This is a genomic window from Priestia megaterium, from assembly GCF_023824195.1.
Classification (GTDB): Bacteria; Bacillota; Bacilli; order Bacillales; family Bacillaceae_H; genus Priestia; species Priestia megaterium_D.
On the sequence record NZ_CP085442.1, the window covers coordinates 1274944 to 1390286 of the forward strand.

119 protein-coding genes, 1 pseudogene and 2 riboswitches (2 of these 122 only partly in view) are annotated in these 115343 nt (G+C 38.5%); of the genes and pseudogenes, 82 read left to right on the top strand and 38 right to left on the bottom strand.

Going from position 1 to position 115343, the window contains the following annotated elements; all coding sequences use genetic code 11:
- Both LIS78_RS06520 and LIS78_RS06525 read left to right on the top strand, forming a co-directional pair.
- On the top strand, nucleotides 1–85 hold the 3' end of the coding sequence (locus tag LIS78_RS06520; protein ID WP_013055998.1) for a hypothetical protein. 179 nt of this gene lie to the left of the window's left edge; 85 of the gene's 264 nt are visible here — the last part of the coding sequence; its start codon lies beyond the left edge, outside the window; its stop codon occupies nucleotides 83–85.
- Nucleotides 86–133: 48 nt separating this feature from the next.
- Entirely contained in the window at nucleotides 134–340 is a 207-nt protein-coding gene (locus tag LIS78_RS06525) for a hypothetical protein (RefSeq protein ID WP_013055999.1), read from the top strand.
- A 57-nt stretch (nucleotides 341–397) separates the two neighbouring features.
- Here the strand turns inward: LIS78_RS06525 and LIS78_RS06530 are convergent, their stop codons facing one another.
- The 4 genes from LIS78_RS06530 to LIS78_RS06545 form a co-directional block, all read right to left on the bottom strand.
- Nucleotides 398–1195: an HAD family hydrolase gene (locus LIS78_RS06530; RefSeq protein ID WP_209151208.1), complete on the bottom strand. Its 798-nt coding sequence runs from the start codon at nucleotides 1193–1195 to the stop codon at nucleotides 398–400.
- A 152-nt stretch (nucleotides 1196–1347) separates the two neighbouring features.
- Complete coding sequence (locus tag LIS78_RS06535; protein ID WP_252284853.1) at nucleotides 1348–1527, bottom strand: hypothetical protein; 180 nt, start codon at nucleotides 1525–1527, stop codon at nucleotides 1348–1350.
- Nucleotides 1528–1718: 191 nt separating this feature from the next.
- On the bottom strand, nucleotides 1719–5162 hold the full coding sequence (gene metH, locus LIS78_RS06540) for a methionine synthase (protein ID WP_252284854.1): 3444 nt from the start codon (nucleotides 5160–5162) through the stop codon (nucleotides 1719–1721).
- The gene (locus LIS78_RS06545) at nucleotides 5163–7001 is read right to left on the bottom strand and encodes a bifunctional homocysteine S-methyltransferase/methylenetetrahydrofolate reductase (RefSeq protein ID WP_252284855.1); all 1839 of its coding nucleotides are present in this window, start codon (nucleotides 6999–7001) and stop codon (nucleotides 5163–5165) included.
- Nucleotides 7002–7108: 107 nt separating this feature from the next.
- Nucleotides 7109–7215: riboswitch (SAM riboswitch) on the bottom strand.
- 351 nt (nucleotides 7216–7566) lie between these two features.
- Here LIS78_RS06545 and LIS78_RS06550 point away from each other — a divergent pair.
- The 9 genes from LIS78_RS06550 (at nucleotide 7567) to ptsP (ending at nucleotide 18193) form a co-directional block, all read left to right on the top strand.
- Nucleotides 7567–8601 carry a YkvI family membrane protein gene (locus tag LIS78_RS06550; RefSeq protein ID WP_229754469.1) on the top strand — a complete coding sequence of 345 codons (1035 nt, stop codon included), beginning with the start codon at nucleotides 7567–7569 and terminating at the stop codon, nucleotides 8599–8601.
- A 107-nt stretch (nucleotides 8602–8708) separates the two neighbouring features.
- A riboswitch (FMN riboswitch) is annotated at nucleotides 8709–8859 on the top strand.
- A gap of 278 nt (nucleotides 8860–9137) precedes the next feature.
- Entirely contained in the window at nucleotides 9138–9797 is a 660-nt protein-coding gene (gene ribE, locus LIS78_RS06555; RefSeq protein ID WP_195780818.1) for a riboflavin synthase, read from the top strand.
- A gap of 16 nt (nucleotides 9798–9813) precedes the next feature.
- Nucleotides 9814–11007, top strand: coding sequence for a bifunctional 3,4-dihydroxy-2-butanone-4-phosphate synthase/GTP cyclohydrolase II (locus LIS78_RS06560; protein WP_209151211.1), 1194 nt, complete (start codon nucleotides 9814–9816; stop codon nucleotides 11005–11007).
- Nucleotides 11008–11098: 91 nt separating this feature from the next.
- Complete coding sequence (gene ribH / locus LIS78_RS06565) at nucleotides 11099–11569, top strand: 6,7-dimethyl-8-ribityllumazine synthase (protein WP_013056007.1); 471 nt, start codon at nucleotides 11099–11101, stop codon at nucleotides 11567–11569.
- A gap of 441 nt (nucleotides 11570–12010) precedes the next feature.
- Nucleotides 12011–12883 (top strand): hypothetical protein, encoded by an 873-nt coding sequence (locus LIS78_RS06570; protein ID WP_252284856.1) that lies wholly within the window; start codon nucleotides 12011–12013, stop codon nucleotides 12881–12883.
- Nucleotides 12884–13014: 131 nt separating this feature from the next.
- On the top strand, nucleotides 13015–13863 hold the full coding sequence (gene glcT, locus LIS78_RS06575; protein ID WP_013056009.1) for a glucose PTS transporter transcription antiterminator GlcT: 849 nt from the start codon (nucleotides 13015–13017) through the stop codon (nucleotides 13861–13863).
- 269 nt (nucleotides 13864–14132) lie between these two features.
- A complete protein-coding gene (gene ptsG, locus LIS78_RS06580) occupies nucleotides 14133–16187 on the top strand; it encodes a glucose-specific PTS transporter subunit IIBC (protein WP_116074139.1) in 2055 nt (684 codons plus the stop codon).
- Nucleotides 16188–16205: 18 nt separating this feature from the next.
- Complete coding sequence (locus LIS78_RS06585; RefSeq protein ID WP_013056011.1) at nucleotides 16206–16472, top strand: phosphocarrier protein HPr; 267 nt, start codon at nucleotides 16206–16208, stop codon at nucleotides 16470–16472.
- Nucleotides 16472–18193: a phosphoenolpyruvate--protein phosphotransferase gene (ptsP, locus tag LIS78_RS06590; RefSeq protein ID WP_251395263.1), complete on the top strand. Its 1722-nt coding sequence runs from the start codon at nucleotides 16472–16474 to the stop codon at nucleotides 18191–18193. Before LIS78_RS06585 ends, ptsP begins: the two co-directional genes overlap by 1 nt.
- A 41-nt stretch (nucleotides 18194–18234) precedes the next feature.
- Here ptsP and LIS78_RS06595 read toward each other — a convergent pair whose 3' ends face one another.
- The 3 genes from LIS78_RS06595 to LIS78_RS06605 form a co-directional block, all read right to left on the bottom strand.
- Nucleotides 18235–18921 (bottom strand): LrgB family protein, encoded by a 687-nt coding sequence (locus LIS78_RS06595; RefSeq protein WP_013056013.1) that lies wholly within the window; start codon nucleotides 18919–18921, stop codon nucleotides 18235–18237.
- On the bottom strand, nucleotides 18918–19286 hold the full coding sequence (locus LIS78_RS06600; RefSeq protein WP_013082263.1) for a CidA/LrgA family holin-like protein: 369 nt from the start codon (nucleotides 19284–19286) through the stop codon (nucleotides 18918–18920). Before LIS78_RS06600 ends, LIS78_RS06595 begins: the two co-directional genes overlap by 4 nt.
- Nucleotides 19287–19953: 667 nt before the next feature.
- Nucleotides 19954–20829 carry a LysR family transcriptional regulator gene (locus tag LIS78_RS06605; RefSeq protein ID WP_028414130.1) on the bottom strand — a complete coding sequence of 292 codons (876 nt, stop codon included), beginning with the start codon at nucleotides 20827–20829 and terminating at the stop codon, nucleotides 19954–19956.
- 241 nt (nucleotides 20830–21070) lie between these two features.
- On the opposite strand from LIS78_RS06605, the gene LIS78_RS06610 reads away from it, so the two are divergent.
- Entirely contained in the window at nucleotides 21071–21847 is a 777-nt protein-coding gene (locus LIS78_RS06610) for a hypothetical protein (protein WP_034275587.1), read from the top strand.
- A gap of 20 nt (nucleotides 21848–21867) precedes the next feature.
- Here LIS78_RS06610 and LIS78_RS06615 read toward each other — a convergent pair whose 3' ends face one another.
- On the bottom strand, nucleotides 21868–22551 hold the full coding sequence (locus LIS78_RS06615) for a GNAT family N-acetyltransferase (protein ID WP_195780812.1): 684 nt from the start codon (nucleotides 22549–22551) through the stop codon (nucleotides 21868–21870).
- A 144-nt stretch (nucleotides 22552–22695) separates the two neighbouring features.
- Between LIS78_RS06615 and LIS78_RS06620 the strand changes: the two genes are divergently transcribed.
- Nucleotides 22696–23481: an SDR family oxidoreductase gene (locus tag LIS78_RS06620; RefSeq protein WP_252284857.1), complete on the top strand. Its 786-nt coding sequence runs from the start codon at nucleotides 22696–22698 to the stop codon at nucleotides 23479–23481.
- A 36-nt stretch (nucleotides 23482–23517) separates the two neighbouring features.
- Here the strand turns inward: LIS78_RS06620 and LIS78_RS06625 are convergent, their stop codons facing one another.
- From LIS78_RS06625 to LIS78_RS06645, 5 genes are all read right to left on the bottom strand, one after another.
- Nucleotides 23518–24129: a nitroreductase family protein gene (locus LIS78_RS06625; protein WP_025749407.1), complete on the bottom strand. Its 612-nt coding sequence runs from the start codon at nucleotides 24127–24129 to the stop codon at nucleotides 23518–23520.
- A gap of 153 nt (nucleotides 24130–24282) precedes the next feature.
- On the bottom strand, nucleotides 24283–25446 hold the full coding sequence (locus tag LIS78_RS06630; protein ID WP_252284858.1) for an aminotransferase A: 1164 nt from the start codon (nucleotides 25444–25446) through the stop codon (nucleotides 24283–24285).
- Nucleotides 25447–25542: 96 nt separating this feature from the next.
- A complete protein-coding gene (locus LIS78_RS06635) occupies nucleotides 25543–25764 on the bottom strand; it encodes an IDEAL domain-containing protein (RefSeq protein ID WP_013056021.1) in 222 nt (73 codons plus the stop codon).
- A 203-nt stretch (nucleotides 25765–25967) separates the two neighbouring features.
- Nucleotides 25968–26162, bottom strand: coding sequence for a hypothetical protein (locus tag LIS78_RS06640; protein WP_013056022.1), 195 nt, complete (start codon nucleotides 26160–26162; stop codon nucleotides 25968–25970).
- A gap of 113 nt (nucleotides 26163–26275) precedes the next feature.
- Nucleotides 26276–26875, bottom strand: a complete 600-nt coding sequence (locus LIS78_RS06645; protein WP_209151215.1) for a TetR/AcrR family transcriptional regulator — start codon at nucleotides 26873–26875, stop codon at nucleotides 26276–26278.
- Nucleotides 26876–27172: 297 nt separating this feature from the next.
- On the opposite strand from LIS78_RS06645, the gene LIS78_RS06650 reads away from it, so the two are divergent.
- Complete coding sequence (locus tag LIS78_RS06650; protein WP_252284859.1) at nucleotides 27173–28078, top strand: chemotaxis protein; 906 nt, start codon at nucleotides 27173–27175, stop codon at nucleotides 28076–28078.
- Nucleotides 28079–28128: 50 nt separating this feature from the next.
- Here LIS78_RS06650 and LIS78_RS06655 read toward each other — a convergent pair whose 3' ends face one another.
- The gene (locus LIS78_RS06655) at nucleotides 28129–28596 is read right to left on the bottom strand and encodes a YkyB family protein (protein WP_013056025.1); all 468 of its coding nucleotides are present in this window, start codon (nucleotides 28594–28596) and stop codon (nucleotides 28129–28131) included.
- Nucleotides 28597–28850: 254 nt separating this feature from the next.
- Nucleotides 28851–29363 carry a L,D-transpeptidase family protein gene (locus LIS78_RS06660; RefSeq protein ID WP_209151216.1) on the bottom strand — a complete coding sequence of 171 codons (513 nt, stop codon included), beginning with the start codon at nucleotides 29361–29363 and terminating at the stop codon, nucleotides 28851–28853.
- Nucleotides 29364–29472: 109 nt separating this feature from the next.
- Here LIS78_RS06660 and LIS78_RS06665 point away from each other — a divergent pair, with 109 nt between their 5' ends.
- The gene (locus LIS78_RS06665) at nucleotides 29473–30999 is read left to right on the top strand and encodes a Ppx/GppA family phosphatase (protein ID WP_252284860.1); all 1527 of its coding nucleotides are present in this window, start codon (nucleotides 29473–29475) and stop codon (nucleotides 30997–30999) included.
- Nucleotides 31000–31072: 73 nt separating this feature from the next.
- The gene (locus LIS78_RS06670) at nucleotides 31073–33196 is read left to right on the top strand and encodes an RNA degradosome polyphosphate kinase (protein ID WP_252284861.1); all 2124 of its coding nucleotides are present in this window, start codon (nucleotides 31073–31075) and stop codon (nucleotides 33194–33196) included.
- Between the two features lie 39 nt (nucleotides 33197–33235).
- On the opposite strand, the gene LIS78_RS06675 is transcribed toward LIS78_RS06670, so the two are convergent.
- Both LIS78_RS06675 and LIS78_RS06680 read right to left on the bottom strand, forming a co-directional pair.
- Nucleotides 33236–33529, bottom strand: coding sequence for a hypothetical protein (locus tag LIS78_RS06675; RefSeq protein WP_013082274.1), 294 nt, complete (start codon nucleotides 33527–33529; stop codon nucleotides 33236–33238).
- Nucleotides 33530–33674: 145 nt separating this feature from the next.
- Complete coding sequence (locus tag LIS78_RS06680) at nucleotides 33675–34541, bottom strand: metallophosphoesterase (RefSeq protein ID WP_013056030.1); 867 nt, start codon at nucleotides 34539–34541, stop codon at nucleotides 33675–33677.
- A 171-nt stretch (nucleotides 34542–34712) separates the two neighbouring features.
- On the opposite strand from LIS78_RS06680, the gene fadH reads away from it, so the two are divergent.
- The 3 genes from fadH (at nucleotide 34713) to LIS78_RS06695 (ending at nucleotide 37433) form a co-directional block, all read left to right on the top strand.
- Complete coding sequence (gene fadH / locus LIS78_RS06685) at nucleotides 34713–35477, top strand: 2,4-dienoyl-CoA reductase (RefSeq protein WP_209151219.1); 765 nt, start codon at nucleotides 34713–34715, stop codon at nucleotides 35475–35477.
- 105 nt (nucleotides 35478–35582) lie between these two features.
- The gene (locus LIS78_RS06690; RefSeq protein ID WP_013056032.1) at nucleotides 35583–36794 is read left to right on the top strand and encodes an EAL domain-containing protein; all 1212 of its coding nucleotides are present in this window, start codon (nucleotides 35583–35585) and stop codon (nucleotides 36792–36794) included.
- 156 nt (nucleotides 36795–36950) lie between these two features.
- The gene (locus LIS78_RS06695; RefSeq protein WP_195780805.1) at nucleotides 36951–37433 is read left to right on the top strand and encodes a DUF3993 domain-containing protein; all 483 of its coding nucleotides are present in this window, start codon (nucleotides 36951–36953) and stop codon (nucleotides 37431–37433) included.
- A 29-nt stretch (nucleotides 37434–37462) separates the two neighbouring features.
- Here LIS78_RS06695 and LIS78_RS06700 read toward each other — a convergent pair whose 3' ends face one another.
- Complete coding sequence (locus LIS78_RS06700) at nucleotides 37463–37699, bottom strand: glutaredoxin domain-containing protein (protein WP_195780804.1); 237 nt, start codon at nucleotides 37697–37699, stop codon at nucleotides 37463–37465.
- 280 nt (nucleotides 37700–37979) lie between these two features.
- Between LIS78_RS06700 and LIS78_RS06705 the strand changes: the two genes are divergently transcribed.
- The 6 genes from LIS78_RS06705 to LIS78_RS06730 all read left to right on the top strand — a co-directional run bounded on the left by LIS78_RS06705 (nucleotide 37980) and on the right by LIS78_RS06730 (nucleotide 42455).
- A complete protein-coding gene (locus tag LIS78_RS06705) occupies nucleotides 37980–38216 on the top strand; it encodes a YkuJ family protein (RefSeq protein ID WP_013056035.1) in 237 nt (78 codons plus the stop codon).
- A 382-nt stretch (nucleotides 38217–38598) separates the two neighbouring features.
- Complete coding sequence (gene cbpB / locus LIS78_RS06710) at nucleotides 38599–39054, top strand: cyclic-di-AMP-binding protein CbpB (protein ID WP_013056036.1); 456 nt, start codon at nucleotides 38599–38601, stop codon at nucleotides 39052–39054.
- 99 nt (nucleotides 39055–39153) lie between these two features.
- The gene (gene ccpC / locus LIS78_RS06715; protein ID WP_013056037.1) at nucleotides 39154–40032 is read left to right on the top strand and encodes a transcriptional regulator CcpC; all 879 of its coding nucleotides are present in this window, start codon (nucleotides 39154–39156) and stop codon (nucleotides 40030–40032) included.
- Between the two features lie 129 nt (nucleotides 40033–40161).
- Nucleotides 40162–40881 (top strand): 2,3,4,5-tetrahydropyridine-2,6-dicarboxylate N-acetyltransferase, encoded by a 720-nt coding sequence (gene dapD, locus LIS78_RS06720; protein ID WP_013082280.1) that lies wholly within the window; start codon nucleotides 40162–40164, stop codon nucleotides 40879–40881.
- A gap of 144 nt (nucleotides 40882–41025) precedes the next feature.
- Nucleotides 41026–42153, top strand: coding sequence for an N-acetyldiaminopimelate deacetylase (locus LIS78_RS06725; RefSeq protein ID WP_195780803.1), 1128 nt, complete (start codon nucleotides 41026–41028; stop codon nucleotides 42151–42153).
- A 56-nt stretch (nucleotides 42154–42209) separates the two neighbouring features.
- Nucleotides 42210–42455 carry a YkuS family protein gene (locus LIS78_RS06730; protein ID WP_013056040.1) on the top strand — a complete coding sequence of 82 codons (246 nt, stop codon included), beginning with the start codon at nucleotides 42210–42212 and terminating at the stop codon, nucleotides 42453–42455.
- A gap of 35 nt (nucleotides 42456–42490) precedes the next feature.
- On the opposite strand, the gene LIS78_RS06735 is transcribed toward LIS78_RS06730, so the two are convergent.
- Complete coding sequence (locus LIS78_RS06735; RefSeq protein ID WP_195780802.1) at nucleotides 42491–43354, bottom strand: mechanosensitive ion channel family protein; 864 nt, start codon at nucleotides 43352–43354, stop codon at nucleotides 42491–42493.
- 356 nt (nucleotides 43355–43710) lie between these two features.
- Between LIS78_RS06735 and LIS78_RS06740 the strand changes: the two genes are divergently transcribed.
- From LIS78_RS06740 to LIS78_RS06765, 6 genes are all read left to right on the top strand, one after another.
- The gene (locus tag LIS78_RS06740) at nucleotides 43711–44259 is read left to right on the top strand and encodes a peroxiredoxin (RefSeq protein ID WP_014461006.1); all 549 of its coding nucleotides are present in this window, start codon (nucleotides 43711–43713) and stop codon (nucleotides 44257–44259) included.
- Nucleotides 44260–44361: 102 nt separating this feature from the next.
- Entirely contained in the window at nucleotides 44362–44808 is a 447-nt protein-coding gene (locus LIS78_RS06745) for a TlpA family protein disulfide reductase (protein WP_252284862.1), read from the top strand.
- A gap of 187 nt (nucleotides 44809–44995) precedes the next feature.
- Nucleotides 44996–45892, top strand: a complete 897-nt coding sequence (gene gnd, locus LIS78_RS06750) for a phosphogluconate dehydrogenase (NAD(+)-dependent, decarboxylating) (protein WP_195780801.1) — start codon at nucleotides 44996–44998, stop codon at nucleotides 45890–45892.
- A 425-nt stretch (nucleotides 45893–46317) separates the two neighbouring features.
- Nucleotides 46318–48054 (top strand): ABC transporter ATP-binding protein, encoded by a 1737-nt coding sequence (locus tag LIS78_RS06755; RefSeq protein ID WP_195780799.1) that lies wholly within the window; start codon nucleotides 46318–46320, stop codon nucleotides 48052–48054.
- A 15-nt stretch (nucleotides 48055–48069) separates the two neighbouring features.
- On the top strand, nucleotides 48070–49875 hold the full coding sequence (locus LIS78_RS06760; protein WP_209151222.1) for an ABC transporter ATP-binding protein: 1806 nt from the start codon (nucleotides 48070–48072) through the stop codon (nucleotides 49873–49875).
- A 152-nt stretch (nucleotides 49876–50027) separates the two neighbouring features.
- Nucleotides 50028–50690: a potassium channel family protein gene (locus LIS78_RS06765; protein ID WP_195780797.1), complete on the top strand. Its 663-nt coding sequence runs from the start codon at nucleotides 50028–50030 to the stop codon at nucleotides 50688–50690.
- 42 nt (nucleotides 50691–50732) lie between these two features.
- On the opposite strand, the gene rnjA is transcribed toward LIS78_RS06765, so the two are convergent.
- Complete coding sequence (rnjA, locus tag LIS78_RS06770; RefSeq protein WP_013056048.1) at nucleotides 50733–52400, bottom strand: ribonuclease J1; 1668 nt, start codon at nucleotides 52398–52400, stop codon at nucleotides 50733–50735.
- Nucleotides 52401–52405: 5 nt separating this feature from the next.
- Nucleotides 52406–52615 (bottom strand): DNA-dependent RNA polymerase subunit epsilon, encoded by a 210-nt coding sequence (locus LIS78_RS06775; RefSeq protein WP_013082289.1) that lies wholly within the window; start codon nucleotides 52613–52615, stop codon nucleotides 52406–52408.
- 559 nt (nucleotides 52616–53174) lie between these two features.
- Here LIS78_RS06775 and LIS78_RS06780 point away from each other — a divergent pair.
- Complete coding sequence (locus tag LIS78_RS06780) at nucleotides 53175–53957, top strand: Cof-type HAD-IIB family hydrolase (protein WP_013082290.1); 783 nt, start codon at nucleotides 53175–53177, stop codon at nucleotides 53955–53957.
- A gap of 29 nt (nucleotides 53958–53986) precedes the next feature.
- Here the strand turns inward: LIS78_RS06780 and def are convergent, their stop codons facing one another.
- Nucleotides 53987–54541, bottom strand: a complete 555-nt coding sequence (def, locus tag LIS78_RS06785; RefSeq protein WP_013056051.1) for a peptide deformylase — start codon at nucleotides 54539–54541, stop codon at nucleotides 53987–53989.
- Between the two features lie 173 nt (nucleotides 54542–54714).
- Complete coding sequence (locus LIS78_RS06790) at nucleotides 54715–54825, bottom strand: YjcZ family sporulation protein (RefSeq protein WP_016763434.1); 111 nt, start codon at nucleotides 54823–54825, stop codon at nucleotides 54715–54717.
- A gap of 169 nt (nucleotides 54826–54994) precedes the next feature.
- Between LIS78_RS06790 and LIS78_RS06795 the strand changes: the two genes are divergently transcribed.
- From LIS78_RS06795 to LIS78_RS06825, 8 genes are all read left to right on the top strand, one after another.
- Nucleotides 54995–55660 carry a YkyA family protein gene (locus LIS78_RS06795; RefSeq protein WP_195780796.1) on the top strand — a complete coding sequence of 222 codons (666 nt, stop codon included), beginning with the start codon at nucleotides 54995–54997 and terminating at the stop codon, nucleotides 55658–55660.
- Nucleotides 55661–56240: 580 nt separating this feature from the next.
- Nucleotides 56241–57356 carry a pyruvate dehydrogenase (acetyl-transferring) E1 component subunit alpha gene (pdhA, locus tag LIS78_RS06800; RefSeq protein ID WP_013056054.1) on the top strand — a complete coding sequence of 372 codons (1116 nt, stop codon included), beginning with the start codon at nucleotides 56241–56243 and terminating at the stop codon, nucleotides 57354–57356.
- Nucleotides 57357–57359: 3 nt separating this feature from the next.
- Nucleotides 57360–58337, top strand: coding sequence for an alpha-ketoacid dehydrogenase subunit beta (locus LIS78_RS06805; RefSeq protein ID WP_013056055.1), 978 nt, complete (start codon nucleotides 57360–57362; stop codon nucleotides 58335–58337).
- Nucleotides 58338–58439: 102 nt separating this feature from the next.
- On the top strand, nucleotides 58440–59738 hold the full coding sequence (locus LIS78_RS06810) for a dihydrolipoamide acetyltransferase family protein (RefSeq protein ID WP_209151223.1): 1299 nt from the start codon (nucleotides 58440–58442) through the stop codon (nucleotides 59736–59738).
- A gap of 3 nt (nucleotides 59739–59741) precedes the next feature.
- Nucleotides 59742–61154: a dihydrolipoyl dehydrogenase gene (gene lpdA, locus LIS78_RS06815; RefSeq protein ID WP_013082295.1), complete on the top strand. Its 1413-nt coding sequence runs from the start codon at nucleotides 59742–59744 to the stop codon at nucleotides 61152–61154.
- A 246-nt stretch (nucleotides 61155–61400) separates the two neighbouring features.
- Nucleotides 61401–61643 (top strand): hypothetical protein, encoded by a 243-nt coding sequence (locus LIS78_RS06820; protein ID WP_016763437.1) that lies wholly within the window; start codon nucleotides 61401–61403, stop codon nucleotides 61641–61643.
- 142 nt (nucleotides 61644–61785) lie between these two features.
- Complete coding sequence (locus LIS78_RS31290; RefSeq protein WP_268241105.1) at nucleotides 61786–61920, top strand: hypothetical protein; 135 nt, start codon at nucleotides 61786–61788, stop codon at nucleotides 61918–61920.
- 302 nt (nucleotides 61921–62222) lie between these two features.
- The gene (locus LIS78_RS06825) at nucleotides 62223–62348 is read left to right on the top strand and encodes a GapA-binding peptide SR1P (RefSeq protein ID WP_013056059.1); all 126 of its coding nucleotides are present in this window, start codon (nucleotides 62223–62225) and stop codon (nucleotides 62346–62348) included.
- 38 nt (nucleotides 62349–62386) lie between these two features.
- On the opposite strand, the gene LIS78_RS06830 is transcribed toward LIS78_RS06825, so the two are convergent.
- Nucleotides 62387–63862: an aminotransferase class I/II-fold pyridoxal phosphate-dependent enzyme gene (locus LIS78_RS06830; protein ID WP_280640305.1), complete on the bottom strand. Its 1476-nt coding sequence runs from the start codon at nucleotides 63860–63862 to the stop codon at nucleotides 62387–62389.
- Between the two features lie 530 nt (nucleotides 63863–64392).
- On the opposite strand from LIS78_RS06830, the gene LIS78_RS06835 reads away from it, so the two are divergent.
- Complete coding sequence (locus LIS78_RS06835) at nucleotides 64393–64662, top strand: UPF0223 family protein (protein WP_013056061.1); 270 nt, start codon at nucleotides 64393–64395, stop codon at nucleotides 64660–64662.
- Nucleotides 64663–64711: 49 nt separating this feature from the next.
- Here the strand turns inward: LIS78_RS06835 and LIS78_RS06840 are convergent, their stop codons facing one another.
- Nucleotides 64712–65347, bottom strand: a complete 636-nt coding sequence (locus LIS78_RS06840) for a YktB family protein (protein ID WP_195780794.1) — start codon at nucleotides 65345–65347, stop codon at nucleotides 64712–64714.
- A 267-nt stretch (nucleotides 65348–65614) separates the two neighbouring features.
- Here LIS78_RS06840 and LIS78_RS06845 point away from each other — a divergent pair, with 267 nt between their 5' ends.
- Nucleotides 65615–65800 carry a YkzI domain-containing protein gene (locus LIS78_RS06845; protein ID WP_013056063.1) on the top strand — a complete coding sequence of 62 codons (186 nt, stop codon included), beginning with the start codon at nucleotides 65615–65617 and terminating at the stop codon, nucleotides 65798–65800.
- A gap of 195 nt (nucleotides 65801–65995) precedes the next feature.
- Nucleotides 65996–66802: an inositol monophosphatase family protein gene (locus LIS78_RS06850; RefSeq protein ID WP_016763440.1), complete on the top strand. Its 807-nt coding sequence runs from the start codon at nucleotides 65996–65998 to the stop codon at nucleotides 66800–66802.
- Between the two features lie 108 nt (nucleotides 66803–66910).
- Here LIS78_RS06850 and LIS78_RS06855 read toward each other — a convergent pair whose 3' ends face one another.
- Nucleotides 66911–67096 carry a YlaF family protein gene (locus LIS78_RS06855; protein WP_028414104.1) on the bottom strand — a complete coding sequence of 62 codons (186 nt, stop codon included), beginning with the start codon at nucleotides 67094–67096 and terminating at the stop codon, nucleotides 66911–66913.
- Between the two features lie 113 nt (nucleotides 67097–67209).
- Between LIS78_RS06855 and typA the strand changes: the two genes are divergently transcribed.
- Both typA and LIS78_RS06865 read left to right on the top strand, forming a co-directional pair.
- Complete coding sequence (gene typA / locus LIS78_RS06860) at nucleotides 67210–69048, top strand: translational GTPase TypA (RefSeq protein ID WP_013056066.1); 1839 nt, start codon at nucleotides 67210–67212, stop codon at nucleotides 69046–69048.
- Between the two features lie 159 nt (nucleotides 69049–69207).
- On the top strand, nucleotides 69208–69525 hold the full coding sequence (locus tag LIS78_RS06865; RefSeq protein ID WP_013056067.1) for a YlaH-like family protein: 318 nt from the start codon (nucleotides 69208–69210) through the stop codon (nucleotides 69523–69525).
- 26 nt (nucleotides 69526–69551) lie between these two features.
- Here LIS78_RS06865 and LIS78_RS06870 read toward each other — a convergent pair whose 3' ends face one another.
- Both LIS78_RS06870 and LIS78_RS06875 read right to left on the bottom strand, forming a co-directional pair.
- Entirely contained in the window at nucleotides 69552–69986 is a 435-nt protein-coding gene (locus LIS78_RS06870) for a hypothetical protein (RefSeq protein WP_195780792.1), read from the bottom strand.
- A gap of 1 nt (nucleotide 69987) precedes the next feature.
- On the bottom strand, nucleotides 69988–70188 hold the full coding sequence (locus tag LIS78_RS06875) for a YlaI family protein (protein WP_013056069.1): 201 nt from the start codon (nucleotides 70186–70188) through the stop codon (nucleotides 69988–69990).
- A gap of 185 nt (nucleotides 70189–70373) precedes the next feature.
- Between LIS78_RS06875 and LIS78_RS06880 the strand changes: the two genes are divergently transcribed.
- On the top strand, nucleotides 70374–70829 hold the full coding sequence (locus LIS78_RS06880) for a pyridoxamine 5'-phosphate oxidase family protein (protein ID WP_195780791.1): 456 nt from the start codon (nucleotides 70374–70376) through the stop codon (nucleotides 70827–70829).
- Between the two features lie 26 nt (nucleotides 70830–70855).
- Here LIS78_RS06880 and LIS78_RS06885 read toward each other — a convergent pair whose 3' ends face one another.
- A complete protein-coding gene (locus tag LIS78_RS06885) occupies nucleotides 70856–71455 on the bottom strand; it encodes a YhcN/YlaJ family sporulation lipoprotein (RefSeq protein WP_013056071.1) in 600 nt (199 codons plus the stop codon).
- Between the two features lie 216 nt (nucleotides 71456–71671).
- Here LIS78_RS06885 and LIS78_RS06890 point away from each other — a divergent pair, with 216 nt between their 5' ends.
- Entirely contained in the window at nucleotides 71672–73000 is a 1329-nt protein-coding gene (locus LIS78_RS06890) for a PhoH family protein (protein WP_195780790.1), read from the top strand.
- A 36-nt stretch (nucleotides 73001–73036) separates the two neighbouring features.
- Here the strand turns inward: LIS78_RS06890 and LIS78_RS06895 are convergent, their stop codons facing one another.
- A complete protein-coding gene (locus LIS78_RS06895) occupies nucleotides 73037–73537 on the bottom strand; it encodes a peptidyl-prolyl cis-trans isomerase (RefSeq protein ID WP_195780789.1) in 501 nt (166 codons plus the stop codon).
- A gap of 281 nt (nucleotides 73538–73818) precedes the next feature.
- On the opposite strand from LIS78_RS06895, the gene LIS78_RS06900 reads away from it, so the two are divergent.
- The 3 genes from LIS78_RS06900 to pyc all read left to right on the top strand — a co-directional run bounded on the left by LIS78_RS06900 (nucleotide 73819) and on the right by pyc (nucleotide 79002).
- Nucleotides 73819–74085 carry an Fpa/YlaN family protein gene (locus LIS78_RS06900; protein ID WP_370506486.1) on the top strand — a complete coding sequence of 89 codons (267 nt, stop codon included), beginning with the start codon at nucleotides 73819–73821 and terminating at the stop codon, nucleotides 74083–74085.
- A 143-nt stretch (nucleotides 74086–74228) separates the two neighbouring features.
- Nucleotides 74229–75419: an FtsW/RodA/SpoVE family cell cycle protein gene (locus tag LIS78_RS06905; protein ID WP_252284863.1), complete on the top strand. Its 1191-nt coding sequence runs from the start codon at nucleotides 74229–74231 to the stop codon at nucleotides 75417–75419.
- Nucleotides 75420–75552: 133 nt separating this feature from the next.
- Nucleotides 75553–79002 carry a pyruvate carboxylase gene (pyc, locus tag LIS78_RS06910; protein ID WP_252284864.1) on the top strand — a complete coding sequence of 1150 codons (3450 nt, stop codon included), beginning with the start codon at nucleotides 75553–75555 and terminating at the stop codon, nucleotides 79000–79002.
- Between the two features lie 39 nt (nucleotides 79003–79041).
- Here pyc and LIS78_RS06915 read toward each other — a convergent pair whose 3' ends face one another.
- Nucleotides 79042–79944 carry a COX15/CtaA family protein gene (locus LIS78_RS06915; RefSeq protein ID WP_252284865.1) on the bottom strand — a complete coding sequence of 301 codons (903 nt, stop codon included), beginning with the start codon at nucleotides 79942–79944 and terminating at the stop codon, nucleotides 79042–79044.
- 504 nt (nucleotides 79945–80448) lie between these two features.
- Between LIS78_RS06915 and cyoE the strand changes: the two genes are divergently transcribed.
- From cyoE to ctaG, 6 genes are all read left to right on the top strand, one after another.
- Nucleotides 80449–81387, top strand: coding sequence for a heme o synthase (cyoE, locus tag LIS78_RS06920; RefSeq protein ID WP_252284866.1), 939 nt, complete (start codon nucleotides 80449–80451; stop codon nucleotides 81385–81387).
- 137 nt (nucleotides 81388–81524) lie between these two features.
- Entirely contained in the window at nucleotides 81525–82580 is a 1056-nt protein-coding gene (gene coxB / locus LIS78_RS06925) for a cytochrome c oxidase subunit II (RefSeq protein ID WP_252284867.1), read from the top strand.
- Between the two features lie 34 nt (nucleotides 82581–82614).
- Entirely contained in the window at nucleotides 82615–84480 is a 1866-nt protein-coding gene (ctaD, locus tag LIS78_RS06930; RefSeq protein ID WP_013082312.1) for a cytochrome c oxidase subunit I, read from the top strand.
- A complete protein-coding gene (ctaE, locus tag LIS78_RS06935; RefSeq protein WP_013056081.1) occupies nucleotides 84480–85100 on the top strand; it encodes a cytochrome c oxidase subunit III in 621 nt (206 codons plus the stop codon). Before ctaD ends, ctaE begins: the two co-directional genes overlap by 1 nt.
- Before the next feature lie 4 nt (nucleotides 85101–85104).
- On the top strand, nucleotides 85105–85437 hold the full coding sequence (gene ctaF / locus LIS78_RS06940; RefSeq protein WP_195780784.1) for a cytochrome c oxidase subunit IVB: 333 nt from the start codon (nucleotides 85105–85107) through the stop codon (nucleotides 85435–85437).
- A 57-nt stretch (nucleotides 85438–85494) separates the two neighbouring features.
- A complete protein-coding gene (gene ctaG, locus LIS78_RS06945; RefSeq protein WP_195780783.1) occupies nucleotides 85495–86433 on the top strand; it encodes a cytochrome c oxidase assembly factor CtaG in 939 nt (312 codons plus the stop codon).
- Here the strand turns inward: ctaG and LIS78_RS06950 are convergent.
- Both LIS78_RS06950 and LIS78_RS06955 read right to left on the bottom strand, forming a co-directional pair.
- Nucleotides 86414–86628 (bottom strand): annotated as a pseudogene (locus LIS78_RS06950) (hypothetical protein). The gene ctaG and the pseudogene LIS78_RS06950 sit on opposite strands and share 20 nt — an antisense overlap.
- 129 nt (nucleotides 86629–86757) lie before the next feature.
- On the bottom strand, nucleotides 86758–87117 hold the full coding sequence (locus LIS78_RS06955) for a YugN family protein (RefSeq protein WP_252284868.1): 360 nt from the start codon (nucleotides 87115–87117) through the stop codon (nucleotides 86758–86760).
- Between the two features lie 185 nt (nucleotides 87118–87302).
- On the opposite strand from LIS78_RS06955, the gene LIS78_RS06960 reads away from it, so the two are divergent.
- The 4 genes from LIS78_RS06960 (at nucleotide 87303) to LIS78_RS06975 (ending at nucleotide 90532) form a co-directional block, all read left to right on the top strand.
- Nucleotides 87303–87722: a CBS domain-containing protein gene (locus tag LIS78_RS06960; protein ID WP_195780780.1), complete on the top strand. Its 420-nt coding sequence runs from the start codon at nucleotides 87303–87305 to the stop codon at nucleotides 87720–87722.
- A gap of 190 nt (nucleotides 87723–87912) precedes the next feature.
- Complete coding sequence (locus LIS78_RS06965; protein ID WP_252284869.1) at nucleotides 87913–88929, top strand: CAP domain-containing protein; 1017 nt, start codon at nucleotides 87913–87915, stop codon at nucleotides 88927–88929.
- Between the two features lie 84 nt (nucleotides 88930–89013).
- The gene (locus tag LIS78_RS06970; RefSeq protein ID WP_252284870.1) at nucleotides 89014–89790 is read left to right on the top strand and encodes a sporulation protein YpjB; all 777 of its coding nucleotides are present in this window, start codon (nucleotides 89014–89016) and stop codon (nucleotides 89788–89790) included.
- Between the two features lie 64 nt (nucleotides 89791–89854).
- The gene (locus tag LIS78_RS06975; RefSeq protein ID WP_013056088.1) at nucleotides 89855–90532 is read left to right on the top strand and encodes a zinc metallopeptidase; all 678 of its coding nucleotides are present in this window, start codon (nucleotides 89855–89857) and stop codon (nucleotides 90530–90532) included.
- Between the two features lie 29 nt (nucleotides 90533–90561).
- On the opposite strand, the gene LIS78_RS06980 is transcribed toward LIS78_RS06975, so the two are convergent.
- Nucleotides 90562–91428, bottom strand: a complete 867-nt coding sequence (locus LIS78_RS06980) for a YitT family protein (protein ID WP_013056089.1) — start codon at nucleotides 91426–91428, stop codon at nucleotides 90562–90564.
- A gap of 312 nt (nucleotides 91429–91740) precedes the next feature.
- Between LIS78_RS06980 and LIS78_RS06985 the strand changes: the two genes are divergently transcribed.
- From LIS78_RS06985 to LIS78_RS07075, 19 genes are all read left to right on the top strand, one after another.
- Entirely contained in the window at nucleotides 91741–92070 is a 330-nt protein-coding gene (locus tag LIS78_RS06985; protein ID WP_057238605.1) for a nucleotide pyrophosphohydrolase, read from the top strand.
- A gap of 13 nt (nucleotides 92071–92083) precedes the next feature.
- The gene (gene dapB, locus LIS78_RS06990; protein WP_028414089.1) at nucleotides 92084–92884 is read left to right on the top strand and encodes a 4-hydroxy-tetrahydrodipicolinate reductase; all 801 of its coding nucleotides are present in this window, start codon (nucleotides 92084–92086) and stop codon (nucleotides 92882–92884) included.
- A 12-nt stretch (nucleotides 92885–92896) separates the two neighbouring features.
- On the top strand, nucleotides 92897–93295 hold the full coding sequence (mgsA, locus tag LIS78_RS06995; protein ID WP_013056092.1) for a methylglyoxal synthase: 399 nt from the start codon (nucleotides 92897–92899) through the stop codon (nucleotides 93293–93295).
- Nucleotides 93296–93305: 10 nt separating this feature from the next.
- Nucleotides 93306–94016, top strand: a complete 711-nt coding sequence (bshB1, locus tag LIS78_RS07000) for a bacillithiol biosynthesis deacetylase BshB1 (protein ID WP_209151234.1) — start codon at nucleotides 93306–93308, stop codon at nucleotides 94014–94016.
- Nucleotides 94017–95144, top strand: a complete 1128-nt coding sequence (bshA, locus tag LIS78_RS07005) for an N-acetyl-alpha-D-glucosaminyl L-malate synthase BshA (RefSeq protein WP_252284871.1) — start codon at nucleotides 94017–94019, stop codon at nucleotides 95142–95144. It abuts the gene before it with no gap.
- Nucleotides 95145–95159: 15 nt separating this feature from the next.
- Complete coding sequence (locus LIS78_RS07010; RefSeq protein WP_252284872.1) at nucleotides 95160–96353, top strand: CCA tRNA nucleotidyltransferase; 1194 nt, start codon at nucleotides 95160–95162, stop codon at nucleotides 96351–96353.
- Nucleotides 96338–97327 (top strand): bifunctional biotin--[acetyl-CoA-carboxylase] synthetase/biotin operon repressor, encoded by a 990-nt coding sequence (locus tag LIS78_RS07015; RefSeq protein ID WP_013056096.1) that lies wholly within the window; start codon nucleotides 96338–96340, stop codon nucleotides 97325–97327. Before LIS78_RS07010 ends, LIS78_RS07015 begins: the two co-directional genes overlap by 16 nt.
- 272 nt (nucleotides 97328–97599) lie before the next feature.
- Nucleotides 97600–98433, top strand: a complete 834-nt coding sequence (gene panB / locus LIS78_RS07020) for a 3-methyl-2-oxobutanoate hydroxymethyltransferase (protein ID WP_028407963.1) — start codon at nucleotides 97600–97602, stop codon at nucleotides 98431–98433.
- 1 nt (nucleotide 98434) lies between these two features.
- Nucleotides 98435–99292 carry a pantoate--beta-alanine ligase gene (panC, locus tag LIS78_RS07025; protein WP_209151235.1) on the top strand — a complete coding sequence of 286 codons (858 nt, stop codon included), beginning with the start codon at nucleotides 98435–98437 and terminating at the stop codon, nucleotides 99290–99292.
- Nucleotides 99293–99676 carry an aspartate 1-decarboxylase gene (gene panD / locus LIS78_RS07030; protein ID WP_028407965.1) on the top strand — a complete coding sequence of 128 codons (384 nt, stop codon included), beginning with the start codon at nucleotides 99293–99295 and terminating at the stop codon, nucleotides 99674–99676.
- A gap of 202 nt (nucleotides 99677–99878) precedes the next feature.
- Nucleotides 99879–102680 (top strand): ATP-dependent DNA helicase DinG, encoded by a 2802-nt coding sequence (gene dinG, locus LIS78_RS07035; protein WP_252284873.1) that lies wholly within the window; start codon nucleotides 99879–99881, stop codon nucleotides 102678–102680.
- An 88-nt stretch (nucleotides 102681–102768) separates the two neighbouring features.
- Complete coding sequence (locus tag LIS78_RS07040) at nucleotides 102769–103566, top strand: ComEC/Rec2 family competence protein (protein ID WP_252284874.1); 798 nt, start codon at nucleotides 102769–102771, stop codon at nucleotides 103564–103566.
- A gap of 188 nt (nucleotides 103567–103754) precedes the next feature.
- A complete protein-coding gene (locus LIS78_RS07045) occupies nucleotides 103755–103925 on the top strand; it encodes a YpmA family protein (RefSeq protein WP_013056102.1) in 171 nt (56 codons plus the stop codon).
- An 11-nt stretch (nucleotides 103926–103936) separates the two neighbouring features.
- On the top strand, nucleotides 103937–104425 hold the full coding sequence (locus LIS78_RS07050; RefSeq protein ID WP_252284875.1) for a cell wall elongation regulator TseB-like domain-containing protein: 489 nt from the start codon (nucleotides 103937–103939) through the stop codon (nucleotides 104423–104425).
- 133 nt (nucleotides 104426–104558) lie between these two features.
- The gene (locus LIS78_RS07055; protein WP_013056104.1) at nucleotides 104559–105743 is read left to right on the top strand and encodes a pyridoxal phosphate-dependent aminotransferase; all 1185 of its coding nucleotides are present in this window, start codon (nucleotides 104559–104561) and stop codon (nucleotides 105741–105743) included.
- A gap of 155 nt (nucleotides 105744–105898) precedes the next feature.
- Entirely contained in the window at nucleotides 105899–107191 is a 1293-nt protein-coding gene (gene asnS, locus LIS78_RS07060) for an asparagine--tRNA ligase (RefSeq protein WP_057238583.1), read from the top strand.
- Nucleotides 107192–107527: 336 nt separating this feature from the next.
- Nucleotides 107528–108235, top strand: coding sequence for a DnaD domain-containing protein (locus LIS78_RS07065; RefSeq protein WP_252284876.1), 708 nt, complete (start codon nucleotides 107528–107530; stop codon nucleotides 108233–108235).
- A 140-nt stretch (nucleotides 108236–108375) separates the two neighbouring features.
- The gene (gene nth, locus LIS78_RS07070) at nucleotides 108376–109047 is read left to right on the top strand and encodes an endonuclease III (RefSeq protein ID WP_195780770.1); all 672 of its coding nucleotides are present in this window, start codon (nucleotides 108376–108378) and stop codon (nucleotides 109045–109047) included.
- Nucleotides 109034–109534, top strand: coding sequence for a YpoC family protein (locus LIS78_RS07075; protein WP_195780769.1), 501 nt, complete (start codon nucleotides 109034–109036; stop codon nucleotides 109532–109534). The genes nth and LIS78_RS07075 overlap by 14 nt, the downstream gene beginning before the upstream one ends.
- A gap of 35 nt (nucleotides 109535–109569) precedes the next feature.
- Here the strand turns inward: LIS78_RS07075 and LIS78_RS07080 are convergent, their stop codons facing one another.
- A complete protein-coding gene (locus tag LIS78_RS07080) occupies nucleotides 109570–112407 on the bottom strand; it encodes a PBP1A family penicillin-binding protein (RefSeq protein ID WP_252284877.1) in 2838 nt (945 codons plus the stop codon).
- A 63-nt stretch (nucleotides 112408–112470) separates the two neighbouring features.
- Entirely contained in the window at nucleotides 112471–113070 is a 600-nt protein-coding gene (recU, locus tag LIS78_RS07085; RefSeq protein WP_209151238.1) for a Holliday junction resolvase RecU, read from the bottom strand.
- A 73-nt stretch (nucleotides 113071–113143) separates the two neighbouring features.
- Here recU and LIS78_RS07090 point away from each other — a divergent pair, with 73 nt between their 5' ends.
- Nucleotides 113144–114139, top strand: coding sequence for a DUF2515 family protein (locus LIS78_RS07090; RefSeq protein ID WP_209151239.1), 996 nt, complete (start codon nucleotides 113144–113146; stop codon nucleotides 114137–114139).
- Between the two features lie 11 nt (nucleotides 114140–114150).
- On the opposite strand, the gene LIS78_RS31690 is transcribed toward LIS78_RS07090, so the two are convergent.
- The gene (locus LIS78_RS31690) at nucleotides 114151–114252 is read right to left on the bottom strand and encodes a hypothetical protein (RefSeq protein ID WP_016763465.1); all 102 of its coding nucleotides are present in this window, start codon (nucleotides 114250–114252) and stop codon (nucleotides 114151–114153) included.
- Between the two features lie 227 nt (nucleotides 114253–114479).
- Between LIS78_RS31690 and LIS78_RS07095 the strand changes: the two genes are divergently transcribed.
- Entirely contained in the window at nucleotides 114480–114734 is a 255-nt protein-coding gene (locus LIS78_RS07095; protein ID WP_209151240.1) for a hypothetical protein, read from the top strand.
- 45 nt (nucleotides 114735–114779) lie between these two features.
- The gene (locus LIS78_RS07100; protein ID WP_252284878.1) at nucleotides 114780–115130 is read left to right on the top strand and encodes a YppE family protein; all 351 of its coding nucleotides are present in this window, start codon (nucleotides 114780–114782) and stop codon (nucleotides 115128–115130) included.
- A 93-nt stretch (nucleotides 115131–115223) separates the two neighbouring features.
- On the opposite strand, the gene LIS78_RS07105 is transcribed toward LIS78_RS07100, so the two are convergent.
- Nucleotides 115224–115343, bottom strand: the 3' portion of a protein-coding gene (locus tag LIS78_RS07105) for a hypothetical protein (RefSeq protein WP_209151242.1). Its footprint extends 51 nt past the window's final position; only the last 120 of its 171 coding nucleotides appear in the window; its start codon lies beyond the right edge, outside the window; the stop codon is at nucleotides 115224–115226.

The following is a 115343-nucleotide window of genomic DNA, read 5'->3' on the forward strand; positions in this document are numbered from 1 at the left end:
GTCTTTAAAAGCTACAGCTTCTAAAATGAAAATGGTGTATAATAACATGCATCAAGCTGAGAAAAAAGATTATTTGCATTTCTAATTGCTAGGCTCCTTTTCGCCACAAACGAAATGGAGGTGTATGAGGCAGATGCTATCGTCACTAACGACTTCTGAAGCTATTGTAGCATCCGTTCTTGCACTGGTTGTCATTGCCGTTTCCATTATCTTTTTTGCCACTCTTATTATGGTTGTTGTTCGACGAGAAAGAATCAGCAGCTTGGTTAATCACGGAGAGCATGCAGATGGGAAGCAAAAAAGCTTAGGTGAATTTTTTCGTTCTTTACGAAAAAAATAAATACCGTTTTCTTATTAAATAGATAAAAGCGGTCAATTTAAACGTTGACCGCTTTTTTTAGGTTGTTTGCTTATTTTTTTCTAAAACAATACGCGCTGCTTCACTAACTGATGACACAACAGCAGAGGCGTGGCGCTGAACAGCTTCAGGAGCTGTAGCCATAGCGAAACTGTTCGGCGTTAATTGAAACATAGGAATATCATTAAATGAATCCCCCACACATGCAATTTCCTCAGGTTTTAGCTTAAGATGATTTAATAAAATTTCAATAGCATTTCCTTTGCTGATATGTTTAGGCATAATATCCAAACACTGCTTGGCAGAAATATATGTATCAATATAATCACCAAACTCTTCGTTCACTTCTTTTTGCAGAGCTACCATTTCATCATGATCTCCAAGAACCGTGATTTTAGATGGAGAAAGAGCGTGACCAAATGAATCCGTCATTTCAATTTGTTCTTCTATAGGGAAAAACATGTGAGTTTCAATTGCTTCAATAATTTCATTTCGCTGCTCTACATAATTCGTGTCGTTTGAACAGACAAGCGTAATACGGTTAGGATCTATCGTTTTTTTATAAAGTTGAACCGCTAAATCATCTTCAAACACTTTTCCATGAAGTTCTTGATTTTCTTTGGTCCACACAAATCCTCCGTTTTGGCTAATGCGATGGAATGTATTATTAATATCGGTAGAAATTTTTAAAATTTCCGTATCCATTCGTCCAGAAGCAAGACAAACCTCTACTCCTTGGTGCTGAAGTTCACTAAGTGCGTCTGCATTATGCTGTTCTACGTATTTTTCTTCGTGTAAAAGAGTGCCATCTAAGTCGCTTACAAATAACTTAATCATTGCTTGAAAATTCCTTTCCCTGAAAAAATTGTTGTGATAAGAGCTTTACAAATTTATTACATTCCTTATTCTATCAGTGTTTCCCAAGAAACTCATAAAAAAAGCTCAAACCGGCGGTGAATTCAAAGAGATTGAGACATAATTACATCGATTCAATCTAGAGGCGAACAAATTGGATACATGAGCTGGACTGCTTGGTACACCGCTGTTGATTTCCGTGCAAGACTTTGCTTTCCGCGGGCGGCCGATGAGCCTCCTCGTCGCTTACGCTCCTGCGGGGTCTCGTCTATTCCGCTTTGCCCGCAGGAGTCTTCGCTTTGCCCTCCAATCAACAGCTAGAAACAGCTACATGAAATCTAGTTCACCATCACGATGAAAAAATCCGAACGGAGTTGATTCTCAATAAAGAATCTGGATTCATTGTTCGGATCTTTCTTCAACTAAAATACATTTGTCGCAGCCTCTTTTTTAGGTTTGTTCACTGTAAAAAAACAGCCGCGGTCTAAAAGACCGCGGCCATGTTTTACAATACGTTAAAATATTTCGCTTCAGGATGTGCAAAAACAAGGGCTGTAACAGAAGCTTCTGGTTCCATCATGAAACCGTCTGTTAACTGAATGCCGATGTCTTCAGGTTTAATTAATTTAAACAGTTTTGCTTGGTCTTCAAGGTCTGGACATGCAGGATATCCGAATGAAAAACGCTGACCTTGGTATTTGGCTGAGAAACGCTCCGCCATTGTAAAGTCAGGCGAATCGGGGAATCCCCAGCGGTCACGAATTTGCTGATGAACACGTTCTGCTAATCCTTCAGCTAGTTCAAGTGCAAGAGCTTGGAACACGTGACTCTTTAAAAACTCGCCGTTTTCTTTGAATTTCGCCGCGCGTTCGCGAATGCCTGTTCCTGCTGTTACAGAGAAGAAACATACATAGTCCATCTCTTTTTCTTTAGGCTTTGCAAAATCAGATAAGCACAGGAACTGTCCTTTTGCTTGTCGAGGGAAGGTAAAGCGTTCAATTTCTGTTTTTTCATCAGCAGGATCATAAATAATTAAATCATTTCCGTCTGCTTGAGCAGGGAAGAACTGATAAATAACCGCTGGCTTAATTAAGTTTTCTTTTAGTGCCAGTTCGAGCAGGTCATCAACGGTTTCTTTTAATTGAACAGCACGCTCGTCTTTTTCAGCAAGCAGCTTATTCACTTTTCCTTTTAGTCCTAAGTGATGGCCTAAAAGCATCTGCCAGTTAATATACGGAAGAACCTGTGCCAAATCGTAATGTTTGACAACGTGCCGCTTTAAATCAGCCGGTACAAAAACAGGAGCGTCCGTTGAAATGGCGGATCTTTCTAAAACAGCCGTAGCTGCTTGAGCGGTTTGAGGCTGGCGTTCTCGAACCGTTACTTTCTTTTCTTGCCGCGTTTTTAAATCTGCTAAAAGCTGAATAACTTCTTCTTTGTTCTGCAGCTTATTTGCTAACGCTAATCCGTCCATCGCATCTTTGGCGTAGAGGACCGCACCTTCATATTCCGGGGCAATTTTAAAGTCAGTAAATTTACGGGAAAGGGCAGCGCCTCCTACCATAATTGGAACATCAATGCTTGATTGTGTTAAATCTTGTGCAGTCAAAACCATTTGCTGAGCTGATTTTACTAGAAGACCTGACAGGCCAATGATGTCTGGCTTTTCTTCTTTTACTGCTTCAATCAGCTGCTGCGGCGTTACTTTAATCCCTAAATCAATTACTTTAAAACCATTGTTGCTTAAAATGATGTCTACTAAGTTTTTACCGATATCGTGCACGTCGCCTTTAACCGTTGCAAGAATAACTTTGCCTTTTCCAGAATCATTTTCAGTTGCTTCCATATGAGGTTCTAAAAAGGCAACGGATGCTTTCATAACTTCCGCACTTTGAAGCACTTCTGCTACAATCAGCTGGTTGTCATTAAACAAACGTCCGACTTCCGCCATCCCCTCCATAAGCGGTCCGTTAATAATATCTAACGGATCATCATATTGAGCTAAAGCCTGTTCTAAATCAGGAAGCAATCCTTCTTTTGTACCTTCGACAATATACATTGCCAATCGTTCTTCGAGTGTTAACGTAGAAATTTCTACTTTTGCTTCTTTCTTTTTATCACGATAAAAGTCGGTAAACGTGCTTAGCGTTTCATCAGTTGTGTTAAATAATAACGCATTAGCAAGCTCAATTTCAGCTTCTGGAATAGAAGCATAGCGCTCTAACTTTTCGGTATTAACAATGGCATAATCGAGTCCAGCCTGCGTACAGTGATAAAGGTAAACGGCATTTAGTACTTCACGTCCGACTGGAGGAAGACCGAATGACACGTTACTTACGCCAAGAATGGTCAGGCAATCAGGCAGGGCTTCTTTAATCATTTTAATTCCCTTAACTGTTTCTTCAGCAGAACCAATATATTGTTCATCACCAGTCCCTACAGGAAACACAAGAGGGTCAAAAATAATATCTTTTGGATTAAAGCCATGTTTTTCAACAAGCAAATCATGTGAGCGTTTAGCAATCTCTACTTTTCGTTCTGCAGTAACGGCCATGCCTGTTTCATCGATTGTACCGACAACCAGAGCTGCACCGAATTTTTTTACTAGCGGTAAGATTGCATCAAAACGCTCTTCACCATCTTCTAAGTTAATGGAGTTAATAATGACCTTACCTTGTGAGTACGTTAAAGCTTTTTCAATAACTTTCTCGTCGGTTGAATCGATTACAAGAGGAACCTTCACTTTTTTTACAACTTCTTGAATAAATTCCTCCATGTCTTCCATTTCTTCACGGTCTGGATCTGCTAAGCAAATATCAATAACGTGAGCACCATTTTTAACTTGAGCACGCGCAATTTCAGATGCTTCTTCAATTTTTCCTTCCGCGATCAGACGCTTGAACTTGCGAGAACCGATTACATTCGTACGTTCTCCCACAAAAAGAGGGCGCATAGAATCGTCATATACAAGTGGTTCAATACCAGTTACAGCATGGTTATGCCCGGAGCGATCAAGCGAACGAGGAGCAACCTCTTTTACCGCTTCAGCCAGTGCTTTAATATGAGCAGGCGTTGTACCACAACATCCGCCTACAAAGTTCAGCCAGCCTTTATCAGCAAACCCTTTAATTTTTTGAGCAAGCAGCTCAGGGGATTCATGATAATTGCCTTCTTCATCTGGAAGGCCAGCGTTTGGATAACAGCTAACAGCTGAAGTGGCTAGGTCTGAAAGAGAGCGAATATGATCCGTCATAAATTCAGGACCTGTTGCGCAGTTAAGTCCGACTGAAAGAGGCTTCATGTGTTCCAGTGATAAGTAAAAAGATTCGATATCTTGACCAGCGAGAGTTGTTCCCATTGGCTCAATTGTTCCTGAAATCATAATTGGAACTTCGGTTTTTAGTTTTTCAAACGCCGCTGTAATGCCTAGAAACGCGGCTTTTACGTTCAGCATGTCTTGACAGGTTTCGACTAAAAGTAAGTCAACGCCGCCGTCTAACAAACCTCGAGCTTGCTCTTCGTACGATTCTACTAACTCAGGGAATGTAATGCCTCCGGTAACAGAGAGAGTTTTAGTGGTAGGACCGATAGCTCCAGCTACGAACCTAGGCCATTCGGGAGTTGAATATTTATCGCGGGCTGCACAAGCGAGCTTCACAGCTTCGATATTCAATTCATACGCCAAGTGACCTAAATCGTATTCATCAAGCACGGTAGATGTTGAGCCAAACGTATTGGTTTCAATGATGTCAGCACCTGCTGCAAAGTACTCTTCATGAATGCGCTGAATCACATGAGGCGCTGTTCGAGTCAAATATTCGTTGCAGCCTTCATATTCTTCGCCGCCAAAATCTTCAGCGGTTAAATCAGCATCTTGAATCATCGTTCCCATTGCTCCATCGATGACGAGTATTCGCTTCTTTAGTTGTTGTTCGATAAGTGAGCTCATTTATATCTTCCTTTCTGATGTAACAAGTTGCTTGTCATGAATATAGCGTGTTAGAATTTCGGTCATTTCATAGCGCATAAACGGCGTAATTAAGTAAATACCGTCAAATAACTCATATGCTGTATCAATTAAGTTTTTTGCAATCGCAAGGCCTTCGACTTCACCGCGAATCCGGTCATTTCCCGTTGCGTCCATGCGTTCTAGAATATCTTCTGATAATTTAATTCCAGGTACTTCATGGTGAATAAATCGAGCATTTCTTGCGCTTGTTAACGGCATGATTCCGATGTATACCGGTGTTGTTAAGTGTTTGGTTGCTTCATATACCTCTTCAATTTGCTTAGTTGAATAGAGAGGCTGAGTAATGAAATAGTGAGCCCCGCAGTCGATTTTCTTTTCCAAACGCTGAACGGCTCGGTCTAAGTGACGCACGTTTGGGTTGAAGGCAGCTGCGATGGAAAAATTGGTTTTTTGACCAAGCGGTTTACCGGAATAAGATAGTCCTTCATTAAACTGAGCGATTAAACTAATCAAGTCAAATGAAGATAAATCGTAGACCGAAGTGGCGCCAGGGAAATCGCCAACTTTTGAAGGATCACCGGTAATCGCAAGCACTTGATTCATTCCTAACGTATGAAGTCCCATTAAATGAGATTGAAGTCCAATTAAATTTCGGTCGCGACAGGTAATATGAATAAGCGGTCGTGCTTTTGTTTCTTGCTGCATCAGTGTTGCCATTGCCAAGTTGCTGATGCGAGGTGAGGCAAGAGAATTATCAGCTAATGTAATAGCATCTACGCCGACTTTATCAAGTACTTTTGCGCCTTCTAAAAATTTCGTCGGACCAAGCTGTTTAGGCGGATCTAGCTCGACGATAACCGAGCGGCGCTTCTTCACAATTTCATGCATATGAGGTTTATCCTGCTGCTCACGCTCTTGAACCGTAACGGCTGGTCTCATTTTAACGACTTTGCTTGTAATCGGAGGCAGGTCTTTTAAGGCAGATGACATTGCGCGTACGTGAGCTGGTGTTGTACCGCAGCATCCTCCAATTAAGCGAACCCCTTGTTCGCGGAATAAACGCGCGCTTTCTACAAAGTAGTCTTCATTCGTTTCATATTCCAACTTTCCTTCCACATACGCCGGAAGGCTGGCATTAGGGTAAGCAGATAAGAAAGCACGATCAGGAAGCGGTACTTCTTCAAGAGACTGAATCATATGATAAGGACCTAAACGGCAGTTTAGCCCGACAACATCTGCTCTCAAGTTTTCTAATTCTTTTAATGCATCTGCTAAAGGGCGGCCATCTTGCAGTACGCCAATATCATGCAGGGAAACGTGGGTAATAATAGGCTTATCCGTTTCTTTTCTTGCCAGTGTAAGAACGGTCTTTAATTCTTCGAAATCATAGTATGTTTCAAATAAAAGGCCATCCACGCCTTCATTTAAAAGCCAAAACATTTGTTCACGAATGCTTCGCTTAACCTCTTCTAAACTAATAGCGTTTTTTTGGAAAGAACGAATTCCGCCGAGTGTACCAACCACGTAAGCCTGATCTTTTGCAGCTTGTTTCGCTAATTTTACACCAGCAATATTGATGTCTTTGACTGAATCTTCTAATCCATAACGGGCAAGTTTTTGATAATTAGCAGCGTACGTATTTGTTTGAATAACGTTTGCACCAGCTTCTACATAGGCTCTGTGTATACGAGCAACCTCTTCTGGTTTGGTGATGTTTAGTTCTTCAAAGCAGCTGTCAATACCGTGTGAGTAAAGGAGGGTACCAGTGGCACCATCCCCAATTAAAATTTTAGACTTTAAATCTTCAAGTAACCCCATGTCAAAACCTCCTTAAATTGTTCCGCTTCTATTTCACGAGTGATTCGTATTATGCAATATGCCGATAAAATAGAAAAAGTCTTCTTAAGAAGAAGACTTTTTTCGCCTTCTTATCTTCCAAGCAATAAATTGCTTGCTGGATTTAGCACCATGTCTCTAACGACTGGTTGCTGAGGTTTCAAAGGGCCAGTCCCTCCACCTCTCATGATAAGAATCAATTGTATATAATTGAAACATATTTTTTTAAATAGAAAGAATACTTATTTAATAATTTATCTGATTTTTAGAAATTATACAACAGTAAATTGTGAATTTCCAGCAAATATTGAGGGGAATTTAAAAGCTAAAGGGAAAATATCCGTATATTTTGTTTGAAAATGACTGTTATGTTAAGGGTTAAGGAGTTTTTTGGGAGAAATATAAAAAGAAAAGGTAAAATGAAAAATAAAAAATAAATGAAAAGGCACAAGCGTTGGGATATGCGTAGATTTACACGTAAAAAGGCTCGTCTTTTTTTAATCGTTCCTACATATAGTGAACTATGAAGGATAGAAGGGTGATGGGCATGAAAAGGTGGAAACTCACGCTGCAGGTTGCTGCTACGTATGTAGGCACCGTTGTAGGAGCCGGTTTTGCAACAGGCAAGGAAATCGTTCAATTTTTTACACAGTACGGGGAACTTGGAATGGTTGGAATTTTGGTCAGCGGCTTGTTTTTTATTTGGCTAGGTTCGAAAATGATGCTGCTTTCGCACGCAATTGGGGCTTCTTCTTATCAGCAGCTTAATACATATTTATTTGGTGATGTGCTTGGAAAAGCGGTAAACGGTGTAATGATTGTCATTTTATTTGGAGTAACTTCAGTCATGCTAGCGAGTACGGGGGCAATAGGAAAAGAACAGTTCGGGATGTGGCCTCCTGTTGGGATGATGTTTACAATTGTTTTAACTTATATATTTATCGCAAGAGGAATTAACGGTATTTTAATGGTTAATTCTCTTGTTGTGCCGATGATGCTTTCATTTGCTTTTATCATCTTTGTGCCAAATATCAGCTATTTCTCACTTATTCAAACGAAGCCGGATTTAACGCTCGTCACACAGTGGAAGTGGGCAGTTAGTCCCTTTTTATATATTTCCCTAAATCTAGCTTTGGCTCAGGCCGTTTTGGTTCCATTAGGAAGCTCCGTGAAAGATAGGAGCGTGATTAAAAAAGGGGCCGTAATAGGAGGGTGTGTACTTACGTTTATGCTTGTTTCTACTCATCTTGCCCTTTCCAATTTGCCTTATTCATTTCAACTTGATATTCCGATGAGTGCCGTTGTTAAAAATATCTCAGCGTGGGTGAATGTTTTATTTACGGTAGTTGTGTTAGGCGAGATTTTTACTACATTGATTGGAAATGTATTTGGAATCGCTAAGCAGCTTCAGTCATTTCTTCCCCTGAATGACAAACAAGCTTTTGCGTTTATTATCTTGGCTTGCTTTATTATTGGGCAATTCGGATATGCCCAGCTTCTTGAGTTTTTGTATCCGATATTTGGCTATATTGGACTAGCTTTTGTATGGATGCTATGTATTAAAAAAGAAAAAAAAAGCTAAAAGCTGGATTTTAAAGAACAGATGTAAAAAAACGAAGTTAAATGATGTGACAAGTTGATTTTACTTTGCTATAATGAAAAACAAATAAGACTATAGCAGTCGAATATATTATCCTTCGGGGTCGGGTGTAAGTCCCAACCGGCGGTGATAAAGCGTATGCTTTTAAGCCCGTGACCCGTTTTCATACGATGTATGTTAGCGGTGGATCTAGTTAAAATCTAGAGCCGACAGTAAAAGTCTGGATGGGAGAAGGATCAGGAAGCACAGTTGTTTTTTTGTGTTGTATTAATAAGGGACACGTTTGCCTTTTTTAAAGCTACCCTTGTTTTCATACACTAAACATGACTGTTTATTTCGTATACAATTAGCGGAATTTTGCATAGATAAAACTGATTCAGCTCAGCCGACCCCTTGGACATTTGTTCAAGGGGCTTTTTTATTTTCAGTGGTTGGGGGAAAGATAAATATGAAAAAAAAGCAGCTGCTATTTCAAAACGGCATAAGAAGTTGGAATAGCGCCAAAGCAGGTGAAGAAAATGTTCACAGGTATTATTGAAGAAATTGGAAAAATAAAACGTATTCAAAAGGCCACAGAAGCAATTGTTCTTACGATTGATGCGAAGACCGTGTTAGAAGATGTGAACTTAGGGGACAGTATTTCAGTTAACGGCGTTTGTTTAACCGTAACGGCTTACTCTCAAAATGAATTTACGGTCGATGTCATGCCGGAGACCATTAAAGCAAGTACCCTTCAGCTTCTAACCGTTGGATCACGTGTTAACTTAGAGCGGGCGATGGCTGCAAATGGCCGGTTTGGAGGGCATTTCGTTAGCGGACACGTTGATGGAATTGGAACCATTGTAAGCAAAACACGTAAAGGAAATGCCTTTTATTATGAAATTCAAGTCGACCCTGAACTTCGTGAATTTATGATGTTAAAAGGATCTGTTTCCGTAGACGGAACAAGTCTTACTATTTTTGATGTCAGCAACCAATCATTTACTATTTCTCTTATTCCTCATACGGTGCTTCACACAGTCGTGGGAGACAAACAGCGAGGAGACAAGGTGAATATTGAATGCGATATGTTAGCTAAATATATGCATCAGATGATGACGAATAAGTCAACTCCTGGCGCCTCGAAACGTTCAGGTAACATGAAGGATTTGTTGCAGCAGCATGGTTTTACAAATTAACAGTGAGGTGAAAGAGATGTTTCATAAAGTAGAAGAAGCCATTGAAGAGTTAAAAAAGGGAAAAGTGGTTATTGTATGCGATGATGAAGATCGAGAAAATGAAGGAGATTTTATTGCATTAGCCGAAAAAACGACGCCTGAGGTTATTAACTTTATGGCTACTCATGGAAGAGGATTAATTTGTACACCTGTTAATGAAGAAATTGCGCATAAATTGAATCTTCACCCGATGGTAGCGAACAATACGGATGTACATGGAACAGCATTTACAGTAAGTATTGATCATATTTCAAGTACAACAGGTATCAGTGCATACGAACGTTCTGCTACCGTTATGGCTCTTGTAAATGAAGCGACGATAGCAAGTGATTTTCAACGCCCGGGACATATTTTCCCATTGATTGCAAAAGACGGGGGCGTTCTGCAGCGTGCAGGTCATACAGAGGCTGCTGTTGATTTAGCAGTATTAGCAGGAGGAAAGCCTGCGGGTGTTATTTGCGAAATTATGAATGAAGATGGAACAATGGCACGCGTACCGGATTTAACAAAAATTGCAGAGCAATTTGATTTAAAAATGATTACGATAAAAGATTTGATTGCCTACCGCCGCAAACATGACCAGCTTATTAGCCGTGAAGTAGAAGTGAGCTTACCTACGGCATTTGGTGAGTTTAAAGCTGTAGGATATACAAATAAACTTGATAATAAAGAACATGTGGCTCTTATCAAAGGTGATATTGATCATAATAGCCCCGTTCTCGTTCGCGTTCACTCTGAGTGTTTGACTGGAGATGTGTTTGGTTCTGAACGCTGCGACTGCGGTCCTCAGCTTCACGCAGCTCTTACGCAAATTGAAGAAGAAGGACGCGGCATTCTGCTGTATATGCGTCAAGAGGGCAGAGGTATTGGTTTACTAAATAAGCTAAGAGCATATAAGCTGCAGGAAGAAGGATACGATACCGTAGAAGCGAATGAAAAACTCGGGTTTGCTGCAGATTTACGAGAGTATGGAATCGGTGCTCAAATCTTAAAAGACCTTGGAGTCAAACAAATGAAGCTTTTAACGAATAACCCTCGTAAAATTACTGGGCTAAAAGGCTACGACCTTGAAGTGGTCGAGCGAGTGCCTCTTCAAATGCCCGCAGTGGATGCCAATAAAAAATACTTAGATACAAAAGCTAAAAAATTAGGTCATTTATTACATTTATAATTTTACACTTTTTTTCGTTATAACAAATGAAGCTAATTCATGAAAAGAAATGTAAATAACTATATATTAATACTAGCAGGAGGAACAAAAGATGAATCATTTATATGAAGGAAATTTAGTAGGCACAGGATTAAAAATCGGAATCGTGGTAGGGCGTTTTAATGAATTTATTACAGGCCGTTTACTTAGTGGAGCAGAAGATGCGCTCAAACGTCACGGCGTAGCTGATGAAGATGTAGACGTGGCTTGGGTGCCGGGCGCTTATGAAATCCCATTAATCGCCAAAAAATTAGCTGAATCTAAAAAATATGATGCAGTTATTACGCTAGGAACGGTTATTCGAGGAGCTACTCCACACTTTGATTTTGTATGTAATGAAGTAGCAAAAGGCGTTGCGTCTCAAAGCTTACAAACAGGCGTGCCAATTATCTTTGGTGTATTAACAACTGAAACAATTGAGCAAGCAATTGAACGTGCAGGAACAAAAGCAGGAAATAAAGGATGGGAAGCTGCAGCATCAGCTATCGAAATGGCTAACCTTTCAAAAATGATTGAAGGATAATAGATACCATTCCAGTTTTTATAAGCTGAAGAGTTAAAAGAGGCTGAAACAAAAGTATGTTAGTTGAAGGAAGGTCCGAACGATGAATCGTTCGGATTTTTTCATTGGTAGAGTGAACGTAGGTTGCATGTATGTAGTCGCTTCTACCTGTAGTTTAAAAGGTAAGGCAAAGACTCCTGCGGGAAAAGCGGAAGAAGTGTGACCCGCAGAAGCGTAAGCGACGAGGAGGCTCAGCGGCCGCCCGCGGAAAGCGAAGCCTTGCACGGAAATCAACTGCAGTGTAGCAAGCGATCTATACTATCTCATGTATCCCGTTTGTTCGCCTTTAGATTGGATTGATGTAGTTATGTCTTAAGCTCTTTTAAATAGAAGCTAGCCATGTATAATTTAGCTAAAACGTCTTACTCTAAGTAATAATTAGGTCGTAAAAGGGAGACTTCTATGCCTCATTATACTGCTTTTTTTGCATTGATTATTATCAGCACAGCCGTTTTGCTTACAGTATTCATACGTAAAAAAGATAAAAAGCTAGTCGTTTTGCTTTTTTTTATCATTGGAATGGCTTATGTACTAGAGTATGTTGTATTTGTGTTGTTTGAAAGTTACGATTACGATCCTGATTTTATGACCAATGAATATTTTGATAATTTGTTTGGGTCCTTAACTTCTCAAGCGTTTGCTTTTCCAATCATGGCTATGGTGGTAGCTGCTTATCAATTAAAATTTCGCTATATTTTATTCATTTCATCTATGTTTATGGGGATTGAAGAATTATTTTTACACTGGGATATTTATACACATCACTGGTGGAAAACAATTTATACAGGCGTTTTAATGACTATAGGCTTTAGTATTTCAAAGGTTTGGTATGTATGGCTAACAGAACGTTATATGACATTTGTGCATTACGCTACATTTTTTCTCGGAATGCTCGCTATTACTTCTACTATTATGTTTATGCTGTTAGCATATTTTCATAACAATTGGTTTTATACGGGATGGTTTGCGTCGGCTACTCATGATTCCGTAAATGCAACGATGATTTACGTTTGTATTGTTACGATTCTCCTCGTTTGGAGTATAGCCCAAGAATTTTTTATTGGAGCTGGAATGATTATAGCGGGGCTGCGTATAGTAGATATTTTGCTGATTCACTATGGGGTTTTGCTGGTATCTATTACCACTTCACTTGTTCTTTTTACGCTTTTACAAGCAGGTGTATTAATTCTGAGCGTTATGCTTCAAAACTTTATTATGAAAAATTGTTATGGGACGAGCAAAAAAGACGTTGCGTTTCCAGCGAAGAACTACTAAGATAATACGTAACTCAAATAGTTTAGTTCAATAATATTTGAAACAAAGAAAAATGAATTGACGGTTATGTGTATTATTTGTAAGATAGGAAAGCAAATAATAGAAAGCCGAAACAGGGGAGTGAAGGATTCGTGAAAGAGTCCTTTTTTGTAGAAAAGGTACTTAATAATAATGTATTAATTGCTAAACACCTTACCTATGATGAAGTTGTGCTAATTGGGAAAGGGATAGGGTTCAACAAGAAAAAAGGCGATGAAATCGATGCAAAAGCCGTGGAAAAAATGTTTTTGTTAAAGAGTGAAGAAGAGCAAGAACAGTACAAGCAGCTTTTAGCTCAGGTGGATGAAGATGTAATTGAAATGATGAATGATATTGTAACGCATATTCAAAAACGCGTTAATATTCCTTTGAATGAACATATACACATTTCATTGACAGATCATATCGCCTTTGCAATAAAACGTTTTCAGCAGGGGATGGGTCTTAAAAATCCATTTTTACTTGAAACAAAAGCTTTATATCCAGAGGAATATACGATCGCATCTGAAGTGGTAGAAATTATTAGTCGCAAAATAGGCGTGCAGCTTCCAGTAGGAGAGATTGGTTTTATTGCGCTTCATATCCATAGTGCGCTGACTGAAAAAAACCTGCTAGAAGTGAATCAAGACTCGCAGCTTATTCAAACGATTATTAATGTGATTGAAGAATCGCTTCATCTGCAGGTAGACAAAGAATCTGTGCACTATATGAGATTGATTCGTCATTTGCATTTTGCTATTGATCGAGTAAAAACAGGAGAAAAAATAGAAGAGCCAAAAAAAATTGCTTTGCTATTGAAAGAAGAATATCCACTGTGTTACAATGTGTCTTGGAAAGTGATAAAAGTAATGCAGCAAGCGTTACATTTACCTGTGTATGAAGCAGAAGCAGTTTACTTAACGATGCATCTGCAGCGACTTATAACAAAAACGGATTTATAAAATCATTTCAATACGTGTTACTGATACGATCAGGCATGAGTGAGAAATGAAGCGATGTATAATTGGATGACTGTATCCATTTGTCGTTTCTTTTTCCTCATGCCTTTTTTGTTATAAGAAAGCGCAATCATTGAAGACTTCGCCTCAGGACACCAGGAGATGTAATGAGTTTTCTAGTTAAAGAAAGCGTTTTATGAAAGCGCGTTAATGATTCACGTATCAAATAAATAGCTTGTTGCACACTAAATATATAAAAGGAGGTAAGCGCCATGTTTAAAAAACTTTTTGGAGTATTACAAAAAGTCGGAAAAGCGCTTATGTTACCGGTTGCGATTTTACCGGCAGCAGGGATTTTACTTGGAGTAGGGACAGCGCTTCAAAACCCTACATTGTTGGATGCAGTACCGGCACTTGGTGCTGACTGGGTTCAATTGGTTTCAAATGTTTTGTCGCAAGCGGGTCAAATTGTATTTGACAACTTATCGCTATTGTTTGCCGTTGGTGTTGCCGTTGGTTTAGCCGGTGGTGACGGTGTAGCAGGTATTGCTGCAATCGTAGGCTACTTAATTATGAACAAAACGATGAGCACAATCTTAGTTGCTACAGGACAACTAGATCCTGACAAAATGGGTGCCAATCCAGCTTACACTAGCATCTTAGGAATTCCTACGTTAGCTACAGGTGTATTCGGGGGTATCATAGTAGGTATTTTAGCTTCATCCATGTATAATCGTTATTTCAACATTGAATTACCATCTTATTTAGGGTTCTTTGCAGGAAAACGATTTGTACCAATCATTACTGGGGTATTTTCAATTATTTTAGGTGTTATTATGATTTTCATTTGGCCGCCAATTCAAAGCGGATTAAATGCTTTCTCTACTAACATGATTGATGCAAACCCAACTTTATCAGCGTTTGTATTTGGGTTGATTGAACGTTCATTAATTCCATTTGGACTTCATCACATATTCTACTCTCCGTTCTGGTTTGAGTTTGGTGATTACGTTAATAAAGCAGGTCAACATATCCACGGTGACCAAAAGATTTTCTTTGCTCAATTAGCAGATGGCGTGCCTTTAACAGCAGGAACATTCCAAGTTGGTAAATTCCCGTTCATGATGTTCGGATTGCCAGCAGCAGCTCTTGCGATTTATCACGAAGCTCGTCCTGAAAACAAAAAATATGTAGCTGGTATCATGGGTTCAGCTGCTTTAACATCATTCTTAACGGGTATTACAGAGCCCCTTGAGTTCTCGTTCTTATTCGTAGCGCCAGTACTATTTGCAATTCACGCAGTATTTGCTGGTTTATCATTTATGGTTATGCAGTTATTACATGTTAAAATCGGTATGACATTCTCAGGTGGGGTTATCGATTACGTTCTATTTGGAGTTATGCAAAACCGCACAGCATGGTGGCTAGTTATTCCAGTAGGTTTAGTATTAGCAGTTATTTACTACTTCGGTTTCCGCTTTGCAATCCGTAAATTTAACTTAAAAACACCGGGTCGTGAAGATAAAGAAGAGGGAGAAGAAGATGTAAAAGTAGAAGCAGCAGAGCTTCCAACAAATGTTTTAGCTGCACTTGGCGGTAAAGAAAACATTACACATTTAGATGCTTGTATTACGCGTTTGCGTGTATCAGTAGATGATGTAGGTAACGTTGATAAAAACCGCTTGAAAAAACTTGGAGCAGCTGGTGTTCTTGAAGTTGGTAACAATATTCAAGCTATTTTCGGTCCGAAATCTGACACGTTAAAAGGTCAAATTCAAGACATTATGAATGGCAAAACACCGGTTGTCACAAAAGAAGAGACAAAAACAATTGAAAAACCTGTTGCAACATCTGAAGTAGGAAGCGATAATGGTAATGATATTGTTTCACCGATTGAGGGAGAATTGGTACCTTTATCGGAAGTACCAGATCAGGTATTTTCACAAAAATTAATGGGTGACGGTTTTGCAATTATTCCGAAAACAGGCACAGTAGTTGCACCAGTGGACGGAAAAATAGTAAACTTATTCCCGACGAAACATGCTTTAGGTATTGAATCAACGACTGGACGTGAAGTTTTAATTCACGTTGGTATTGATACAGTTAATTTAAAAGGCGAAGGTTTTGAAGCTTTAGTTGCCCAAGGCGATGAAGTGAAAAAAGGACAGCCTCTATTGAAAATTGATTTAGACTTTGTAAAAGAAAATGCGCCATCGACGATTACGCCGATCATTTTCACGAATTTACAAGCTGATGAAAAAATTGATATCTTAAAGCAGGGCCAAGTTTCTCAACAAGAAGCAAATATTATTAACATTTCAAAGTAAAAAGGAGATTGATTTAACATGGCACAAAAAACATTTACAGTAACAGCAGACTCAGGAATTCACGCACGTCCAGCAACAACTTTAGTACAAGCAGCAAGCAAATTTGATTCTGATATCAACTTAGAATTCAACGGTAAAACTGTAAACTTAAAATCAATCATGGGCGTTATGTCTTTAGGTATTCAAAAAGGCGCTACAATCACTATCTCTGCAGAAGGTTCTGACGAAGCAGATGCACTTGCTGCTCTTGAAGATACAATGAGCAAAGAAGGATTAGGCGAATAATGACAAAGGAAATTCAAGGCATTGCCGCTTCTAGCGGCATTGCTATTGCTAAAGCATTTCGTCTAGAAAATCCAGAATTAACCGTTGAAAAAAAATCAGTAACTGAAGTTGAAGCAGAAGTAGCGCGTCTAGAAGCTGCCCTAGAAACGTCAAAATCAGAACTTGAAATTATCAGAGAGCACGCTCGTAAAGAACTTGGAGATGACAAAGCAGAAATCTTTGAAGCTCACTTATTAGTTCTAAGCGATCCTGAACTTATTAATCCAATTAAAGATAAAATTACAAATGAAAATGTAAACGCTGAACATGCACTTGATGAAGTAGCGGCAATGTTTATTAATATGTTTGAGTCAATGGACAATGAATATATGAAAGAACGTGCTGCTGATATCCGTGACGTAACAAAGCGTGTATTAGCTCATCTTTTAGGTGTAAACGTTTCAAATCCAAGCTTAATCTCAGAAGAAGTTGTCATTATCGCAGAAGATTTAACGCCGTCTGATACAGCACAGTTAAATCGTAAGTTCGTAAAAGGATTTACAACAGATATTGGCGGACGTACTTCTCACTCAGCAATTATGGCGCGTTCAATGGAGATTCCAGCTGTTGTAGGTACAAAAACAGTTATGGAAGACATTCAAAACGGCGTATTAGTAATTGTTGATGGTTTAGATGGCGAAGTTATCGTTGATCCAAGCGAAGAAACAGTAAAAGCTTACGAGAAAAAAGCCGCTGAGTATGCAGAACAAAAAGCTGAATGGGCTAAGCTTGTAAATGAAAAAACGGTTTCAGCTGATGATCATCACGTTGAACTTGCAGCTAACATTGGTACACCAGAAGATGTAAAAGGCGTATTAGAAAACGGCGGCGAAGGCGTTGGCCTTTATCGTACAGAATTCTTATATATGGGCCGCGAAGAGCTTCCGACAGAAGAAGAGCAGTTTACTTCTTATAAAACAGTTCTTGAACGTATGGAAGGCAAACCAGTGGTTGTTCGTACTCTTGACATTGGTGGAGACAAAGAGCTTCCTTATTTAAATCTACCAAAAGAAATGAACCCATTCTTAGGATTCCGTGCCATTCGCTTATGTCTAGAGATGCAAGACATGTTCCGTACACAGCTTCGTGCGCTTCTACGTGCAAGCGTATACGGTAATCTGAAAATTATGTTTCCTATGATTGCTACTGTTGATGAGTTCCGTCAAGCAAAAGCTATTCTTTTAGAAGAAAAAGCCAAACTTCAACAAGAAGGCGTGCAAGTTTCGGAAGACATCGAAGTAGGGATGATGGTAGAGATTCCTTCTTCAGCGGTAATCGCAGATTTATTTGCTAAAGAAGTAGATTTCTTCTCTATCGGAACAAACGATTTAATTCAATACACGCTTGCTGCTGACCGCATGAATGAGCGCGTGTCTTATTTATATCAACCGTATAACCCAGCGATTCTTCGCTTAGTGAATATGGTAATCAAAGCGGCTCACAAAGAAGGTAAGTGGGTAGGCATGTGCGGAGAGATGGCAGGAGATGAGATTGCAATTCCAATTCTTTTAGGCTTAGGCTTAGATGAATTCTCAATGAGTGCAACATCTATTCTGAAAGCTCGTTCTCAAATCCGTCAATTATCAAAAGCTGATATCGAACCTCATTTAGATACAATTCTATCAATGTCTTCTACGGAAGAAGTTATTGAGTTCGTAAAATCAACTTTTCATATTGGATAATAAAAAGGTGTGATCATATATGATCACACCTTTTTTATCTTTTAAGCGAAAATAGTAGGCAGAAGCATATTCGCGAACAGCATTGTAAGAAGTGCTGCTACGATCATGCCAAGGCTAGAAAAAGTACCTTCAATTTTTCCAAATTCAAAAGCTCTTGCTGTACCTGTCCCATGAGAAGCTACTCCTAAAAGAAGACCTCTTGCTAGAGAAGAGTGAAGTGCGAGGAGCTTAATCAGTTTTGGAGCGACCATACATCCTACTACACCGGTTATAATCACAAACATAATGGTAATATTCGGATCTCCTCCTAGCGTCTGAGATACATTAACAGCAATAGGAATCGTAACCGATCTTGGAATTAAGCTATGAACCAGCGTTGATTGTAAATGAAACACTAATGCTAACAGCATGGAAGATATCATGGCAGCAAACGTGCCGAGCCCTACGCTTAAGCTGATTTCAACACGATGTTTTTTGAGTAAATCAAAATACTTAAACATAGGAACAGCAAAAGCAACGGTTGCTGGTCCAAGCATAAAGCTAATAGCACTGGCACCTTGCTTATAATGATCATAAGAGCCATTCGTTACTAATAAGATGCCAATTAAAAGAATGGGGGCTAGTAAAATAGGGGAAACTAGCATAGACTTATATTTTTTATAGAGCACTTTTGTGCCGACATAAACGAGCAGTGTAAGCGGAAGAGCAATCCATGTAAGTAATGTCATTTTAGCGAACCTTCCTTTCTTCTTGAAATATGTTCTGCAATGATTCCCGTTATAGACATCACAATAATCGTACTGATTGTGATAATAATCACAATCTGGATTCCAAAATGCATCAATACATCTCCATAATTGATGAGTCCAACGACGGCTGGTATGAAAAATAATAATAGTTCTCCCACTAACAGTGTTCCACCTTGTTCAACCCAGCTTAATTTAATTACTTTAAAGTACAGTAAGAAAAACAGTAAGAAAAATCCGATGATACTACCTGGCACTGGGAGGTCAAACCACTGTGAAATACTTTCTCCTATTAAAAACAGAGCCGTTAGTAATAAAATCTGTAAAATCACCATAATCAGTTTCATGATTAGCCTCCTTTATTTATGTTTTTATTCATTCATTCCTAGTTTATTGAGACAATAATGGAGTCGTCTATGCTGAAAAGACGACTCCATCATGGGAAAAGAGAAACTATTTGGATTTTGCAAATGGGGATACAACTTAAGTAAATGAATGCTACACACTTATCTTACAAAAAAACGACTATAATATGAAATATATAATAACTATGATAACTATTCTTTTTAGTTATAGCTAAAAGAAATCTCTTTACAAATGCGTTGGTAACCTTTTCAAAAAAGAGTTTGTGAAATATAAGGTCTAATTATTTAATAAAAGGCAATCAAAAAAAGAGATTGAGACATGCCTACATCAATTCAATCTAAAGACGAACCAATGGGATAAATGATTTAGTATGAATGACTTGTTACACCGCTGTTGATTTCCGTGCTAGTCTTCGCTTTCCGCGGGCGGCCGCTGCGCCTCCTCGTCGCTTCCGCTCCCGCGGGGTCTTACCTATTCAGCTTTTCCCGCAGGAGTCTTCGTCTTGCTCTCCAATCAGCAGCTAAAAGCCGCTACATATATGAAACCTACGTTCACCGCCATCATGAAAAAAATCCGAACGAGTTTGATTCTCCATCAAGAATCAAACTCGTTCGGATTTTTAATTAAACTACTTTTGTCTCAGCTTTGTTAAACTGTACTTTTAATATAATCAATAAAAGCCTGTGTAGCATAAGAGATATATCGATCTTTTTTAACGATTAAAGCAATTTCCCATGGAATAGCATTCTCTAGATTAATTACTTTCATATGCTCCAAATCAAGCTTTTCACATAATGAATAAGGGAAAAGAGCAATGCCGAGATTAGCAGCTACCAGCTCTCCAATGAAGTCCCACTGAGAGCTTTTAAAAGCAATATTAGGTGTAAATCCATTTTTTAAACATTCGTTATAGACCATTTCATGCATGGTGAAGTCTTCATGAAAGGAAATAAGCGTTTCGTCTTTTAACTCTTTTAATGAAATCGTAGAATGCTGAGCCAACGGATGAGATTTATGGACAACAAGCTGCAGCGTTTCTCGAGCTAAAGGAGTCGTAAAAAACATGTTTTCATCCACTGGAAGTAAAACTACGCCCACGTCTACTTCTCCTTGTTCCACAAATTTTTGCATTCTTTTAGCGCCATATTCCACTAATTGAATATGAATCTCAGGGTATTGCTCTCGAAATGCTTTAATAATAGTAGGAAAAAACAATGTACCAATAATAGGGGGAATGCCTATTTTAATGGTTCCTCTTTTTAAATGCATTAAATCATAGAGAGAATCCGATAAATCTCGGAGAGAAGATAAAATGCTTTCAGCTTGCTCGTACACGATCATTCCTGCATCGGTAAGCTGAACTTGTTTGCCAGCGCGATCAAACAAAGGTGTGCCGAGTTCTTCTTCTAATGATTTAACCATTTTACTGAGAGAAGGTTGAGAAATATGTAGCGCTTCAGAAGCTCTTGTGAAATTTTTATGTTTAGCCACTTCTGTTAAGTAATGCAAATGGCGAACATCCATTTTGTATACCTCCGTGTTCATACATGCTAAATAATAAGATACACACATTCTACCACATTCACAAACAGCTCTATACCTTTCTTTTCTATCAATTGAAATGATCAGTAGAAGAGGTAGTGAATACGAAAGAAATTGCCAACAATATATATTTACACATTGTTTATTTTAGAAGTATAATATATAAATCAGTAGAACGGTTACATATCGATCACAGAATCAATCAATAAGGTGGTTAGAACGGTTGAGTAAAGCAGATGAAATAAGAGATATCGTTTATATTAATGGCCATGTAAATAAAAAATGCTTTATTACATATGGAATTGAATTTAAAGAGTTTTATCATTCCCTTCCTACGCCGCTTGCAAATATATTATTGTTAAAGCACGGTTTTGAAGACAGTGATTACCATTACCAAACCCATATGGACTACGTAGAAGAAGAACAAATTCATCTTTTAGCAGAGGATGATGTTTATAATTATGGCGATTTTTGTTGGATTGATTTTGAGGATATATCTTCGTTGGATTTGTTAGAACCTCAAGATATTGCAGCGCTGCTGTATTTAGGTCATTTAAAAAAACCGCTCAATTCGCCATTTAATAATAAACTCGGTAATCAATTTGTTTATTTAGCTCATGATGATGGATTTTATAACAAAATCTATTTTCGAGACGTGTATGATATGAAGCATATTTTAAGCCGAATCATTCCGTTAAAAATGTCAGCAATTAAGCAAAAAAGATTTGTATTTAGAAGGAAGAAGTTAGAATATCCAATATTGCCGCTCGTTTTAGCAAATACGCTTCTTACTTTAACGAATGACGGTTTGTTTATTGATTTTGAACACATGGTGCAATCCCGTAGAGATATTAAAATTCCTTTGTATACAATCGGTGATTTTGACGACATGAATGAAATGTATAATGATCGGTTTGAGCACAAAGAGATGAGTAAATTGCAGGCGCATCTTGTTCTCACTCATAAAGAACTAGAGTGGAGCATTGAAGAAGTTCAATAATCTAAAAAGCACGCAGCTGATCAGCTGCGTGCTTTTTGAATAGCCGTATAAAATGGATTTTTCCATTCCATTAGTACGGCGTAGTTGTGTGAATCTTCATCTTCAATATAGTTTGCTGCGAGACCAATAGGCGTTCTGCCACAGCGCATTAAAAAGGTCATAACCGGGTCGTAGAGAGTTCCGGCTGATACAAGGTTCATGTATTCAACGGGCGTGTACAAGGAAGACACTGATGCGTATCCAGGGATGCGGCACCCGCCGAGCAGCCTTTCTAACTTGTAATGAATCACAACTTCATATAAAGACTGCAAAAGCAGCTTCCCAAGCCCCATCGATCGATGTGAAGGAGTGACGCATACGTCCACTACATAAAGCGTATTACCAGAAGGGTCGTGCGTATGAATATATCCGCTTCCTGTTACTTCATCCCATGTGTGAGCCGCATTTCCTTCCACTGAAACAATCGCGCTTGTGATAGATCCGCATATTGTCCCGTCTATCTCCACGCATAGCGCTCCATCCGGAAAAAGGGAAACATGGTTATTTAACTGATCTTTGCTCCATAATAATTCAGAAGGGAAAGGAGCGGGAAAACTTTCTTCTTGAATCCGAATCAACTCATCGAAGTCATTTGATGTATATGATCGTACCGTACATGTTACAGGCTTATTTTGATGAAAGACAAAGCATTGCTTTTTATACACTGCTTTTTTGCCTCCTTTAAGAAATAATTTTCAGATAATTAAGTATACCATATGGAAAAAAGAAATTATTTCATATTTATTGAAGAATTTAACGAGAACGTGATAAAGTTAAAAAGATTCGAACTATTAGACGAGGTGAAAGAAATGGATGTTGAATTAAAAGGAAAAACAGCGCTTGTATTTGCGGCCAGCCAAGGGCTTGGCAAAGCGATTGCTGCCAGGCTCGCAGAAGAAGGCGCAAACGTTATGATTGCAAGTCGTTCAGAAGAGAAACTAGCCCAAGTAGCGGAAGAGATTTCATATCTTGGAAGCGGACAAGTGTTACATAAAACGGCAGATGTCACGAAAACTCAAGACATTCAAGATGTTATTCAATATACAGTAGATACGTTTGGAACCATTGATATTTTAATTAATAATACAGGAGGTCCTAAAGCAGGAAGCTTCCTTTCGTTAACAGATGAGGATTGGAAGCATGCATTTGAGTTAAATCTCCTCAGCTATATTCGTATCATTCGTGAGGTAGTGCCCGTTATGAAAAAGAGCGGAGGGCGTATTGTCAATATTGCTTCTTCTTCCATTAAAGAGCCAATTGCTGGGCTGATTTTATCCAATACATTCCGTACCGGAATCGTGGGACTTACCAAAACACTTGCTTCAGAACTAGCAGAGGACGGTATCTTAATTAACACGGTTGCGCCAGGAAGAATTGCAACAGACCGAGTGAAAGAGCTAGATACCATTCGTGCTGAAAAATTGGGAGTAGACGTTTCAGAAATTGAAGAAGAGATGAGAAACCAAGTTCCTCTTAAGCGCTACGGTCAGCCTGAAGAGTTTGCTAAAGCCGTTGCTTTCTTTGTCTCGGGAGCGAATTCATATATGACAGGCCAGTCATTTCTAATCGACGGAGGCATGGTGAAATCCATTTAGTTACATAGAAAAACCCTGCAGCTGCAGGGTTTTTTGTTAAATCCAAGTTGTAACTTGATCTAATGGTAAACGATCGCTAGCGTGTGCTTCTTTAGCCGCTTTTCCAACTGAGATAAGCATAACCGGAATGTATCGATCCTCAATCTTAAATTCTTCTACAAATTTTTGAGCGTTAAATCCGCCCATTGAGCAAGTGTCTAATCCTTTTGCTTTTGCTGCAAGCATGAATGTCATAGATGCAAGAGAAGCATTCGTAAACGCTGCATCGCGGGCAAAAGCACCGTTTTTATAAGCGCCATTAATTTGTCCTGACAAGATATTTTTTACGTCTTCTGTCATGTGACCTGCTTCGACTAGTGGGTTGTACACGTCATCTACATTTTTATTGGCTTCTAAATCGCCTAAGACAGCTACTACAGCGCCTGCTTCTGTAATTTGTTTTTGGTTGTAAGCAATTGGAAGTAGACGTTCTTTCGCATCTTGGTCTGTAATAACAACGAAATGCCAGTGCTGTAAGTTCCAAGCTGATGGTGACTTCACTGTTGCTTCTAAAAGTTCCGTTAATTCTTCTTTGCTTAATTTAGCTGAAGAATCATATTCTCGAATCGATGTACGTTCATTTACCACATCAAAAAAATCTTTTGTCATAATAAAAACCTCCGTTAAAAGTATGTATTTCTTTAGTGAATCGATGCACATTTTATAATGATACACTATTGAAGTCAATTTATATGCTTTTAGTATACCCGCTCTTATGTGCTGTCACTCACCAAAAAAATGCATACACTTCTTCTTATCGGCTTAACGTGATTGACGAGATGTAAGATAAGCTTCAATTCGATCACAAGCTTGACGCAGCGTGTTCATGGAATACGCATACGATAGGCGTACATATCCTTCACCGTGGGAAGAAAAAGCGCTGCCGGGTACTAGTGCAACACCTGCTTCTTTTACTAACTCCAGGGCAAAATCAAATGAATTACTGTGGAAGTTCTGAATAGAAGGGAAGATATAAAAAGCACCAGTCGGCTTTTCTACGTCAAATCCCATGTTTACTAGTCGGTCATAAACATAATTCAGTCTTTGTTCGTATTCTTTTTTCATATCCACCGCATCGTTTTTACCTGCTGTCAGTGCCTCGAGTGCAGCTGCTTGAGAGACAGAAGAAGCACAGCTCACGTTGTATTGATGAACTTTTAAAACATGTTTGGCTAAATAAGAAGGAGCAAATAAAAGGCCAATTCGCCAGCCTGTCATGGAATGAGACTTTGATACGCCGTTAATAACAATTGTTTTCTCTCTCATAGATGAAATGGAGGCAATGGACTGATGTTTTTTATCAAAAACGAGCTCGCTGTATATTTCATCAGATAGTACAAAAATATTTTTATCGCTTAAAAGAGCAGCAATTTCTTCTAATTCTTGCTGTGACAACGTCACGCCTGTAGGATTAGACGGATAAGGTAAGATGACGCATCTTGTTTTAGACGTCAAATGTTGTTGGATTAAATCCGCTGTTAGTCGAAATCCTGTTTCGGTTGTATCAATATGTACAGGTTTAGCGCCGTTTAACCGGATAAGCGGTTCGTATCCTGGGTAAACAGGTCCAGGTAAAATAACTTCGGAATCTTCTTCTAAAATGGTGCGAAGAGCAATATCAATTGCTTGACTAGCTCCGATGGTCACAATAACTTCATCAGCTGGGTTATAGTGCAAGTCATATTTTTCTTTGACAAATTGAGCTGCTGCCTCGCGTAGTTCTATCGTTCCAGCATTGTGGGTATAAGAAGTTTGGTTATCATCAATTGCAGATTTTGCCGCTTCTTTTACATGTTGTGGTGTTAAGAAGTCAGGTTGTCCAATTGTGAGGGATAAAACATCTTGATAGTGTGAGACCATATTATAAAATGTACGTATTCCTGATAATTCAATTTCTTTGACACGTTTATTGATTAAGTGCTCCATGGTTTCAAATCCTTCCGTGTATTTTCAACTCATTTTATCACAATGAAAATAGGTAAAAAACCACTATTTGCGCATTTTGCAAATAGTGGTTTTAAGTTAGGTGTTATATAGCTTATTATAAGCAGTTGTTAATTCATAAAATTGTTCTTCGTCTCTGTTATCTAACGCATCGTCGATAAGAGATTTCAAATGCTGTTTATTAAAGTTTGTACTCATAGTCGTTAAAATACGATCAGCTTCTTTGGCGTAATAGTGTTGGTAAGGTGTGTACTGAGATGAGTGAGGATAGTGATTCATATTTTTTCGATAAGAACTCATAACATAAACCTCCTTTTTTAAAATAAAACGCAGCTTCTATTACTTGAAATGTACCCTTTCTATATAGTTGTTAACCCTGTTTTTAGGTGCGAATGTGCTGAGGTATGTGTTAGGAAATCAGAGGTTCCTCGCTTCACGTTCAATTCTAGATTCAAAAAAATAAGCGCATAAAAAGACCTGCATATATATGCAGGTCTTGTATATTAGTCAGTGTGTATTTGGCCTTCACGCCAATAAACGGGGGAAACGTAGCCAAAATCAACTTCATGATCGTCCAATGTTACAACGCAGTGATCAGAGCCTTCTTGTTCTTTAATATCTTGATATACAGCTTCTTCTACGTTTTCAATAATGGTCATTTCATTATCGTCATTAAAAAGAATGACGGAGCCTTTCATATTACGAACACCTTCTTTTAAGATTATTCATTCACTTTGTGTAGTATAAACCGTTTTGGCTGTAGAGTCCACAGCTATCTTCGATTTCTTGTTAAAAATTTGTGAACAGGCTTTTAGGAATGAATAAGAAACCCTCTAAATAGAAGAGTAACCGACTTGTCTATTCTTTCTTGAAGGGTAGGAGAGTCGGGTTGGTTGGTACACCAGTAGAGAAGTGTGCCAAAAAAATTAAGTATAGCAATAGAAGCCATTTCTTCGGCAGGGATATCGACTATAAGTTCACCTCGGTCTTGTCCTGTTTGAAAAACTTTTGTAAAATGAGCACGCATTTTTTCAATTTGAAGAATTTCAGATTGTTGAAAGGAACTGTTAGTAATAGCAATATGAAACCAAGAACGGATTAGGTGAGGGTTCGCTTCTTCGTTTGATTGTGCTAGTAATAAAAACAGTTGTTTAACAATGGCAGCAGTTGATTCTTCTGTTTGAAGGAGCTGTTCTAATTTATAGGAGATACGGTTTGTAAAATTAATTCCAAGGTAGTGAAGAACTTCTTCTTTTGTTTTGAAGTAATTAAAAAATGTTCCCTTTGCTACACCCGCTTCATGGGTAATTTGAGACACAGTCGTTTTTTGATATCCCTGCTGTTGGAATAAAGAGATAGCTGCTTTTTGGATGCGTTTTTTTGTTTCTTCTTTTTGTAATCCTCTGTTCATAAATTACACCTCGTTTGAATAGGAGTAGTCGTTTGACTCAAGTTCATAAGCTAGTATAGAGAAGTAAAGTAGAGCAAGTAAAAAACTGAGCAGAGGATGAGACGAAAGGGATCGAAGCTCATGTTTTTATATAGTATATAATATTCTGTTAATTCGTAAAACAATATTTTATGTATATGTTTTAGGGAAAAAGGATAACAAAATAAGAAAATTTTTCTTTACGGATATAAGAGGCGGTCACTATAATAGGAAATATGGACTATTAGATAAGCAGGTGAGATGAGAGGAGTAAGTGATATGAATCGAGATAAAGGAATTTTGTTGGAAAGTGGTACAAACGAACTGGAAATTGTCGAATTTGAGATAGGAAATGTTTGGTTTGGCATCAATGTAGTAAAAGTTAGAGAGATTATTAATCCTGTATCTATTACACCTGTTCCAAATGCGCATTCTTACATAGAAGGTATTATAGAGCTAAGAGGGGAAGTTCTTCCTGTCGTTGACATAGCAAAAGCGTTAAAAATGGAACCTTCAAATACGCCGGAAAAAGATAAGTTAATTGTTACAGAGTTCAATCAGCAAAAAATTGTCTTTCATACCCATGCAGTGACGCAAATTCACCGTATTTCTTGGAAAGAAATTGAGAAGCCTTCAGATTTGTACCAAGGTTTGGAAACGCAGATTACTGGAGTGGTAAAATTAAACGGTCAAATGATTCTGCTGTTAGACTTTGAAAAGTTGATTTCTGACGTGAACCCTGATGCGGGTATTAATCAGTCGAAAATAAAAAAGCTAGGGGCTAGGGAACGCTCTAATAAAAAGATTGTCGTGGCTGAAGACTCGCCGCTGCTGCACCGAATGATTGAAGATACTCTTGCACAAGCAGGTTATGAGAACACGGAATTTTTTGAGAACGGTGAGGAAGCATGGAACTATCTAAGCTCGGTGATCGATGAAGGAGTGGAAATCAGTGATCAAGTCCAGCTGCTTATTACAGATATAGAAATGCCGCAAATGGATGGGCATCATTTAACTAAAAAAGTGAAAGAAAATCCTCAGCTTTCTATACTTCCAGTCATTATCTTCTCTTCTCTTATCACAGAAGATTTACGTCACAAGGGAAAGATGGTAGGAGCGGAAGGACAAGTAAGTAAGCCGGAAATCGGAGAGCTTGTTGAGTTGATCGATCTCTATATTTTGTAGGATCACAAAAAAGTGCCTGAAAGCAGATTGCTCCACTTCAGGCACTTTTTTTAAAAATAACTTTTACCCAGCGGTTTAAACACAGGTGCTTGCCGTTTTCTTGGAGTCGAAACAGGGCTTTTGGCCGGCTGTACGAGATGACCCGTATATTTAGATAATAAGCGCTTCGCATAAGATAATGACATAGTCGTTTTGGGATTTCGATACTGATGGTTTAAATGGCCGAGGTGTGATAACTCTTTGAAGTCTTCTTTCTTTGGAGGCATATGGAAAAAGTAGTCTCCAACTGATACAAGTACATCTGATTTTTGTTGACTTTTACCAGGGTTTGGCGAAAAGTGAAGTCCTTCTTTTTTTGCTTTTCCTTCTAAAATTAGTTGATCTAATGCAATTTTCTTTAACGTATATAACTGCTTAGGATCAGGAGCAGCTTTTGCGTGACGATTTACAGTGAAAATAGCTTGTGCAATCTCAGATACAGACGGGGTCAAAGAGCCTTGTCCATTTGCTTGAGACATACGTTCACTCCCTTTCTATCATATCAGCTGTTCAACCTATAAGGTGAAAGCTGATACGTTCATTATAGCGTGTCTTGTCCCATTTGAAAATAATTACACGAAGAAGTATTTTGGTAATTAATGAAATTTCCTATGTATAGGGTTTGTTTTGTTACGCTTCCTTATACAAGTAAAGTGGAACAGCACGCCATACTTTCTATTTTTTAAAAATGCTGCTCGCACAGTTAAACAATCATTGATTAGAAAATCCCGAACTATTGAGCCATTCGTCGAGAAGGTCGAATATAAACACCAGTACCATTTGGCACAATTTGAGCCAGCTCATTTACTTGGGCATTATACATGCGAATGCATCCTTTGGATACGGCTTTTCCAATAGAACTTGGATCATTTGTTCCGTGAATGCCATATGACTTTTTAGACAAGCTTAGCCACATTGTCCCAAAAGGCCCCCCGGGATTTGGCTCCCGGTTAACGATAACAAAGTCTCCAGTAGGGGTTGCGCTCAGCATTTTTCCTGCTGCAATGGGATAGACTTTTTGTATGATATTATTTCTTCGTAATTCAAGCTGTTTTTCAGCAATGAACACGTGGATCGTGTAAGGAATGAGCTCTTTATCAGGGAGGTTTGGAATGACGATTACTTGCCCAGGCTTTAGTGTACTATGGCTTGTAAAAGGATTAGCCGTCCACAGGTCTTCAACCGGAATCCGGTAGTCACCTGAAACGCTTTGCCAGGTTTCACCGCGCTTTACTATATATCTCATTAACTTCGCTCCTTTTATATATGACTATGTTGTAACAGTATACGATTGAAAAAAGTAAAAGTGACTTTTGTGAGCATAAAGTTATTTTGAAAAAGGTGTTGAAATTACATTGACTTATAAGTATGGACTGATTGATATAGGTTCAAATACGATACGCCTTGTTATTTATGAATACAAAAAAGGCAGAGGGTTTAAGCAAATTGAAAACGTGAAAGTAGCTGCACGGCTTCGAAATTATTTAAGTAAAGAAGGAGTGTTAACGGCTAAAGGAATATATACCTTGCTTGATACGCTTAAAACGTTTGGAGTTATTACCAAGCATCATCAGCTGCCGCACGTTACCTGTGTGGCCACAGCTACCATCCGTCAAGCGGCTAATGCAGAAGAAGTTCTAGCGCTTGTAAAAAAAGAAACGGGCTTTTTTATTCAACTATTGTCTGAATATGAAGAAGCGTATTACGGCTTTGTTGCAGTTATTCATTCCACTTCGATCGAAGAAGCCATTACAATTGACATTGGCGGGGGAAGTACGGAAGTTACGTATTTTCGCAGTCGAGAGTTAGTGAAGTACCACAGCTTTCCATTCGGTGCCTTATCTCTGCGTCTGCAGTTCGTCAAAGGCAATATTGCCACTGCAGAAGAAAAAGTGAAAATCCGCGATTTCGTGATCCGGCATTTCCATACTGTCCCGTGGCTTTTAAATCGTCAAGTTCCGATTGTAGCAATTGGAGGAAGTGCAAGAAGTGTGGTGCAACTGCATCAAGGTTTTATCCACTGCCCTCTCGCCGGGCTGCATCAATATGAAATGAATTTAGCTGATATATTGCATGTGAAATCTGCTATAGGCTCATTGTCTTATCACAATCTTCAAAAGCTAGACCGCTTGTCAAAAGATCGTGCGGATACAATTTTGCCAGCGATTGAAGTATTTCAATCATTATATGAAACAGTGAACGCGACTCGCTTCATCTTAAGCCGCAAAGGCTTAAGAGAAGGGGTGTTATTTAAGGAAGCGTCTGATGCTAATATCCAGCCAATGTACCCCGATGTCATACAGCAAAGTTTTCAAGAAATAATGGAAGAGTTTGAAGTAAGTAAAGATTATGTCAAACAGCTTACGCGCACAGCTATTATGATGTTTCAGCATCTTAGGGAGCAGGGATCGGTTGATTTAAAAGAGGGTGACTTAGCGCTTCTTATAAGAGCTGCGCAAGTGTATGATATAGGAGAGTATATTGATGCGGAATCAAGCAGCCAGCATACGTTTTATGTGCTTGCTAATCGTACAATAGATGGAATCTCACATAGAGAACGTTTAAAGCTGGCACTTGTTTCTTCATATAAAGGGAAGTCTTCTTTTAGGCAATATGTTGCTCCTTTTAAAAAGTGGTTAACAAAAGAAGAACAAAAAAAAGTTCAGCTGCTCGGTGCGGTTTTAAAAATAGCTGATGGTTTACATGCAACAAAGCGAAATGTTGTTCAACATATTGATATGAAAAGCGATGAAAACACAGTTACCATTAAACTATTATGTACAAAAACCTTTCGTCCTGAACAATATCAGGCTGAAAAACAGAAAAAACATCTAGAAAAAGTAGTGAAAAAAAATATTGTTCTTGAATTTACTAAGCTTTAGAATAACGCTGGATCGGTTAGAATATTCAGTATAGCTAACTAGATTAAATCCATTATCCTGGAAGGTGAGGCTAATGTTAGAAAGTAATCGCACTTATAAGCAAACCATACAAGTGGCCGATTCAGCTTATTACAATAATCGTGAATTGAGCTGGCTGGCCTTTAACAAGCGGGTGCTGGAAGAAGCAGTAGATACGAAAAACCCTTTGCTTGAGCGGTTTAAATTTCTAGGGATTTTCAGTTCGAATCTGGATGAGTTTTTTATGATTCGGGTAGCCGGATTAAAAGATCAAGTGAAAGCTGGATTTAGCAAACCTGAAAACAAAGCAGGCTTAACTCCTAAACAGCAGCTATTCTCTATCTCCAAACAAAACCACGATCTAGTCAAGCAGCAGTATGATACGTATATCCACACACTTCTTCCCGAATTACAGAAATACGGCGTGGAAATCATTACGGTTGAAAAGCTGGAAAAATCAAATCTAGATAAGCTTGAACAGTATTTTGACGAGCAAATCTTTCCCGTATTAACTCCTATGGCTATTGATACCTACCGACCGTTTCCTATGTTGATGAATAGAAGCTTGAACTTAGCAGTCGTCCTTTCAGAAAGTTTAAATGATGAGCAGCAAATTGCCGAGATAAAAGGAAGACTAGCTATCGTCCAAGTACCTTCGATGCTAACGCGCTATATTGAAATAGCCACGTCAGATTCTACCCGTCTATTTGTATTGCTAGAGGATTTGATTTCCCATTTTATTAAAAAGTTGTTTAAGGGATACCGCGTTTCTTCCGTTTCTCAATTTCAAATTACCCGCAACGCAGATATGACTATTCACGAAGAAGACGCTCAAGATTTACTAAAAGAAATTGAAGAAGAGTTACAGAAGCGAAAATGGGGAGCGGCTGTTCGGCTTGAGATTAAGAGTCCATATGATCAGGGTGTACTAGCTTATTTAAAGTCAGTACTTGAAATTGACGATGAAGATATGTATGGGATCGAAGGACAGCTGGATTTAACCAGTTTATTTTCGCTTTATAGATTACTTAAATCTACGCATGAAGAGTTGGCTGAAAAAGCCTTTATTCCTAGGCTTATAACAGAGTTACACCCGGGTCAAAATGTTTTCGACCAAATGATTCAAAGAGATATTTTGCTTCACCATCCTTATGAATCGTTTAAGCCGGTACTTGATTTTGTTAACTGTGCAGCAGACGATGAAAATGTGCTTGCTATTAAGCAAACGTTATACAGGGTAAGCGGAGATTCTCCCGTTATTAAAGCATTAAAACGAGCGGCTGCAAAAGGTAAACAAGTGACGGTACTAGTTGAACTAAAAGCGAGGTTTGATGAAGAGAATAATGTGCAATGGGCTAAAGAGCTAGAGCGGGCAGGGTGCCACGTGATATATGGAATGACGCATTTAAAAACGCATGGTAAAATTACGCTCGTGGTGAGAAGAGAAGGAGAGCATATTAAACGATTTGTTCATCTTGGTACTGGGAATTACAATGATGCGACGGCAAAGATCTATACGGATATAAGTCTTTTTACTGTCAATCGAAACATCGGGATAGATGCGGCCAATTTTTTTAATTACTTAAGTGGCTATACGCAAAAACCAGTATATCATCATTTATCCGTTGCACCATTTGAAATAAGAAATGATTTTTTGCATCTCATTGATAAGGAAATCCATTATCACAGACGGTATGGCAATGGAAGAATCATTGGGAAAATGAACTCATTGACGGATAAAATTTTAATTATGAAGCTATATGAAGCTTCTATAGCTGGTGTGACAATCGAACTCATTGTTAGAGGAACGTGCTGCTTGCGCCCTCAAATTCAAGGCGTTAGCGAGAATATAAGGGTAAGAAGCATTGTCGGACGATTTTTAGAGCATAGCCGAATCTATTATTTTCATCATAATAAACAGGAAAAGTTTTTCTTGTCATCTGCAGATATGATGACAAGAAATATGGTGAAACGAGTAGAAATTTTATTTCCTATCTTGGATACACATTTGAAAAAAAAAGTGTGGAAGTGGCTTGAAGTTATGCTTGCTGATAATGTAAAAGCACGAGAACAAGATCAAGAAGGGAATTATCATTACGTCATAAAAAAAGAACATGAGCTCTCTATTAACAGTCAAGAGATCTTTTGTCAATATGCTCTTTGCGACGACCAAGAATAACATAAAAAAAGCCGAGTGCTCGGCTTTTTAGTCATGTTATTATCTAGGAATGGGACCAACAGGACCGTATCCAGGTCCGTAGTATGTGTTATAAACAGGAGCACCGCCTCCATAGCCGGCACCAGGGTAGCCTCCTCCAGGAAATCCACCGCCATAAAACGGAACTGGATAAGGATAAGGTGGTGGACAGCACCCAGGTCTGCCTCCAAAACCGCCAACAGCTAGTCCGCCAAGCAGCCCACCAGCTAAGCCAGCAACAAAAGGAAATCCAAAAAAGCGCTCGTCACCATTTGGAATATTACGATATCCTGTATAGGGATATTGATAGTACATAATTTAACCTCCTTGTCAGTTGTCTTTGTAGTGTATGGCTGAACGGAAGCTTTTGAGCCTGGTTTATTTCTTTAAGACTAGAATTAGGCGGTCATGATCAGCTAAAAAAAGACAAAAAACATAAAAACGCCCCGTAAGGGCGTTTTTATGTTTTTTGCAAGGTGAAAAGCGTAATTTCAGGCGTAGCTAAAAAACGAAAAGGAATGCGAGTGGTTCCTAAGCCTCTATTCACATAAAGCTTCATTTTAGAATCTCCAACTTCGTACATTCCTTCAGGGTAAACCGTCCCAAAGGGCGGTGTAATCAAAGGACCGTAAAAAGGAATTTGGATTTGGCCTCCATGACTATGGCCGGAGAGCTGAAGATCTACTGGAAAAGGAGCTGCTTTGACAGCAACATCAGGTTCATGAATCATAGCAATAGAAAAGATATTCGGCTGTAATTGCCCTAGCGTTCCCTCATATTGTGGATTCCCAAGCATAATATCATCGAGTCCACAAATATGAATGTAGCTTTTATCAGGCATGGAAACCGTATCAACTTCATTTACTAGAAGTCTAAATCCTGCGTCTTCAATGGCTTGTTTGTAGATATTTGTTCCATACCCTCCATGATCATGGTTTCCATATATTGCGTATTTTCCAAGAGGAGCCTGAAGCCTCTGTAAAATTGGGGGGATTCTTTCTGGATGCGGGTATTCATTAGGTACATCCATTAAATCTCCGGTAAATAATATAATATTAGGCTTCAAATTATTTATGGTCACCATAAGCTGTTCTAGTTGTAATAAATCGTAAGAGAGTCCAAGGTGAATATCACTAAATTGTAAAATTTTTATTCCGTTAAAGCTTTTCGGAATGTTTTTAGAAGTAATTGTATGACGAACAATTTGCAGACGTCTAGGCTCAATATATTTGGCATATGTATACCCAAAAGACGTGGTGAGCAAAGACCCTAACGAAATAGACGCTAGTCCTTTCAAAAAAGATCGTCTTGTATACGTCTTTTTCATGCAAAATCAACCTATTCCTTATAGTTTTCAAGTTTTCATTATAGCATTGTTTTTTTTATCATCACAACGAGAAGTCTGCTTTTAAGTTAAATAGATAAAAGTTTCACTTTATTCAGAAAAAATAGTAAAATGATAGTTGTAAAACACTTATGTTTTGGGGAGGAAGATAAATTGAAGAACAAGGTCGTAATTGTTACTGGCGGTTCAAGTGGAATGGGAAAACATATGGCGAAGCGATTTGCAGAACAAGGTGCTCATGTGGTAATCACAGGTAGATCAGCCGATCGATTACAAGAGACAGAAAATGAAATTAAAACGTTTGATGGACAGGTACTTTCAGTGGTAATGGATGTACGCAATCCAGAAGATGTGGAACGTATGGTTCAAGAAACAGACAAGGCATTTGGACAAATTGATTTTTTAGTTAATAATGCTGCAGGCAATTTTATATGTGCAGCTGAAGACTTATCCATTAACGGATGGAACAGCGTAATTAATATCGTATTAAATGGTACATTTTATTGCAGTTCCGCAGTAGGGAAATATTGGATCGATAAAGGTACAAAAGGGGCCATTACAAACATTGTGGCTACATACGCCTGGAACGCAGGAGCAGGCGTTATTCATTCAGCTTGTGCCAAGTCAGGAGTTTTAACCATGACGCGCACGCTTGCAGTAGAGTGGGGGAAGAAATATGGTATACGGGTGAATGCGATTGCACCGGGGCCAATCGAGCGAACAGGCGGAGCCGATAAATTATTTGAGTCAGAAAAAATGAAAGCGCGTACATTAGATTCTGTACCATTAGGACGCCTTGGAACTCCTGAGGAAATAGCAGGATTAGCCAGTTTCCTATTTTCCGATGAAGCGTCTTATATCAATGGGGAATGTATCACAATGGACGGGGGACAGTGGCTAAATCAGCATCCTTTTTAAGGTTGGATACGCACTAAAAAGTACAAAGCAAACCGAGTAGGACTAGCAAAATTATGCTATTCGTATTATACTAACGTAAAGTGAACAAGGAGAGGGGAGAGTTGAGTGGACCCGTTAGATGTATTAACAAACATAGAGAAAACTCTTCCGTATTATCAAGCAATTTTTAGTGCAGATGGACATAGAGTAATTGGCTATGAAGTGTTGGCGAGGTTTCAAAATGAAGGGGAAATTGAAAGTCTCGGCCCATTCTTTCATGATGATGCGATTCCGGATGAATATCGCATAGAAGTTGATTATGCTGTTTTAACACAAGCGCTCGAGCATATGTTGACCCAGGAAGAACAATTTTTAATTTTTATTAATCAGAACCCTAATTTATTAATGAACGATCATGGAGAATCCTTGCTAGAATTATTGCAACTTTTCGAAAATAAAGGATTATCGCTTGATCGAATTGTTCTCGAAATTACAGAACACAATTTTAGTGGAGATTTGGAATCGCTTCAACACTTACTAAAGTATTATCAAACATATGGTATTAAGATTGCAATTGATAATATAGGAAAAGAAAGTAGTAATCTAGACAGGATTGGGTTGCTTTCACCAGATATCTTAAAAGTAGATTTACATATTCTGAGACAAACGGACATGGCGCAGTCGTATCAAGACGTATTGTATTCTTTATCTCTGTTAGCAAGAAAAATGGGTGCTACGCTTCTATACGAAGATATAGAAGCCTCCTATCAGCTGCAATATGCATGGAGAAACGGAGGCAGATATTTTCAAGGTTATTATTTACATAAGCCGGCTGCTGAACTTGTCGATCCGAACATCTTAAAGGATAAACTAAAGGAACGTTTTGAAATGTATATCGCTCACGAAAAGAAAAAGCTGCTTGCTGTTTACCAGCTGACAGAACGCTTTCAAGATAAAATGCAGCAGGTAATGACAAAGTGCAGAAAGCTAGAAACGTATGACGATATGCTGCCTGTTATTGCAGAAGAACTATCCAACGTGTGTTTTCGCCTTTACATCTGCGATGAAAATGGATTTCAAAAGTCTTCTAACTATGTAAAGAAAAACGAGGATTGGATTCTTGAGCCTGAATATGTAAAGAAAAATTGGAGCTGGCGCCCATATTTTCTTGAGAATATTATTCGAATGAGCTATGAAAAAAAAGGCATATTATCAGATTTGTATAATGATATTGAAACAGGTGAGAATATCCGGACTTTTTCGTATCCGATTGATAATATGCACTATATATTCCTTGATATTTCATATTCTTTTTTATACGAAAGAGACGTTTTGTAGAGAATAAATAAGTTGAAGTTAAACCGGCAACTAGCAAAAGTGGTTGCCGGTTTTTTATGTTTTTTTAGAGGAGAACGACAGTCGGTTATAGAGATATGCATAGGCAAAGGAAATTTCGGAATTCTAATAAAAAAGAAGTTAAGGAGCTGATTTAATTTGAAGAAAATATGCTTACTTGTCTTTTTGCTGATTGTCTTGTACTCAGGAAAATCTGTTCATGCAGAAGTATCAGGAGAGATTAGGCATGAAATCTTTATAAATTTGCAGGACGCTTATCAGGCTCAGCTAAGAGCTGCGTCTGCCCATACTAATCAAGACGCTGTTCGTGAGCTGAAATTGTTTTTAGATGATGAGTATGCATCTGTGTTTTTTAATGAGGCTCTCTTACAAAAAGCTCAAGGGTATGTCGGAGAGGGGCCTGAATATTTAACACACTACATCCCTTTCTTTTCTTTCGATGAACAGACGAAGGTAGCTCTTCATGCAGACCAAAACAAAGCTTATGTCTATCAATTTTTTCCGGCTGTGCATAATAAACGGGTAAAATACCAAGATCATTATGAAATGATCACTTTAGTAAAAAAACAGGGGAAATGGAAAGTGCAAAAGTTTATATATAGTAAGAAACACTCAAAATAGCCGAGGAAAGCTTATTTTGAGTGTTTCTGCTACCCGATGTTAAGAAGCTTCTCAAGCGCTTGAAGGTCAAATCCTCTGACAATTTCCTGGTCAACACGAATGGTCGGAGTGGAATAGGACTCTAACTCAGTAGTCATTCGTTTTCGAGCAGAAGCATCTTTAGATACGTCAAACTCTTTATAGGAAACGTGGTGATGCTGTAAAAACTGTTTAACAATTTCGCAAGGTGGGCAAGCTGGTTGTGTGTATAACTCTATAGATCTCAATGAAAGCACCTCCCTATATCAAAATGAATGATGTTAAAGTAGAATGAAGTTTTGTATGATACATAGTATATCGCTATGTTATTATAATAAAAAACGACATATATCGCTATAATAAGGCATTTTCTTATGAAAAATCACGTAAAGTACTTGTGTTTTTTTAGTATGTGGCATATAGTGAAATGGTGTCTTTTAAGTATTAGTTTAGATAAAGTATTTATTTGAATTGATATTGTAGAAAAGTCGAATGCGTAATGATGTAATAGGTGAAAGGAGAGATTATATGTCACAATTACAAGGTATTTTAACTCGTCTTGTGAATCTCCGTGAGCAAGCAAGTGGAAGTGAAGCGCCACAACGCTTCTTCGAAGTAGAGGGAAAAAGAATTTGCAGCGTGAAATATCATGCAAAAACTGAAACATACGAACTTGAAGTATATCAAGATGGTGAAAAGCCAGCCGTTTATCAATTTGATAACGTTGATATGATTGCAATTGAAATTTTTGAACTTATTCATTAAGGGATAAAGCAAAACGAATGCCGCAAAGGATTTTATACTTTGCGGCATTTTTTTGTTACTGCGTATGGAGTTTTTGCGGTGGCTTCTGCCCTATTTTCCCGAGAAATATCGACAAAGTGATAGCGGATTTTCTGATAAACGGAAGGAACGGGTCGAATGCTGTAAAAAAACTAAAATAAAAAATTCAGATAATTATGAACTTTCGTTGACACTTGTTTTAAAAAAATCTAGACTTAACATATAAGGGAGAACATCGAGTGTGTCTGCTTCTATTCCCTCTTAAAGGTTCGCATTTACGTAAGCAAGCTATTTTCATTTTGTAGCTTGTTCTTTTTCTCTTTACACACGTGGAAGTTATGAGAAATGGAAGGAGAATGTATAAATGATTGATATTGATCACAATCAGTTAAATCAAATTGAACTTCGAGATTTGCTTGTCACTTCTGATAAAGTTGCTCATGTTCAAGTGGGAAATAATTTAGAACATGCTTTGCTTGTGTTAACAAAGACTGGCTATACGTCCATTCCCGTATTAAATCCAAGGTTTCAGCTGCAGGGGTTCGTGAGCATGACGCTTATTTTAGATTCGATTTTAGGATTAAAGCGCATTGAATTTGAACGATTAGAAACCATGAAAGTAGAAGAAGTTATGAATCAAAATGTTCCTCGTGTCTCCATGAAAAAATCCGTATTAAAAGTCATAAATGCCATGATTAACCATCCTTTTCTGTGCGTAGAGAATGAAGATGGCATTTTTGAAGGGATTTTAACACGAAGAAATTTGTTAAAGTCATTAAGAAGGCAGTCCATCATTCTCCCGAAAGAGTCATTTCAATAATTTTTTTAAGAAATCGTGTTTCAGCCTATCTTTCTCCGTTTTTTTCTTATATGATAAAGGTAAAATGAAAGTAAAAAGAGGCTTGAAAGGAATAACTGAATGCAATTAATAGAATGTCGAATGCTCGTTGTATTAGCTCAAGAATTAAATATGAGAAAAGCTGCAGAGAGATTATTTGTATCGCAACCAGCTTTATCACAGAGGCTGCAAACCATTGAAAAAGCATGGGATACACAAATCTTCATTCGTTCGCAAAAAGGACTGTCATTAACGCCTGCTGGAGAAAAGATTGTTCAATTTGCAAAAGAAGTGGTAGAAAAAGAAGATCGGGTTCGTGAGGACTTGCATCATTTAGATAATGAAGTATATGGTACACTCAAATTAGCGGTGGCTTCGATTATTGGACAGCACTGGCTGCCGGCGGTGTTAAAACGCTATATGGATCGTTACCCACATGCTAAAATCTCTCTTGTAACCGGCTGGAGCAGTGAAATGCTTCGCTACCTGTACGAAGATGAGGTACATATTGGAATCATACGTGGAAACCCGGATTGGAAAGGCGTCAAAGAACATTTGTTTACAGATCCTCTTTACCTAGTTGATTCAGAAATTGAAAGGGCAGCGGAGGTAGTAAATACTCATCGACCATTTATTCAATTTAAAAGTGACTCAACGTATTATCAAGAAATTTTAGAATGGTGGCATCGAGAGTTTCATACTACACCGAAGCGTACGATTGTAGTGGATCAGATTGAGACGTGTAAGCAAATGGCTTTAAATGGTCTTGGCTTCGCTATTTTACCATCGATTGCCATTAAAGAAGCTGGAAGCCATATTCATCGGACGCCGCTTCTGAAAGCAAATGGAGAGCCAATTACGCGAGACACTTCTTTAGTTGGATATGAATCAGCTTTTAAACTGAAGCAAGTTCGAGCATTTGTTGATATTGTACGTGAATATGTGAGAGAAACGGTCTAAAGCGAGCCTAGATGCTCGCTTTTTTTATTTGCAATCGTTATCTTTTTATTAAAACGATAATGATGCTTGTCATTGTGAAAGCATTTTGTTACATTAAATGAGACATTGCTTACTTAGGAGGAATACATAATGAAAATGATGGATGCTAATGAGATTATCTCATTTATTCAAAACAGCACAAAATCAACACCGGTAAAAGTTTACGTAAAAGGTGAAGTAGAAGGAATTGACTTTGGTTCATCTTCTAAAACATTCGTAACGGGCAACACAGGTGTAGTATTCGGTGAATGGAAAGAAATCAAAGCTGCTATTGAAGCAAACGAAGGAAAAATTGAAGACTACGTAATTGAAAACGATCGCCGCAACTCTGCGATTCCTTTATTAGATATGAAAGGAATTAAAGCTCGTATTGAGCCGGGCGCTATTATTCGCGATCAAGTTGAAATCGGCGACAACGCTGTTATTATGATGGGTGCATCTATTAACATCGGCTCTGTAATCGGTGAAGGAACAATGATCGACATGAACGTAGTACTTGGTGGTCGTGCAACAGTAGGTAAAAACTGTCACATCGGCGCAGGTTCTGTATTAGCTGGTGTTATTGAGCCACCTTCTGCAAAACCAGTTGTAGTAGAAGATGATGTAGTAATCGGTGCTAATGCTGTTGTTCTTGAAGGTGTAACAGTAGGTAAAGGTGCCGTAGTTGCTGCAGGTGCAATTGTGGTAGAAGATGTAGCTCCTTACACAGTAGTAGCAGGTACGCCGGCTCGCGTTATTAAAGAAATTGACGAAAAAACAAAGTCTAAAACAGAAATCAAGCAAGAATTGCGTCAATTAAACGAAGAATAAGAAAAACGATCAGTTTGCGCTTTTTCTTTGCTGAATTAATAGGTTTTAGCGATTCAGATACTGAATCCTTAAACATATCATATGGACAAGAAGAAAGCGTGGGCAACCACGCTTTCTTCTTTATTTCGTGAGGAGGACATACACATGGCTGAAAATGAATTTGTGAAAATAAGAAGAGAGCTACATAAAATTCCTGAATTAGGGTTTCAAGAGGTGAAAACACAGCGTTTTTTGCTTGATTATATTAACACTCTTCCGCAAGAGCGCTTAGAAGTAAAGACGTGGAAAACAGGACTCTTTGTTAAAGTACATGGTACAGACCCAACTAAAACAATAGGCTACCGAGCAGATATTGACGGTCTTCCTATCACGGAAGAAACGAATTATTCTTTTCAATCACAGCATGAAGGACTCATGCATGCCTGCGGACATGATATGCATATGGCTATTGGGCTAGGAGTACTGACTTACTTTGCTCAGCATGAAATCAAAGATAATGTACTGTTCATCTTTCAACCTGCAGAAGAAGGTCCAGGAGGAGCACAGCCAATGCTCCAAAGCGACATCATGAAAGAATGGCTTCCAGATTTCATCTTCGCCCTTCACGTAGCGCCTGAATATCCGGTTGGGTCGATTGCGCTGAAGGAAGGGTTACTATTTGCTAACACGTCTGAGCTATTTATTGATTTAAAAGGAAAAGGCGGGCATGCTGCTTATCCACATACAACAAATGATATGGTAGTTGCTGCATGTCAGCTCGTTTCACAGCTTCAAACTATTGTTGCTCGCAACGTTGATCCGCTAGACAGCGCTGTAATTACAGTAGGAAAAATTCAAGGCGGGACGGTTCAAAATATTATTGCGGAGCGAGCTCGCATAGAAGGAACCATTCGCACGCTATCTCCTGAATCAATGACGCGTGTTAAAGAACGAATTGAAGCGATTGTTAAAGGAGTAGAAGTAGGGTATCAGTGTGAAACAGCCATTGATTATGGTTGTATGTATCATCAAGTATATAATCACCATGAAGTCACGCGAGAGTTTATGGAATTTGCCAAAGCGCAAACGGACGTGGATGTCATTGAGTGCAAAGAAGCAATGACAGGAGAAGATTTTGGCTATATGCTAAAAGATATTCCTGGATTTATGTTTTGGCTTGGCGTTCAGTCTGAATATGGTCTTCATCATGCAAAGCTGAAGCCTCATGAAGGCGCAATAGATATTGCGATTTCACTTATTACAAAATATTTTGAACATAAAGGCAATCAATAAATCGTATAATCATTTTTCCTTATGGCTAAATTAATACCATGAGGAGGTGGGCAACGATGGCACGAATTGGTGTAGAATACGGTTTAACAGATGTACAGGCTGCACTTCAGCAGCTCGGACATGAAGTGGTACAATTACGCAACGAAAGTGATGCACAAGGGTGCGATTGCTGTGTTGTAACAGGACAGGATTCAAACGTAATGGGGATTTCTGATGCAGTAACGCAAGGCTCAGTTATTACAGCTAGCGGATTAACGGCAGAAGAAATTTGTCAGCAAGTAGGCAACAAGGTACAAGGATAAAAGAAAGCCGAAGGAATAAATCCTTCGGCTATTTTTTATGCATGCTGAGGCTGCTTGGCATCTTCAGGCTGCTTTTTATCAATATTTACTTGATGAGGGAACGGAATATCAATACCGTTTGCGTCAAACGCTTCTTTAAACTCTTTGCGAAGCTGACGTTCAACCCCCCACTGTTCCCCGTTTTTAGCTTTGCCAACTACACGAAGCACAACGTCTGATGCGCCTAGACCTTGAACTCCTATCACGCTTGGTCCTTCTACAATGTTTTCATTTGTTGCAGCAACGCGTTCGCATACTTTTTCTAGTACGGAAATAGCTTTGTCAATATCATCATCATACGAAATGCCAATATCAATCAACGCGCGCATATTGCCTCGGGAATGATTGCTTAAGCTTGTAATTTCACGGTTAGGCACATAGTGCAGAGTTCCATCAAATCCGCGAATTTGAGTAGTACGAAGACCTACTGATTCGACAATCCCTGAAAAACTTCCGGTTGTTACATAGTCGTCAACATCCAGCTGTTTTTCAAGAAGTAAAAAGAAACCTGTTACAACGTCGCTAACCAGTCCTTGAGCACCGAATCCGATTGCTAGACCTACAACTCCGGCACCAGCTAATAGAGCTGTGGCATGGATATTTACTGCTTCAAGCAGCATGACGACAAAAATAAAAATAAGTACATATGAAAACACATTAACGGTTAAACTTTTGAGTGTGAGCATACGTCCGCGCGTAGCATTTTCGCGCTCACTCATTTTTTCAAAGGAACGCTCAATAATTTTTTTACCAATTGCTCGTACAAGTAAAAAAACAATGGTAATAGCAATGAGTTTTAACACAATAACTCCAGCATTGGTAAGAAGCTGTTCCCAGTTGATGTCTTGCATCTTAAACATTAGTTGTTCATCCTTCCTATGTTCTGTTTCAATATTAATAAGTGGGAATTTATTCTGCGGAAAAGATTTTGTAAGAGTATGAGCACATTTGTTTATTCCCGATATTAGACATGCTAAACTGAGAAGGTAAATAAATGCAACCCTTTTATAGCATTTTTTTGCTGAAGTCAGGGTTTAATTTGCCCTAAAGGCGGGCATAACAACTATGTTACCATTATAAGATGTTGTTTAAATTCATTCTTAATTAATATTGACTAAAAAAACAATATCCATTATAATGAAAACCGTTATAACAGTACATAAGTGAGAATGTTTTATACATTTTCTCATTTAATAATTATTTGGAGGGATCATGTATGCCAGAACGTATGGTAGGTAAACAAGCTCCACGCTTTGAAATGGAAGCTGTATTATCAAACAAAGAATTCGGTAAAGTTAGCTTAGAAGAAAATATTAAAAATGACAAATGGACAGTATTATTCTTCTATCCAATGGACTTTACATTTGTATGTCCAACAGAAATTACTGCACTTTCTGACCGTTATGATGAGTTTGAAGATCTTGACGCAGAAGTAATCGGTGTTTCTACAGACACAATCCATACACACTTAGCTTGGATCAACACTGATCGTAAAGATAATGGTTTAGGTGATCTTAAATATCCATTAGCAGCTGATACAAATCACGTTGTTTCTCGTGAGTACGGCGTTTTAATTGAAGAAGAAGGTGTAGCACTTCGCGGTTTATTCATCATCAGCCCAGAAGGCGAATTACAATATTCAGTTGTAAACCACAACAATATTGGCCGTGACGTTGATGAAACTTTACGTGTTCTTCAAGCGTTACAAACTGGCGGACTTTGCCCAGCTAACTGGAAACCAGGTCAAGCTACTTTAAACGCGTAAGCACAACGTTTAAAAGGTCTAACGTCCACGTTAGGCCTTTTTTTCATCGGATAATAAAGAACATATAGTTAATAATAGTGAAAATAAGGGAGGCTTTTATTCATGAAATTACGTCAGCCAATGCCTGAGTTAACGGGCGCTACAGAATGGTTAAACGGAGAGGTTACAGAAGATCAGCTAATCGGCGAAAAGCCAACGCTTATTCATTTTTGGTCAGTAAGCTGTCATTTATGTAAAGAAGCAATGCCTCAAGTAAATGAATTTCGCGACCAATACAAAGATCAATTAAACGTAGTAGCAGTTCATATGCCGCGCTCTGAAGATGATTTAGACTTAACAAAAATTAAAGAAGTAGCAGCAGAACATGATATTACGCAGCCAATTTTTGTAGACAGTGAACATAAATTGACGGATGCATTTGAAAATCAATATGTACCGGCATATTATGTATTTGACAAAACAGGTCAGCTACGTCACTTCCAAGCTGGTGGAAGCGGTATGAAAATGCTTGAAAAGCGCGTGAATCGTGTATTAGGCGAGAACGAATAAATACAGGCAGTTGTAACAGGTGAAAAGCATTCGATGCTTAGTAGAACTTGCATCGAATGTTTTTCTTTTTTGTGTGTAGGAAGTAACTGATAAAGGAAATATAAAAATGTGGATTTTTTCTTGTGAGTTTACACCATACTAACACTAACAACATGATACGAAACTTACTATTGGAGGTAATTTACATATGAAATTAGGTATGATTGGCTTAGGAAAAATGGGAGCAAACCTAGTATTAAATTTACTAGATCATAACCATTCTGTGGTAGCGTTCGATGTGAACAACGAAGCAGTACAGAAAGTATCAGAAAAGGGAGCAGAAGGCGCTTCTTCCATTAAAGAATTAGTGAGCAAATTAGAAAAACCACGCATTGCTTGGGTAATGGTTCCGGCTGGGGAGCTCACAGAAAAAGTAATTTCTGAGCTCCAAGAACTACTTGAAGAAGGAGACATGATTATTGAAGGCGGTAATTCCAAGTATAAAGATTCTGTACGACGTGCTGCAGCTTCTGCTGAAAAAGGAATTCACTACTTTGATGTTGGAACAAGCGGCGGAATGGAAGGTGCCCGAAACGGCGCTTGTATGATGATTGGGGGAGATAAAGAAGCATTTTCTACAATCGAACCTATTTTCCGCGACATCAACGTAGAAAACGGCTATCTCTATTCAGGTGCAGCAGGAAGTGGTCACTTCTTGAAAATGGTTCATAACGGAATTGAGTACGGCATGATGCAAGCAATTGCTGAAGGTTTTGATGTGTTAGAGAAAAGTGAATTTGACTATGACTATGAAGCCGTAGCCCGCGTATGGAATAATGGCTCTGTTATTCGCTCATGGTTAATCGAATTAATGGAACGTGCATTTTCAAAAGATGCAAAACTTGACAGTATTAAAGGAGTTATGCATTCTTCCGGTGAAGGAAAATGGACGGTTGAATCAGCTTTAGATTTACAAGTGCCAACGCCAGTTATTGCTCTATCTTTAATGATGCGCTATCGCTCACTTGAAGACGATACGTTTACAGGTAAAGTAGTTGCCGCTCTTCGCAATGAGTTCGGCGGACATGCAGTAGAAAAACAATAAAAAAAGAGGCTGGGACAAACGTATTTTAGACGAAGTGAAAAACGAACCATTGATCAACATGTTTGATTAGTGGTTCGTTTTTTTGTTATGGTGAATAGGTTTCGTCTGTTTAGATCTTTCTAGCAGTTGATGGGAGGGAAAGACGAAGACTCCTGCGGGGAAAGCGGAAGGGACGAGGAGGCTCATCGGCCGCCCGCGGAAAGCGAAGTCTTGCACGGAAATCAACTGCGGTATCACAAGCAGTTCAACTAATGTATTCGATTTGTTCGTCTTTAGATTGGATTCATTTAGTTATATCCCAACCTCTTTTTTTATGACTATTTACCTTTTTTTGAAAAAATATCTAAAAATTATGGTAATTTATTTCGGGAACCGATATATTTAAATATGTGTGCCACATTTTAGCTAAAGGAAGGACGGGGTATATGGGAACGTTTAAAAAACTAAAAGATTTTTATTTGCCGTACCGAATGTACTTTTTTTATTCTGCTATTTGCTTGTTATTTGTAACCTCCATCACTGTGATTTACCCTATTGTGTTGCAATATACGATTGATCATATTGTGTTAGGAAAACAATATCAGCTAGTCGGTAATGTAGCATTTATTTTTATTGGGCTGATGATTGTCAAAGGAATCTTTACATATATTCAGCAATATTACGGCGACTTATTTGGAATTAAGTCCGTGTATACTCTTCGCAATAAACTTTACCGCAAACTTCAGTATTTACCGTTTTCTTACTATGACAATGCTAAAACAGGGGACTTGATGTCCAGGTTGACAGCTGATGTAGAAGGATTTCGTTTTTTTCTATCTTTTGGCTTCTCAGAATTAATTCGCTTCGTTATTTTACTTACTGCCAGCTTTTCCGTTATGTTCTATTACTCTATTTCACTCACTCTTGTCACAATCTGCCTGCTGCCTTTTTTGGGGGTAGCTGTTTATCGTTTTGATAAACGCGTTCATCCAGCGTTTCGCTTAATTCGCCAATCGTTTGGGGAACTTAATACAAATGTTCAAGAAAATATAAGCGGCATACAAACGGTCAAGTCATTATCGAGAGAAAAATTTCAAACCTCTAAATTTAACGACTCCAACGGAGTTTATAAAAATCGAAACATTGAAACAGCGAATGTATGGGCAACTTATTTCCCCTTAATGGAGTTTATAGGAAACTTATCTATTGTTGGTCTCCTTGCGTACGGAGGAGCGCTTGTTATGAACGGAAGCGTACGTCCGGGAGAGCTTGTTGCTTTCTTTAGCTTAACCTCTTATTTGATGTGGCCTATTATGAATCTAGGGTTTGTTATCAATATGTTTTCACAGTCTAAAGCTTCAGGTGAAAGGCTGCTAGAAATTTTAGAAGAAGAAGAAAAAGTCCATGAGCATGCCGGAAGTTTCTCTATTAATGGAACGGTCGAGTTTCAACATGTTAGCTTATCCTATCCAAACGAAGAAAAAAAGTCGCTTGAGAACATATCATTTTCTGCTTCTAAAGGAAAAGTAGTAGGTTTAATCGGAGCAACTGGAGCCGGCAAAACAAGCTTAACACAGCTGCTCACGAGGTTTTACGAACCAACTTCAGGACGAATCTTAGTTAACCATCGTCCGATTAAAGAGTATCCGCTCCCTGTTCTTCGGAAAGAAATTGGCTTTGTACTTCAAGAAACGTTTTTGTTCTCAAGCAGCATAGGAACCAACATCTCCTATGGCGTGCCGGGTATTTCTAGAGAAGACATTATTGATGCTGCAAAACGAGCGCAGGCGCATGACTTTATTATGGAGCTTCCAGATGGGTACGACACGATGCTAGGAGAGAGAGGACTGGGGTTATCAGGCGGACAAAAGCAGCGCATTGCGATTGCACGAGCGCTTATCTTAAACCCTAGCATCTTAGTATTAGATGATGCGACGAGTGCCGTTGATATGAAAACAGAAAGAGAAATTCAATTGGCTTTAAAAGAAGTGATGAAAAATCGTACTACGTTTATTATCGCACACCGCCTTTCTTCTTTGCGACATGCCGATGAAATCTTGGTCTTACATGAGGGTCAAATAAAAGAGAGAGGAAGCCATGAAACGCTCATTCAAAAGCAAGGGATTTATAAAAACATTTATGACATTCAATATGAAAGCAATACGTCGGTGATGAACGTATAACAAGGGAGGAATAGAATGGAAGCCGAAAAAAATAAAGTTGTTCGAGAGCGCTTTTATTATCAAACAGATCAAATCATTGATAAGATGTTTAACTGGAAGCAAATGGCCCGCTTGTTTCGTTATCTTCATCCATATCGAAAAAACTTGCTTCCTTTCTCGTTTCTTATGGTCATTATCACGACGGTCATTAGACTCGCTATTCCTATTTTGATAGGTGTATATACGCTTGATCATGCTGTAAAAGATAAGAATAGCACGCTGCTCATGCAGTTAGTTTTCATAATCTTTAGCTTGTATGTCCTATCTTATATTTCGAATGTCTTTCGAATTAAATGGATGAACCAACTCGGGCAGCACGTTATATATGATTTAAGAAAACATTTATTTACGCATGTTCAAGGGCTGTCGCACCGGTTTTTTGATACGCGTTCAGGAGGCTCTATTCTTGTAAGGATTATGAATGATATTAACTCTCTTCAAGATTTATTTACCAACGGGGTAGTTAACCTGTTTATGGACCTCTTATTGTTAGTTGGGATTGTAGTTATATTATTTTCTCTCAGTCCTGCTTTGACGTGTGCTGTTTTAGTCATTTTACCGATTATGTTCTTGATTTCTACAAAGCTGAGAAGAAGAATTCGTCGGTCATGGCAAGTTGTTCGTATGAAGCAGTCAGTATTAAATTCACATTTAAATGAGAGTATTCAAGGCATTCGCGTCACTCAATCATTTGCTCAAGAACAAGAAAATATGCTGTTTTTTGAGCGCATAAACAGTGAAAATTACGAGAGCTGGAGGCAAGCTACTCGAAAAAATGCCATGTTTCGACCGTTTGTAGAACTCACAAATGCTGTCGGAACGGCTATTTTAATTTGGTTCGGTGCCGTACTTATTCAAGATGGGCGGCTAACAATTGGTATTTTTGTATCATTTGCTTTTTATCTTGGAATGTTTTGGGAACCGATTTCTCGTTTAGGGCAAGTGTATAATCAATTATTAATGGGAATGGCTTCATCCGAGCGTATTTTTGAATTTCTAGATGAAAAACCTCTCGTCGCAGATTTGGAAACCGCTATGTCTTTAGAGGATATGAAGGGAAAAGTTGAGTTCAAGCACGTCTCATTTTCTTATGATGGGAAGCGGAAAGCTCTAAACAACGTATCAATTGAAATAAAAGAAGGACAGACGGTTGCTTTAGTGGGGCATACTGGATCTGGAAAAACGTCCATTGCTAATTTAATCACCCGTTTTTATGATGTGAACGAAGGGCAGATTTTAATTGATAATATGCCTATTCAAGATATTACGTTAGCGAGTTTACGAGCGCAAATTAGTATTGTGCTGCAAGAAACCTTTATTTTTTCAGGAACCATTATGGAAAACATTCGGTTTGGAAAACCGGATGCTACTGATGATGAAGTGATTAAGGCCGCAGAAGCGGTAGGGGCTGCAGATTTTATAAAGCGTCTGAAAAAAGGCTATGATACGGAAGTGGAAGAGCGAGGAAACGTCTTATCCGTGGGAGAGCGTCAATTGATTTCATTTGCTCGAACGCTGTTGGCTGATCCTCGTATTATCATTTTAGATGAAGCGACAGCAAGCATCGATACAGAAACGGAAGTGAAGATTCAACAGGCGCTTAAAACGCTGTTAAAAAACAGAACTGCCATCATGATTGCCCATCGGTTATCTACCATACGAGAAGCAGATAACATCATTGTATTAGATCACGGAAGCATTATTGAAACAGGGAATCACGGGGAACTAATGCAGCAAAAAGGCGTATATTATTACCTTGTTCAAACCCATGCTACAGCTTAAAAAACAGAGGGAGCTGATCCTTCTGTTTTTCTATGAGTGTGAGAAATAGTAAAGAGATATAAGTGTTAACCGGAAAATGAGGTTGATACAAAAGAATTGTGGTAAAATAACGGTAGTTCAGATTTTTTCCTGTACATAATGGAGGAATTCAAATGAAAAAAGAATTTGCAGTCATCGGATTAGGTAGATTTGGAGGAAGTATTTGTAAAACATTAAGCGATCAAGGAATGGAAGTTCTGGCGATTGATATTGATGAAGAAAAGGTAAATGAGTATGCGAACGTTGCTTCCCACGCAGTAGTAGGCGATTCAATGGATGAAGGGGTTCTAAAAAGTTTAGGAATTCGTAATTTTGATCATGTTATCGTAGCTATTGGTGACAATATTCAGGCGAGTATTTTGACGACCCTTATTCTAAAAGAGCTGGGCGTTGAAAAAATAACGGTAAAAGCGCAAAATGATTATCATGCTAAAGTATTATCAAAAATTGGCGCTAATTTTATCGTGCATCCTGAACGAGATATGGGACGAAGAATTGCCAATAACATGATTTCAAACAGCGTGCTAGATTATTTAGAGCTATCTGAAGAACACAGCATTGTCGAATTAATAGCGAGTAAAAGAATGGCTGGCAATACGTTAATTGAGTTAGACATTCGTGCGAAATATGGCATTAACATTGTAGCCATTAAGCGTGAGCGAGATATCATCGTTTCTCCTCAGGCGTCCGAAACGATTCAAGAAGGGGACGTGTTGATTGTTATTGGAGCAGATGCAGATATTAACCGCTTCGAAAATAAATTTGCCAGTGCTTAATAAAAAAGAGCAGATGCAATTGCATCTGCTCTTTTTCTTTTATTAAACCTCCATAATGATTGGTAAAATCATTGGACGGCGCTTTGTTTTTTCGTAAAGGAATGGAGCCAATGTGTCTGTGATTTCATTTTTAATCTCAGACCATTGTGACGTACGACGTTCCATTACTTTGTTCAAGTGTTTTGTAATGAGGGACTGTGCATCATTAATTAAGTCGCCAGATTCGCGCATATAAACAAAACCACGAGAGATAATGTCTGGACCAGCAGCGATCTTGAAGTCTTTCATATTGATGCTTACAACCACAATAACAAGACCTTCTTCAGATAAAATGCGGCGGTCACGAAGTACGATATTTCCAATGTCACCAATTCCGCTTCCGTCAATATATACAGAGCCTGAAGGAATTTTGCCGGCTACTGAAGCTTCGCTGTCGCTTAAAGCTAGCACCTCTCCATTATCCATAATGAAACAGTTTTCTTCAGGAACTCCACAGTCTGTTGCAAGTTTGATGTGCATCTTCTGCATGCGATACTCACCGTGAATTGGCATAAAGTATTTTGGTTTCATCAAACGAAGCATTAATTTTTGCTCTTCCTGTCCGCCATGTCCAGAAGTGTGGATATCATTTAGAGCACCGTGAATAACCTCTGCTCCTGCACGGAATAGCATATCAATTGTTTTGCTAACACTTACTGTATTTCCTGGAATAGGTGAAGATGAGAATACAACCGTATCTCCAGGGATAATTTGAATTTGGCGGTGAGTACCGTTTGCAATTCTAGATAGCGCTGCCATCGGTTCACCTTGGCTGCCTGTACATAAAATAGTCACGCGGTTAGCTGGAATTCGGTTAATTTGAGAAGGCTCAATGAACGTATCTTTTGGACATGAAATATATCCAAGCTGTTGGCCAATCTCAATAGCTGCTTCCATACTGCGTCCGAATACAGCAACTTTGCGGTTATGCAATACGGCTGCTTCCACTACTTGCTGTAAGCGGTGAATATTTGAAGCAAACGTTGCAAAAATAATACGGCCGTCTACTTTACGGAAAATGTCATGAATGCTGTCACCTACGCGGCGCTCAGACATCGTAAAGTTAGGAATTTCACTGTTTGTACTGTCTGAAAGCAAGCATAGAACGCCTTCTTTACCGATTTCAGCCATTTTTGTTAAGTTAGCCGGTTCGCCCACTGGTGTAAAATCAAACTTGAAATCTCCTGTATGTACGATTTGTCCGTTTGGTGTTTTTACCACAATTCCGTAAGAATCAGGAATACTGTGAGTTGTGCGGAAAAACGTTACCGATGTTTTACGGAATTTAATTACGTCATCTTCAGTAATTTCATGAAGCTGAGCTGTACGAAGCAACCCATGCTCGTCTAATTTGTTGCGAAGAAGCCCAAGGGCTAATTTCCCTGCATAAATAGGAATGTTTAATTCTCTTAATAAGTAAGGAATTCCGCCGATGTGATCTTCATGACCATGTGTAACGAAAAGGCCACGGATTTTATCTGCATTTTTTACCAAATAACTGTAGTCAGGAATAACGTAGTCAATTCCTAAAAGCTCATCTTCAGGGAATTTAATTCCTGCATCAATAAGAATAATTTCATCTTGAAACTGTACGGCATACGTATTTTTACCGATTTCGCCTAGTCCACCCAGGGCGAAAACTGCCGTTTGATTATTTTTTACAAATTTCATTTTCATCATATCTCCAATACTTTAAAATCTTCATGCTGTTGTTCATATTCTAGATAGTCTCCAGTCACTGCTTGAACAAACTCAATATTAATTGAACGCGCTTTTAACTTTTGACGAACGTCACGCTCAGAATCTGCGTTCACATACACTGTTTTTGTATTTTCACGTACAGCTACTTCACTCATTTTTTCTTGAAAATAAACTTTAAAAATCATAACAAAAATCTCTCCTTAATTCCGAAATTCAAATAACTTATTTTATTATATTATAAAATGTGTATGTATTTCATGTATTTTCTAAAGAAACTTGCTTTCACTACATTTTAGTCATCTAAATATAACAAGTCAATTAATTATAGAATAATATTAACAGGAAACGGATACAAGACTATATTTTCCGGGCGTATAAAAAATAAGGGCTATTCCATTGTACGATGCAGACACACACTCTGCAAATTTTACAACAGAAAGCCCTAAAAAAATCGATTATGCCATCGTTTTTTTACGCAATAATTCATTCCAGCGTTTTAGCAGCCTTTTTCGAAAATCTTTTAACATGATTTTTCAGCTCCTTTGTTTTTTTGCGATACCTGCCTGTCTCTCTCTGTACTTTTATTATATGATGAAAAGGGAGAGGTTTATCGTGGTTAAATATGGAAAAAATGTAAATAGGAACGTCCATTTATAGAGAAACCAGTGCTCGTTTGATATAATTGGAAAGGCTTAACAAAGAGATAAAAAATTATAAAAAATTATAAAAAATAAGGTGATAAACGTGGAACGAAAGATTATTTTTTTTGATATTGATGGAACGTTATTGGATCATGATAAAAAACTGCCTGCTTCTACAAAAAAAGCTGTCCAGCTGTTAAAAGAGCAGGGGCATGAAGTGGCAATTGCAACTGGAAGGGCTCCTTTTATGTTTAAAGATCTGCGTGAAGAGTTGGATATTCAAACATATATTAGCTTTAATGGTCAGTACATTGTCTTAAATGGAGAAGTTCTTTACAAAAACCCGTTAAATAAAGAAGAGCTTCAAGATTTAACAGCTTTTGCTGTTGAGCATGATCACCCTGTCGTATACATGGATCATGAAGATATGAAATCAAACATTGAGTTTCATGACTATATCGAATCCAGTATCAGCACGCTGAAAATTGGATTTACCCACCCTCACCACGATCCTACTTATTTCGAAGGGCGTGAAATTTATCAATCCCTCTTATTCTGTACAGCGGGAGAAGAAGCTCCTTATGAAGAAAAATTTAAGAAATTTGACTTTATTCGCTGGCATGAATTTTCAACTGATGTTCTTCCAAAAGGGGGATCAAAAGCGAGAGGAATTGAGACCATGATTGAAAAGCTTGGCTTTGACAAAAAAGATGTATATGCATTCGGAGACGGTTTAAACGATATCGAAATGCTGGAATTTGTCGGAAATGGCGTAGCGATGGGAAATGCGGAAGAAGTCGTGAAAGAAGTTGCTAATCTTGTTACAAAAGATGTAGCAGAAGATGGTATTCTCCACGGATTAGAGCTAGTAGGATTATTAAAGTAAGAAAAAACGCGAGCTGCTGCTCGCGTTTTTTAGCGTTCATATGGAAAAGCATTTTCAGGTTCTTGAAATGGATTTTCTTTATTAATGTAATCATAAAACATAATTCCGTCTAAATGATCAATTTCGTGCTGAAATACGACAGCAGGAAGGCCTTTTAAACGAATTTTCACTTCTTCGCCTTCAAGTGTTGTGCCTTTTACTGTGATACGTGCATATCGAGGAACAAATCCTGGGATATCTTGATCGACAGACAAGCAGCCTTCACCGCCTGTAAGGTATGTCTTTTCTACTGAGTGGCTAATGATCTTAGGATTAAATAATGCATAGCTGTATAGCTTGCCTTTTTCATCCGTAACGTGTACCCCAATCATTCGTTTTGATACATTAATTTGAGGAGCGGCAAGCCCGATACCAGATCGCAGTCCATATTTAGCAGCAATTTCAGGATCTTGGCTGTTTTTTACATATTCTAATAAGCTATGTAAAATCTTTTTGTCTTCTTCAGAAGCAGGTAACGGTACTTCTTTTGCTACTTCTCGCAGCGTTGGGTGTCCGTCTTGAATAATATCGTTCATTGTAATCAACTTTCACATCTCCCTAGGCTATTTTATAGGTATAAAGTGTACCAAATCCGTATAAAAAAGTCATTACCTCGACCTTGAACACATAAATGTTTCTACTAATTATATGTATCACGCATATGGAAAAAATTGCATAAGAAAAATAAAAGCGACCGTTAGCCGCTTTTATTGTATAATTACCAGCCGCCACAGCTGCAACCAATAATAACTAATAAAATGAACAGTACGATTAATAAAACAAACCCTTTATTAGAACCGCCGCAGCCATATCCACCGTAACCCAACATAATATAACCTCCCGTAGTTATCAATCCCAAGGTAAAAAGTAATAAACTCCCTTTTTTTCACGATTAGGTTAGTATAATATATTAAAAGGTGGAAAAAGGGTGTAGAGAAATTGCTAATTTCCTACAAAAATTGTATAATGACCCATGAATAAGGGAGGATTTACCAGATATGAAATGCGTCGGAAGATATATAATTATCGGCATTGCTGCTATGTCACTAGCAGGCTGTGCAGAAGGCTCATCGCCTGAACTTGAGGTATATAATGGATTAGAAAAAGTGGTAGCACAAGAAAAGCAATTTGCTGATCAGCAAAAACCGTTAGCTGATTTAGAACAGCAAGAAAATGCGATATACGACCAAATTATTGAGCTAGGGATTAAAGATAAAAAGAAAATAAAAAATAAAGCACAAAAAGCCCAGCAGTTATTAGATGAGCGTGAAAGTAAATTACAAAAAGAAGAAAAAAGCATCAGCGCTTCGCAAAAACAATTTGAAGCGACAGAGCCAAAGATCCAAAAACTAGAGGATGGCAAAGCAAAAGAAGAGGCGCTTGAACTATCTTCGTTAATGAAGAAGCGTTATAAGGCCTACCAGTCCTTACATGATGCCTATCTTCATTCCATTGAATTAGATCGTCAGCTATATACACTCTTTGAAAAAGACAATGTGAAATTAGAGAATCTTGAAACACAAATCGCTTCGATCAATGCTACTTATAAAGAAGTTGAAAAGAAAAAAGAAACGTTTAACACATTAACAGCTGACTATAACAAAGCCAAAGAGGATTTTTATAACAAAACGAAGTTAAAGGTGAAAAATAGCGAGAACAAATAAGAAGGCCTGTGAAGTTTACAGGTCTTTTTTTTGGCTGAAAAGGAAGGTTTTCTGAAATAAAGAAAGAGTTTCGACATGATTCAAGTAAAAATTACAAAAGGTTATTGTTTTAAAAAATCGTTTATTTGTGGCAAGATAGGAGATGTGCAGACGTAAAAAAAGAGAAGGTTATTATAAAACATATAATACAGTTTGCATCTGTGTAATAGTACAGCATGTCTTTTTTATGTGTTTTATTTCACAAACTAAAAAAGCGTAATTTCTTGATGTAAATGCATTGACGAACTGTTTTAGTGTATTGTAAACTAGGTAGCGTAGTAAGTGTTGTATTAATCATTTTTGCAAAATAATTAATACAGTTTAACGAAACGCTCGTTTCGCTTAAACTTTCCTTTTACGTAAATGTTTGCACAGAATTCGCTGGGGAATACATAGAAATGTTAAGGATTAGCGAATTCAAAAAGCTACTCGACAAAATATGACTTTTACTTGTCCATTTGGGACATTCTAAAAGCGTGTATGTTTGTTTGATTAGTAAAATGAATTTATACGGCTTAAATGAAAGGAAGAGGTGACTTAGATGGCTGCTAAAACTAAAAAGGCTATTATTGATGTATCAAAGCAACTTGATAAAATCGCTGAGCAGTACCAAACGTTCCAAATTCTTAATGAAGAGGGCGAAGTAGTAAATAAATCAGCGTTGCCAGATTTATCTGACGAAAAATTAAAAGAGTTAATGACTCGCATGGTATACACTCGTATTCTTGATCAACGTTCAATTTCATTGAACCGTCAAGGTCGTTTAGGTTTCTATGCACCAACTGCTGGGCAAGAAGCTTCTCAAATCGCTTCACATTTCGCACTAGAAAAAGAAGACTTCATTTTACCTGGGTACCGTGATGTGCCTCAGTTAATTTGGCATGGTCTTCCATTATATCAAGCGTTCTTATTCTCTCGTGGTCATTTCCACGGTAACCAAGCGCCAGAAGGTGTAGATGTACTTTCTCCACAAATCATCATCGGTGCACAAATCGTGCAAACTGCTGGTGTGGCACTAGGTCTTAAAAAGCGCGGTAAAAAAGCAGTAGCGATCACTTATACAGGTGACGGCGGAGCTTCACAAGGTGACTTCTACGAAGGTATGAACTTCGCAGGTGCATTCAAAGCTCCAGCAATCTTTGTTGTACAAAACAACCGCTTTGCAATTTCAACACCAGTTGAAAAGCAATCTGCAGCACGTACAATCGCTCAAAAAGCAGCAGCTGTTGGTATCCCAGGCGTTCAAGTAGACGGTATGGATGCACTAGCAGTATACGTTGCAGTAAGCGAAGCTCGTGAGCGTGCAGTAAACGGTGAAGGTCCAACTTTAATTGAAACATTAACTTACCGTTATGGTCCACATACAATGGCTGGTGACGATCCAACTCGTTATCGTACAGCTGAGCTTGACACTGAGTGGGAAAAGAAAGATCCACTTGTTCGCTTCCGTAAATTCTTAGAAGCTAAAGGCATCTGGAATGAAGAAGAAGAAAACAAAGTAATCGAGCAAGCTAAAGAAGATATTAAACAAGCTATTAAGAAGGCTGACGATTATCCAAAACAAAAAGTTACAGATTTAATGGAAATCATGTACGAAACTATGCCTTCAAACTTACAAGAGCAATATGAAATCTACAAAGAGAAGGAGTCGAAGTAAGCCATGGCGCAAATGACAATGATTCAAGCGATTACTGATGCGTTACGCACAGAAATGAAAAACGACGAAAACGTATTAGTTTTTGGTGAAGACGTTGGCGTAAACGGTGGAGTATTCCGTGCGACTGAAGGTCTTCAACAAGAATTCGGCGAAGATCGCGTATTCGATACGCCATTAGCTGAATCTGGTATCGGTGGTCTTGCTGTGGGTCTATCGACTCAAGGTTTCCGTCCGGTTCCTGAAATTCAATTCTTTGGTTTCGTATACGAAGTACTTGATTCTGTATCAGGTCAAGCTGCACGTATGCGCTACCGTTCTGGCGGTCGTTGGAATGCACCAATCACATTCCGTTCACCATTCGGTGGAGGCGTTCATACACCAGAACTTCACGCTGATAGCTTAGAAGGTATCGTAGCATCTCAACCTGGTTTAAAAGTTGTAATTCCTTCAACTCCATACGATGCAAAAGGTCTTTTAATTTCATCAATCCGTGATAACGATCCGGTTGTATACTTAGAGCACATGAAGCTTTACCGTTCATTCCGTCAAGAAGTACCTGAAGAATCATACACAATTGATTTAGGTACAGCTGATGTGAAACGTGAAGGTACAGACGTAACGCTTATCGCTTACGGTGCAATGGTACACTCATCATTAAAAGCAGCTGAAGAACTAGAAAAAGAAGGTATCTCTGCTGAAGTAGTGGACTTACGTACAGTTCAACCTTTAGATATCGATACAATTCTTGCATCAGTTGAAAAAACTGGTCGCGTAGTAGTAGTTCAAGAAGCTCAAAAACAAGCTGGTATCGCAGCTAACGTTGTAGCTGAAATTAACGATCGTGCAATCTTAAGCTTAGAAGCACCAGTATTACGTGTAACAGCACCGGATACTGTGTTCCCATTCTCTCAAGCTGAGGGCGTATGGTTACCAGACCACAAAGATATCGTTGAAACAGCTAAGAAAGTACTTGAATTTTAATTAGCATTTTACTGTGATAGAAATCAGCTTTGTGCTGATTTCTGTCTTAGATAAAATAAACACTAACAAATTGAACGCAACTAACTAGGAGGGTGAAGACACGTGGCATTTGAATTTAAACTGCCGGATATCGGTGAAGGTATCCACGAAGGTGAAATTGTAAAATGGTTCGTAAAAGCTGGAGATGAAATTGATGAGGATGATGTACTAGCAGAAGTACAAAATGACAAAGCTGTTGTTGAAATCCCATCTCCTGTAAAAGGTAAAGTATTAGAAGTAAAAGTTGACGAGGGTACAGTAGCTACTGTAGGACAAGTTATCGTTACTTTTGATGCTCCTGGATACGAAGACTTAAAATTCAAAGGTGACGATCATGATGATGCACCAGCAGAAGAAGCTAAAGAAGAAGCTTCAACTGAAGAAGTGACTGAAGAAGCAACAGCTCCTGCAGCACAAGCTGATGTTGATCCTAACCGTAAAGTAATTGCTATGCCTTCAGTGCGCAAATATGCTCGTGAAAAAGGTATAGACATTAAAGCTGTTCCTGGTTCAGGTAAAAACGGACGTATTGTTAAAGATGACATCGATAGCTTCTTATCTGGTGGTTCTACAGCTACAGCAACTGCTGAAGCTCCAGCTAAAGAGGAAACTGCTTCAGCTGAACCAAAAGCAGCAGCACAAGCTATTCCTGAAGGTGACCTACCAGAAACTCGCGAGAAAATGAGCGGTATCCGTCGTGCAATCGCAAAAGCTATGGTTAACTCTAAACACACTGCTCCACACGTAACATTAATGGATGAAATCGATGTAACAGCTCTTGTTGCTCATCGTAAAAAATTCAAAACAGTTGCAGCAGATCAAGGTATTAAATTAACATTCTTACCTTACGTGGTAAAAGCGTTAACTTCAGCACTTAAGAAGTTCCCAGCTCTTAACACTTCAATCGATGACTCTACAGATGAAGTAATTCAAAAACATTACTACAACATCGGTATCGCTGCTGACACTGAAAAAGGTCTTTTAGTACCAGTTGTGAAAAATGCTGATCGTAAATCTGTGTTCGAAATTTCTGATCAAATTAACGACCTTGCTGGAAAAGCACGTGATGGTAAATTAGCTCCTGCTGAAATGAAAGGCGCTTCTTGTACAATCACAAATATCGGTTCTGCTGGTGGACAATGGTTTACTCCTGTTATCAACCACCCAGAAGTTGCAATTCTAGGTATCGGACGTATCGCTGAAAAACCAGTTGTACGCGACGGTGAAATTGTAATTGCTCCAGTATTAGCATTATCACTAAGCTTTGACCACCGTATTATCGATGGCGCAACAGCTCAAAACGCTCTTAACCAAATCAAGCGTTTATTAAATGATCCAGAATTATTATTAATGGAGGCGTAATAAATGGTAGTAGGAGATTTCCCAATCGAAACTGATACTCTTGTCATTGGTGCTGGCCCTGGTGGCTATGTTGCAGCAATTCGTGCAGCTCAATTAGGTCAAAAAGTTACAATCGTAGAAAAAGGTAACCTTGGAGGCGTATGCTTAAACGTTGGTTGTATTCCTTCAAAAGCATTAATCGCTGCAGGTCACCGTTTTGAACACGCTAAACATTCTGAAGACATGGGGATTATCGCTGAGAATGTAACAGTTGATTTCTCTAAAGTTCAAGAATTCAAAAACGGCGTTGTAAACAAACTTACTGGCGGTGTTGAAGGCCTTCTTAAAGGTAACAAAGTTGACATCGTAAAAGGTGAAGCTTACTTCGTTGACAGCGAAACTGTACGTGTAATGGATGAAAATTCTGCACAAACGTACAAATTCAAAAATGCTATCCTTGCAACTGGTTCTCGTCCAATCGAGATCCCTGGATTCAAATTCTCTGAGCGCGTAATCAACTCTACAGGTGCATTAGCGCTTAAAGAAGTTCCTAAAAAATTAGTTGTAATCGGCGGAGGTTACATCGGTACTGAGCTTGGTACTGCTTTTGCTAACTTCGGTACAGAAGTTACATTTGTAGAAGCTGCTGATGAAATCTTAGCTGGTTTTGAAAAACAAATGAGTTCACTTGTTAAACGTAACCTTAAGAAAAAAGGAAACGTTGAAATCTATACAAAAGCAATGGCTAAAGGTGTTGAAGAAACTGCTGACGGCGTACAAGTTACGTTTGAAGTAGGCGGAGAGTCAAAAGTAATCGATGCTGACTACGTATTAGTTACTGTAGGTCGTCGTCCTAACACTGATGAGCTTGGTCTTGAGCAAGTTGGCGTTAAAATGACTGACCGTGGTCTTATCGAAATCGATAACCAAACTCGTACATCTGTAAGCAACATCTTTGCAATTGGTGATATCGTAACTGGACCACCACTTGCACACAAAGCTTCTTACGAAGGTAAAATCGCAGCTGAAGTAATCGCTGGCGAACCTGCGGAAATTGACTACTTAGGAATTCCAGCAGTTGTATTCTCTGAGCCTGAGCTTGCATCTGTAGGTTATACTGAAGCACAAGCGAAAGAAGAAGGATTAGCTGTTAAAGCTTCTAAATTCCCATTTGCTGCTAACGGACGTGCGCTTGCACTTAACGCTGCAGAAGGCTTCTTGAAGCTTATCACTCGTAAAGAAGACGGAGTAGTTGTTGGTGCTCAAATCGCTGGACCTAGCGCATCTGACATGATTGCTGAGCTTGGTCTTGCTATCGAAGCTGGCGTAACAGCTGAAGATATCGCATTAACAATTCACGCTCACCCAACATTAGGTGAAATCACAATGGAAGCTGCTGAAGTAGCTATTGGAAGCCCAATTCACATTGTAAAATAATGTTTTTAAAAAGCTGATGCGTATGCATCAGCTTTTTTTTGATGAAAACAGTTCTCATCAAGCATCAGATGCTTGTCAGACAGTTTTGCTGCTGGTGGGTATATTTCTGAAAGAATCATGTAAAAAGCGCTGAGGCAGTCTTAAATGAGCTTTAGACGCATACATATGAAGTGGGACGTGCTTTTCTTATAGCTAGATAAAAAAATTGCTCTTTTGGATAACGAATGAAAAGGCGGCGAAGGAGCTATGAAGACGTATTTCGTTTGGAGCTTACACATTGTTATTTGGATGGGCTATTCACTGGTTGAATTGCTATCAAAACGTGATCAATTGACATCTAAAATTATTTTATTTTTAGTATTTGCTTATTTAGCTTACGGTATAGCAGAAATGAACGTCAAATCTAAAAGACTGGCGCTTATGATGACAGGTACCACTTCAGCTGTCTGCTTGACATGTTATCAACTAATTTTATTTTGTACGGCGTAAAATGGGGTAAAAAAGAGGCTGGGACAAAAGTATTTTAGTTGAAAGGAAATCCGGACGATTAATCAATATTATTGGTAAAACGTCCGGATTTTTTTATTGGTATGGTGAACGTAGGTTTCATGTGTGTAATTGCTTCTAGCTGTTGATGGGAGGGCATGGTGAAGACTCCTGCGGGAAAAGCGGAATAGGTGAGACCCTCCAGGAGCGTATGCGACGAAGAGGCTCATCGGCCATCCGCAGAAAGCGAAGTCTTGCACAGAAATCAACTGCCGTGTAACAAGTGATCTATACCAGCCCATTTATCCAATTTACTTGTCTTTGGATTGGGGTGATTTAGTCATGTCTCAATCTCCTTTTTTATCCTACACCGTTTTCTTTTCTTTTTTCAATACCGCTTCTTCTTTAATATAAATGCTGATAAGCGTTCAGCTCTTTTAAAAATAAATAGGACATTTATGAGAAAAATATTTTAATGTGACATACTAATTAGTTGTTGACATATTTAATGTGACATAATAATATAATATCAAGAGTTGTAAAACGCTTACAAAAAAAGACGATTAAAGGGGAGTTTACAAAATGGGAACAATCGTATGTCAAACATGTAACTGCACAATTGATCATTTCGAAGATGAGAAAGTGACGCGATTATACTCAACATGTAAAAGCGGAGAATGTCAAAAAGCAGATGAAGATTTAGATTAATTCAATAAAAAAAGGTGCGAAGTTCCGCACCTTTTTTTTTATTGAATTGCTTTATGTTCTTTAATGACACGAAATGTTTTTAATTCAAAATCTTCCGGACCCTGCACTGGTAAACCTGCCTCTAAGTTTGTTTCAATGTAGGTTAAATTTTCCTCAGTGATGATTTCCCCAGGAATAAAAATAGGAATACCAGGAGGGTAGACCATCACAAATTCCGCAATAATACGGCCTGCCGATTCATGAAAAGGTACGACTTCTGTTTCAGCGTAAAAAGCATCACGAGGTGTTAAAGCCAATACAGGAATATCAGGCAATAAAATAGCCGGTTTTGCCGTTGTCTCAGAAAGATTATGGAATTTTACAGATAACTCACGCAGAGCTGTGACCAGACGTGACAGATCTTCTTCTGTATCTCCAGGCGTGATAATACATAGAATATTATAAAGGTCAGACATTTCAACTTCGATATTATGAGCTTCACGCATCCATTTTTCTACGTCATAGCCCGTAATTCCTAAATCTGAAACAGAAATAATTAATTTAGTAGGGTCTAAATCATACGTAGCTTTTGTGCCTAAAATTTCTCTGCCTATACATCGGATATGCTCAATTGTATTAATTTCTTTTCGTGCTTTTTCAGCAAGAGAAATTGCACGTTCAGCCAGCTCTTTTCCTTCTGTAGCTAAACGTTTTCGTGCAACATCTAAAGAAGCCAGCAGCAGATAAGATGTTGATGTTGTTGTCAGCATGCTTAAAATAGACTGTACACGTTTTGGAGAAATTAAGCCTTCGCGTATGTTTAGAATTGAACTTTGCGTCATAGAGCCGCCTAATTTATGCACGCTTGTTGCTGCCATATCTGCACCGGCCTGCATAGCAGACAGAGGCAAATCATCATGGAAGTGAATATGAACGCCGTGAGCTTCATCAACAAGTACAGGCACTTGATACGAGTGGGCAATTTCTACGATTTTACGAAGGTCTCCGGAAATTCCAAAGTAAGTTGGATTGATAACAAGCACTGCTTTTGCTTCAGGGTGCTGCTTTAAGGCTTTTTCTACAGAGTCCGATGTAATACCGTGAGAAATGCCAAGATTTTCGTCAATTTCAGGATGAATAAAAATAGGCGTAGCTCCTGAAAAAACAATCGCACTCATAACAGATTTATGCACGTTTCTAGGAACGATAATTTTATCTCCAGGTCCACATGTCGCCATAACCATTGCCATAATTGCTCCGCTCGTTCCTTGAACAGAGAAAAAAGTATGGTCAGCACCAAATGCTTCTGCAGCTAAATCCTGCGCTTGTTTGATAATGCCTTTTGGCTGGTGAAGGTCATCAAGAGGACCGATATTAATTAAATCAATAGATAAAGCATCATCGCCAATAAATGAGCGGAATTCAGGATCCATTCCATTTCCTTTTTTATGTCCAGGGATATGGAATTGTGTTGGGTTTTTTTTAGCGTGATTAACCAATCCAGTAAATAATGGAGTTGAAAATTGAGAAGACAACTTTGCTATACACCTCTTTTATCATAAATTGTCAGTCCCTCTAAGCAAAGCTTAGAGGGACTTTGATTGTTTTTTTATCAAATTACAGCATTCAATTTTATATACCAAAAACTAGTGGCTGTTGAATTCTACATATTAAAATATTAGACCTTTTTTTATAAAAGAAATTCAACAGAAATTCTACTCGGCAGTTTTCTTGATTTTAACCATTATATAAATGAATGAAACGTGTATGTTTACTACTGTTTGATAATATAAATACAATTTTCAGTTAAAAAAATACAAGTAATTGTAAACTGCTTATTACTCATTATTTTATAGTTCTTTATGTTTTGAAAATCCCCATAAAACAAAAGAATTATAGCACTTATTAACCCATTTGCAAAGATATTTTAAAGAGAAAATAAAAAGAAAAAAAAGGAGAAATTCTTTTGTGTGAAAAGAGAATAAATTTTGTGTACATTATAGATTGTGATAGAGTTAAGAATATAGATATACATAGATTGAAGAAATAAATGGAGTGATGAGAAGTGGAATATCAATACCCTATCTCCCTTGATTGGAGTACAGAAGAAATTATTGATGTAGTGAAGTTTTTTGAAAGCATTGAACGAGCTTATGAAAAAGGTATTGAGCGTGATCACCTAATGGCAGTCTATCGTCGATTTAAAGAAATTGTGCCAAGTAAAGCAGAAGAAAAAACAATCTGTAACGATTTTGAAGACCAAAGCAAATACTCTTCTTATCGAACGATTCAAAAAGCAAAGGCTGCTTCTTCTGGAGACATCATAAAAATGTAAAAAATGGAGCCAAGCTTGGCTCCATTTTTTTTATATCAATTCGTTAAAATTATGCATATGCTTTTTTAGTTAGTTCATATAATGGAGTTACCGTATGAAATGTTTGTTCAATACGAGCTATCCATTCTTCGCCGTTCATTGCAATCGCTTCTTCTTTTGGAATTGTAATGCCGCATAGGATCTCAGCTTTTTTAACCGTCTCTAGACGTTCAAACAAACTCTCTAAGTCTTCAGAAGATAAGTCGCCCATTTTTTCACTATCAGGTTTTGTATGATCTTTCGACCAAACAAACGAGGTTGGGATATTTTGACGAATCTCCTCAATGTTTTGTTTTAGCAGCTTTCCAAATTGTTCTTTAATAGGTGATTCGTAAATGACGGCGAACCACACAAAGACGTGTGTTTCCCAAAGGCCAATTTGAAAATGAGGGAGCTTTTTATACCCGCGTTTACTGTTAGCAAAGGCTACCCACGTATCTGCTGGCGGGTTAACTGTTCTTCGTGCATGTTTGGCAATGTGTACGAACATTTCATCTCCACAAAGTGAAGAAAGAGTAGGAGCAAAATGATTGCTCAATTGTTCGAATTTTGGGCGTATCGTTGTCTTGATGGCTTCCATACGTGCATCAAGCCCCTCGATACGGAATACGTTAAAGTCATCTTGTGAAAATCCTGAGAATGCCATGTGAAACCTCCGTTTTTTAGTGAATATGTATAGCTGCTGTGCATCTATGCAAGTAAGTATGATTTACGCGAAGATTCTACCACATGAAAAGCATAAACACCAATTAATTCGCATATGCTTGTCAAAACGTGTCTATCATTTTTTTATAGGTAATCACACAATTTAGTTGCATGAGATTAGGTTTCGACATAGACTATATCAATCAAAATATCTGAAAATTTAGTTTTCTATAAGCAGGTTCAATAATTTGAGAGGGGTGTTTGAAACATGAAACAAGTGGTGAATATGTATAAGAAGAATGATGGACAAAAAAGATTAGGTGTAATTCGTTTGGAGTTAGATTACGAGTTAGCGACGTTATATGAAGCCATGATGGAGAATAATGAGGAACAAAAACAAAAATGTAAGCGAAAGCTCGAGAAACTTCGTGAAGAAATGATATCTCTTCAGTAGCAGATACGGGAATAAAATAGAACAAATAAGGGTAAACTGTAAAAAAGGATTAAACTGAATGAGCAGATTCATAAGTGGTAACAGAGCACGTGGGAGAAGAAGCGGCAGTTCTTCTCCCACGTGCTCTGTTAATTGACATCTTGCAGAGGTTTTTTTAAGCTTAAATAAGAGACGTATTTTTGAGGGGGAATTGAGATGACACAACGCTGGAAAGAAATTGATACATACGTTAAAGAGTGGCTAAAAGAAGCTGGACAAAAAATTCAACAGTCGTTTAGTAAAGAACTTCTCATTCAAACGAAATCAAATCCAAATGATTTAGTAACAAATATGGATAAAGAAATTGAACAGTTTTTTATCTCGAAAATCAATGAAACCTTTCCGGAACATCATATTCTCGGAGAAGAAGGATATGGAGAAGAGCTGGAATCAGAAGAAGGAACAATTTGGATTATCGATCCAATCGACGGTACGATGAACTTTGTTCATCAGCAGCGGAATTTTGCTATTTCCATCGGTATATTTGAAAATGGTGTAGGACAAGCAGGTTATATTTATGATGTTATTCATAATGAGCTGTATCATGCTTTAAAAGGACAGGGCGCGTTTATGAATGACATCCAATTGCCGAAACTTGAACCTGTACCAGTTGAACAAGCTATTATTAGCCTAAATGCAACATGGGTGACGGAGAACCGTCGTATTGATCCTTCCGTATTAAGTCCGCTTGTGCGTAAAGTAAGAGGGACCCGTTCATATGGATCCGCAGCTATTGAGCTTGCTTACGTAGCGGCTGGACGCTTGGATGGATACATTACTTTACGTTTGGCTCCATGGGACTTTGCTGCCGGTAAAGTATTGATTGAAGAAGTTGGAGGAGTTATGACGGATTTAGAAGGAAAGCCGTTAGAGATTCTGGAAAAAAGCAGTGTATTTGTAAGCAAACCAACATTACATGACGAAATCTTTCGTACGTACCTTGAAGGAAAGTGGAATAAATAAAATAGAAGTGAAGACTTACGTGTAGTCAAAGAATTTTGTGATGAAAAAACGTCATGAACCATTTTGATCTTGCAAATGGCCATGACGCTTTCAATCATCGCAAAAAAATTACAGCTGCCCTTTTTCTCGCATTTTTTTCTTAGTCGTAAAGCCAAGGCCCATTACAACAATTAAAGCTACGATAGCTAAAATGACCCCGAGAGCGCTTCCTTCTCCGATAAATATGCCAATTGACATAATTGCTGCAGTTGCAATGAATGCATATAAAACGAATACCCACTTAATGTTTCTCATGTTGATTCCTCCCATTTGTAACGGATATTTATAGTGTACAACAAAATCATTCGGCAATTCTAGAGTTAGTGTGATATAATAGCTTAGTTATTACAAGCATAGGAGTGAAATGCGTGAACATTCGTAAAGATTTACGTAATATTGCCATTATTGCCCATGTAGACCATGGGAAAACAACGTTAGTAGATAAATTATTACATCAGTCCGGAACATTCCGTACTAATGAGCATGTTGAAGAACGTGCGATGGATTCAAATGACCTTGAGCGTGAGCGTGGAATTACAATTTTAGCGAAAAACACAGCTATTAATTATAAAGATACGCGTATCAACATCATGGATACGCCAGGACATGCTGACTTCGGTGGAGAAGTTGAGCGTATTATGAAAATGGTAGACGGTGTTCTACTTGTAGTAGATGCATACGAAGGATGTATGCCTCAAACGCGCTTTGTATTGAAAAAAGCATTAGAGCAAAACTTAACGCCGATTGTTGTTGTTAACAAAATCGACCGTGACTTTGCTCGTCCAACTGAAGTAGTTGATGAAGTAATTGACTTATTTATTGAACTAGGTGCAAGCGAGGAACAAATTGAGTTCCCTGTTGTTTATGCTTCAGCAATCAACGGAACAGCTAGCACGAACCCTGAAAAGCAAGATGAGAACATGTCATCTCTATTTGACTCAATCATTGAGCACATTCCAGCACCAGTAGACAACAGCGACGAACCACTTCAATTCCAAGTGGCAATGCTTGACTACAATGACTATCTTGGTCGTATCGGTGTAGGTCGCGTATTCCGCGGAACAATGAAAGTAGGCCAGCAAGTTGCATTAATGAAGCTTGACGGTACGGTAAAACAATTCCGCGTAACAAAATTATTCGGTTTCCTAGGCTTAAAGCGTGTTGAAATCGAAGAAGCAAAAGCAGGAGACTTGATCGCTGTATCAGGAATGGAAGACATCAACGTAGGTGAAACAGTATGTCCGTTTGACCACCAAGATGCACTGCCAATTTTACGTATTGATGAACCTACTTTACAAATGACGTTCTTAGTAAACAATTCACCGTTTGCTGGTCGTGAAGGTAAGTTTGTTACATCTCGTAAAATTGAAGAGCGCTTAATGTCTGAACTTGAGACAGATGTAAGTTTACGCGTGGAAAATACTGATTCACCGGATGTATGGGTCGTTTCAGGACGTGGAGAACTTCATTTATCTATTTTAATTGAAAATATGCGTCGTGAAGGATATGAGATTCAAGTATCAAAACCTGAAGTAATCGTTCGTGAAATTGATGGCGTTCGCTGTGAGCCAGTTGAACGTGTTCAAATCGACGTGCCTGAAGAACATACGGGTTCTATTATGGAATCAATGGGTGCTCGTAAAGGTGAAATGGTTGATATGATTAACAACGGCAGCGGTCAAGTTCGTTTGATCTTTATGGTTCCTGCACGTGGTTTAATCGGTTATACAACTGAGTTCTTATCGTTAACTCGTGGATTCGGTATCATTAACCATTCATTTGATAGCTACCAACCAATGCAGCAAGGTCAAGTTGGAGGTCGCCGTCAAGGTGTGCTTGTTTCTATGGAAAGCGGTAAATCATCTACTTATGGAATCCAAGGCGTAGAAGACCGCGGTACAATTTTCGTTGAGCCAGGTACAGAAGTATACGAAGGTATGATCGTAGGAGAACACACTCGTGAAAATGATATCGTTGTTAACATCTGTAAAATGAAGCAAATGACGAATATGCGTTCTGCTAATAAAGATCAAACAACAGGTATGAAAAAACCTCGTATTATGTCTCTAGAGCAATCACTTGAATATTTAAACGAAGATGAATATTGTGAAATCACACCAGAATCTATTCGTCTACGTAAAAAAATTCTTGATAAAAATGAGCGTGAAAAAGCAGCGAAAAAGAAAAAATACGCTGACACAAAATAATAAAAAAAGTAAGTCGTTAGCTCTATCTGCTAGCGGCTTGTTTTTTATCTATTATATCAGAATTTTCTATTTTTGAAAGCGTTTTATAAAGAAGGGATTTGGAAAGGAAAAAGGTGGCTTATATCGAATAATGTAAAGTAAGGAATAGGGGGAAGAAATATGGATGTAAAAGAACACCTTTCATTTTTTGCTGCTCTGTATCAAGTAGATGAACATGCAAAAATAGGAATGTGGCTGTTATACTTTACCATTTTAGGGCTATCTGTTCTCGTGTACAAACTCGGGTTTGCAAAGAAGCTGCCGCTTTTAAAATCTGTGGTTATTTATCTATTTTTAGCTTTTGGATGTACGATCTTAACGTTTTTAGGCATTTTTTTACCTGTAGCTGAAGGGCTTGTGGTTGCAGCTCTTGTATTGATTATTTATAAAATACGGCTGTATCAGGCTAAGAAGCAAAACTCCACGTTGGGTTCATAAAAGACTACATAAAAAGACGCTTGTAGCTACAAGCGTCTTTTTAGTATGATATAGCCGAAGACAAGAGCGGCTGCGAAAATTAAATGACCAGCTGTCCAATAAAAAATCGCTACTGCATCATCCACCGCAGGCGTAGGCTTGAGCGCAAGCAGCGTCAACGGAAAATACAAAGGAATGGTTGGAAGTGTTAATAAAAAGGAACACAATACGATTTTTCGAATAGACATATTATTTAATTTACCTACTATGTAAACAAAAACGATCCCAATTGCAACGGCAATGAATAAATGAAAAACAAACTCTATCCATTCAGGCCATTGAATAGGGCCGATGATAGGAATAAAATCAACATTTAATAAAAGGGTATAAACTTGTTTGCCGGTTAGCCATTCTATCCATTTTAAACATAACCCAAGGATAATCCCGCTTAAAATGCCAATACTTATTCCTAATCGGAGCACCTTACCAATCCTCCTCTGTCTTTTTCGACTCATATAGTTTAAAGTTACCAGTAGCTATGCGTTCTTTTGTTCGTTTTTCAATCCGTTCAGAACATTCATTGCACATATATGTATGGATAGGACGGTTGCGCAGTCGTTTTGCCACGAGCGTTTCATCCTCAATTGTTTCGATTTTATCGCACATGACACATTGTACTCTCATTTCTATCACCTCAACTTCTCTATACATCATTCTAGCCGAAAATTCTTGTTTTATAAAGTTTTTTTGCGGTGCTATCTCTCAGTAGAAAAGGAACGATAGGAAAACATTCCTAAAGAAGCAGGTAATTTTGCTTGTTAGCTCGAAGATAGTAACTAGTAAGTACATAAACAGTAGGAGGGATGAAAATGGCCAACGAAGTCGAGACTCAATTAGTAGATGCATTATACGATGAGCTACAGACAGAGAGATTTGCAACCATTTCAACTATTGATTTTGAAACAAACGGTCCAAATGTTAGTGCCATTTCGTGGTTAGTAGCTCCGACTAAACAAAAAATTCGATTTGCCGTAGATGTCAAATCGAGGATTGTAGAAAACATTAAACATACGAATAAAGCAGTGGTAAATATTCTTGCTAATGAATCATGCTACTCAATCAGCGGAATAGCTGAGGTATTGCAAGAAAAGTTAGAAGGAGTAGCTTTAAAGCTGACGCTAATTGAACTAGATATTAATGAAGTAAGAGATGTTATGTTCTATGGCTCTAAGATTTCAGTAAACCCTTCATATGAAAAGACCTATGATCCAGTAGCAGCCGCTAAACTCGATAAGCAAGTAATTGAAGCGATAAAAAAAGCTTAGCAGCAGCCTGCCGCTAAGCGACTTTCTTATTCATTTTTTTGAAGATGATTATTAGATTGTTTTTCCTGCTCATTCTTTAAATTTTGCTCTTGTTTATTATTTAATTTTTGATTGTTTGTATCTGTTGAACTAGGATTTCGGCGGATTTCTTCTGCAAATTCAGGCATTACTCGGTTCACAATGGCTGCTAATTCATCTAAAAATCCTGTAACCGGCCGACCTTTGCGAATTTCATTTCCAATTTGTTTTAGCCGAGCGACCGTATCAGGATCTGCAATAACAACAGAATTAGCGCCGTACGGATCAGCTTTCAGACCTTCGGCAACTGTATATTTGATTGAACTTACTTCTGAACGATCAATATCTTTGCCGACGTCAATGCCTACGATGGCATACTTACCGAGCACAATGGCAGTAGCATCGTTTACATTCGGAACGCTTGAAGCCAGTTCAACTAAATGCGCTGATATTTCATTAGCAGTACGCTTGTGAGAGCGTTCAGGAGATGAATTTTTGACCTGTACAATTCGATCTGTTTTTTGCCCTTCTTCAACGTCTGCTTGGTTATTGTTACAGCCGGTTAGTGTAATAAAACATAAGCTAATGGATAGAAAAAATTTGTTCATGTGGGAGACTCCTCCTTATGAATGACTCATTTTTTGTAGTAATTTGTATTTAGTTTCTAATAGTTCTTCTATCTTTATACACGTGTTCATATATTTAAAGAAAATGGTCCGTCCATTTAAGGTCACTTCACACATGTGCGTTACATAGTATATAAATGGATGGGTGCCTTGTTTCACTCCTTACAGGAAAAACAATCGGAGTAGGAGGCTGAATTATTGGGAAAAATTTATGTATTAGATACGAATGTTTTATTACAAGATCCGCATTCAATTTTTTCATTTGATGATAACGAAGTAGTGATTCCGGCTGTTGTGCTAGAAGAAGTTGATTCGAAAAAAAGAAATATGGATGAAGTCGGACGAAATGCAAGGCAGGTATCCAAACTCATTGATAACTTGAGACAGCATGGAAAGTTATATGAGAAAATCCCTTTAGAAAATGGGGGCCATTTGCGAATTGAACTCAATCATCGCTCTTTTCAACAGCTTCAAGAAATCTTTGTGGAAAAAACAAATGATAATCGAATTTTAGCTGTTGCTAAAAATCTATCCCTTGAAGAGGAAACAAAAGAAGATGGACGTGAAGTGATACTAGTGAGTAAAGATGTGTTGGTACGTGTGAAGGCTGACGCAATCGGTTTAAGAGCAGAAGATTTTTTAAGTGATCGAGTAGTGGAATTCAATAGTATTTATACAGGCTTTTCAGAAGTCTATATTGCAAAAGAACTACTGAGTCAATTTTACGAAAAAGGGGAGCTGCTAGCGTCTCAAATTGCGAACCACTCCTTTTTTGCAAATCAATTCTTAGTGATGAAAGATGCATTTGGGGGATCCGGATCGGCCATCGGCATTGTCGATCAAACAACAACGAAAGTAAAAAAGCTTTTATTTGAATATGATCATATCTGGGGAATCAAACCTCGAAATGTTCAGCAAATTATGGCTTTAGAACTTCTTCTTAGAGACGACGTTCAACTGGTCACGTTAATTGGAAAGGCAGGTACGGGTAAAACGCTGCTTGCTTTAGCTTCAGGACTTATGCAGACGGAAGATTTAGGGTGTTTTAAAAAGCTACTTGTAGCTCGTCCAATTGTTCCTTTAGGGAAAGATATTGGATTCTTGCCGGGAGAAAAGCAGGAGAAGCTTCGTCCATGGATGCAACCAATTTATGATAACCTAGAGTACTTATTCAACACTAAAAAACCTGGAGAACTGGATGCGATTCTAGCGGGGCTCAGTTCAATAGAAGTGGAAGCCTTGACGTATATAAGAGGCCGAAGCATTCCGGAGCAGTTCATTATTATTGATGAAGCGCAAAATTTAACGAAGCATGAAATTAAAACAATTTTAACAAGGGTAGGGGAAAAGAGTAAAATTGTGCTTATGGGAGATCCAGCTCAAATTGATCATCCTTATTTAGATGAGTATAACAACGGATTAACGTACGTAGTTGAAAAGTTTAAAGAACAAAAAGTATCGGGCCACGTTCGGTTAATCAAAGGAGAGCGCTCCGGGCTAGCACAATTAGCAGCTGATATTCTTTAAAAAAAGCGGGGTTCCTTTTGGAACCCCGCTTTTTTATTATGTAACGATGATTTCTTCCACATATTTAATAGGGTTATTTCGGTTAGATCCGTCAGGTAAATAGACATAGATAGGTCCATCTTCTCTAAGAGGCTTTCCATCTTGGCTGAAACCAAAGATTAGTTTTTGCGCTTCTTCTAATGAAAAAGAAATCAGCGCATCTTTTGTTTTAAATGAAACGTTGGTAGCTTCTTCAGTAGGAGAAGCGTTTGCTAGAAAAGGTGCAAATAAAATGCCAAATGTTCCATTTACTAGCTCTTGTTTTTTGAATTTCTTTTCGGTTTTTAACGTAGGAGGAAAGACGGCTCCTTCTTGAATTTCACGGTCCCAATGCTTCGAAACAGCCTTTGTGTACGCTTCTGTCTCGTCTTTTTGCTCCGGTGGATGTTCAAAGAAAACGTCCATATCGGACTTGCGGTCATCGAAAATCCACACGCTTGGATCGAGTGTCAGCGTATATTTTACTTTTCCTTTTAACATAATAATTGAATTCATCATAAATGCCCCCTTGCTAAAAGTATAAGCGCTTTCTACTTATTTGTCACTTTGATGAAAAAATTTAGTTGAGAGTGATTCTCGTATGATATAATATAAAAGTCAACGAAAGTGCGAAATTTCCTACATCTATGGTAATGGTTTTGAGAAAGTAACAGTATAAAAAAGACGGCCAGCCTCACGGACATGTTTATCCTTGCTTTTTTGGAGCATAGCCTTTAAAATTGAGAGATAGATTAGGTAATCGCTCGCGAACGGAGGGATTGAGTTTGACGCCTGAGACAATGATAGATCATCGTGAAAAAGCGTATGCGTTGTTAAAAGCTGATGCAGATAAGATTTTGCAATTAATTCAAGTTCAAATGGATAACTTAACAATGCCACAATGTCCTCTTTATGAAGAGGTTTTAGATACACAAATGTTTGGTTTATCAAGAGAAATTGATTTTGCAGTTCGTCTTGGTTTAATTGATGAACGTGTTGGAAAAACATTGCTAGACCGCCTCGAGCGTGAACTTTCTGCACTGCATGAAGCGTTTACAAAAAAATAAAAATCACGCGATCGAAACTCAAACTATATACAAACGTAGTTTGAGTTTTTTATTACAGGTGGTTGAAATTTCCTAATTTACTCAAATTTGTACATAAAAGATGAAACGAAACAGAAACACGTCATTTTTAAAGGAAGAGGGTTATGGTAAAAAAAATATTTAGGCATTTTGACTATTCAATTGTAATTCCAGTGCTGCTTCTTTGTGCGGTTGGACTAGTTATGGTTTACAGTTCAAGTATGATTGTAAGTATTACAAGATATCATACGTCAAGTGATTTCTTTTACAACAGACAAAAAATGTGGCTTGCTTTTACGCTTGTATTGTTCATTTTAACAATGCTAACACCTTACAAGCTGTATCCTAAAATACTGCCTTATGCGATTCTGGGCATTTTTGTACTGCTTTTGCTTGTGTTTGTAATGGGGCATACGAGTAACAATGCGCAAAGTTGGCTGCAGCTTGGCGGGGCAAACATGCAGCCGGCTGAGTATGCCAAGCTTGTTGTCATTTTATACTTATCGTATGTTTTGTCTAAAAGGCAAGAGTATATTGACAACATCAAAAAAGCTTTTTTTGGACCTATGGGTCTTGTATTTCTAATATTAGGTTTTGTAGCTATTCAGCCTGACCTTGGAACGGGATCAATTATTTTTGCTATTGCCGTTACCATTATGCTGTGTTCGGGAATCTCTAAAAAAACCCTTTTCCGCATGCTAGCACTAGGTATCATTTTGCTTACAGTAATTATTACGATTGGTTTTTTTACAGGTCAGTTTACTGCCAATCGAATTGGCCGTTTTACCGGTGCATCAGATCCGTTTGCCAATGCTCAAGGAACCGGTTATCAGCTGGTTAATTCATATTTAGCAATAGGTACAGGAGGCTTAAAAGGCCTTGGCTTAGGAGAAAGTGTACAAAAGTATGGTTATCTTCCGGAGCCCCATACCGATTTCATTATGGCTATTATTGCAGAAGAATTAGGGTTCTTTGGAGTTATGCTCGTGCTGGGCCTTTTAGGCTTCTTAATTTTCAGGATTTTAATGCTGGCTAAAAAATCTCAGGATCCGTTTGCTAGCATGATTTGTATTGGAGTAGCCAGTATGATAGGTATTCAAACAGGCATTAACCTTGGAGGGCTTACGGGACTCATTCCGATTACCGGCGTCACGCTTCCGTTTATCAGTTACGGAGGGTCTTCGCTGCTAACGCTGATGGTATCTATGGGAATTATTGTAAATATCTCATTTTTCGTAAATTATCAAAATAAAAAACAGAAAAATACGGAAAATATTGTGCTACATCCGAACAATACATCAACAATAAGCGATTGATTTTCGTGAAAAAATTGTGTAAAAAAAGCAAAAATTTATTGGAATTTTATCATTTTCCATTGATTTTTGCTTTTCTTTTATCCAATTTTGCTATATATTGAAGTTTATACGAAATTGAGAGGAGATTAGCAACATGAGTTTTGTAACTAAAAAAATCAAAAAAGTATTAGTAGCAAACCGAGGAGAAATTGCGATTCGTGTATTTCGAGCATGTACTGAACTGAATATTCGGACTGTTGCAATTTATTCTAAGGAAGATGCAGGTTCTTATCACCGTTACAAAGCGGATGAAGCCTATTTAGTAGGAGCGGAGAAAAAACCGATTGATGCTTATTTAGATATAGAAGGCATCATCGACATTGCTAAGTCTCATGATGTAGATGCTATTCACCCTGGCTATGGTTTTTTGTCAGAAAATATCCAATTTGCGAAACGTTGCGAAGAAGAAGGCATTATTTTTATTGGCCCAAAATCCAAGCATCTTGATATGTTTGGCGATAAAGTAAAAGCACGTCATCAGGCTATTCAAGCAGATATTCCCGTTATTCCTGGTACGGATGGTCCTATTGATTCAATTGACGAAGCAAAAGAATTTGCTAATCAGCATGGATATCCTCTAATGATCAAAGCGGCTTTGGGCGGAGGCGGTCGAGGCATGCGTATCGTTCGCGATGCAGATAGCCTGAAAGAATCGTATGATCGTGCCAAATCAGAAGCAAAAGCGGCTTTTGGTAATGATGAAGTGTATGTCGAGAAATTAGTTGAAAACCCAAAACATATTGAAGTGCAAATTTTAGGTGATGAACAAGGAAATGTTGTGCATCTTTATGAACGCGACTGTTCTGTGCAGCGTCGTCACCAAAAAGTAGTAGAAGTAGCACCAAGTGTTTCTATAGATGAAGACTTACGTTTCCGCATTTGTGAAGCAGCTGTGCAGCTGATGGAAAAAGTGCAGTACATAAATGCTGGTACAGTAGAATTTTTAGTATCAGGAAACGATTTTTATTTTATTGAAGTAAATCCGCGTGTTCAAGTAGAGCACACAATTACTGAAATGATTACAGGTATTGATATCGTTCAATCGCAAATTTTAATTGCAGACGGCTACGCGCTTCACAGCAAGGAAGTGTCCATTCCTGCACAAGATCAAATTCACGTACATGGATATGCGATTCAATCTCGTGTAACGACAGAAGATCCGTTAAACAATTTTATGCCGGATACGGGTAAGATTATGGCTTATCGTTCTGGTGGCGGTTTTGGCGTACGCTTAGATACGGGAAACAGCTTCCAAGGTGCTGTAATTACGCCTTATTATGATTCACTGTTAGTAAAAGTAACAACATGGGCATTAACATTCGATCAAGCAGCATCAAAAATGGTGCGGAACTTAAAAGAGTTTCGTATTCGTGGAATTAAAACAAATATTCCGTTCCTTGAAAATGTAGTAAAACATGATAAGTTCTTAACAGGGGCTTATGATACATCATTTATTGATACAACGCCTGAACTTTTTGTTTTCCCGAAGCGAAAAGACCGCGGAACTAAAATGCTTACATACATTGGGAATGTTACGGTAAACGGATTCCCAGGTGTATCGGAAAAGAAAAAGCCAATCTTTACGAAACCGCGCGTTCCGAGTGTGGATATAAGCCAACCAATTCAAAACGGAACAAAGCAGATTTTAGATGAAAAAGGCGCTGAAGGGCTAGTAAATTGGGTAAAAGAACGCAAGGAAGTGCTATTAACGGATACAACCTTCCGTGATGGCCATCAGTCTCTTTTAGCAACGCGTATTCGTACAAACGACTTAAAACAAGTAGCTAACCCAACTGCACGCTTGCTTCCAGATTTATTTTCTATGGAAATGTGGGGGGGAGCAACGTTTGATGTCGCTTATCGATTCTTAAAAGAAGATCCGTGGGATCGCTTGCTTACTTTGCGTCAACAAGCGCCAAACGTTCTTTTCCAAATGCTTCTTCGCGCGTCAAATGCGGTTGGATATAAAAACTATCCTGATAATGTAATTAAGGAATTTGTTGAAAAATCAGCTTATGCAGGTATTGATGTTTTCCGTATCTTTGACAGCTTAAACTGGGTGCAAGGAATGACTCTTGCAATTGACTCCGTTCGTCAAACAGGAAAGATTGCAGAAGCAGCGATGTGTTATACAGGTGATATTTTAGATCCGACGCGCCGTAAGTATGATTTGGATTACTACAAAAACTTAGCAAAAGAGCTTGAGCAGTCTGGAGCACATATCCTGGGCATTAAAGATATGGCGGGTCTTTTAAAACCACAGGCAGCTTATGATTTAGTATCGGCTCTAAAAGAAACGGTTGATATTCCAATCCACCTTCATACGCATGATACAAGCGGAAACGGTGTATACACGTATGCAAAAGCAATTGAAGCAGGTGTAGACATTGTAGACGTAGCCGTAAGCTCAATGGCAGGCTTAACGTCTCAGCCAAGTGCTAACTCTCTTTATTACGCATTAGAAGGTGCGGACCGCAGACCAAATCTAGATATTAAAAATCTAGAAGAGCTTTCTTACTATTGGGAAGACGTGCGAAAATATTACCAAGACTTCGAAAGCGGCATGAACGCTCCTCATACGGAAGTGTACGAGCATGAAATGCCAGGCGGTCAATATAGCAACTTACAGCAACAAGCAAAAGCAGTTGGTTTAGGAAACCGCTGGGATGAAGTAAAAGATATGTATTCACGCGTGAATTTGTTATTTGGTGATATTGTAAAAGTTACGCCATCATCAAAAGTAGTTGGAGATATGGCATTGTTTATGGTTCAAAACAACTTGACAGAAGAAACGCTGTTTGAGCGCGGTGAAACGCTTGACTTCCCGGATTCAGTTATTGAATTGTTTGAAGGGTATTTAGGGCAGCCTCACGGAGGATTCCCTAAAGAGCTTCAGCGCATCATTCTAAAAGGCAGAAAACCTATTACAGTTCGTCCTGGAGAACTGTTAGAAGATGTGGACTTCGATGCAGTGAAAGAAAAGCTATTTAAAGACTTAAATCGCCAAGTAACGAGTTTTGATGCCATTGCTTATGCGCTGTATCCAAAAGTATTTATGGATTATCATAAAGCAGTCGAACAATACGGGGACATTTCTGTTCTTGATACACCGACTTTCCTATACGGCATGCGTTTAGGAGAAGAGGTTGAAATTGAGATTGAAAAAGGAAAAACCTTAATTGTTCGCCTTGTATCCATTGGAGAACCGCAGGCAGACGGTACGCGAACAGTATACTTTGAATTGAACGGTCAGCCTCGTGAAGTCGTGATTAAAGACGAAAGTGTCAAAACAACCGTTACGGCAAAACAAAAAGCCGACCAAGGAAATCCGGCCCACATCGGCGCTTCAATGCCTGGAACCGTTATTCGAGTAGTAGTAGAAAAAGGCGATAAAGTCTCAAAAGGTGATCACTTAATGATCACAGAAGCAATGAAAATGGAAACAACCGTGCAAGCACCATTTGACGGCGTGATTAAACAAGTACACGTGTCGAATGGAGATGGCATCCAGCCGGGAGATTTATTAATTGAATTAGAAAGCTAATCAAAAAAGGTACGAGCTCTGAGCTCGTACCTTTTTTGATCAATTATGTGTATGACGCGTTGCAAGTAAGGTTAAGTAGCTTAATACACCGAATAGGAAAGAGATAATTAAAGAATGAGCAAGCGCGAGCTCTAGCTGCAAACGTGTGACAACAACAAGCATACCGGAAACTGCCTGAAAAATAACTAGAATGAGGGCAGCTAACCATCCGTAAAAAATATTTTTTTGATGACGATAATATTTAACTGCATGGATAAAGGCAGCTAAAATCCATACAAACGTTAAAACAGCAGCGAATCGATGTCCCATTTGAATCCACTGATTCAAATCAACAGGTAGCCAACCGTTTCCGTGTGAACAAAATGGAACGTCTGGACAAGCTAAGCTAGCTTCTTTATGGCGAACAAGCGCGCCTGTGTACACAACGGCATATGTGTACAAGATAACCCCGTAAATATGTTTTTTCATTTTAGAGCCTAGCTGCATATTAGTTGCATCGAGCTTTTGATCCACTTCAAAGATAATAAGTGTTAACAGCAGCACAGAAGCAAACGAAATAAGAGAAATACCAAAATGAAGAGCAAGCACTGCATCTGACTGCCCCCACATAACGGCAGCGGCCCCAATTAATGCTTGCAGTACTAGGAAGAAAAAAGAGATAAACGCTAAAGGTCTAACTTCTTTTATATGCCCTAGTGAAATCCATGCCCATACGCATAAAGCGAGGACAAGAAAGCCCGACACGCCAGAAACTAAGCGGTGGCTTAATTCAACAACGGTTTCAAATGTTAAAGGGTCAGGAATGAGCTGTCCGTTACACAGAGGCCAAGAATCTCCGCACCCGTCTGCTGAACCAGTTTTCGTAACAAGGGCACCGCCAAGTAGAATAAGCAACATGGCCATGCTCGTCACAACGGATAAAAATTTTAATCCAAGTCGCACAATAATCACCATCCTAAAAGCAAAGTAAGTAATATAACGAGCTAAACAATTTATCCTAATCTTTTTGTATATTAAACATAAATTTTATTTATTCTCCATAAACTTGATTGAATTTGTTATAATGGTAGAAAGTGTAAGGTTTGTTCATGAGTTTGACTCTGCAGATATGTAAAAGGTACCGTACAGAAAACTATTTTACTTGCAGAAATATCTTTTAACAAGTGACAGGGACATGCATTTAGCTCATGACAAAAAAAATCCATATTTTTTTCATGAATTCTTCACAAAGTAACGGCAAAATATGGTTTAATAAACATGAGAAATAGATATTTCTCTACTATTTTATCGTTTACATGTGAAGCTTTTAAGTAGTTTTGGTGAGAGGAATATGCCTTCTTTGTGAACAAAGAGGAGATTTTTGTAAAAATATGTTGAAAACGCCTTCATTTATAGACTCTTTATTTACTAGATAAAAGTCTGTGGATGAGTAAAGGAGGAAGCGCCATGGAAGATTCAAAAATGGTGGAAGATTCAACGCTTTCTGCATCGCCTAACACAGCTCATGTAAGCGAAAATAGTTCCATTTGGTCAGATTTTTTAGCTACGATTAAAATTGGAATAGTCAACTCAAATTTCATCACCACCTTTACTGGTTTTTGGCTAGCTCTTTTCTTCAACGAACAACACTTCTTAGAAAACCTGGATAAAGCATTTTTTACTTTAATAGGTTCTTCACTTATCATCGCCGGTTCATGCAGTTTGAACAATTACATAGATCGTGACATTGACCCTCTAATGGAACGAACAAAGGGACGACCTACAGTGACAGGGAGTTTTACACCTTGGACGGTCCTTGGGATTGGAATCGGTTTTACGTTAACCGGCTTGCTTATGCTACTAGTTGTTTCTTCCGTAGCCGCTCTCATCGGATTAGCAGGAATACTTACATATGTAGTTTTTTACACCATGTGGTCCAAAAGACTATACACAATTAATACAGTAATCGGAAGTATATCAGGCGCTGTCCCGCCTTTAATTGGATGGGCCGCTATCGATCCCAATTTACACGTAGTGGCTTGGGTATTATTTCTAATCATGTTTATTTGGCAGCCGCCTCACTTTCTAGCTCTTGCTATGCGAAGATGTGAAGAATACCGAGCAGCGGGAATCCCTATGTTGCCTGTTGTGCACGGTTTTGAGCTTACAAAACGACAGATTCTCATTTGGATTGCTTGTTTGTTGCCATTACCTCTTTATTTATACGAATTAGGTACTCCATTTCTAATTTTGGCCACTGTTTTAAACATAGGATGGCTATTTTTAGGATTTGCTCAATACAATAAACAAGAAGACACAAAGTGGGCTAGCATGATGTTTGTCTACTCACTAAACTATTTAACTATTTTATTTGTCTCAATGATTGTCGCAACGCTTTTTGCCTAGATAAAATCTTTCACTGAATGCGGCACTGCACAAGGGGGATTTCTTCTACATGTAGAATTCATTATAGAAGGAATAAGTTTTATGCTCAAGAGGGCATAGATGAAATCACGTCAATGAAAGAGAGGTTGGGGAATGGTATGAAAAAATGGCGATTGAACTTTCGTGTTTTGTCGTTATTTACGCTGCTTGCATTCGTGTTATCGGCCTGTGGAAAACCGTTTTTGTCAACACTTAAGCCTGCAGGTGAGGTAGCTGAAGAACAATATTCGCTTATGCTGCTTAGTACAGCCATCATGGTTTTAGTTATTATTGTTGTCACCATTATCTTTATATTTGTTATTCTGCGCTTTCGTCGTCGTAAAGGCGAAGAAAATGTGATTCCAAAGCAAGTAGAGGGAAGCAGAAAGTTAGAAATTATATGGACAGTGATTCCTATCTTGCTGCTGATTATTTTGACTGTTCCAACGGTCATCTCAACATTTAAGCTAGCGGATGTAAAAGGAATGAAGGACAAAGATGCTGTCGTAGTAAATGTACGCGCTAACTTGTACTGGTGGGAATTTGAGTATCCTAATCAAAAAATTATTACATCGCAAGATCTAGTTGTTCCAACGGATAAAAAAGTCTACTTTAATATTAAAGCTTCTGACGTCAAGCACTCATTCTGGATTCCTTCAGTTGGAGGAAAGCTCGATGCTAACACAGAAAATGATAATAAATTCTGGCTAGTGTTTGATTCTAAAAAATCGAAGGAAGCTAACGGGGTTTTCTACGGAAAATGTGCTGAGCTTTGCGGTCCATCTCATTCCCTTATGGACTTTAAAGTACGGGCTGTATCAAGCGATGAATTTGATGCGTGGGCGAAAGATTTGAAAAAGGCAAAGCCTGATGTAGAAACAGCATCCGCAAAAGCTGGTCAAGAGGTCTTTAATGAAAGCTGTATCGGATGTCATGCTGTTGACGTCAAAGATAATCGTCCAGAGCAAGCTCGTCAAGCACCAAACTTAGCCGGTTTTTCTGAACGTGAGCGTGTAGCTGGAGTGCTTCCTCACAACAAGGAAAATATCAAAAAATGGTTAAAAGACCCTGAAAAAGTTAAGCCGGGTAATAAGATGAGTGGTACATATCCTGACTTAACAGATGAACAAGTGAATGAGCTAGCAGACTATTTAATGAGTTTAAAAGAAAAATAAACGTCCAGTCGTTTTTAAAAGGGGAGGTTTAGCGATGAGTACACTCAGTCAAAAGAAGGGTGTAGGTGGAACAATTTGGGACTTTATGACAACCGTTGACCATAAGAAAATCGCCATTCTTTATTTAATTGCCGGCGGTATCTTTTTTCTAGTCGGAGGAGTGGAAGCGCTATTTATACGTATTCAGCTGGCTATACCAAGCAATGACTTTGTCAGTGCAGGAACGTATAATGAAATTTTAACAATGCATGGAACAACGATGATTTTCTTAGCCGCAATGCCGCTTCTTTTTGCGATGATGAATGCAGTTGTTCCACTGCAAATTGGAGCTCGGGATGTAGCATTTCCATTTTTAAATTTGTTAGGTTTTTGGTTGTTTGCCTTTGGGGGACTCTTTTTAAATCTAAGCTGGTTTTTAGGAGGAGCACCTGATGCAGGTTGGACATCATATGCTTCGCTGTCTATTGCATCACCTGGTCACGGAATTGATTTTTATGCGATAGGTTTGCAGATTTCCGGAGCCGGGACATTGATTTCAGGTATCAACTTTCTCGTGACAATCATTAACATGAGGGCGCCAGGTATGACTTATATGCGTATGCCGCTGTTTACGTGGACGACGTTTGTTGCATCAGCTCTTATTTTGTTTGCGTTTCCAGCACTGACGGTTGGATTGTTTTTAATGATTTTTGACCGCTTGTTCGGGGGAAACTTTTTTGACGCCACAATGGGCGGGAATACCATTATATGGGAACACCTTTTCTGGATATTCGGTCATCCGGAAGTATATATTTTAATTCTTCCAGCGTTTGGTGTTTTCTCTGAAATTTTACCTACTTTTTCAAGAAAGAGATTATTCGGTTACTCGTCGATGGTTTTTGCTACCGTATTAATCGGATTTTTAGGGTTCATGGTGTGGGCTCACCACATGTTTACAACCGGACTTGGTCCAATTGCAAATGCCATTTTTGCTGTCGCTACGATGGCTATCGCCGTTCCAACTGGAATTAAAATTTTTAACTGGTTGTTTACGCTTTGGGGAGGAAGTATTGAGTTTACGTCTCCAATGCTGTATGCTGTCGCCTTTATTCCATCATTTGTTATCGGGGGAGTAACAGGAGTTATGGCAGCTGTAGCACCTGCAGATTATCAATTTCAAGATTCTTATTTTATCGTTGCCCACTTCCATTACGTTATCGTAGGCGGTGTCGTATACGCTATATTAGCAGGTGTCACATACTGGTGGCCAAAAATGTTTGGGAAGATGTTAGATGAAAAGTTAAGCAAAGCAACGTTCTGGCTCTTTTTGATTGGTTTCCACTTAACATTCTTTATTCAGCATTTCTTAGGCCTAATGGGGATGCCTCGCCGTGTATGGACGTTCTTGCCTAATCAAGGTCTCGACCTTGGGAATGCAATCAGTTCATCAGGAGCTGCTTTCATGGCGGTTGCTACGCTCATTTTACTTGTTAATATTATAAAAACAACTGCCAAAGGACAAAAGGTAGGAGGAGACCCTTGGGGAGACGGACGTACATTAGAATGGGCTATTTCATCTCCGCCTCCAGAGTATAACTTTAAACAAACGCCGCTTGTACGCGGGTTAGATGCATATTGGATTGAAAAAATGGCAGGAAATAAAGAAATGACGCCAGCCGAACCTCTTGGTGATATTCATATGCCAAACTCGTCGTTTATTCCATTTATGATATCGCTTGGAATGTTTATTGCAGGGATTGGCTTTTTGTATCGAAATGATCATGCGTGGGGAGATATTGTAGGGATTATCGGAATGATCGTCATGTTTTTATCGATGTTCTTCCGTTCATGGATTGATGATCACGGCTTTCATATTCACAAAGAAGACTTAGTTGATGATGACAAGGAGGCGAAGATGTAATGGAGACTGAACAAAAGCTAACTGCTGAAACTTTCCCTGCTTCGCCTGAAAAAGCAACGCTTGAAGGGAAAAATAAATTTACTGGCTTTTGGCTCTTTTTAGGCGGAGAGACGGTTTTGTTTGCTTCACTTTTTGCTACTTATTTAGCTTTGCGTAATTCAACGATGTCAGGACCTAAGCCAGAAGAATTGTTTGATATTAAGCTTGTTTTTGCAGCCACCATGATTTTATTAACAAGTTCACTAACAAGCGTATATGCTATGTATCATATGAAGAATTTTGAATTTAAAAAGATGCAGCTATGGTTAGGCGTTACGTGGCTTTTAGGTTTAGCTTTTTTAGGACTAGAAATTTATGAGTTCAGGCATTATGTTCATGAAGGACATACGTTTACAAGCAGCGCATTCGGTTCTTCTTTCTACGCGCTGGTTGGGACACACGGAGCTCACGTAACGTTCGGATTGCTTTGGATTGGTTCTTTGATGATTCGAAATGCGAAGCGGGGGTTAAACTTATATAACGCTCCTAAATATTATGTCGCAAGTTTATACTGGCACTTTATCGATGTTGTGTGGGTCTTTATTTTCACGGTCGTATATTTAATGGGAATGGTGGGATAAGCTGATGACGACAAATCAATCAAACTCAGATAACCCAAGGCTCAATTTAGATTATCGTAAGAAAAGAAACGCAGAAGATATGAAGATGCAAGTTATCTCTTTTGTGATGATGTTGTTTTTAACACTAATTGCTTTTTTTGCGGTTTATCAAGAGTTTAGCGGATGGTACATTATGCCGGTGATTGTGCTCTTGGCGGTTGTTCAAGTCATCTTTCAACTTTATTATTTCATGCATATGAACCACAAAGGACATACCATACCAGCATTTTTCTTGTATTCAGGTGTATTGGTAGCTCTTTTAACCATTTTAGCTTTTGTAACCATTATTTGGTGGTAAAGAGAAGGGCTGGCATGCGCCAGTCCTTTTCATCATCTGTAGAAGGAGGAATAGACGTTGATTAACAATTTGCAGATGTTTGGTTTTGAAGCACTTTGGAGTCCTTACTATTTTTTAACCATTTGTCTGGTGACCGTCTTATATTTTTTCATCGTTGGTAGATGGAGAGGGAATTTTATAGGAGCGGAGGCTGTAAGCAGAAAAACAAAAGCGTATTTTGTTATCAGCATGGTTCTTTTATATATATGTAAAGGAGGACCCGTAGATTTACTAGGGCATTTTATGTTTAGTGCTCATATGACGCAAATGGCAATCGTTTACTTGGTGATTCCTCCGCTTTTTATTTTAGGAATTCCGCCGTGGTTAGCTCGTTCTGTTATTTATGTAAGAGGGGTTAAACCTGTTTTTAAATTCTTTACAAAGCCCTTAATTGCTCTACTATTATTTAATGGGTTATTCTCTTTGTATCATATTCCGCTGCTTTTTGATTTTATTAAAACGGATATGACGCTCCACGGAATAGTGAGTGTTGTATTATTTATCGCTGCATTTTGTATGTGGTGGCCACTCGTTAATCAGCTAGAAGAAGAACAAACGCTAAGTTCTTTAAAAAAGCTTGGGTATATTTTTGCAGATGGCGTACTCCTTACTCCAGCGTGCGCGCTGATTATTTTTGCAAATCACTCTTTATATGCGACGTATACAGACTCAAGCGCTTGGGTACAAGCTCTTTCTCTTTGTGTACCGCCTTCTATGATTGCAAGTTTAGGGCAGCTTGCTCCCGAGATGTTTAATACACTGCCTCCCGTGGAAGATCAGCAGCTAGGCGGCGTTATTATGAAGATCATTCAAGAAATTGTGTATGGAACGGTTTTAGGCTTTATTTTTTTTCAGTGGGCTCGAAAAGAACGAGAGAAAGATACGTACATGCCTGATTTTAGTGAACGTCAAGATATAAAATCAAAGGAGATTCCATCTACTCCTCCCTTGAAGTAAAAACAGATTGCGACATAACTACATCAATCCAATCTAAAGACAAACAAATGGGATAAAGGAGCTGAACCGCTTGTGACACCGCTGTTGATTTCCGTGCAAGGCTTTGCTTTCCGCAGGCGGCCGATGAACCTCCTCGTTCGGGGTCTCACCTGTTCCGCTTTTCCCACAGGAGTCTTCGCCTTGCTCTCCAATCAACAGCTAGAAGCAGCTACACGAAACCTACGTTCAATATGACAACAAAAAACGAACTACCAATCAATAATTTTGATTAGTAGTTCGCATTTAACTTCAACTAACATACTTTTGTCTCAGCCTCTTTTACTTCTATAGCTGAACGGTTTCAAGCTGTGATTTGATTTGTGTTAATATCTTTTCACACTGTTCTACAAGGGATGGCGGGAAATATTCTCTGTCTCCATATTCTACACCGTGAGGATAATAATGTTTGCCTAGTAGAGGTGTCATAAGGTGAATAACAGCATGCCTGCCCCCTACATCGCCTGAAATAGCATGTCCTTGGACTCGCAAATAGAAGGCATCCCGCTGAAACTCGAATTTTCGATCGTACGTGACGCGTTCATAATCCCATTGTCCGGCGCGGACCAGACCAAATTGATGCATAATCTCATCTAATAAATCTAAATCAATCTTTAATGAATCAAATTTTGCATATTCAAATTTCATATGAACTCCCTCCCAAAACAGATATACCCCAACTAAATCATAAGCCGAATGGATAAAACTTGCAATATCTAATAAGGAAAAATGTAAACGTTATCTATTTTTATTTAAACGTTTTAAATACGAAAGTTTACTAAAAAGTTGGTCACACTATAAAACGAACACACTATGTAAAGGAGGATAAAACAATGAAAACTGTACAAGAGGTAATGACAGCTGATACGGAAACATGCACCACGCTCGATAACGTATATGAAGTGGCAGTGAAAATGAAGGAATGGAATGTAGGCGCAATTCCAATTGTCGATAAGGATCAGCTAGTAGGAATGATTACAGATCGAGACTTAGTTATAAGAGGCATTGCAGAAAAGAAGCCAAATTCAAGTAAAGTAACGGATGTTATGAGTGAAGAGCTTATAACTATTACAGCGGAAGCCTCTGTAGATGAAGCTTCTAAGCTTATGGCTCAACATCAAATCCGTCGTCTTCCTGTTGTGGAAAATCAAAAGCTAGTAGGGATTGTATCGCTAGGTGATTTATCAACGTTTCGCTATGCAAATGAACGTGCAGGAGAAGCTCTCTCAGACATTTCAGAACAAACGCATTAAAAAGCGAAAGCCAACTGTTTGCAGTATATTCGTAAATAGTTGGCTTTTTCTTTTGTTTCCTTTATACCAATAGCTATTTTTTTTTGAATGCATGTATAATAGAGATAAAAATAAGTTAAACAGGTAAAGAAAACAGGTGTAAGGAGAGGAAGAAAAGCTGAAAAAAGTTATTTTTATTCTCGTATTAATAGTGGCATTTGTATACGCGGAGGATTATTTACCTCAGCTAGAGAAATATCTAACGGGTCAAAATATTGAGCAAAATCAAACGGATTCCAAAAGTCAGCCTACACAAGAAGTGGCTTCTTATGAAAAACAAAGTGAAAATATGATGAGACTCATTGGAGATCATTCAGAACAGTTAATTGGAATGCTTGGAGAGCCGGATCGTATTGATTCTTCTGCATATGGATATGACTGGTGGATTTACAAAAAGAATCGTCAAACGTATGCGCAGGTAGGAGTAGAAAATAATCAAGTCGTATCTGTATACGTCATTGGTTCAAAAACAAATACAGATCCTTTTGAGATTGGTGAGAAGCGAGAAGAAGTAGAAAAAAGAGTTTCACTTTCATCCGGACTCACGCTTCAAAAAGACGGAAATGAATACCGATTTCGTCTGAGTGAAGAGGATATGAAAATGCGCCCAATTATTAAATATGGAGATGTATACGTCCAACTATATTTTGATCAGTTCCTTAATACAATCTCAAGTATTCGAATTATGGACATGGACACGCTATTAAAACAGCGTCCGTACGAAATTGTTTATCGCGGCGAGCTTCCAACAGCTCCGTCATTGACCTCGGAGGAGTGGAAAAGTGTACAAGAAGGAGAAGAACAGCAAATTATCGATATTACAAATGTAATTCGAGACCGGTTTCAGCTGTCACCTTTAGCTTGGGACGAAGCCACTGCCGGAGTAGCATATTTACACAGCAAAGAAATGAGCGACTTAAACTATTTCTCTCACGTTTCACCAGCACAAGGTGATTTAGGCAACCGTCTGCAAAAAGGCGATGTAGTATATCGTATCGCAGGCGAAAATATTGCCTCGAATTATCATGATGGAATCGCTGCGGTTGAAGGGTGGCTTAATAGTGAGGGACATCGTAAGGCTTTACTCAATAAAGAGTTTACGCGTCTTGGTGTAGGTGTATATGAGAAATATTATACGCAAAACTTTATCACTCCGATGAATGAATAGTAAGATTAAAACTTCCTTTTGAAAATAGGTCTACTCTTGTCCTCTTTCTCATAAGTTTTAGTAGAGGTTAGAGGAGGGACGAGAATGAAAGGAAGAATAGTAGGAATATTGCTCGTACTTTTCTTTGCATATACGACTACTGTACATGCAGCTGAAGGGCAGTGGGAAAAGCTTGATAACTTATCTGATCAAACGCTATCGCTTGTAGAGCAAAAGGAGTATAAAGCAGCCCAACATTTGTTCAGAAACTTTTCGAATGAATTTACCAGTCTCAATACAGCTTCTTTGGGCGTATCGGCCGAAGATATACGTATTTTAACTCTTTGTTATGAACAGGTAGAAAGGTCTCTTTTATCTTCTGATTCCAGTGATGAAGAACGTCTTCAAAAAGCTACTCAATTTCGATTATTAGTCGATGCGCTGCACAGCAAGCATCAGCCTATGTGGACTGAGCTCGAAGGCAGTATGCTAGCAACATTTAATGAGATGCGAAATGAAGCGGTAAAAGGAGAACAAGCGGCTTATGAAGCGCAGCTTAAGCAATTTTTGAAGGAATATGATATGATCTTACCGAGCGCGCAGGTAGACGTGTCGTCTGCCTACGTACAGCGTGTGAGCGCGGACGTTCACTTTTTACAAACTGAAGGAACGCTAAGTGAGATTAACGATGAGCAGTTTAACCAAATGGAACAAAACTTAAAAGATTTTTTTGAACAAGTAAAAGAAAATCGTACAGACCCGTCTTTTATTTGGGTTACAATTACCACCGGAAGTATTATTATTGCTACACTTTTTTATGTAGGAGCGCGAAAATATTTCGCTGACCAGAAAAGAAAGTCAGCTAGAGGGCGTAATGATTGACGTAAAAGCGCAGAATTGTCTAAAATAAAAGAGTAGTCAAACACATAATGAAAGGTGTGGGTAAATGAGCTTTTTGATTTATTTTCTCATTATTATCCTTGTGCCAATTTGGGCACAGTTTAAGGTGAGAAGTGCTTACAAAAAATATTCACAAGTAAGCAACTCATCAGGAATGACAGGTGCAGAAGTAGCAAGAAAAATTTTGGATGAAAACGGGTTGTACAACGTTCACGTAGAGCCTGTAGGCGGATTTTTATCGGATCACTACGACCCTCGTTCAAAAGTAATTCGTTTGTCAGAAGACAACTATTATGGAACGTCTGTTGCGGGCGCTGCCGTTGCGGCTCACGAAGTGGGACACGCGATTCAAGACAAAGAAAACTATTCGTTTTTACGTCTTCGCCACTCGCTTGTGCCGGTGGCAAGCCTTGGATCAAACGCTTCTTGGATTTTAATTATGATTGGAATTATCGCGTCGATTAAGCCGTTGCTATTGTTAGGTATTATCTTCATGGCAGCAGCGGTCGTATTCCAAGTTGTAACACTGCCTGTTGAATTTAACGCTTCAAGCCGAGCGATGACGCAAATCGTCTCAGTCGGAGCAATTCGAAATGACGAAGAGCGCGAGACGCGCAAAGTGCTTAACGCAGCGGCTTTAACATACGTAGCAGCCGCAGCAGTAGCAGTTCTTGAGTTGGTTCGTTTAATCATGATTTATACCGGAATGAATAACGACGACTAATAAAAAAATACCGCATTAGCGGTATTTTTTTATCTTTCAAGCGGTTTTTTATTTTCATCAAGGGTAAATCCTTCACCTAAGACATCATGAACATCGGTAACTGCAACGAATGCGTGTGGATCTACAGAAGTAATAACTTGCTTTAAACGGAAAATTTCATTTTTACTAACAACGCAGTATAGCACGTTGGTATCTTGCTTAGAAAAAGAACCTTGCCCTTTTAAAATCGTCACGCCTCGATCCATTTCTTTCATAATTTTATCCGATATGGCTTCGTTATGATTCGAAATGATGGTTGCTCCTTTGGCGGCATACGCACCGTCTTGCATAAAGTCAATAACCCGTGCAGCGACAAAGACTGCAACAAGCGTGTACATAGCTTCTCGGTAGGATAAATAAATGAGAGAGGCACTAATCACAATAAAGTCAAAAAGAAACATCGTTTTCCCCATATTCCACCCGATATATTTTTGAACAACACGTGCGATGATATCGACTCCTCCTGTTGTTCCTCCAAACCTGAAAATAATGCCAAGACCCACTCCAATAAAAACACCGGCAAAAAGAGCTGCTAGAGTCATATCATGACGCAGGGGCATATTCACCGGGAAGCGCTGGAATATCCATAAGAATAACGATAAGCTAACGACTCCGAGCATGGTATAAATAAATGCTGTTCTCCCTAATAGTTTCCACCCTACAAAAAACAAAGGAATATTTAACACTAAGTTAGAATAAGAGGGATCAATGTTAAATAAGAAAAATAAAAGCAGGGTAATGCCTGTGAATCCACCTTCAGCTAAATTGTTTTGCATGTTAAAATTAACAAGTCCAAACGCAAATATGGCAGCACCAAGCAGTATAAAAATAATATTTTTAAATCTGAGACCTTTCATACTTACAAACCTCCTATGACCGTTTTTGCACTACCTTATCATAAAGGAATATATTTCATTTCGTAAATAACTATCGAAAAGATTTTTGAAAATAGTAAAAAGTGATGATGTTTCTTCTAGTGCTATGTATTAGTAGTATCCTCAATTCGTAAAATATAGACAGATTTTTGAGAATTAAGGGAAACGTGAGGAATATTGTGAAAGAGCATCTCACAAAGGCTTGGTAAGAAGAAGTAATTACACTAAATAATTTGAAGTAAAGATGTTATAATAGTAAGCTGAGTGTACTTCTAAAAGAGGTGAAATAAAAAGATGTCAAAAAAAACGATGGAGCAAATGCAGCAAGAAGTTGATGCATATATTAGCCAATTTAAAGAAGGATATTTTAGTCCTCTTGCTATGCTTGCGCGAATGTCCGAAGAAGTGGGCGAATTATCGCGCGAAATTAACCACTATTATGGTGAAAAGCCAAAGAAAACGACTGAAGCAGAACGTACGGTCGAAGAAGAAATGGGCGACATTTTATTTGTATTAATTTGCTTTGCAAATTCATTAAATATTAATTTACAAGAAGCGCATGATCGCGTTATGAATAAATTTAATACGCGTGACAAAGATCGCTGGACGAAAAAAGAAGACTAAGGAGAGAAAAAGAATGGACAAAATTCGAATTGTACTTGCAGGACCAAGAGGTCGTATGGGAAAAGAAGCTGTATTATTAATAGAAGAAACAGAGCATTTTGAATTAGTAGCAGCGGTAGATCGTATCAATGAAGGAAAATACATAAGTGATATTGAAGGAATGCCAAATGTACAAGCGCCAATCTACACGGATATTGAAAAATGTTTTCAAGACGTTAAGGCAGATGTTTTAGTTGATTTGACAACACCTGAAATTGGGCGCGTTCATACTAAAACAGCCCTAACATATGGAGTAAGACCTGTTGTAGGAACAACTGGCTTTTCAGAAGAAGATTTAAAAGAATTAAAGCAGCTTGCTGAAGAGAAGGAACTTGGCTGTATCATTGCACCTAATTTTGCGATTGGCGCTATTTTAATGATGAAGTTTTCACAAATGGCAGCAAAATACTTTGATGATGTTGAGATTATTGAAATGCATCACGATCAAAAGTTAGATGCACCATCAGGAACAGGCTTAAAAACAGCGGAGCTTATCAGTGAAGTTCGTGAAGCAAAAAAACAGGGTCATCCTGATGAAAAAGAATTGCTAGAAGGGGCGCGCGGTGCAGATTATGAAGGAATCCGTCTACATAGCGTACGCCTGCCAGGACTGATTGCTCACCAAGAAGTGATGTTCGGAGGATTTGGACAAACATTAAAAATCCGTCATGATTCATACAACCGTGCTTCTTTTATGTCAGGTGTGAAGCTAGCTGTTGATACAGTTATGAACGTAGACACACTTGTATATGGATTAGAAAATATTATTGACTAAGGAGCGAGAAAAATGAAAATCGCCTTAATTGCACATGATAAAAAGAAAAATGATATGGTACAATTCACAACAGCCTATCAAGCGATTTTACAGGAACATTCGCTGTTCGCAACAGGAACAACAGGAACGCGTATTTCAGAAGCAACAGGTTTGAAGGTTCACCGCTTTCAATCGGGGCCGCTTGGAGGAGATCAGGAGATAGGAGCTTTAATTGCTCAAAATGAAATGGATATGGTTATTTTTTTCCGCGATCCGTTAACAGCTCAGCCTCATGAACCTGATATTTCAGCTCTGATGCGTCTATGTGACGTATATGCGGTTCCTCTTGCAACGAATATGGGAACAGCAGAGATTTTAATTCATGGACTTGAACGAGGCGATTTGCATTGGCGTTCAATTATAAAAAAATAGGGTGAAGATAATGAAAGAAACAATAGATATCCTTGCCTTTGGTGCTCATGCCGATGATGTAGAAATCGGCATGGGTGGAACCATTGCAAGAATGAGTGAACAAGGTTTGAAGGTAGTTATTTGCGATTTGACGCAAGCTGAACTTTCTTCAAATGGAACGGTTGGAATTCGAAAACAAGAAGCGTCCAAAGCTGCTGACGTCTTAGGTGTTCATGAGCGAATTCATCTGCATTTGCCAGACAGAGGTTTGTTTTTAAAGCCAGAGTATATAGCTGAAATTGCATCAGTCATTCGCACGTATCAACCAAGGATTATATTTGCTCCTTACTTTGAAGATCGTCATCCTGATCATGGAAATTGTGCAAAGCTTGTAGAAGAGGCCATGTTTTCAGCTGGCGTTAAAAATTATATCGATCATAAGAAGCAAAAAGCTCATCGTGCTGAGTCTCTTTATTTCTATATGATAAATGGATTTCATAAGCCAGATTTTATCGTAGATGTATCAAGCACGTTTCAAAAGAAAGTAGCTAGTCTAGAGGCTTATGAAAGTCAATTTATAAAAACAGCAGATACGTTTGATACGCCGCTGGTAAACGGATATATTGAAACAGTAGAGAGCAGAGAGCGATTATTTGGCAAAGAAGTCGGGGTAGCATACGGTGAAGGTTTTTTATCTAAAAAACCGATTTTGATGTACGACGATTTAGTAGGTGGAAAATAAATGAAGTTGAAAATTGGTATTACATGTTATGCTTCCGTTGGAGGTTCAGGAGTGGTAGCAACGGAGCTAGGGAAGCTGCTGGCTGAAAAAGGGCACGAAATTCATTTTATTTCCTCTAGCATGCCTTTTAGATTGACGAAAGTATATCCAAATATTTATTTTCACGAAGTAGATGTAAATCAGTACTCCGTCTTTAAATACCCTCCGTATGATCTCGCTTTATCCAGTAAAATGGCTGAAGTGGCTAAAAGAGAAAAGCTTGACATTATTCATACGCACTATGCAATCCCCCATGCCGTTTGCGGGATTTTAGCTAAACAAATGGTGGAGCACGAAGTGAAAATTGTGACGACTCTTCATGGGACAGATATTACGGTTCTAGGAGAGGATCCATCGTTAAAAGATTTAATTAAATTTGGGATTGAGAAATCAGATGCAGTGACGGCTGTATCTCAGTCACTTGTTGATCAAACTCACCATTTAATTAGTCCAGATAAAGAAATTGAAACGATGTATAATTTTATTGATGAACGAGTTTATCATAAAAAAGAAGTTCAGTATTTAAAAGCGGAGTATGGCATATTAGAAAATGAAAAAGTCGTTATTCATATTTCAAACTTTCGTCAAGTCAAACGAGTTACAGATATAGTCAAAACATTTACTATTATTAATAAAAAGCTTCAGTCTAAGCTGCTGCTTGTAGGAGACGGCCCTGAAATGACGGTAGTGTCTCAATTAGTAAGAGAGCTAAATCTTCAAGATTCTGTGTTATTTCTTGGGAAACAAGAAAATGTAGCAGAATTATATTCGATTAGCGATTTAAAACTGTTATTATCTGAAAAAGAAAGCTTTGGGCTTGTACTTTTAGAAGCTATGGCTTGTGGTGTTCCATGCATCGGAACAAATATAGGCGGAATTCCCGAAGTAATTGAACACGAAAAAACAGGATATATCTGCGAAGTGGGAGACGTCGAAGAGGCAGCGAGCAAAGCAATTCAGCTACTTGAAAATGAACAGCTGCATCACCAAATGAGGGAAGCGTCTCTAAGCGCAGTTAATCATAAATTTCATTCAACAGAGATTGTGAGTCAATATGAAAAACTTTATTATAAATTGGTACAGGGTTGAAGAATGGAGGAAGTTATGAAAGAACCGTTCATTCATCCGCTTTATATTATTGAAAAACTGGAGACAGCCGGTTACGAAGCGTATTTTGTTGGAGGAGCGGTCCGGGATCTCATTTTAAATCGGACGATTGGAGATATTGATATCGCTACGTCAGCTAGGCCTGAACAAGTGATGGAACTCTTTTCTAAGACGATTCATGTAGGAATCGAGCATGGTACGGTTGTGGTTGTCCATGAGAACGAGACTTATGAGGTAACCACTTTTCGTTCTGAGGGAGAATATGATGATTTTCGTCGTCCCTCGTCCGTTACGTTTATTTCGTCTCTGATAGAAGATTTGCAGCGTCGTGATTTTACAATCAATGCAATGGCTATGAATGCAAAGGGAGAAATTATTGATCCATTTAATGGAAGAGAAGATTTGCGAAACCAGTTAATTCGTACTGTCGGAAATGCTAAAGAACGCTTTCATGAAGATGCTCTTCGTATGATGAGAGCCGTTCGCTTTGTCAGTCAGCTGGCGTTTTCACTGTCTGATCAAACTAAAAGAGCCATTCAGCAATACGGTGAACTGCTGAGGCATGTTTCTATTGAACGCATTACAGTTGAATTCGAAAAAATGCTGAGCGGAAAGCGTCCGTCTTTAGCATTAGCACTTGTAGCAGATACGGAGCTGTATCGCTACTTGCCCCAACTGAATGTAGATCCGCAAAAATTCCGATCTGTTTGTGCACACGATTGGATGATGCTTCAGCGAGTATCGGAGTCATGGACACTTCTGGTACATCTACTCGACATTCAAGACAAGCAGGCATTTTTTAAAAGCTGGAAATTATCTAATAAGCAAATTAAAGATATTCAGCTTCAGTCTATTGGTCTTCGAGACGTTTTGGAAAATGGATGGTCAAAACGCATCATGTATACCATTGGAGAGCAGGCCAGCGTGAGCGTGAATCGTATTTTACAACTTCTTCGAAGCAATGAGTATATGAATGAACATGAGCTTCTTTACATCTATAGCGAGCTGCCTATTCATTCTTTAAAAGATTTAGATATAAATGGTCAAGATCTTTTAGTGTGGACAGGTAAAAAGGGTGGTCCATGGGTGTCTCAACTGTTAAAAGAAATTGAGGAGAAAGTTCTATACAATGAGTTAATGAACACGAAATCTTCAATAAGAAAGTGGGTGCAGTCTTGCAGTCAGATATAAGAAGAACGCTGCTTGAAATGTTTACGAACGCAGATGGGGACTATGTGTCCGGCCAAAAGATCAGCGATTTATTAGGCTGTTCAAGAACAGCTGTATGGAAGCATATCGAAGAGCTACGAAAAGACGGCTATGAACTTGAAGCTGTTCGTAAAAAAGGCTATCGTATTGTTGGGAAGCCGAACAAAGTAAGCAGCAACGAGCTTTTATTAGGGCTCCAAACAACAAAAATCGGTCAGTATATTCATTATGAGGAAAGCGTGCATTCTACTCAAAAAATTGCTCATCGAATTGCTCAAGAAGGAGCCAAAGAAGGAACGGTCGTAGTTGCTGAAGAGCAAACGGCAGGGAGAGGAAGACTTGATAGAGCGTGGTATTCCCCAAAATATACTGGTGCCTGGATGAGTATTATACTGCGTCCTTCTATCCCTCCGCAGCAGGCTCCTCAGCTGACTCTACTATCAGCAGTGGCTGTTGTACAGGCCATTCAAGAAGTGACGAACCTTTCTCCAGACATTAAATGGCCTAATGATGTTTTATTAAATGGGAAGAAGCTAGTTGGGATTTTAACAGAAATGCAGGCTGATTTTGACCGGATTCATTCGGTCATCATTGGAATCGGCATCAATGTGAATCAGCAGGAAACGGATTTTAATGAACAAATCAAACACATTGCCACATCTTTACGTATTGAAAAAGGTGAAGAAATTAATCGTGCGGCTTTGATGCAAGCGTTTTTCTTAAAGTTAGAAACCCTTTATGAAGAATACTTAAAAAATGGCTTTGGTTTAATTAAAGTTCTTTGGGAAACGTATGCGATCAGTATTGGAAAGCGAATTATAGCACGCACGATGACAGCCAACATTGAAGGCTTTGCAAAAGGTATAACAGATGAAGGCGTTTTATTGATTGAAGATGATGAAGGAGTTATACACCGAATTCATTCTGCAGATATTGAGCTCTCTGCTAAAAAATAGTAGAAAAATAAAGAAATTTTTATTATAATACGAGTATCAAGGTAGTATCGTAAGAACTTCACTTGATACTCGTTTGTTTATTTTTAATACGACAATAAATCTGCCTTGATCCATTAAGGACTAGGACAGAGGGATGACGCGTAGGTAAGCACATTAGGTAAAGTGTGCTTTTTATAGATGAAGTCTGTCAAAGTCCTTCTTCCTTTTATAGGTAGAAGGACTTTTTGTGTGCAGACGTGCGCTCATCTCCTCTGAGAAGGAGGAGAAAGTTAGTGAAAACAAAATTAGATTTTTTACGTATGAAACAAAACAATGAACCAATTGTGATGCTGACTGCGTACGATTATCCGTCAGCTAAGTACGCTGAGGAAGCAGGCGTAGACATGATTTTAGTAGGCGATTCTCTAGGAATGGTCGTTTTAGGATATGACTCTACGATTCCTGTAACGGTAGATGATATGATTCATCATACAAAAGCGGTTAAAAGAGGAGCTGCTGATACATTTATCGTCACCGACATGCCATTTATGTCCTATCACGTGTCGAAAGAAGACACGATGAAAAATGCTGCTCGTATTATGCAGGAAAGCGGAGCTCATGCTTTAAAAGTAGAAGGTGCAAAGGATGTTCTTTATACAATTTCAGAATTGACGCAAGCTGGTATTCCGGTTGTTGCACATCTCGGGTTAACTCCTCAGTCTGTCGGTGTCCTGGGCGGTTATAAAGTGCAGGGAAAAGAAGCGAAAGAAGCCAAACAGCTAATCCAAGACGCTATCAAGTGTGAGCAGGCGGGAGCTATTGCTGTTGTATTAGAATGTGTTCCTAAACAAGTAGCAAAACAAGTAGCTGAACGCTTGAGCATTCCAACAATCGGAATTGGAGCAGGAGCTGACACGGATGGTCAAGTACTTGTATACCACGATGTATTAACGTACGGAGTAGAGCGTGTGCCAAAATTTGTTCAGTCATTTGCGAAAATAAATGAGCCTATTTTACAGGGGCTTTCTCAGTATGTAAGCGAAGTGAAAAAAAGAGAGTTTCCGAAAGAAGCACATACTTTTTCAATGAAAGAAGAGCAGTTAACGGCACTGTACGGAGGGAAATAAGATGAAAGTCATTACAACAATTAAAGACATGCAGCAGGAGATGAAAAAAGAAAAGCAGCTTGGACGCTCAATTGGATTTGTCCCGACGATGGGCTACTTGCATGAAGGCCATGCTACTTTGCTTGGAGCAGCCCGCACAGAAAATGAAGTAGTGGCGCTAAGTATTTTTGTGAACCCGACTCAATTTGGACCAAATGAAGATTTTGATACGTATCCAAGAGATTTTGAGCGCGATGAGCGCGTGGCAAAAGAAGCTAACGTCGACTATTTATTTTATCCTTCAGTAGAGGAAATGTATAAGTTAAGCCGTTCAGTTGCTATAACCGTGACAGATCGTGTAGACGTATTGTGTGGACAGAAGCGCCCCGGTCATTTTGACGGAGTAGCCACGGTACTAACAAAGCTTTTTCACATTGTAACACCAGATCGTGCATACTTTGGTAAAAAAGATGCACAGCAAGTTGCTGTAGTAGATGGCCTAATTGAAGACTTTAATTTCCCAGTGGAGCTTAGAGCAGTAGATACGGTGAGAGAAGCAGATGGATTAGCTAAAAGTTCTCGTAACGTATATTTAACAGATAAAGAAAGAGAAGAGGCACCTGTTTTGTTTAAGAGTTTACAAAGCGGTCTGCAGCTTCTTGAAAGTGGAGAGAAGCATGTAGAAATCATTAAACAGACGATTCGAAAAGAAATTGAGCAATATACGAGCGGTAAAGTGGATTATATCGGGGTTTATACGTATCCAGAGCTAAAAACGATTAAGCAAGCCGCTGGCAAAATCATTATTGCATTAGCTGTTCAATTCTCTAAAGCCCGTTTAATTGATAATGTAATTGTAGACGTACAGGGGGATAACTAAATGTTTCGCACGATGATGAATGCTAAAATACACAGAGCTCATGTAACTGAAGCCAACTTAAATTATGTTGGGAGCATCACCATTGATGAAGATATCATCGACGCAGTAGGAATCGCAGCAAATGAAAAAGTCCAAATTGTAAACAATAATAACGGAGCTCGCTTGGAAACGTACGTGATTCCCGGCGAACGCGGGAGCGGCGTAGTTTGTTTAAATGGAGCTGCTGCAAGACTCGTGCAGCCTGGAGATATCGTCATCATTATCTCTTATGCGCTCGTAGCAAATGAAGAAGTAGCTCACCATCATCCAACCGTAGCGATTATGAATGAGCAGAATAAAATCCAACAATTGCTTAAACAAGAACCAGCTGGTACAATTCTATAAGAACAGTCCCCCTTTATGAGGGGGATTTTTATTTGAATACATACGCTAGTAAGTGAACGGTATAAACCTCTATACACACTAAAGTAAAACTTCTATGTATGAAAGCCTCTCTGTTTTTCACGAGAAGGAGTTGCGCTTTTAAAGCATATAGAGCAGGCTTTCACTTTATACTATAAAAAGACAGACTTGCGAGGTGTTGACCGTGAATAAACGCTTTGTTGTGGTAGATCTTGAAACGACGGGACATTCTCCAAAACAAGGAGATAAAATGATTCAATTTGCTGCTGTCATAGTAGAAGACGGCAAAATTGTTGAACGTTTTTCTAGTTTTTTAAATCCTGGTATGGATATTCCGCCTTTTATTACACAACTAACTAACATTCAAAATGATATGGTGAAAGATGCGCCTTTATTTGAAGAAATTTCACCTAAAATTATAGAATTGCTAGATGATGCTTATTTTGTTGCACATAATGTGGCATTTGATTTAACTTTTTTACAAGAAGAACTCTATCAGTGCGGAAGGGAGACTCTTTATAATTCAACCGTAGATACCGTCGAACTGGCTCGGATTCTGCTGCCTACAGTTGATGGGTACAAACTTAGCCAATTAGCTGAGTATTTACATATTGAACATGAAAACCCTCATCAAGCAGATAGTGATGCAGAAGTAACGGCACGTATTTTACTTTTACTAATTGAAAAATTAAAGAAGCTCCCTTTAACAACCTTGAAGCAGCTATACGCGCTAAGCTTGCACTTTAAAAGTGAAATTGGAGAACTGATTCAACAAGTTATAGATGATAAAAGTTATGCAGAGGATGATTCTTATGAATTCATACATGGCATTGCGTTAAACAAATATCAGCCGCATTCAGCTAATGAAAAGCAGTACTCTCATACTTACGAAATATTTGAAACTGAAAAGCAAAAGCTGTTCCATCAGGCTCTGCCATTGTTTGAAGAACGAAAAGGGCAGTGGGATATGATGAACTTTGTACAAGAGTGCTTTGCAGGTAACGAGCATGCTTTAATTGAAGCCGGGACCGGTATTGGTAAAACCTTCGCTTATTTAGTTCCTGCCGTGTTTTATGCTTCTGTTCATCATCACCCAGTCATTATCTCAACTAATACGGTAACGCTTCAGCAGCAAATCATCGAAAAAGATGTGCCCATTCTAGAAAAAATTGTTCCGTTTCCTGTTACAGCAGCTGTTTTAAAAGGAAGAGAACATTACATTAGTATAAGAAAATTTATTCAGCTCTTAAAAGAGCGCAATAATAATTACGATGCGATCCTCACAAAAGCGAAGCTGCTTATTTGGCTGACAGAAACCGAAACGGGCGACAGCGATGAAATAAACCTGCCTTCTGGCGGCAAACTTTTTTGGGAACAGCTAAATGAAAGCAATCCGTCTCCAAGTGACTTTAAGCATCCTTGGAAACTTTATTCTTTTTATGAACGAGCGCAGAACAGAGCGCAAAATGCCCATATAGTAGTGACAAATCATCGCTTGCTGTTGATGGATGTGATGAGTAATCATGAGCTGCTACCTGATTATGAACAGATTATTATTGACGAGGCTCATCACTTAGAAGACATTGCCGGAGAAGAACTGGGGGAGCGCTTAGATTATTTTTCGGTTCATGCGCTATTAAACCGAATCGGAACCATTCAAGACAAAGGGCTGTTAAAAAAAGTTCATCATACGTTTGTAAAATATAGCATCGAGCTTAACACTGAACTTCTTCAAAATCTGTTTGTGCAGCTTCATTCTGAGTGCGATGACTTATTTCGTTTGATTCATTCTTTTGTCCAAAAAAGAATCGGCAATCAGCAGGGCGAGATTGGAAGAAGCAGCTATCGATATAAAGTGGAAAAAGAGCATGGGCATTACTGGACGGCTATTCAAGAAGCAGCGTCGCGCATTCGTTTTTTAATTCACGATCTTTTTACATGGAATGATGGGGCAAGACATTCCTTTGACGAACTATATGACAAAGTCACAAAAAATGAACAGTCGTCTCTTCATGAATTTCAAACGGCTGTTAAAGGATTTGAGCACATATCTCAGCAAATAGAAAAGCTTCTGTTCAAACAGCAGAGTAATCACGTAACGTGGTTTGAGATTGAACCAAAAGGAGCAGCGAATGCTACGTATATCTATAGTCAGCCTACTTCCATTGCCGATACGCTGGCTGATGAATTTTTCGCTAAGAAACAAAGCGTTATTTTAACATCGGCTACATTGACGGTGAATGAAACATTTGATTATTTAATTCAAGAGCTAGGGTTATATGACTTTCAGCCTGCTCAACTCATTCTCCCTGCCGAGTTTGATTATGAGAAGCAAGCTAGAGTTTATATTCCTCAAGATATGCCTGCTGTTAACGAAGTATCATTATATGAGTATAGCGCTATGATGGCAGAAAGTATTCTTGACGTAGCTAAAGTAACAAATGGTCGTATGCTGGTGCTTTTTACTTCATATGACATGTTGAAAGCTACGTATGGTTATTTAAAAGAGTTAAACGATCTTGAAGAGTTTGTACTGCTCGGTCAAGGAGTCACAACTAGAAATCGTAATAGACTGTTAAAAGACTTCAGCCAGTTTGAGCATTCTATTCTTTTAGGTACAAACAGCCTGTGGGAAGGAATTGATCTGCCAGGAGATTTATTATCATGTCTCGTAATTGTCAGACTTCCTTTCTCATCTCCAAATCAGCCTCTGCTGACAGCTAAATTTGAGCAGATGAAAAAAGAAGGGAAAAGTCCTTTTATGAATTATTCACTTCCTCAGGCCGTTATCCGTTTTAAACAAGGATTTGGACGGTTGATTCGTTCAAAAAGTGACCGAGGAGCTATATTTATTTTTGATAATCGTATTACGCGAACAGCATATGGGTACCATTTCCTTCACTCACTTCCAAAAGTCCAGGTTGTTCAAAAAACGTTTTCGAATATCTTACTGGACTACAAAGAATGGTGGAATGAAAAGACTTGAGCATACGCTTAAGTCTTTTTTTATGCATACTGTTTCTGCACTTGAGAGACGATAGTAATATACTATGATAAGCAAATGAGGACAGTGTATGATTAAAATGTTGCTAAGTGCTGTACTGTTTTTTAGTTTTATGAACTGTTCGGTTTCAGCAGCCGTCATTAAAAACGTAGATTTTGGTTTACAAGCTGATGAAATAGTGATCACCTTTTTACCTCTTTCAGCTGGAGAAGCGAGTCTGATTCAAGACGGAAGCGGTGAGACCATTTTGATAAATACCGGGAATGCATCTTCCTATCCCGAGCTAAAGAAGTGGTTGAAGCGATATAAAGTGAAAAAAATCAACCAATTAGTGATCACGAAACAGCAAAAGTACTATGATTCAAATGTTCAGCGAGCTGTGAATGATTATCATATAGAGCGTATTATTGTCCCGGCTCAGTACCAGGCGGAATTTCAAACAGAGAAGTGGAAAGAAAATGATTTATTTCAGTTAACAGATAATATACACGTTGATGTCTTGCATGCATCGAAGCAAAAAACAGCGGCTATGGATCTATTATTTACGATCGGAGAACATCGGATTCTATATGCAATGAGCAGCTCAGATGAAGTAGAAGAAAAGTTTTTACGCATTCCTCTTACCCATGTAGATGTATTGAAAATTCCTAATTTTGGAGAGGGAACGTTTTTTTCGAATGCATTTTTGAAGCAATTAGATACACAGCTTGCCGTTGCGTTTACGAAACCAGGCCGTTCCTATTCTCCTCGCCTGCTTTCAAATTTAACAGCTGAATGGATTGAATTATATGACGTAAGAGAAGGGAGCGCTTACTCTATTAAAATGTCGCTAAAATCCTATGATGTGATGAAATTTTCTGCAAAATAAACAAATTTCCTTTTGCAAAAAGAGGTAAATTCCTTATAATATTATATATGTTTACTTATTTATTCGGTTTTTACGCAAAACGTACAGACTCGATTGATGAGTGAAAAAGATGACGATGGTTTTTGATACCTGTTATAATACGGATATCGTCATTTTTGCGTCGTGATAGACGAGCTAGGAGGTTTACAATGGAAAGTAGGATTGAAGTATTATCAACTGTCCGCGTGGAAAATTCCTCGGATTTATATAAAATTGTTGATAGTTTGAATCGCACGTTGAAAAAGCAAGATTTGATGTTCGGATTAGCGTTAGATGAAGAAGATCAAAGCAAAGCTGTATTTACAATTTATCGTACATAAGTAGGGATTTTATGAAAAAGTTAATTATTGTAGCGGTAGCTGCTGTGCTTTTAATTATCGGGGGCATTTCTTTTAGCATTTATCACTCGTCCGTGAAGGATGTTCAGTCTGCTGAGGAAAAAGCAGCATCCCAAGCAAAAAAAGAATTTAATTTGAAATCTGTCACAAGCACCCAGCCATATTTCGGCAATCATGCATTTTATGTAGTAGAAGGTACAAACCGAAGCAATCAAAAGGTAATTGCTTGGATGCCTAAAAGCAAAAAACAAACAGCTGTTTTAAAGAAAGCAAGCAGCGGGATCACAAAAGAGAAAGCCATTTCCATTGTGAAAAATGATAAAGACCCGCAGGAAATTAAGTCGGTGCGCCTAGGCATTGAAAATAAAAAGCCGCTGTGGGAAGTAACATATGTGGATAAAGATAAGAAACATTTAACATACTATTATCTTGATTTCTCTAGCGGTGAATTTATAAAACGATACAGCTTATCTCAATCATAAATCGTTTATACCATATGAAATACCATATGTGTCATAATATAAGATTTCAGCGCTTTATGAAAATAAAGCCAATTTTTTATCTATAATCAGCCCGCAGGCTGATTATAGCTTTAGTTCATAGGGGGAGATTTTAGTGAAGTTAGCAAAACGTGTATCAGCATTAACGCCATCATCAACATTAGCGATTACAGCAAAAGCGAAAGAATTGAAAGCGGCTGGTCATGATGTGATTGGACTTGGAGCAGGGGAACCTGATTTTAATACGCCGCAGCACATTTTAGAAGCGGCTGTCACAGCAATGAATGATGGTCAGACAAAATATACGCCAGCAGGCGGCCTTGCACCATTAAAAGAAGCGGTAATTGAAAAATTCAAACGCGACCAAGGCCTGACGTATTCACCTTCTGAAATTATTGTTTGTACAGGTGCTAAGCACGCACTGTATACGTTATTTCAAGTTCTGTTAGACGAAGGTGACGAAGTGATTATCCCGACTCCTTACTGGGTAAGTTATCCTGAGCAAGTAAAGTTAGCAGAAGGTACACCAGTATTCGTTGAAGGTTCTGAAAATAACGAATTTAAAATCACACCTGAACAATTAGAAGCGGCTATTACTGCTAAAACCAAAGCTGTTATTATCAATTCACCAAGCAACCCAACAGGTATGATTTACACAAGAGAAGAGCTTCAAGCTTTAGGAGAAGTTTGCTTGAAGCACGATATTTTTATCGTATCAGATGAAATTTATGAAAAGCTTGTGTATGGTCAAAATGAACATGTATCGATTGCACAGCTTTCACCAGCGTTAAAAGAAAAAACAATTATCATTAACGGTGTTTCTAAGTCACATTCCATGACGGGCTGGCGCATTGGATATGCAGCTGGTGATGCTACAGTTATTAAAGCGATGACAAACCTAGCGAGTCACAGCACGTCAAATCCAACATCTATTGCTCAATATGCAACAATTGCTGCTTATAACGGCACTCAGGAGCCGGTAGAAATGATGCGACAAGCTTTTGAAGAGCGTCTAAACGTGATTCATGAAAAGCTGATTAACATTCCAGGGTTCTCATGCTTAAAACCACAAGGTGCTTTCTACTTATTCCCTAATGCAATTGAAGCTGCAAAGTTAACTGGTTTTGATACAGTTGATGCATGGGTAGAAGCTATTTTAGAAGAAGAGAAGGTAGCGCTAGTGCCTGGATCAGGATTCGGTTCACCTGAAAACGTACGTCTTTCTTATGCTACATCACTAGATCTGCTAGAAAAAGCAGTGGAACGCATCCATTCATTTATGACTCGTCATATGAAATAAAAAAGGTTATATTTAAAAACAAAGGAGCCTTTTAGCACAAATCACACGTGTTAGAAGGCTCTTTTTGTTTGTTACTTGTTATTATGTTTGTCGAAATGTATAATAGGATGGCATACATAATTACGAAATGTAAGTTTTTTGGAGGGATATTAATCGTGAAAATTACGATTTCAGAAGCAAGCAAGCATGTAGGAAAAGAAGTAACAATTGGTGCTTGGTTAGCGAATAAACGTTCAAGTGGTAAAATCGCCTTTTTACAGCTGCGCGATGGATCAGGATTCATGCAAGGGGTAGTTGTAAAAGCTGAAGTAGAAGAAGAAACTTTTAAATTAGCTAAATCTATGACGCAAGAATCATCACTATATGTAACAGGTGTGGTACGTGAAGATGAGCGCTCACCGTTTGGCTATGAGCTAACAGTTACAAGCCTTGAAGTTATTCATGAAGCTGTTGATTATCCAATTACGCCAAAAGAACATGGAACAGAGTTCTTAATGGATAACCGTCATTTATGGCTGCGTTCTAAACGTCAACATGCTGTTATGAAGGTTCGTAACGAAATTATTCGTGCAACGTATGAATTCTTTAACGAAAACGGGTTTACAAAAGTAGATCCTCCAATCCTAACAGGAAGTGCTCCTGAAGGAACAACAGAATTATTCCACACGAAATATTTTGACGAAGATGCATATCTTTCTCAAAGTGGACAGCTTTATATGGAAGCAGCGGCAATGGCGCTTGGAAAAGTATTTTCATTCGGTCCAACGTTCCGCGCTGAAAAATCTAAAACACGTCGTCATTTAATTGAGTTTTGGATGATTGAACCAGAGATGGCTTTCTACCAATTCGAAGATAACTTGAAAGTACAGGAAGAGTATGTGTCTCATGTCGTACAGTCTGTTTTAACAAACTGTAAGTTAGAGTTAACTGTACTAGGCCGTGATACATCTAAGTTAGAACAAATTAAAGCGCCATTCCCTCGTATTTCGTACGATGAGGCTCTTAAATTCTTACATGAAAAAGGATTTACAGACATTCAGTGGGGAGATGATTTTGGAGCACCGCATGAAACAGCTATCGCAGAAAGCTATGACAAGCCGGTATTCATTACACACTATCCAACGTCATTAAAACCATTTTATATGCAGCCAGATCCAACAAATGAAGACGTAGTATTATGTGCAGACTTAATCGCACCAGAAGGCTACGGAGAAATCATTGGAGGCTCTGAACGTATTCATGATCAAGAGCTTTTAGCTCAGCGTGTAGAAGAGCACAAATTAGATACAGAAACGTACAAGTGGTATTTAGAGCTTCGTAAGTATGGCTCAGTTCCACATTCAGGATTTGGTTTAGGCCTTGAGCGTACGGTAGCATGGATTAGCGGCGTAGAACACGTTCGTGAAACGATTCCATTCCCACGCTTATTAAACCGTTTATACCCGTAAAGAAGTGAAAAAAGTATTCTGACTCTTGTAGTCAGGATACTTTTTTAGCTTTTTTTATGAATCATAAAAAGAAAAGAAAAACGAGGCTTTTACTTATAACACAGGGAAACAAAGGTAAACATAGAAAAGAGTCTAACTTAAAAGGGAGTTGCAATTCTCGAAAAAATAAGTTAGTGTAATATTCTTGGAAGAAAGTCATCGTTCGTATATATTTTATATGTGCAGAGCAATGGTACGGTTTCAGCGGAAAGTTTTACATAGAAGCTTTTTTAGCTTCGAATAATTATTACTTTGACTATAAACTTCATGATATACTAACTACTGAGGTGTTCGGATATGAAAAAAGAAACGTTAATTGAATGGTTTGAACAAGGCACAGTTTCAATTCCGAAGCTGCTGTTTAATCACTATAGCGATTTGGGAATGAACGAAACAGAATTCATGACGTTAATGCATATTTATGTTTCCATTGAAGGCGGTGAAGGTTTCCCGACACCTAACGAATTGGCGGCAAAAATGAGTATTTCAAGTGCTGTCTGTATGGATACGCTGCGAGCATTAATTCAGCGCGGCTTTTTATCTATTGAGCAAGATCAACAGCAAAACGCCCTTATTTGTGAACGTTATTCATTAAAACCGCTTTGGGAAAAGCTTATTCATCATATGATGCAAGAAACAAGAGAAGTAGAAAAAAGCGAAGAAGAACAAGAAGAGCTTAATTTATATACAATGTTTGAAAAAGAGTTCGGCAGAGCATTGTCTCCGTTTGAATGCGAAACGCTAGCGATGTGGATTGATCAAGATCATCATGATCCAATTATTATTAAAGCGGCACTAAGAGAGTCGGTGATGTCTGGAAAATTAAACTTCCGGTATATTGATCGTATTTTATTTGAATGGAAGAAAAGTGGTATTCGGACCATTGATCAAGCCCGCAAGCATAGCCAAAAATTTCGTCAAAATCAACAGCCCAAAAAACTATCTTCTGTTAACCCTTCTCAGTCTACATCAGCCATTCCTTTTTTTAACTGGCTAGAGCAATGACAGGATAAAAAGCTGCTTCAAGATCCAAGTAATTGAATCTTGAAGCAGCTTTTTTAAAAGAATATGGACAAAAGTAGCATTTGACAGGAACCCTATTGTAAAATAGGAGGGAACTACCTGTAAGAAGAAGGAGAACTAGTATGTTAACGTTAAAACAAATCAGACAGTGCCTAGATGCTATGGCAGAAATGTTTCCTGACGCCCACTGTGAGTTAAATCATCGGAATCCCTTTGATTTAGTCATTGCTGTGGCGCTATCTGCTCAGTGCACAGATGCTTTAGTCAATCGCGTAACAGCGGATTTATTCAAGAAATATCAAACGCCTGAAGACTATTTAGCCGTTTCGTTAGAAGAGCTACAGCAAGATATTAGATCAATTGGCTTATATAGAAACAAAGCTAAAAATATTCAAAAGCTCTGCCGTATGCTCATTGATGAATACGGAGGAGAAGTTCCAAGAGATCGTGATGAGCTGACCAATCTTCCAGGAGTAGGGCGTAAGACGGCTAATGTTGTTGTATCCGTAGCTTTTGGAGTACCGTCAATAGCAGTAGATACACATGTAGAACGTGTAAGTAAACGCCTTGGGATTTGCAGGTGGAAAGATTCCGTTTTGGAAGTAGAAAAAACGCTGATGAGAAAAATTCCGAAAGATGAATGGTCTGTTACGCATCATCGACTTATCTTTTTTGGACGCTATCACTGTAAAGCACAGTCTCCTCAATGTCATGTCTGCCCGCTTCTTGATCTTTGCCGAGAAGGAAAGAAACGAATGAAAGGAAAAGAGAAGAAGACAGATGTTACCGATTGAAGTGCCGTCACATTTCATATGCGAACCATTCTATTCAAAAGAAGATCGGGTTCTTGAAGTAGATGAAAAAAATGGAAGAAATTATTTTGCTTATGATATTTTATACGATGTACATAAAGAAACGAAAACACCTTGGAGGGATGTTCAAAAGAACATACGGCCATTTTTTGAGAAGTGGGAAACTCAAAGGGAAGAACTGTATACGCTTTTTTCTCAGCGAAAAGCAAAAGAAGCGGCGCCTTGTATGAAACAAGCTGCTGCGATGTATATTAGTTTACTGTTTTGGATTAATGGACAGCCCGTTCGGCGTTTAAATCGGCTGCAAGAAGACATAGCGGACCTAACCTATAAGCCTATTAACTGTGCTGAGAGACTTATGTTTTTGCTGCAGCGAGTTTCTTCTTATCAAGCGTATATTCAGCTGACAGAATTATTTAATGAGCTGCGTAAGCAGTATGCAAAAATGCTTATTCTTCACAAGAAATAAAGCCCCTACACGTGTAGGGGCTTTTTACTGCTACGTTAATTTTCAGTTGTTGGCTCTTGCTGCGGTGTAGCAGGTGTTGACGGCGTCGATGGTGTAGCAGGGGTTTGTGGTGTTTGACTTCCTGAGTCACTTCCACCGTTGTCTGCTGGAGGAGTTGTTGTGCCTCCGTTATTATTGTTGTTGCCGCTATTACCATCGTTAGCATTGCCGCTATCATTATTGTTATTATCGGTATTGCCGCTATTGTTACCGCCGTTATTGCTGCCATTATTGCTGTTTTGGTTATCATCCGGCTGAGTAGATGAATCGTCACCTTGATCAGAGCCGTTGTTTTGATCAGTGTTGCTATTGTCTTCATTTTGATTATCGTCCGTTGTTCCGTCATCTTCAGGCTTAGTAGAATCATCTTCGGTAGCTTGATCTGATGAATCAGGGACTTTTACGGAAGAACTAGCGCTTTCGCCCGTATTTGTTGTTACGGTGAAACTATACGTTGCGCCTGGTGCTGGGTTGGGAATTGTTTTTCCACCGGCTCCTGCGCCAGATGCGAGTTGTTCAGAACCGTTAGGAGATGACATTGTGACTGTAAAGGTCGTATCACTGGCTGCGTTTGAAGCTGACCAGTTAACTGAAATTGCTCCTCCGCTATACGAAGCAGTAATTTTTGGCTTCACATCTTTATTGTCTTTATTATTGTCTTTTTTGTCCTCTTTTTTATCTTCTTTCTTTTCTTCTTTTTCTTTTTCTTTTTCTTTTTTCACAAACGTTTGAGATACTTTTGTCGGTGCAGTACCGCGTACAAAGTATTCTTTAGTAATTAAGCTCGAAGGAGTAGAGCCGCTTGGGCGCTTTAAGTCTTTGCCCGTTGGTTTTTCCACGGAACGTTCAACTACGCTGTCCGGCTGCTTGAAACTTCCTTTAGGTTTGCCTTCAGAAATATGAGTAATAACATGCTTAAAGATATTTTTTGCCATGCCTGTTTCATTAGCACTTAAAATATAGCCGTCTTTAGCAGTTTCATAGCCTGTCCATACGGAAATCGTATAGTTTGGCGTAAACCCATTAAACCAAACGTCTTTTTCACCAGCGTCTGGAATGTTGTATCGTTTCTTCTCATCAGCGCTAAAGTTTGAAGTCCCTGTTTTACCAGCAATTTCTAATCCTGGTGTACGAACAGCACGAGCTGTACCATATGATTCGTTTACAACAGATTTCATCATGTCCGTCATCATAAAGGCCGTGTAATCTTGCATTGCGCGTTTTGATTTTGGCGTTAAATCAATTTCTGTTCCATCTGGGAATTTTACCTTTGTCACTGTATGAGGTGCATTGTACATACCTTCATTTGCAAAAGCGCTATAGGCTCCAGCCATTTGTAGCGGTGTAACACCCGTACGGAAGCCTCCGATAGAATAAGATTCAGAATAAGCTTCGCCGTCTTCTTCGTCTAATTTCAGTCCAAGGCCCGTAGCAAACTCTTTTGCTTTGTCTGCCCCGGTTGCTTGAAACGCTTTTAAAGCAGGAATGTTCAGTGAGCGTCCTAAAGCTTCACGCGCTGAAACCCACCCTTTATAATTGCGTCCAAAATTTCGGATTGGCGTGCCGTTTGAATAATGATATTCTTCATCTTTTATCGGTTGTCCAGTGGACCACTTTAAGTTCTCAATCGCTGGTCCGTAATCTAAGATCGGCTTAATTGTTGAGCCGGGCTGACGTCTCATATTTGTTGCAAAGTTTAAGCCGCCTGAAACACGGTTACGTCCGCCTCCAATTGCTTGAATACCGCCTGTTTCATTATCTACAACGACAAGACCTGCTTGGAATTTATCGTTCGGGAAGTTGACTACTTTGTTATTCATCACATCATCCACATAGTCCTGAGCATTAGTGTCAAGCGTTGTATAAATTTCTAAGCCCGCAGAAAATGGATCCGCGTCTGTTTTCTTTTTTACTTCTTCGATTACTTGATCAATAAATACGTCGTACTTAGATGTTGATTCAGTTTGTTTAGCTAAGTGAGCTTGTACATCTACTTGTTTTGCTTTGTCGGCCTCGGCTTGTGTAATGAAGCCGTTTTTAGCCATTAAGTTTAATACTGTGTTACGGCGTTTAGTAGCATTCTCTGGGTTTGTAACTGGGTTATAAGTAGTTGGCGCTTTTGGTAAGCCTGCCAACATAGCAGCTTCATCAAGAGTTAAATCTTTTACGCTTTTAACTCCGTAAAATTTCTCCGCTGCTCGTTCAATACCGTATACTTCACCTGATGCGAAATATATTTTGTTTAAATACATTTCAAGAATTTGTTGCTTCGAATATTTACGCTCAAGCTGGTAAGCTAACCACATTTCTTGTACTTTACGTTTAACCGTCTTCTTTGGTGATAAGAACGAATTCTTTACCACTTGCTGAGTAATCGTACTACCGCCCTCAGCACCGAAGCCGTTTTTAAAGTTCGCCATTAATGCTCCGCCAATTCGGTAAAAGTCAACGCCGTGATGTTTATAAAAACGAACGTCTTCCGTAGCGATAAATGCGTTTTTGACGACTTGAGGAATTTCATCGTATTGCACATATGTACGTTTTTGAGCTCCAATTTCTTTTACAACTGTCTTTCCATCGTTTGCATATACTTTAGATGAAAAAGAGTTTTTTAATACCGAGTCATCAACTTTTGGAGCATCGCTTATCATAGCAAAAAAAGTTCCCACTCCGGCAATGAGCCCGATGATTCCTATCAGTAAAACTGCGGCAACAATTTTACGAAATAGGCCTCCTTTTTTCTTCTTTTTCGGTTTTCCTTGAGATTTACCTTCTGGTTTGTTGTCATTCATAGCTCTTCGTCGTTCTTCACGAGAGCGATAATTATCTGACATAAAAACTCCTACCTTTCAACGCATTGTAAGAGAATGATTTCCGTAAACATATATATCATACTCTTAAAAGTATAATTTATCTATAGTTTTTATGTAATCGATTCTCGGATGGTAACCAAGTTCGATGAAATGTCCTTTTTTTTCAATATCTGCCTTAGGGATTGATTTTCGTCCATCTTTTTTCATGGCATCCCAATAAGGAAAAAGGAACTGTGCTTCGAACAAGTATATTTCTTGTAAAGTAGAGAACATTAATATAACGAAACAAATCCCGTTTTGTTTCACAATTTGCTTCATATGTTCAATTTGATGTTCATGAAAATTACGCAGCGGAAATGAGGTTTTATTTCTCGTTTCTTTTGCTTCAAAGTCAAGGTGTTTTCCTTTATAGACTCCATTATAGTCTGTAGTAGAAGCCTGTTTAAAATAAGCTTCTTTGATAACAGCGGCACTTCTCTTCGGATAGTCTACTTTTACAATTTGAACAGGGGTTGGTTTTTTGTGAACAATGGCTATTCCTTTTGAAACATAGTATTCGTTTGTTTCGTTTAAATTGTCCTCCAGCGTCATACCACGATTGCTATAGCTAGCTTCTAGCTTTTTAGGGGAAGGACTGCTGGTATTCAATGGCTTATAGGCCTTTCCGTTAGGATAGCGAATCATAACCATCACTCCTTTAGTGTAAATCTATTAAACAAACAAATTCTATTATACCAAATCCTACAAATAAAAATAGATGAAAGAAGATGAAGAGATGTCACTCAATAGTTCGGAACAAGCGCTGTTGACGGCGATAAAAAAAACCACAGACAAGCTGAATATTGATAATATATCAAGAACCCAGGCTTATGCAACTTTTTATCATAGATATCCTGAAGTAAAGTGGTCATTTCTCGCAAGTATGGTATCACGAAACGCAGGATGGAATATGTGTGATTTGCAAGGGACAAACATGAAAAAAGCGTTGTCAAAGCAAACGAGCGATTTATTATTTTTGACGTATGAAAGAGCAAATTGGCTTATTTTTAAAGATGCCTTTCCGCAATTACTATTGTATGCTGTTTCGCGTAAAAAACATGTCTCTTACGTTCATTTACTTCCCTATTTAAACGTTTCATCTTTTATCGAAGAGAAGTGGAGACAATTTATGCAGAGACCTTGTGAACTGCAGCTTATTCATGCGTTAATTGTGAATGAGCAGCATGTTATTCAAAAGCCCGTTATTGAACAGCCTTTTTATCAAGATAGAGTGTTTAAAAGTATGCTGTTTTTTTTTCAAGATACATTCCACTTTAGTTCCGTCCTTTTTCCTACTACAAAAGGGGAGCTATACGGTTGTTCTGTTCATGATTTTACAAAAGTAAATAATCGGATTGATTTGGGGAAGAAATTAGCGGCTTTATTATTTCATGAAAAGTATTATCCCTTGTTTTATGAATTTTCTTTAAAAACAAAGCATACGGGTTCGAGATACGATTATGAGCAGTATTTTGTGAATGAAACCAGTTGCTATACTCCTGCTCTTCGAAAGGTGTATCCGGCTATTAGACATCATGAAAAGAAGAGAGAAGAGTGGTTTTTAACGAAAAAAGAGGAGCGAAAGCTCATGAAAAAGTCGTCTTTTCCAAAGAAAGTTCATTTTACAAAGTGGTATCTTCAAAAGCAAAAGCAGCTGCATATATTAATGAAAGTAGCGCAAGTATTTAATGTAAATAAAAACGGTCACAAGTGACCGTTTTGTTCTTAAGTAGAAGGCTGGTTAGGACCGTTTAACTTTTTAGGATCACCGTAGGTTTTTGTTTCAGGCTTATTTTTAGGCTGTGATTTTTGCTGTTTGTTGGCCATATCTAGGCACCTCCTATCATGTTGTAATAAACGTTCAGCAGCGGAATGTATCCGCTTAGCTGAAATGTCTATACTAGTGTTTTCAATATGTTTACTTTCGATTCACCATAAATGAAAATGTCGAAAACATCTTTCTTTGACGAATAGAAACTAGTTTTGTCATGTGTGAAGGGACAATGAAGAAAAGAGAGAATACGTTATGCAAAGGAAAATTTGGAGGGATGGCGATGAAACAAAGTATGGTTAAAGCAAGCGAAATGATGACTTTATTAGATAGCTTACTAGAGCAAGTAGATTTAGTGGATAAAACGATGTCTACATCTATAAATGAAGCATTTACACATTGTGAAGAAACATATATGGAACAAGTTCATCGCATTGACCAATCACTGCAAGAAATTGAAGTAGCTGTGTATGAAAGCATGCCTTCCGAAACCGAATGGAGTAGAAGCCAAAGAGAAATGGTTCTTCATACAGTATAAAGATTGTTTATGTTACAATAGTCATCGTAGAGGTGACGAATAACGATGAATGAAGATGTGAAAAAAAGTACGGAGATCATGTTTCAATATAATGAAGTAGCTGTAGAACGATTAGCGTCTATTCAACAGGAAGAAAATTATGAAGTGAAATTTTTTGAAGAAGTAAAGCCTTATGGAGATATTTTTTTCAAAGAACTTGATGAATGGGCTAGTCTCGTAACGGAATGGCTGAAGAAAGAGCGACCAAAGTATATTCATGTCAATCAAGTAGAGACGTTAAAAGAAAATTTACAAAACGTTGTAATACAGTCATTTTATCCCGAGACGCGAGAAAAGCGATTTAAAAAGATGTATCACTCAAATAAGTATGTGCTCGAGTCGATATTGAATAATTAATCCCGGCCTTCCGTTAAGATCTACAAGGTGGGGATTTTCTATGTATGCCTAAAGAGAAAACTCTTTAGGCATTTTATCATTATCAATAAAAAATTAATCAAAATCTTTTTGAGATTGGATAGAAACAGCTGGGTGATCTTGTGAAGCGACTGTATCGATATGATAATCAACTTTTTCGGTATGTTTAGAAGCAACGGCGTTATTTGGTTTTGT

Excerpts from the sequence above, each read along its gene's own strand:
- LIS78_RS06525 (WP_013055999.1), top strand. The coding sequence starts at position 134 with ATGCTATCGTCACTAACGACTTCTGAAGCTATTGTAGCATCCGTTCTT.
- LIS78_RS06530 (WP_209151208.1), bottom strand. The coding sequence starts at position 1,195 with ATGATTAAGTTATTTGTAAGCGACTTAGATGGCACTCTTTTACACGAA.
- metH (WP_252284854.1), bottom strand. The coding sequence starts at position 5,162 with ATGAGCTCACTTATCGAACAACAACTAAAGAAGCGAATACTCGTCATC.
- LIS78_RS06545 (WP_252284855.1), bottom strand. The coding sequence starts at position 7,001 with ATGGGGTTACTTGAAGATTTAAAGTCTAAAATTTTAATTGGGGATGGT.
- LIS78_RS06550 (WP_229754469.1), top strand. The coding sequence starts at position 7,567 with ATGAAAAGGTGGAAACTCACGCTGCAGGTTGCTGCTACGTATGTAGGC.
- ribE (WP_195780818.1), top strand. The coding sequence starts at position 9,138 with ATGTTCACAGGTATTATTGAAGAAATTGGAAAAATAAAACGTATTCAA.
- LIS78_RS06560 (WP_209151211.1), top strand. The coding sequence starts at position 9,814 with ATGTTTCATAAAGTAGAAGAAGCCATTGAAGAGTTAAAAAAGGGAAAA.
- ribH (WP_013056007.1), top strand. The coding sequence starts at position 11,099 with ATGAATCATTTATATGAAGGAAATTTAGTAGGCACAGGATTAAAAATC.
- LIS78_RS06570 (WP_252284856.1), top strand. The coding sequence starts at position 12,011 with ATGCCTCATTATACTGCTTTTTTTGCATTGATTATTATCAGCACAGCC.
- ptsG (WP_116074139.1), top strand. The coding sequence starts at position 14,133 with ATGTTTAAAAAACTTTTTGGAGTATTACAAAAAGTCGGAAAAGCGCTT.
- LIS78_RS06585 (WP_013056011.1), top strand. The coding sequence starts at position 16,206 with ATGGCACAAAAAACATTTACAGTAACAGCAGACTCAGGAATTCACGCA.
- ptsP (WP_251395263.1), top strand. The coding sequence starts at position 16,472 with ATGACAAAGGAAATTCAAGGCATTGCCGCTTCTAGCGGCATTGCTATT.
- LIS78_RS06595 (WP_013056013.1), bottom strand. The coding sequence starts at position 18,921 with ATGACATTACTTACATGGATTGCTCTTCCGCTTACACTGCTCGTTTAT.
- LIS78_RS06600 (WP_013082263.1), bottom strand. The coding sequence starts at position 19,286 with ATGAAACTGATTATGGTGATTTTACAGATTTTATTACTAACGGCTCTG.
- LIS78_RS06605 (WP_028414130.1), bottom strand. The coding sequence starts at position 20,829 with ATGGATGTTCGCCATTTGCATTACTTAACAGAAGTGGCTAAACATAAA.
- LIS78_RS06620 (WP_252284857.1), top strand. The coding sequence starts at position 22,696 with ATGGATGTTGAATTAAAAGGAAAAACAGCGCTTGTATTTGCGGCCAGC.
- LIS78_RS06625 (WP_025749407.1), bottom strand. The coding sequence starts at position 24,129 with ATGACAAAAGATTTTTTTGATGTGGTAAATGAACGTACATCGATTCGA.
- LIS78_RS06630 (WP_252284858.1), bottom strand. The coding sequence starts at position 25,446 with ATGGAGCACTTAATCAATAAACGTGTCAAAGAAATTGAATTATCAGGA.
- LIS78_RS06635 (WP_013056021.1), bottom strand. The coding sequence starts at position 25,764 with ATGAGTTCTTATCGAAAAAATATGAATCACTATCCTCACTCATCTCAG.
- LIS78_RS06640 (WP_013056022.1), bottom strand. The coding sequence starts at position 26,162 with ATGAAAGGCTCCGTCATTCTTTTTAATGACGATAATGAAATGACCATT.
- LIS78_RS06645 (WP_209151215.1), bottom strand. The coding sequence starts at position 26,875 with ATGAACAGAGGATTACAAAAAGAAGAAACAAAAAAACGCATCCAAAAA.
- LIS78_RS06650 (WP_252284859.1), top strand. The coding sequence starts at position 27,173 with ATGAATCGAGATAAAGGAATTTTGTTGGAAAGTGGTACAAACGAACTG.
- LIS78_RS06655 (WP_013056025.1), bottom strand. The coding sequence starts at position 28,596 with ATGTCTCAAGCAAATGGACAAGGCTCTTTGACCCCGTCTGTATCTGAG.
- LIS78_RS06660 (WP_209151216.1), bottom strand. The coding sequence starts at position 29,363 with ATGAGATATATAGTAAAGCGCGGTGAAACCTGGCAAAGCGTTTCAGGT.
- LIS78_RS06670 (WP_252284861.1), top strand. The coding sequence starts at position 31,073 with ATGTTAGAAAGTAATCGCACTTATAAGCAAACCATACAAGTGGCCGAT.
- LIS78_RS06675 (WP_013082274.1), bottom strand. The coding sequence starts at position 33,529 with ATGTACTATCAATATCCCTATACAGGATATCGTAATATTCCAAATGGT.
- LIS78_RS06680 (WP_013056030.1), bottom strand. The coding sequence starts at position 34,541 with ATGAAAAAGACGTATACAAGACGATCTTTTTTGAAAGGACTAGCGTCT.
- LIS78_RS06705 (WP_013056035.1), top strand. The coding sequence starts at position 37,980 with ATGTCACAATTACAAGGTATTTTAACTCGTCTTGTGAATCTCCGTGAG.
- cbpB (WP_013056036.1), top strand. The coding sequence starts at position 38,599 with ATGATTGATATTGATCACAATCAGTTAAATCAAATTGAACTTCGAGAT.
- ccpC (WP_013056037.1), top strand. The coding sequence starts at position 39,154 with ATGCAATTAATAGAATGTCGAATGCTCGTTGTATTAGCTCAAGAATTA.
- dapD (WP_013082280.1), top strand. The coding sequence starts at position 40,162 with ATGAAAATGATGGATGCTAATGAGATTATCTCATTTATTCAAAACAGC.
- LIS78_RS06725 (WP_195780803.1), top strand. The coding sequence starts at position 41,026 with ATGGCTGAAAATGAATTTGTGAAAATAAGAAGAGAGCTACATAAAATT.
- LIS78_RS06730 (WP_013056040.1), top strand. The coding sequence starts at position 42,210 with ATGGCACGAATTGGTGTAGAATACGGTTTAACAGATGTACAGGCTGCA.
- LIS78_RS06735 (WP_195780802.1), bottom strand. The coding sequence starts at position 43,354 with ATGTTTAAGATGCAAGACATCAACTGGGAACAGCTTCTTACCAATGCT.
- LIS78_RS06740 (WP_014461006.1), top strand. The coding sequence starts at position 43,711 with ATGCCAGAACGTATGGTAGGTAAACAAGCTCCACGCTTTGAAATGGAA.
- LIS78_RS06745 (WP_252284862.1), top strand. The coding sequence starts at position 44,362 with ATGAAATTACGTCAGCCAATGCCTGAGTTAACGGGCGCTACAGAATGG.
- gnd (WP_195780801.1), top strand. The coding sequence starts at position 44,996 with ATGAAATTAGGTATGATTGGCTTAGGAAAAATGGGAGCAAACCTAGTA.
- LIS78_RS06755 (WP_195780799.1), top strand. The coding sequence starts at position 46,318 with ATGGGAACGTTTAAAAAACTAAAAGATTTTTATTTGCCGTACCGAATG.
- LIS78_RS06760 (WP_209151222.1), top strand. The coding sequence starts at position 48,070 with ATGGAAGCCGAAAAAAATAAAGTTGTTCGAGAGCGCTTTTATTATCAA.
- LIS78_RS06765 (WP_195780797.1), top strand. The coding sequence starts at position 50,028 with ATGAAAAAAGAATTTGCAGTCATCGGATTAGGTAGATTTGGAGGAAGT.
- rnjA (WP_013056048.1), bottom strand. The coding sequence starts at position 52,400 with ATGAAATTTGTAAAAAATAATCAAACGGCAGTTTTCGCCCTGGGTGGA.
- LIS78_RS06775 (WP_013082289.1), bottom strand. The coding sequence starts at position 52,615 with ATGATTTTTAAAGTTTATTTTCAAGAAAAAATGAGTGAAGTAGCTGTA.
- LIS78_RS06790 (WP_016763434.1), bottom strand. The coding sequence starts at position 54,825 with ATGTTGGGTTACGGTGGATATGGCTGCGGCGGTTCTAATAAAGGGTTT.
- LIS78_RS06795 (WP_195780796.1), top strand. The coding sequence starts at position 54,995 with ATGAAATGCGTCGGAAGATATATAATTATCGGCATTGCTGCTATGTCA.
- pdhA (WP_013056054.1), top strand. The coding sequence starts at position 56,241 with ATGGCTGCTAAAACTAAAAAGGCTATTATTGATGTATCAAAGCAACTT.
- LIS78_RS06805 (WP_013056055.1), top strand. The coding sequence starts at position 57,360 with ATGGCGCAAATGACAATGATTCAAGCGATTACTGATGCGTTACGCACA.
- lpdA (WP_013082295.1), top strand. The coding sequence starts at position 59,742 with ATGGTAGTAGGAGATTTCCCAATCGAAACTGATACTCTTGTCATTGGT.
- LIS78_RS06820 (WP_016763437.1), top strand. The coding sequence starts at position 61,401 with ATGAAGACGTATTTCGTTTGGAGCTTACACATTGTTATTTGGATGGGC.
- LIS78_RS06825 (WP_013056059.1), top strand. The coding sequence starts at position 62,223 with ATGGGAACAATCGTATGTCAAACATGTAACTGCACAATTGATCATTTC.
- LIS78_RS06840 (WP_195780794.1), bottom strand. The coding sequence starts at position 65,347 with ATGGCATTCTCAGGATTTTCACAAGATGACTTTAACGTATTCCGTATC.
- LIS78_RS06845 (WP_013056063.1), top strand. The coding sequence starts at position 65,615 with ATGAAACAAGTGGTGAATATGTATAAGAAGAATGATGGACAAAAAAGA.
- LIS78_RS06850 (WP_016763440.1), top strand. The coding sequence starts at position 65,996 with ATGACACAACGCTGGAAAGAAATTGATACATACGTTAAAGAGTGGCTA.
- LIS78_RS06855 (WP_028414104.1), bottom strand. The coding sequence starts at position 67,096 with ATGAGAAACATTAAGTGGGTATTCGTTTTATATGCATTCATTGCAACT.
- LIS78_RS06865 (WP_013056067.1), top strand. The coding sequence starts at position 69,208 with ATGGATGTAAAAGAACACCTTTCATTTTTTGCTGCTCTGTATCAAGTA.
- LIS78_RS06875 (WP_013056069.1), bottom strand. The coding sequence starts at position 70,188 with ATGAGAGTACAATGTGTCATGTGCGATAAAATCGAAACAATTGAGGAT.
- LIS78_RS06880 (WP_195780791.1), top strand. The coding sequence starts at position 70,374 with ATGGCCAACGAAGTCGAGACTCAATTAGTAGATGCATTATACGATGAG.
- LIS78_RS06885 (WP_013056071.1), bottom strand. The coding sequence starts at position 71,455 with ATGAACAAATTTTTTCTATCCATTAGCTTATGTTTTATTACACTAACC.
- LIS78_RS06895 (WP_195780789.1), bottom strand. The coding sequence starts at position 73,537 with ATGATGAATTCAATTATTATGTTAAAAGGAAAAGTAAAATATACGCTG.
- LIS78_RS06900 (WP_370506486.1), top strand. The coding sequence starts at position 73,819 with ATGATAGATCATCGTGAAAAAGCGTATGCGTTGTTAAAAGCTGATGCA.
- LIS78_RS06905 (WP_252284863.1), top strand. The coding sequence starts at position 74,229 with ATGGTAAAAAAAATATTTAGGCATTTTGACTATTCAATTGTAATTCCA.
- pyc (WP_252284864.1), top strand. The coding sequence starts at position 75,553 with ATGAGTTTTGTAACTAAAAAAATCAAAAAAGTATTAGTAGCAAACCGA.
- cyoE (WP_252284866.1), top strand. The coding sequence starts at position 80,449 with ATGGAAGATTCAAAAATGGTGGAAGATTCAACGCTTTCTGCATCGCCT.
- coxB (WP_252284867.1), top strand. The coding sequence starts at position 81,525 with ATGAAAAAATGGCGATTGAACTTTCGTGTTTTGTCGTTATTTACGCTG.
- ctaD (WP_013082312.1), top strand. The coding sequence starts at position 82,615 with ATGAGTACACTCAGTCAAAAGAAGGGTGTAGGTGGAACAATTTGGGAC.
- ctaE (WP_013056081.1), top strand. The coding sequence starts at position 84,480 with ATGGAGACTGAACAAAAGCTAACTGCTGAAACTTTCCCTGCTTCGCCT.
- ctaF (WP_195780784.1), top strand. The coding sequence starts at position 85,105 with ATGACGACAAATCAATCAAACTCAGATAACCCAAGGCTCAATTTAGAT.
- LIS78_RS06955 (WP_252284868.1), bottom strand. The coding sequence starts at position 87,117 with ATGAAATTTGAATATGCAAAATTTGATTCATTAAAGATTGATTTAGAT.
- LIS78_RS06960 (WP_195780780.1), top strand. The coding sequence starts at position 87,303 with ATGAAAACTGTACAAGAGGTAATGACAGCTGATACGGAAACATGCACC.
- LIS78_RS06970 (WP_252284870.1), top strand. The coding sequence starts at position 89,014 with ATGAAAGGAAGAATAGTAGGAATATTGCTCGTACTTTTCTTTGCATAT.
- LIS78_RS06975 (WP_013056088.1), top strand. The coding sequence starts at position 89,855 with ATGAGCTTTTTGATTTATTTTCTCATTATTATCCTTGTGCCAATTTGG.
- LIS78_RS06980 (WP_013056089.1), bottom strand. The coding sequence starts at position 91,428 with ATGAAAGGTCTCAGATTTAAAAATATTATTTTTATACTGCTTGGTGCT.
- LIS78_RS06985 (WP_057238605.1), top strand. The coding sequence starts at position 91,741 with ATGTCAAAAAAAACGATGGAGCAAATGCAGCAAGAAGTTGATGCATAT.
- dapB (WP_028414089.1), top strand. The coding sequence starts at position 92,084 with ATGGACAAAATTCGAATTGTACTTGCAGGACCAAGAGGTCGTATGGGA.
- mgsA (WP_013056092.1), top strand. The coding sequence starts at position 92,897 with ATGAAAATCGCCTTAATTGCACATGATAAAAAGAAAAATGATATGGTA.
- bshB1 (WP_209151234.1), top strand. The coding sequence starts at position 93,306 with ATGAAAGAAACAATAGATATCCTTGCCTTTGGTGCTCATGCCGATGAT.
- bshA (WP_252284871.1), top strand. The coding sequence starts at position 94,017 with ATGAAGTTGAAAATTGGTATTACATGTTATGCTTCCGTTGGAGGTTCA.
- LIS78_RS07010 (WP_252284872.1), top strand. The coding sequence starts at position 95,160 with ATGAAAGAACCGTTCATTCATCCGCTTTATATTATTGAAAAACTGGAG.
- panC (WP_209151235.1), top strand. The coding sequence starts at position 98,435 with ATGAAAGTCATTACAACAATTAAAGACATGCAGCAGGAGATGAAAAAA.
- panD (WP_028407965.1), top strand. The coding sequence starts at position 99,293 with ATGTTTCGCACGATGATGAATGCTAAAATACACAGAGCTCATGTAACT.
- LIS78_RS07040 (WP_252284874.1), top strand. The coding sequence starts at position 102,769 with ATGATTAAAATGTTGCTAAGTGCTGTACTGTTTTTTAGTTTTATGAAC.
- LIS78_RS07045 (WP_013056102.1), top strand. The coding sequence starts at position 103,755 with ATGGAAAGTAGGATTGAAGTATTATCAACTGTCCGCGTGGAAAATTCC.
- LIS78_RS07050 (WP_252284875.1), top strand. The coding sequence starts at position 103,937 with ATGAAAAAGTTAATTATTGTAGCGGTAGCTGCTGTGCTTTTAATTATC.
- LIS78_RS07065 (WP_252284876.1), top strand. The coding sequence starts at position 107,528 with ATGAAAAAAGAAACGTTAATTGAATGGTTTGAACAAGGCACAGTTTCA.
- nth (WP_195780770.1), top strand. The coding sequence starts at position 108,376 with ATGTTAACGTTAAAACAAATCAGACAGTGCCTAGATGCTATGGCAGAA.
- LIS78_RS07075 (WP_195780769.1), top strand. The coding sequence starts at position 109,034 with ATGTTACCGATTGAAGTGCCGTCACATTTCATATGCGAACCATTCTAT.
- LIS78_RS07080 (WP_252284877.1), bottom strand. The coding sequence starts at position 112,407 with ATGTCAGATAATTATCGCTCTCGTGAAGAACGACGAAGAGCTATGAAT.
- recU (WP_209151238.1), bottom strand. The coding sequence starts at position 113,070 with ATGATTCGCTATCCTAACGGAAAGGCCTATAAGCCATTGAATACCAGC.
- LIS78_RS07090 (WP_209151239.1), top strand. The coding sequence starts at position 113,144 with ATGAAAGAAGATGAAGAGATGTCACTCAATAGTTCGGAACAAGCGCTG.
- LIS78_RS31690 (WP_016763465.1), bottom strand. The coding sequence starts at position 114,252 with ATGGCCAACAAACAGCAAAAATCACAGCCTAAAAATAAGCCTGAAACA.
- LIS78_RS07095 (WP_209151240.1), top strand. The coding sequence starts at position 114,480 with ATGAAACAAAGTATGGTTAAAGCAAGCGAAATGATGACTTTATTAGAT.
- LIS78_RS07100 (WP_252284878.1), top strand. The coding sequence starts at position 114,780 with ATGAATGAAGATGTGAAAAAAAGTACGGAGATCATGTTTCAATATAAT.